Origin of the sequence: Variovorax sp. EBFNA2 (assembly GCF_033802765.1) — a bacterium.
Classification (GTDB): domain Bacteria; phylum Pseudomonadota; class Gammaproteobacteria; order Burkholderiales; family Burkholderiaceae_C; genus Variovorax; species Variovorax paradoxus_H.
The window spans coordinates 114,144-225,337 of the sequence record NZ_CP138497.1; the positions used below are offsets into that span (position 1 = coordinate 114,144).

Genomic DNA, 111,194 nt, shown 5'->3' on the forward strand with positions numbered 1-111,194 from the left:
GTTGGGCGTGCCTTGGCTCGCGCAGTACATGCAGTTCCTGCAGGACTACCGATTCATCGTGTTCGGTCCGCTGCTGATCGTTCTGGTCATCTTCCTGCCCGACGGCATCGTCGGCTGGCTACGGGGCCGCTGGCTGCGTCGACGCTCGCTGCAGCCGGTGTCTGACGTCGCAAAAGAACCAGGTCAGACATCGAACACGCCGGTACTGAAGGGAGAGCGCCATGCTTGAGATCCAGGGGCTCACCAAGCGCTTCGGCGGCCTGACTGCAGTCAATGACGTCAGCACCTGCCTGGACAAGGGCAAGGTCAACGCGATCATCGGCCCGAACGGCGCAGGCAAGACGACCTTCTTCAACCTGATCGGCGGCGTGCACCTGCCGAGCGCCGGCCGCATCCTGCTCAACGGCGAGGACGTGACACGCTGCCGCGCCGACGGCATGGCCTTGCGCGGCGTGGCCCGCACGTTCCAGACGACCACCCTGTTCGACCTGTCGACCGTGCTCGACAACTTGATCGTCGGCCATCGGCTTCGCACCCGATCGGGCCTTTGGGACGCCGTGGCGGGCTCGCGGCGCCTTCGCGATGAGGAGACGTTGTGCCGTGCGAAGGCACGCGCCGCGCTGGATTTCGTAGGGTTGTCGCATCTGGAGCAGCGACTGGCGGCGGACATCACGCAGGAGGAGCGAAAGCGCGTCGCCTTCGCCTTGGCGATTGCTACCGACGCGCAGCTGGTGCTGCTCGACGAGCCGGCTGGCGGCGTCAACCCGGAGGAAACGGTGGGATTGGCGCTGCTCATCCGCAAGATGGTGCGCAACGGCATCACCGTGTGCTTGATCGAGCACAAGATGGAAATGATCATGCAGCTGGCCGACAAGATCATGGTGCTGAACTACGGCGAGAAGATCGCTGAAGGCACGCCAGACGAGATCAGGGCGAACCCTGCAGTGATCGATGCTTACCTCGGGAGCGAGCATGCTGAAGCTTGAGCGCGTCTCGCTGAACTACGGCAGTTTCAGGGCCTTGAGCGACATCAGCCTGCAGGCCCGAGACGGTGAATTGGTCGTGCTGCTGGGCGCCAACGGCGCTGGCAAGAGTTCGATCTTTCGCGCCGCGAGCGGACTGGAAGTGGCCACGGGACACATCCGCTTCGGAACGCATGAACTGATCGGCCTGCGGCCTTCGCAGATCGTCCAAGCCGGCGTCGTTCATTGTCCGGAAGGGCGCAAGCTCTTTCCGGGCATGTCGGTACTGCGCAACCTCGTACTGGGGGCCTATGTTCACCGCGCCGACCGTGCGGGAAACCGCCGCCGGCTCGAGGAAATCTTCGGCTTGTTTCCGATCCTCGATCAGAAGAAGGACGACCCGGCCGGCTCGTTGAGCGGCGGTCAGCAGCAGATGGTGGCCATCGGCCGCGCCATGATGGGTCGACCGCGCGCCCTGTTGCTGGACGAGCCATCGCTCGGGCTGGCGCCGCTCGTGGTCCGCCAGATGTTCGAGGTGATCCAGCAGATCAACCGTGCCGGCACCACCGTGTTGCTGGCCGAGCAGAACGCCTTCGCCGCCCTGAAGGTGGCCCATCGGGCCTACGTGCTCGAGCTGGGCCGTGTCGTCCTGGAGGGCGACAGCGATGCATTGCTGCGCAACCCCGACATCCGGCGTGCCTACATAGGCGCGTGAGGCGAGGTCCAGATTTTCCGCGTTCCATTCATTCCAACGAAAGAGAGACAAGCCATGAAGAAGACTCCCTACGGCAGGCGACTGCTCGCCGGCATCGCTGCAAGCACACTCCTGTTCGCCATCCCGGCTTTCTCGCAGCAGGTCGTGAAGCTGGGCTACACCGGCCCGCTGAGCGGTGGCGGTGCGCTTTTCGGAAAGAATGTGCTCGACGGCATGCGCATGGCCGCCGACGAGATCAATGCGCAGGATTGGCAGATCGGAGGCAAGCCTAGCAAGCTGGAGATCGTGAGCCTCGATGACAAGTACAACCCCGCGGAGTCTGCGATCAATGCACAGCGCTTGGTGCAGGCGGAGAAGACTGCGGTGATTTTGGTGGGACATTCGGGCGGGACTTTTGCGTTACAGACCGCCAACGAGAAGCAGAAGTACTTGCTGCTCTCGTACAGCAGCGCGCCGCAGATCACCGCCAACGGGAATACGCTGACCTGGCGCATCCCGCCAGATTTCACGACGTATATCCAGCCCTTCACCCACTATGCGATGGGAAAGTACGGCAGGAAGCTCGGCATCGCGGTGGGTGACCATGACTATGCAAAAGCCTGGAGCGCGGCTTTCCGCCCAACCTGGGAAGCTGCGGGGGGCACAGTGGTGGCCGATAACCCCATGTCCTACAACCGCGCGGCCGATTTCTACAGCGGCGTGAGTCGTGTGCTGGCGGCTAAACCTGATGTGTTGCTGGTGGGAGGCGCATCGGAGCCGACCGCGCTCGTGATCAAGCAAGCTCGCGAACTGGGCTTCAAGGGCGGCTTCGTCATCATCGACCAAGCCAAGCTCGATGAAATCGCCAAAGTCACCGGTGGCTACGGTCTGCTCGAAGGTTCCATCGGCTTGCTGCCCGTGATCGATGATTCTTCGAGCGCAATGAAAGCCTTCGTCGAGCGCTATCGCAAGCTGTATCCCGGGCGCGATCCGAGCAGCGAGGTCACGCTGGGCTACACCGGTGTGCGCGCTACCGCTCAGGCGATGAAGGCCGCGTCGAGCACGACCGATGCCGTGGCGATTCGAGCGCAACTCGACACCGCGATGAAGGCATTGAGCGCCGCGGCCAACCCTCATGCCTTGAGTGGAGTCGATGTCCGCGGCAATTCGATCGGAGCCGTGCCGGTGGCGGTGGTCGAAGGTGGAAAGGTGCGGGAAGTGAAGCTGATGGACCTGCGCTGACAAAGACATGGAGCAAAAAATGAATACACCCGATCTGAGTTTCAAGCGCGCACGCGAGCGCGGCGAGTTGCACGGCAGCTTCGACACTGTCGTTATTGGTTCAGGTGCTGGCGGTTTGACGACCGCAGCCTTGTTGGCACTGGAGGGGCAGCGGGTGCTGGTGCTGGAGCGCCATGCGGTTCTCGGCGGCTGTCTACAGTCATTTGCGCGCAAGGGCTTCGAGTGGGATGTGGGCCTCCACTACATGGGCGAGGTGCACCGCAAGAGCAGTGGCCTCTATCGCCTGTTCGACAGGGTCTCCCGCGGGCAGCTCGAATGGGCACCCATGCCGGCGGTCTACAACCGCATCATCATCGGAGAGCGTAGCTTCGACCACGTGGCTGGCGCCGAGGCCTACAAGGACCAACTCAAGGTCTATTTTCCGGACGAGGCTGCAGCCATTGATCGCTATGTGGAGCTCGTCGCCGACGCCAATCGCGCTGCAAAGGCGTTCTTTGGCGAGCGTGCTCTTCCGCAGCGCTTGTCCGATGCTTCGGTCAGTGCGCCACAGGCCGCCTTCGCTCCATACTCCCAGCGTACGGTGCTGGAGGTGATGAACGAGTTGACCGACAACGCCGATCTCAAGGCGGTTTGGTGCGGCAACTACGGGGACTATTCGAACTCACCCGCCGAAGCGTCCTTCGCCATCCACGCGATGGTGTTTCATCACTATATCGACGGTGCCAGCTATCCGGTGGGTGGTGCACCGCGAATCGCAGAAGCCATGGCAGACACGGTTCGCGCGGCAGGTGGCGCTTGCCTGGTGGCCGCCGAAGTTGTGGGCTTGAGAATGCACAACGACCGAGTGGTGGGGGTCGTGACTGCCGATGGCAGCGACATCGAAGCGCGCCGCGTTGTCAGCTCCATTGGCATTTCGCAAACTCTGCCGTTGTTGGCCCACGCCGACCCTGAATTGATTCGGCCGCTGACGCAGGCCACCCAGTCTTTGGGGACGACACAGTGTTTTGCGGTACTCAACGTTGGCGTGGATGCGGGCAATGGCGAACTGGGCATCCACCCGGGAAACCTTTGGGTTCACCCCACAAATGATCTCCCGGCGAATCTCGCTCGCTACAAAGCTGACCCCGCAGGCGAGCCCATGCCGCTCTACTTCATGACTCACCCCTCATTGCGTGACCCGAGTTGGGCGGCTCGCTATCCTGGGCGCAGCACCATGGACGTTTGCGGCCTCACTGATTGGTCCGTCTTCCAGCGCTTTGCTGGCACTGAATGGATGCGTCGCGGTGCCGAGTACGACGACATGAAGGCTCAATTGACTGAGCATTTGCTCGCTGAGGCCCTCCGCCACTTCCCGCAGCTCCGAGGGCGGGTTGCCCATACCGAACTGGCCACGCCGTTGAGCTTCAATCACTTTTTGAATCGCACTCGAGGCAATTTCATGGGCTTCGAACAGACGCCGCGGCGTTTTGCTCAGCGCTGGATGGGCGCTCACGCGCCGGTCAAAGGCCTGTACTTCAGTGGCCAAGACGTGGCGGCGGCCGGCGTCAGTGGTGCAATGGTCGGCGGTCTGGTGGCCGCCAGCGCCGTGCTGGGGCGCGACCTCTTCCGTGAACTGAAATCCTAGTGTCCATTCAGCACGCTCAGCGTTGCCCCGCTCGCCCCGCAGTCGGAGCGAGCATTTTCTTCTGTCGCCTTCGAGAGACAGATATCGCAACTGTGCGCGCCCAGCCTGGTCGCGGAACTGACACGGGCGGTTTCGCTGGCCACCATCCATGGGCGATTGCTGTACGAGGTGGGGCCCGTGGGGGCAAGTCCCTTGCATTGATTCTGCGCAAGCAGGCGTGCGATCGCCCGCGCAATAGACGAGGCTTGCCTGGCGCTGCCGATGATCAAGTCCGTGCGCCGTTTTTCAGTTTGTGATTGAAAAATGTCGGCTAAAGGTAGCATTTCATGGCCGAGGATTCGCTCATGACCTACGAGCAGATCCGCATTCGTTTCGCCGTACCGGCCAAAAAGGGAGCAAGGGTCCAGTTCCGGGGGCGGTTAGGCACCGTGGTGAGTTTGCGCGGATTGGTGGTGAAGGTGCGATTCGATGGCACGCATTTCGCCTTTCCTTACAATCCGAGGGAACTGGAGTGGCTTGATGCGTTGACGCCCAAGTGCAGCCCGGTCCGAATCGCCCCGGGCTTTTTTTAGGGAGTTCAACGCTTGAGAGGATGGCTGCCCTGACAAAACCGGGCAAGTTCTCATGTGGAGAGTGATGCCGGGGGCAGTGGAGATGGCCCCTCGCTACCTGGCGGCGTCACAGGTCAGTCCAACGATCGCCGGACAAACTGGACATGCGCAGCGACAGCTACTAAGCGGATGTCGCACTGTCTCCGAGTTCGTCCTCGAACTCGTGCCGCCATGCGTCCTTGTCACTCAGAGTGCGGCCGGCAATCACGAGGGGGTGATGAGCTTCCACATTGAACGCATGCCGATGATTCCACCATCGAACTCAAAGCAGACATCCGCATTCTCGAGATCGAAGTTGGCCAACAGCCGGCGTTTCTGGCGTCCGTCGATGACCGCTTCGGACTGAGGCTGTGTGGAAACAGCCTGCATTGAAGGGGCGCGCAAGATCCGTTGGACCGGCGGACTCAGTTCCTACCGGAATTCTCGGCCGTCTCGACAAGACGCGAGTCGGCTCCTACGACTTCATCTCTGCAATCAGGGTACTTGGGCCGAGGATCTTGATTGCTCGCTTGAGGTTGTAGGCCAGAACCTGCAGATTCATCTCGGTTTTCACGTTCGGCAAGGTCTTCGTCAGGAAGTGCGTGGCCCCCATCCACGCTTTCAGGGTGCCGAACACGTGTTCGATCGTTCGTTGCCTGAACTTTGAGGCCTCGGGCGCAGCATCTAGACGCGCCTGGACCTTTTCCAGGACCTCCTCGTACTCCCATCGACTGATGCGTCTGGCTGGCGCCGGGGTGCACTGCGGCTTCAAGTGACAGCCGCCACAGTTTGATGTCCAGTACTTGCGCAACGCCTTGCCGTCCTCAATGGCGGTGAAGCGGTAGATTGCGATCTCGCCCGCCGGACACCGGTACACATCCCGTCGCTTGTCATAGACGAAGTCTCGCTTGTCGAATCTGCCCTCGAACTTGCTGTTGGACGTCAAGGGCTTCGGGACAAGTGTCGCAATGCCCGCACGTTCGCACTCCAGAATCCCGTAGCCTTCGAAGTAGCCTCGATCCGCCAGCACGATTGGTTTGGGGTGTTCGATGGCCTCTTGAGCCGCCTTGGAGATGGCGGCCAGTTGGCCTCGATCGGTTACTGCGTTGGTCACCTCATGGGCGACGATCATGTGGTGTTTTGCATCGACCGCGGCCTGGACGTTGTAGCCTACGACTGCTGAGCCAAGTCGGCTGGTCGCCATCGAGCGGGCATCCGGATCGGTCAGCGAGATCTGTCGCTCTTGCGTGGACTGAAGCTGCCGCTCGATGGCAGAGATTTCACGCATCTTTCCTTTGATCTTGGCTACCTTTTCCTGGAGGCGCGCAACACGCTCGGGGAGAACCATCGCTGGATCTCGGTCAGCTCGATCAAGTTCGGCAAGGTATCGGCCGATGCTCTGCTCGAGCTGCTGCATCCGCACCTGGAGCTTGTGCTCGTTGAAGTTCTTGTCGCGGTTGTTGACGCCCTTGAACTTGCTTCCGTCCACGGCGATGACGCCGTCGGCAAATAGCTTGAGCCGGCGGCACAAAAGAACGAACTCTCGGCACACCAGACGAATGGCGTCACCATGATCTTTGCGGAAGTCGGCGATGGTTTTGAAATCAGGGGCCAGGCGCCCGGTCAGCCACATCAACTCCACATTGCGCTGTGCCTCGCGCTCCAGGCGTCGACTGGATTGCACTTGGTTCAGGTAGCCGTAGATATAGATCTTCAACAGCACTGAGGGGTGGTACGACGGCCGCCCGGTGGCCGCAGGTTCCGCGCCTTCAAAGCCGAGCCGATAGAGCTTGAGTTCATCGACAAAGACATCGACTACGCGGATGGGGTTCTCTTCTGAGATGTAGTCGTCAAGGCACTCTGGCAGCAGCGTGGTCTGGCTTCGATCCCCTGGCTCGATGAATCGCTTCATGTGGCAACCCAGTTCGTGGCGTTGTCTCAATCTAGGCGACGGCATGCACGGATTCAATGCGTTTTCACACAGCCTCGACTGGTCGCTGCCGCTCGGACCTTTGCGAGCGAACAACAGCTTCGACTGAAAGCTGCCAGTCATCGGCCATTGGCGATGGTCGCTTGTACCCCGGAAGGTGCCCGATCTCGGCAACCGAGCGGGTGGCAGCGGCCCTGCGCGCGCCGTTGGGAAGATTGGGGCCTGCTATCCCCCTTCACCTATGTCAATCAAGGAATGCGCCAAAACGATCTTGCAGCTTCTCGAGCCGGCTGACACGTTCACCCACCTTTTTGCCGAGTTGCTCGATCACGCCGTTCATCAGGAGGTTGATGAAGCCCACGATCGCAACGGTCGAGTCCCAGAAAAAGCCGACATCCGTCTGCACATGAAAAACATGGGGGGTGTAGGTTCGAGCCCAGTGGCAGTAGGCATCGGTGATGACAAAGACCGGAATACCGGCTTCCGTGGCCGCCGAAGCCAACGCTTCGGCTTGCTTCGCATAGCGACGAATGTCGACCAGAACCAGGCAGCGTGTCTGGCTCTTCTGGGCGCCTAGAAGTTCAGAGTAGGTGCCGTCCGCACCGTCGAGAAATCTCACGCCCTCGCGCACATATTCGAGGCGCGCCGCGAAGTCGGAGGCAACACCGCGCACGGTTTGGTAGCCCGCGACGAAAACCCGCTGCGATGTCGCAACCTGCCGCACCATGGCGTTCCAGTGCTCTCCGGTCGCCAGATCGTGCGCGGCCACCAACGCATCGATCTGCTGCGTGAGTTGCGCACTGCGCACATCGGACACGGGACCTTGGCTGCGACTGAATTGCTCGAAGCGGCCGGCGATGCGAAGCTCCGCAGGTGCGCTCAAGCGACTGGCTTCGCGGCGAACCTCGTCGAAGCTGTCATAACCGAGCGTGCGCAGAAAGCGTCCGACGGTCATCGGGCTCACGCCGGATTTTCGCGCGACGGATGCCGCGTTCTCCAGCGTCAGCTCGCGCGCGTTGGCGGTCAGGTAGGCCGCCAGAAGCCGCTCAGAGCGTGTCATCTCGGACGATGCCGCTTCGATGCGTTCAAAAAGGGACAGGGAAGATTTCATCGGGTGTCGGCGATGCGGCCATAGCGGCGCATCAGGTCGATCAGCATACTGTGATCCAGCGCCTCCACGCGCATGTTGTTCCGGCCCACCATGGTCTGCGCCGCAACCAGTGCGTTCAGGATGCTTTCCTCCACGGCTTGCACCACGCCCAGAAACAGCGGGTCGAGTGTGTGCTGGGCCAGATACTCGGTCCGGCAGACGCCCTGGTCCCCGGGCCCCTGGTCGGCGTGGGTGGTGAATGTCAGCATGATGTCGCCGGAGCCGTCTCCTCCCGGCGTGCCGGTTCTGCCCACGCCCAGTGCGGCGCGCCTTGCAAGCCGCTTGAGCTGGCTGGACAGAAGCGGCGCATCGGTTCCCACGATCACGATGATCGAACCTTGCTCGCGCGCAGCCGGCTCGCCTTGGCGGCTGCTTGAACTGGGCATGAGTTCACCGACGGGCACGCCCAGCACGTTCAACCAGGGGCGGATGCCCATGTTCGCCTGGACCAGCACGCCGACGCGGTAGTCCTGGCCCGCGACGTTCACGACGCGCGACGCCGTGCCGGTTCCGCCCTTGAAGCCGTAGCAGACCATGCCGGTGCCGCCGCCGACGTTGCCTTCCGCCACGGCGCCGGGCGCGGCTGCGGCGATGGCTTCGAACACATGCGACTCCTCGACGTGCAGCCCGTCCATGTCGTTGAGCACGGCATCGCAGGTTTCCGCGACCACCGGCATCAGCCACGGGTAGGCACCGCGATCACCGTCGACGCGCGAGAGCCACCGCACCAGCGCGTGATGGACCACGCCGACGCTGTGCGTGTTCGTCACGCCGATCGGGCCGCGAAAGATTCCGGCCTCTTCGATCCAGTGCGTGCCGGTCATCTCGCCGTTGCCGTTGAGTGCGTGCACGCCGGCCTTGACCGGCTGCAGCACGCCCGATCGGCCTCGCGGCAGAACGATCGTCACCCCGGTGCGCACGGCGGGTGCACCAGCATGCAGCGCGCCGTCCCCATGAATGAGCGTCGTCTGCCCGATTTCGACGCCGGGCACGTCGGTGATCGCGTTGGCGGGGCCTGTCTTTCCGGAAAAGAGCAACCCGAGATCTCTCGCTCTTGTCTGTGTGGTGGGGTGGGGCAAGGGATTACTCCTATCTGTTGGTATCAATATTGCATTGACCTATGTAATGTTAGTCAAATAACATTTGTGTGTCATCAATCGGAAGGACGGATAGTTCAAATGACTGGAATCTCGTGTGCGTTCGGACGTGGCCGGGCCTGGCTGCCGGCAGTGGTTGCGGCGGCGTCTCTGCTGGTCTTGCCAGGCCTTGCCTTCGCGCAGACCCCGAAGCCCCTCATCTGGGGCAAGCCGTCGGAGGTGCTTTCCACCGACCCGCATTCGTCGGGCGATGGCTCGTCGTGGACGGTCTTCTATCTGATCTACGACCAGTTGCTGAGCACGGACGACAAGCTCAAGATCACGCCCAAGCTGGCCGAATCGTGGGAACAGGTCTCGCCCACTTCCTATGTCTTCAAGCTGCGCAAGAACGCAGCGTTCTCCAACGGGCGGCCGCTGACCTCCGCCGATGTGGTGGGTAGCCTGAAGCGGCTGACAGATCCGCAAAAGGCGCGCGGCTGGGGCAAGCAGATCGGCGGTGTGAACGATGTGGTCGCGATCGACGCGCATACCGTGCGCATCGACCTGGCCAAGCCGAACACCTCGCTGCTGTCCATCCTTTCCGTGGCGACCACCTCGATCCTGCCGATGAAGGAGATCGAGGCGGGCAGCTTCGATCCCGCCAAGGGCATGCTCGGCTCCGGTCCCTACAAGGTCGCGCAACACCGCCAGGACGAGGCGTGGTTGCTCGAGCGAAATCCGCACTATTGGCAAAGCGGCAAGCCGCTCATGGACAAGATGACGATCCGGGTCATGCCTGATGACGCGGCGCGCCTTGCCGGCTTGCGTGACGGCAGCATCGACGTGGCGACCTTCGAGAACCCGGACACGCCGCGCCTGCTGGCCGCCATCCCGAGCGTGCAGCCGGTGGTTCAGAAAACGCCCAACTACTTCCACCTGGACCTGAGTGGTCTGAGCGGCAACTCGGTCTTCAAGGACCGTCGTGTGCGCCAGGCCGCGGCGTTGGTCGTCGATCGACCCGCGATCGTCAACGCGGTTTTCGGCGGTGAGTCGGCCGTGGAGTACGCCGTTCCCAGTGCCTTCGGGAAGAAGCTTTGCGAAGGACTGCCGAGCTACACGCTGCCACGCAAGGAGCGGGTGGCCAAGGCCAAGGCTTTGCTGAAGGAGGCGGGCAACCCCAATCCGCGCATCAATCTCATCGCCTCCTCGGTGCTGGTGACTTATCCGCTGATCGCCCAGGTGCTGCAGCCCCAACTGCAGGAAGCTGGGTTCAGCGTTCAGGTGCAGCAAGTGCCCGTGGCCGATTGGTACAAGCGCGTTCTGACGACGAACCCGAAGGACTCGAACTTCGATGCGTCGCTGACCTGGTTTGCGGGTTTCTCCGATCCCGGCATCGTCCTGAACTGGTGGACATCCGGCTTTTCGCCGGTCTTCACCACATTCCTGGAGCCCGTGCCCGAGTACGGTGAACTGATGGCGCAGATCCGGCAGACGCCCAATGGGCCTGAGCGCGACAAGCTGATGACGCGCGCCTGCGGGTTGATCGAGAGCTCGGCCAACATGATCCCGTTGGTCGGCAAGCCGGACTACATCGGCTTCCGACGCGACCAGCTCGACGCGCGCTTCGGCACGCTCGAAGGCAACTTCGACGTCTTCAAGTACGTCGCAGATTTCAAGCGCCGTTGAGTCACAGGGCCGAAAGATGCGAATCGTCTACTACCTCGCCCTGCGCCTGGGGATTGCCACGTTGACCCTGGTGGGCGTGTCGATCCTCGTCTTTGCCGGCCTGCGCTTGCTGCCCGGAGGCTTCGAGCAGATGGTGCTGGGTCCGGATGCCTCCGTGGAGGCGCGCGCCGAACTGGTCGCGAAGTTCGGGCTCGATCGGTCGGGGCCGGCGCAGTACGTGAAATGGCTGGGCACCGCAGCGACCGGCGATTTCGGCGTTTCGATGGCGACCAGCAAGCCGGTGGCCGACGAAATGGTGCGCCGCGCGCCTGCGACGATCCAGGTCGCCGTGATCGCGGCGGCCACCGCACTGCTTGTCGGCTTGCCGCTGGGCTTGCTGGCAGGCTTGGGCGTGGGCAGATGGCGGTCCGTCGGCCGCATGGTCGGGGCGCTGGGTGCCAGCGTGCCGGAGGTGGTCCTGGGCAGCGTGCTGGTGTACGTCTTCTCCCGGTGGAGCCTGGGTGCGACCGTGGGTGGCTATGTGCCGTTCACCGAAGACCCGGGTGTCAGCGTGCGCGCCACGCTCTTGCCGGGCATGAGCCTGGGCATCTTCGGCATTGCGCTGCTGGTTCGCACGACGCGCGATTCGGTTCAGCGCGTGCTGACCGATGGCCATGTGCTCACTGCGATCTCGCAAGGGCGAAGCCGTTGGCAGATCGTGCGCCACCACGTTCTGCGCAATGCGTCGATTCCGGTGCTGACCGTGACGGCCACCTACATCGGCTACCTGCTCGGTGGCGCACTGATTGCCGAGATCCTTTTCTCCGTGCCCGGAATCGGTCTGTACGTCTACAGCGCGCTGGGCAATCGGGACTACGCGGTCGTACAGGCTGGCGTGTTGCTGGCGGCTGCGGTGTTCATCGCCGTGAACACCCTGGCCGACCTGGGGTATGCCGTGCTCGATCCGCGCATCGATGCCAGGCGCCACGGGTGAAAGGGCGAATGATGCAAGTCATGAAAACCGCCGTGCGCTTCGCACGCCGCGACCATCTGGCCGCTGTCGGTGGGCTGGTCCTTCTTTTGCTGCTGTTGCTGGGCGCTCTCGGTCCCTGGCTGCCGTTGGGTGATCCGGACCAGATCGGCGCCGGTCCGCGCTTCGCTGCACCGTCATGGGCGATGCCTTTCGGGACCGATGAGCTGGGCCGCGACCTGCTGCCACGCATCGTGCGAGGCATCCGTGCGACCTTCGTTCTGGCGCTGGCATCGGTCTGCGGGACCGCCATTCTCGGAACCCTCATCGGGCTGTACGCCGCTTATGTGGGGCGCTGGGTCGACACCGTGATTGCGCGGGCCATGGACATCATGTTCGCGTTTCCGGCGCTGATGCTCGGGCTGTTGGTCGCCGCCGTGATCGGCCCGGGAAGCATTTCTGCGCTCGCGGTGATCCTGTTCGCCACGCTGCCTCTGTTCGTGCGGGTGGTGCGCTCGGTCACGCTCGGCATGGTGGGGCGCGGCTTCGTGACGGCCGCCGAGGTGGCGGGGGCCTCGCGTTTGCGCGTGATGCTGGTGCACCTGCTGCCCAATGTGCTGGGCGCGGTGCTGGTGCAGTTCACCTACGCCGTGTCGATCGGCATCCTGATCGAAAGCGGATTGAGTTTTCTGGGGCTCGGCTCCCAGCCGCCAGAGTCGTCACTGGGCGCTTTGCTGCGTCTGGGTTCGGTGTACCTGACGATCGCGCCCTGGCTCGCGCTGTCGGCGGGTGTGGTGCTGGCACTGTCGATCGTGGCCGTGAATCTTCTGGGCGACGGATTGCGTGACGCTCTTGAACCTCTGCGCGGGAGGCGGCTTTGATGAACACAACGACAACATCGCCGTTGCTGGAAGTGACGGACCTCGTCATCGAGTTCAGCGACGCATCGGGGGCCGCGCATCGCGCGCTGGACGGGGCGACGCTGTCGGTGCGCGCCGGCGAAGTACTGGGGCTGGTCGGCGAGAGCGGCTCGGGAAAAAGCACACTGGGCCTGGCGGTGGGCCGGCTGCTGGCGGACAACGCCGGCCGACCCGGCGGCGATCTGAAAGTGAATGGCCGGTCGGTCTTCGAACTGGACGATGCCGCCCTGCGCGAACTGCGACGTCGCACGCTCGGCTTTGTTTTTCAGAACCCCATGGTCGCGCTGGACCCGACCATGCGCGTCGGCAAGCAAGTGGCGCTGGCGGCCGGCAGTAAGGCGCCGGTGCGCGATCTGCTGGCACGTGTCGGGCTGCGCGACATCGAGCGCGTCGAGCGCAGTTTCCCGCACCAGCTGTCGGGCGGCATGGCGCAACGCGTCGTGATTGCCATGGCCATTGCGCGCGGGCCGATGTTGCTGGTGGCCGACGAGCCGACGGCGTCCCTGGACGCAACCCTGCGCGAACAGATCTTTGCGCTGCTCGTGTCGTTGCGCGATTCAATGAAAACAGGCGTCGTACTGCTGAGCCATGAACTGCGCGCCGTGGCCCGTCATTGCGACACGGTGGCGGTGATGTATGCCGGCCGTGTGGTCGAGTACGGGCCGGCGTCCGTGGTCTTCGCGCGGCCTATGCATCCCTACACGCAGGCGCTGCTTGCCGTGGCGCCTGGAAGGGAAAAGCTGGGCGAGGTTCTGGCTTCGATTCCCGGCGCGCCGCCGGCGCTCAGCGGTCGCAGCGAACATTGCGCGTTTGCCGATCGGTGCGGGTATGCCGGCGCCGACTGTCGCGCACTGCGACCCGAACTGCGCGAGGTCGAGGAGCGCTCGGTCGCATGTCACCGCGCCGGCGAATTGGTTCAATTCAAGGAGGCCGCATGACGGAGGCTGTGGTGTCGCTCGAGAGTGTGGGCGTGACGTTCGCGACCGGGCCGGTCTGGAACCGGCGCCGCGTCGACGCCGTGCGCGGCGTGAGCTTGAGCATCCGCGCCGGCGAAACGCTCGGCGTCGTCGGAGAAAGCGGCTCCGGGAAAACAACGATGGGCCGGCTGCTGCTCGGCTTGCAGGCTCCGACGCAGGGGGCGGTGCGCTTTCTTGGCGATATCGTTCCCGCCTCGCGTCGAGCCCGGCAACTTCTGCTTGCGGGACGCATGTCGGTGGTGTTGCAGCAGCCGGAGTGGGCCCTGAACCCGCGGCTTCGCCTCGGCGTGTCGGTGGCAGAGCCGCTGGCGGTCACCGGCGCGGGAACGCCGCAGGAGCGCCGCGAGCGCGTCGCGCAGACGCTCGCGCTGGTGGGCCTCAATCCGGGGTTTGCGGAGCGTTTCCCGCACGAGCTCTCTGGCGGGCAGCGCCAACGGGTGGCGATCGCCCGGGCGTTGATCACGCAGCCCCGGTTCCTGGTCTTCGATGAAGCGGTCAGTGCGCTCGACGTTTCCGTGCAGGTGCAGATCCTCAATCTGATCCGCGACCTGCAGCAGCGTCACGGCTTTGCGGCCCTCTTCATCTCGCACGATCTGGCCGCCACACGCTACGTATGCAGCCGGATCGCGGTGATGCGTTCGGGCGAAGTGGTCGAGATCGGCGACGCCGCGCGTTTCTACGAGAAACCGCACCATGAGTACAGCCAGGCCCTTTGGCAGGCTGCAGCGTAAATACGAAAGAGTCAAACAAATGAAGAACGATGTGAACGCCGTGCAAGACCTGGTTCCGCGGCTGTGGCAGGGGCCGTCGGACGGCCGCGCGCTGTCCTTCGACTTTCCTCAGCTGAAGATCGGCATTGCGGAGTACGAGGAGGGGCCGACCGGTTGCACGGTCCTTCATGTCGAAGGCGGTGCCGACTGCGAGGTCGATGTGCGCGGTGGCGCACCGGGCCTTCTGGGCGGCTATCCGCGCGTGGATGCGATCAGCCTTGCGGGCGGTTCCTTGTACGGGCTGGAAGCAGCCACGGGGGTGGCATCGCGCATGTTGGCCGAGCGCGATGGCGCCGTGGGGTGGGGAAAGATCGCGCTGGTGTCCGGCGCCATCATCTACGACTTCGGCGGACGCACCAATTCGATTTATCCGGACAAGGCGCTCGGCGCAGCCGCCTACAGGTCCGCGCAGGTGGGAACATTTCCCTTGGGCGCACGTGGTGCCGGACGCTCGGCGGCGGTGGGCAAGTTCGCAGCCTATCCGGACTACGAGCGAGAAGCCGGCGGCCAGGGCGCCGCGTTCGCGATGGTCGGCGGAACGCGCGTGTTCGTGGCCACCGTAGTCAACGCGTTGGGCGTGATCGTCGACCGCCAAGGCCGGGTGGTGCGCGGCCTGCGTCACCGGCGTACGGGCGTGCGCCATCACCCGCGCGAGGTGCTGGTGCCCATCGCCTCGGCCACAGCCGAAGCGCCCGTCACACCGGGGAACACCGTCGCCACGACGGAGAACACCACGCTTACTGTCCTCGTGACCGACCAGCCCATGCCGCCGCTGTTCCTGCGGCAACTTGGCAGGCAAGTGCATTCGTCGATGGCCCGCGCCATCCAGCCGTTTCACACACCGCACGACGGCGACATTCTCTTCGCGCTCTCCACGGGAACAGGCACTGCGTCGGTCGATCCTTTCGTGCTGGCCGAAGCGGCGTCGGACTTGGCGTGGGATGCGGTTCTTCAAGCGGTGGACTTCTGACCGCTGCAAGCCTCCCCCGCCTTCGACCTCTCTAACCCCCATTGCGCAACCGACTCCGAGGACAACATGAATCGTGAAGCTCCCCTCCGCTTGCTTCTGGCTTGCTTCAAGCACGAAACGAACACCTTCTCTCCCGCGCCAACGCCGCTACGGCGATTCTTCCGTGACAGCAACACGCCGCTCGTTGGCGATGCCGCAGCCACAGCCCGGCGAGGTACGGGGACAGGAATGGGCGGCTTCTTGGAAGTGACCGACCGCGAGGGCTGCGAGATCACGGTGGCCGTGGTCGCGGAGGCGAGCCCGAGCGGGCTGGTCGAAACCGAAGCCTACGAGCGGATCGTGGCACTGATTCTCGACGCTGCCCGGGGCAAGGTCTTCGACGGAATATTGCTTGATCTGCATGGGGCAATGGTCACGGCCGAACATGAAGACGGTGAAGGTGAGCTCTTGCGCCGGCTTCGCGAACTGCAGCCGTCAGTTCCAATCGGTGCGGCGTTCGATATGCATGCCAACCTTTATCCGGAGATGGTCGAGCGCCTGACCGTTCTCAGCGGGTATCACACCTATCCGCACATCGACATGGCTGCCGCAGGTCAACGGGCCGCAGAACTGCTGGTGCGCACAATCCGTGGAGAAATCCATCCCATCCTCGCATGGGACAACCGGCCGATGCTGCCGCACGTCATGCGCCAGGGCACGCATGCGGAGCCCAATCGGTCGCTGCAAGCGCGTTGCATCGAACTCGAGCAGTCCGGGACCGTGCTCGCCGCCTCCGTGTTTACCGGGTTCCCCCATGCAGACATCCGCAACGCCGGCCTTTCGGCCGTGGTGTGCACGGACGCGAATGAAGAGCAAGCCAGGCGCGTACGCGATGAGTTGCTCGATCGTGCATGGGAAAGCCGTTCGGCCTTCCTGTACGAAGGGCAGCCGCTGGCGGCGTCGGTGGGGCGAGCGAAGTCTTCAACGGGGCGACCGGTCGTCCTTCTCGACCACTGCGACAACAGCGCGTCCGGTGGCACGATGGACACCACGGGCGTGCTGGCCGAGGTGTTGCGCCAGGACCTTCAGGACGCGGTGTTCTATGCGATTCGCGATCCGCAGGCGGTGGAGCAAGCCATTGCCGCCGGCGTCGGCAATGAACTCACGCTCTCTCTTGGTGGACTGAGCGAGCTGAGGGCCACCGGCGACGTCAACGCGCCGATCACTGTGTCAGCGCGCGTGCGCACCATCAGCGATGGCGCATTCCGGCTGCGCGGTCCCATGATGGCCGGCGTGGCCATCACGGCGGGCAAGACCGTCGTGCTTCAAGTGGGCGGCGTCCAGGTTGTGGTGACTTCCCTGGCGACCGAGCCGCACGATCTTGCCTACCTGATGTCGCTCGGAATCGATCTCGATCGAACCCAGTACCTCGTATTGAAGAGCCGGATGCATTGGCGGGCTGGCTTCGGTAGCTTGGCGCAAGACGTCATCGAATGCGACAGCATCGGCGTGACGACGTCGGACTATTCGAAGCTGCGCTTCGAACTCGTACGGCGTCCGATCTATCCGCTCGACGAACTCTGAAAGCCCACCGGCGCACTCCTGGCAGCCCGATGGGGCCGGCCACCCCGGCAAGCAGAAGCGGCCTCCGTCATCCCGATGCGCATCGCTCGATCTCGTCGCGGTGCGGGCTCGAAAACCGATCAAGGAATCAAACATGCACGCCTTCTTCTCGAAGCATTCGTCAGCGCGCGCGCGGCTCCAGGTTGCAGCGGCCAGCGTGGCAATGCTGGCCGCTTGCGGCGGGGGCTCCGGCAACCATGGTGTTTTGCCCGTGCTGCTTCCCGGCGCTCCGGCCGCGCAGCCGGAAAGTCCTCCCCCCACGCCGGTCGTCACGGCATCAAGCCAATGCCTTGAGCGCCGACTTCGCCTTGACCGACACCTTTGCCGCCCAGTTGTTCGGCAGCCTCTCCGTGCCCACTGTGATGTCGACGACCACCGAAGCGCTAACACTGGCCTATGGAGCGCAACCGGCGAAGTCGTACTTCGAAGGTTGCTCGAACGGCGGACGAGAAGCATTGATGGCGGTGCAACGATCACCGAACCTTTTCGATGGCGTCATCGCGCGCGCCCCCGCCTACAACTGGGTCGGGTTCATGGGCGCGTTCAATCGGAATGCCAGGGCACTGGCGGCACCTGGAGGCACATTCACCGCCGCGAAGATTGCGCTTCTGAGCAAACATGTGCGAGACACCTGCGATGGACTCGACGGGATCGTCGACGGGGTCGTGTCGAACCAGGCCGCATGCACGCCAGCGCTCGTCAACGTGGCCGCATTGCGCTGCGTTGGCGGCACCGACTCCGGGGACAGCTGCCTGTCGGACGCACAGCTTGACGTGGTGACGTCGTGGACCACCGAAGCGACATTCACGGGCAGTGCCACCTTCCGTAACGCGGGCTGGAACCTGACAGGGAACGAGGACAACCCCGGTGCATGGCGCGCGTGGATCACGGGCGACGGCAATCTCGCCGGCGCGCAGCAGTTTCTTTTTCAGGATACGACGGTCAAGAACTACCTTGTCCGCGATAGATCCACCAATTCACTGACCTACACGCCTTGGGATCAGAACCAAAATGCGCTCTATGCGATGGCGGCGCTCAATGACGCCACCAACACGGACATTCGGCCGTTCCTCAACAGCGGTGGCAAGCTGATCCTGTGGCACGGCGGGAGTGATTCCGCCCTCAGCGTGAAATCGACCGCCGAGTACTACGCAAACCTGCGGAACTCGATCGGAGCCGCAGCTACCGAGGCATCCACGCGCTTCTACGTCGCGCCCGGTGTGAACCACTGCAGCGGGGGCCCGGGGGCCGACTCGTCAGATCTTCTGGCAGCCCTCGACCAATGGGTGACACGAAGCGCAGCACCTTCGACATTGCTTGCTGAGAAACGCGACGCAGAAGGAACAGTTGTCTTTGCTCGGCCTCTGTGCCAGTACCCGGAATATCCGCGGTACACGGGGCCCATCAACGATGCAGCAGGGCCAAAGTCGGCCGCTAGCTACATCTGCACCTCCTAGGCAACCCGCAGATTTGAACAGCACACTAAATTTCCCGGCGAGCCCAGCTACGCTGGTTTATCGCGAGAACACAAACCTTCGAGCGGCCGCGATTGCACCTTGGGGCATAAAGCCGAAAGTACCTTTCCGGGTGTCGAGCATCAGCCTCATCGCGGCATCGAAAGTTTCGATCTCAAAGTCGGCAATACGCTGCAAAACTGACATCTGCCAGGCGCCAGTGAAAGTCGGAAGAGGGCCCGAAGCAGCCGGCCGCTAAATTCGAAAGAGGACATTCGAGTAAAGTCGTTTTTCCCGCCAGCATCAGCGAACCCATGCCTAAGACATTGCCCCAAACCATCTGCCTCGTGACCTGGTGCACGCGTGAGGTGACAGTGCGGCATTCCATTGGGAATCGCTTGACCTTTGCCAACGCAGTGAGCACGTGACGGGCGGTCCGGATGCCCCGAGCCGCCGACGGCCGTGGCTACAGTCGATGCAGGCCCTCGCCGTCGCGGCCTTGATCGGCTGGGGTTGCCTTGTGGGAGCGACCGAAGTGGTGGAAAGCCTGCGCACCGGGATGCTCAACAACCGCAAAGGACCTGACATCCTTGCAGCCGAGCAGCCCGTCTTTTACTGGGCCCTGATCGGCTTCTACACGGCGGCAACCCTGACCGCCGCCGGCTTGGCGCTTTTGGTGCTGGCCATTGCCGTGCGCGATCTGATTGGTGCGAGAGGCCGTGATCAATGAACACGTCGTCTACGCGTGTGGCGACCTGCGTGCCGGTGGTGACGAGCCCGTTGTCGGTTGTCCGTGCGGCGCAGTTCTCCTGGCCCACTCACAAACGCCTGCGTGGCGGCGCCGAAGGACCGCTGTTGGCCGATTCTGTTGAAAAACTCGACTGCTGCCCTCTGGAGCAAATCTGCGGGGGGGGTCAAACCATTCCGCAGGTCGCGATCGTCGATCCTGGGTCGATCTGAGAGGTCAGATTTCGCTGCGGGGCAGCGGCGAACACTGCGACCGAGTTTTTCAACAGAATCGGCCGATAGTACCCATTCGCGCAAGGCCGAGGGGTGTCGGCAATCGCTGCATAGCGGTAGTCCATTGCGACGAGCTTCTATGCGTTGCGACGCCCTCAGTTATTGAAAACTGGGTGTCCACGTGGCCTGTGGTGATAGTCGGCTATGCCTGGGCAGGTCGAGGGGCGGTATGGCTAGGAACTGCACTTCGGGCCTGCACCGTCCCCGGCGCCCGTAGCGCGCACGTAGGCGGTTTTCGCTCAGCCCAAAAATTCAGTCTGCCCCAAGTTGGCTTAGCCCTCGCTGCATTGAGCGTCATGGGGACGTGGGCCACCAAAAACCACCCGCGCGAAGGTGGGCGAAAGCAATTCTGGGAGGTGAGAGAAATTACACTCATCTGCTGCCAAAAAGGAGCGCTTGGTGCCGAAGGATTTTCTTAGAAGGATTGGGAGTGGAACGCTCCCGTGGGCCGTGACTGACCCGGCGGACCTGCGCGATCTAGCGTTGTTAGTTGCTGCGGACTTGGTCGAGGCGATCCTTCCGACCGATAGCGAGACGCTCGATCTTCCAGGTGTCGTTTTGCGCATAACGCCGTCGGGCCGCGCCGAACTCCGTCAGATGCACGCCGGGCAGGTTTAGGAAGCCGCTCAGACCTTTTGCTCTGTCCCCACTACCGAAGCACCAAGACAGGCAATGTGGAGTGCGCAAGAACGTGTTGTGTTTCGCTTCCCAGGAGGATGCGCTTGATGCCTTTTCGCCCATGCGAGGCCATCACGATCAAGTCATTCTTGTGCTTTCTCGCGGCGGCGAGGATCGACTCGCCAACGAGGTCCGAGTTGACCGTCACTGTGCGTGCGCGCACGCCGCTCTTCTTGGCCAGTTCGCCGACCTTGTCGAGCATCGCTTGTGCATTCTCGGCCCATTGTTTTTCCACGCGACCGATCTCCTCTGCGGAAAACCGCACGGAGCCCTCGAAGTAATTCTGGGGATAGCGCGGCACGACATTGAGCGCCACCAGATCGGCGTCGTGGTCCGCGGCAAGCGCAATCGCAGCGGTAACCGCTTTCTGCGAGAGTGCGGATCCATCGGTCGCAACCAGGATACGCTTGAACATTAGAAGGTACTCCCGTAGGTGTCTTATGGAGTCGGCCGGCGGTCTTTGAACGGTCGATGAGAGCCGACGACCGAGATCTCAGCCCAGAGTGATCAAGGAGATGAGCGCCCGAAAGCCGATCCACAGCGCGGCGGCGCACGCTGCGACACACAGCGCGAGGAGCCACCATGCACCGGTCGACATGCGCTTGGGTGTGTGGGGACGACGCGCGTGCATCCGGCGCTCAGCGCGTGCGCGGCGCACAGGTACGGATCCCCAGAAGGGAATACGCCGGGCAGTTGCCAAACACGCCCGTCACCAGCGGAATCACACCCAGATATCCCCAGACACCGATGGATTCCATCGCAGCCAGGGCGATCAACAGCACGCCAGTGCCGATGCGCACGGCGCGGTCGAGGGTTCCGATGTTGCGCGAAAAGAAGGACATGGGCCGCTCCAGGATCGTGGGTTGAGGTAGGAGCGCATGCTGCGCTGCCCAGAAGATCTGGGCCTTGAGAAATATCAAGATCGCGGTGGCGGCGGCTCCTGCTTCCAAATGACTGCCGATTGATACAGCGCAAGTGCCTGCGAGCGATGAGACCTAAGGTCGCGCCATCGCATCTAGCCAGTCGCAAGGAACCCTCATGCAGACCCCCAAATCCATCCTGCTTCACCTTGACAGTTCAGCCCGAACTGCCCAGCGGATTAAACTGGCTCGCGAGCTCGCGCAGACCTTCGATGCCCAGGTCACGGCCCAGCCGTGCGCATTGTCTGCGCTGATGCTTTACCCATTCGCCATCGAAGCTGCGGCGGAGGTTGTCGCGGTCATGCAAGAGGTCGACAAGACGGCGCGCGACAGGATGTATCAGGTCTTCATGACCCACAGTGCTGGGTCGACGCGCCTTCACTGGGCGGAGCGTGAACCCGACGGCCCCTGGGCATTTTCCAGGCGCGCACTCTATGCCGACCTGCTGATCCTGGGTCAGCGTGACAGGGACGACCCGATGGATGGGGAGCTGCCCGGCGATTTCCTGCCCAGTGTGCTGGTGCAAAGCGGCCGGCCGGCGCTCGTGCTGCCCTACGCGGGCCCGATTGGACCGATCGGGCGCAACGTGCTGGTGGCGTGGAAGGAGACGCGCGAGTCCGCGCGGGCCGTGACCGCCGCGCTGCCGTGGCTGCGCACGGCAGCGAGCGTGCATGTGGTGGCCTATGGCGAGGATGCGCAGGCATCGCTGCAGCGCCTGCAGGACTACCTGCGGATGCAGGGGAGTCAGAACACCACGCTGCATCCCGGCGGCGATGAGGACGGCGACGTGGGCAACAAGCTGCTGTCCTTGGCCGCAGACCTCGGCTCGGACCTGCTGGTGATGGGCTGCTATGGCCACAGTCGGGCGCGCGAATGGGTGATGGGCGGAGCCACGCAATCGATCCTCCAGGGGATGACATTGCCCGTGCTGATGTCGCATTGAGGCATGCCGTGCGCATAGATTTTCTCGGCGGCACGGGCACCGTCACCGGCTCGAAGTACCTGCTCACGCATGAGGGGCGTCGACTGCTGGTCGACTGCGGACTGTTCCAGGGGCTCAAGCAATTGCGCCTGCGCAACTGGGAGGCGCTGCCGATCGATGCGGTCGACATCGATGCCGTGCTGCTGACGCACGCGCACATGGACCACAGCGGCTTTGTGCCGCGGCTGGTGCAGCAGGGCTTCAAGGGCAAGGTGTACTGCACCTCGGCCACCCGCGAGCTTTGCGAACTGCTGCTGCCCGACTCGGGTCGTCTGCAGGAAGAGGACGCCGACTTTGCCAACCGCCATGGCCACTCGAAGCACAAGCCCGCATTGACGCTGTACACCGAGCAGGATGCACGTGCGGCCCTCAAGCGCTTCGAGGTCGTCCCGTTCGGCCAGGAGTGCGCCCCGTGGCCCGGTTGGTCGTGGCAACTGCATCGGGCGGGCCACATCCTGGGCGCTGCCAGCGTGCGTGTCGGCTGGGAAGGCTCAAGCATCCTGTTCTCGGGTGACCTGGGGCGCAGCGATGACCTTCTGATGCGCCCACCAGAGGTTGTCCAGGCGGCCGACTACGTGGTGGTGGAATCGACCTACGGCAATCGCAGGCATCCGGCGTCGGACACGCTCACCGAACTGGCGGGCGTGATCAATCGCACGGCCGCGCGCGGCGGCATTGTGGTGATCCCGGCCTTCGCTGTGGGGCGTGCCCAGACGCTGTTGCATGCCATCCAATTGCTCAAGAATGCGCGACGCATTCCCGATATGCCGGTGTATCTGAACAGCCCCATGGCGGCCGATGCCACGCGCATCTACCGCAAGCACCTGGACGAACACCGATTGAGCGCCGAGCAGTGTGCCGAGATGCAGGGCAAGACGATCATCGTCAACACGATCGAAGAATCCCGAAGGCTCAATATGCTGGCCTATCCGTCCATCATCGTGTCGGCCAGCGGCATGGCCACCGGGGGACGCGTGCTGCATCACCTGAAAGCCTACGCGCCTGACGCCAGGAACACCATCCTGTTCGCGGGTTTTCAGGCTGCGGGGACGCGCGGGGCGGCGATGATCTCCGGCGTCGATGCGATCAAAATCCACGGCGCCTACGTGCCGGTGCGCGCGGAGGTGGCGAACCTCGAGACCCTGTCGGCCCACGCCGACCACGATGAGTTGCTGACCTGGCTCGATGCCCAGCGCGCACCACGCCGGGTGTTCGTGACCCATGGGGAGCCGGTGGCGGCCGATGCGTTGCGCCTGGCCATCGAGGAGCGTCATGGCTGGCCGTGCACCGTCCCCGACTATCGCGAATCGCACGAACTCTGAAACTGAGGGCTGGTGTGTGTGCCGGATGCGCCCGGCGCGTCAGGGCACCAGCACCGCGGCCCCCTCGATGCGGCCGGCGCGCAAATCGGCCAGCGCTTCGTTGGCCTGGGCGAGCGCATAGGTCTTGACGTGTACCTGCAGCGGATGCGTCTGCGCGAAATCGAGAAACTCCTTCGCATCGGCACGTGTGAGGTTGGCCACCGAAACCACGCTGCGTTCCTGCCACAGCAGCCTGTAGGGAAAGGCCGGAATGTCGCTCATGTGGATGCCGCCGCAGACCACGCGGGCGCCCTTGCGCACGACGCGCAGCGCGGCGGGCACCAACTCGCCCACGGGCGCAAAGAGGATGGCCGCGTCCAGCAGCACGGGCGGGCGTTCGTCCGAGCCGCCGGCCCAGGTGGCGCCCAGGCGGCGTGCGAAGGCCTGCGCGGCTGAGTCGCCGGGGCTGGTGAACGCGAAGACTTCGCGTCCCTGTGCGAGGGCGACTTGCGCCATCAGATGCGCGGCCGCGCCGAAGCCGTACAGGCCCAGGCGGTGCGCGTTGTCACCAGCTGCCTTCAGGCTGCGCCAGCCGATCAGGCCCGCGCACAATAGCGGCGCCACGCGCGCGGCGTCTGCATCGGCATGGAGCAGGGCCAGCGGCAGGCAGAACGCGGCCTCGGCGATCACATGGCTGGCAAAGCCGCCATCACGGTGGTAGCCAGTGAAGCGTGGTGCATCGCACAGGTTTTCCCGACCCTCCAGGCAGAAGTTGCAGCAACCGCAGCTGTGGCCCAGCCACGGGACACCAACGCGCTCGCCGATGCGATGGCCCGTCACCCCTGCACCAGTCGCCTCCACCACGCCCACGATCTCGTGTCCCGGCACGATCGGCAACAGGGGCAGCGGAAGTTCGCCGTCGACGATGTGCAGGTCGGTGCGGCAGATTGCGCAGGCCAGCACGCGCAGGCGCAACTCGCCCGGACCGGGCTGCGGGATGTTGCGTCGCTCCAGTTCCAGCGGCAGCAAAGCGGCGTTGAGCACCATGGCGTGCATGGAGGGCGCGCTTCGGGCGGAAGGATCGACGGTGGCGTAGGGTGCGGGGATCGCAGGCATGGCAGGACTCTTAAAAGAGGAGGTCCGAGCGTCGCCGCATCAGGCCATGTACTTGCCGCCGTTGATCGACAGCGTGATGCCGTTGATGAATGCGGATTCGTCAGCGACCAGGAATAGCACACCGCGCGCGATCTCGGCTGGCGTGGCCAGTCGCCCGGCCGGAATGGCTGCCAGGATGCGCGCCATCGCTTCCGGTGGCACGGCGTCCACCATGGCGGTGTCGGTGTAGCCCGGCGCCACCGCGTTGGCCGTGATGTTGTGCGAGGCGCCTTCGAGCGCCAGCGCCTTGGTGAAGCCGATGAGCCCTGCCTTCGTCGCCGCGTAGTTCGTCTGACCAGGCTGACCGGACAAACCGTTGACCGAGCCCATGTTCACGATGCGCCCGAAACGCCGCTCGCGCATGCCGCCGATCGTGGCACGGCACATGTTGAAGCAGCCGCCCAGGTTCACGTCCAGCACTTCGCGCCATTGTTCGGCGCTCATCCGGTGCAGCATCGCGTCGCGCGTGATGCCGGCGTTGTTGACCAATACCTCCACGGGGCCGAGCGCGGCCTCCACGCTTGCGACGCCTGCCTGACACGCGCCGTAGTCCGCCACGTTCCAGCGGAAGGTCGGGATGCCGGTGCGCGCGGTGAAGGATTGCGCAACCTCGGGGTGGCCGGCGAAGTTCGCGGCCACACGGTAGCCCGCGGCGAGCAGGGCTTCGGCTGTGGCGGCCCCGATGCCGCTGCTGCCACCGGTGACCAGCGCGACGCGCATGCTCAGGCGTCCACGAGCAGGTCGTTCACCACCACCGAGACGCCCGGCGTGGCCCATGCTGCGCCTTGCACCGCATCGCGCTCGGTCCAGGAATGGACGGTGCCGCGCAGCGTGACTTGCGAGCCGTCGACCGTGATGGCGAGGCGGTTGGCTTCGCGTTCGGCTTGGCGCGCCAGCGCTTCGTGGATCTTCTTCTCGACGTCGGCGGGGGTGACCTTCGGCTTGACCTTCACCAAGTTGGACACGCCGGTCACGCCCATCAGGTCGCGCACGGCGACCTCGGCGGCGTTTCGCTGGTACTCCCACTCGACTTCACCGTTCAGCGTGAGCCAGCCTTTTTCCACCATCGGGCGGATCTTGTCGTCGGGCACGAGCACGCTCCACTGGAGTGCGCGTTCGGCCGCCAGGGCGATGTCGGCATCGGTGCGCTGGTTGTCGAACGGCAGCTTCACGGTCAGTTCGATGGCCAGTGCCTTGACACCATGCACGCGCTGCACGGCGCGCTCGACCGCGTATTTCTCGGCGTGGCTGGCCAGGTGACCCGTGAGGGTGACTACGCCGTCCTTGACGATCACGCCGATGTCGGAAGTCTTGACGTCGGGCGCCCAGTTCAGTTCAGCCTGGATGTCGTTGCGCAATTGGGTATCGGTCTTCATGGGAAATTCCTTGCAGTGAATGAATGGAAGGGCGGTCGTCGCATGAAAACCGTGGTCGACCGTGGTATCCACTGTAGGAACTGAACGGTCCGGCGCATTGCGCTGGATCAAGTACGCACCTGCCAGGCCTCCGCAGGACTCAGGCGATGGCGTCCAGCAGCAGCGCCTGAAGCACGAAGCGCCGGTTGTCGGCCGGCACGGTCTGGTCGCCAAGCAGGTCGGTCAGTCGGGTCGTGGGATGACTTTTCGTGGCGGCCCCGTCGAAGACGGGGATTCCGGCATGCTGGCCGATGCGTTGCACGAGCGCGGGGTCCAGCCCCTGGCATTCCACGGCCTCGTAGAGCCGGCCAAGCATGCGGGCCGTGTCCTGCACCTGCTGCGGGTCGCTCAGGAGCGAGAGTCCCGGGCGCATGACGGCCACGCGCGCGCCCAGTGCCTCGGCTGCGTTGCGGAACAGCGCCTGTGCCTCGTCGGACGGCGTCTCGCACAGCAGCCCCAGATTCTTGCCGCGCAGCAACATCGGCGCGCTTCCCTCCAGTGCGGCGCGCTGGAGCAGCCGCGCGCGGCCCAGCAGGCTCGTCACTTTCAGCGGCGAGAGCTGCAACGTGGCCTCGAGGGTCTTGTCGGAGAGAGGCATGGAATGGTCAATGCGTGACCCGACAAGGCTAAGCACCGTTTCGGACCCGGGCTTGACGCAAGTCAAAGCACAGGGTCGGCAGACGTGATTTGCTCCACAGTGTCTGGCGTCGATACACGCCGGACACACGCCATTCACCGAGCGCTACAGACCGATTCCCGCCGTTGTCATTGCGTTGCCGAGGACTCCCTAGCATTCATCCATCGGCCCGCGAAACACCCCAAGGAATCCAGATGCTCCCCACCGCCACCCCCTCGAAAAGCGCACCGGTTCCGACCGGGTTGGCATTCCCCGCCATCGACCGGGAGTGCGCGAGTCGACACACCGCCGATACATTGAGGCTGCTGTGTGAACAGCTCAATCCGCAGCGCCGCGTGGTGCACAGGGGCGACACGGTCTACCAGGCGGGCGAGCGCTTCGGCAACCTCTACATCCTGAATTCGGGTTTCTTCAAGATCGTCAATCTCTCGGCCGACGGCCGGGAACAGGTGGTGGGCCTGAAATTCCGTGGTGACTGGCTCGGTTTCGACGGAATTGCGGGTGCGCGTTATTCCTGTGACGCGGTGGCCATGGACACCGGCGAGATCTGGGTGGTGGCATACGAGGCATTGCTGGCGGCCAGCATCACATGCCCCGAGCTGCTGCAGCTGATGCACTGCGCCATGAGCCGCGAGATCGCGCACGACCGTGACTCGCTAATGTCCGTGTGCACATTGCCGGCCGATGCGCGCGTGGCCGACTTTTTGCACCACTGGGCTGAATCTCTGGCCGAGCGCGGCATGCGCACCGACGAGATCACGCTGCGCATGACGCGGGCCGAGATCGGCAACTACCTGGGCATGACGCTCGAGAGCGTGAGTCGGGCACTGTCGCGGCTGGCACGCGACAACGTCATCGGCTTCGCCGCCAAGGGGCGTCGCGACGTGCAGATCCCGGACGTGAATGCCTTGTCGGCCTTCGTGCAGCGCTGTCTGGCGCCGACGCCAGCAATGCTCCAGTAAGGGGACTGCTCGGCCGCTCAGACGCCGCCGGCGAGCACCTTCGCGATGGCTCGCGCCAGCTCGGCGCGCGAGTAGGGCTTGCGCAGCAGCTCCCAGCTTGGCGGTACTTCGCGGTCGGCATCGAGCAACTCCGAGGAGAAGCCCGACATCAGCAGCACTGCGGTTTGCGGAAAGCGCTGCTGCACCTGGGCGGCCAGTCGCGTGCCGCGCATGCCCGGGCCTAGAGCGATGTCGCTCAGTAACAGGTCAAAAGGCCCGGCGCCTGCATCCAGGGCCAACAGCGCCTGCTCGGCCGTGGCCGCGGTGACCACATCGCAGCCAAGCGTGGCCAGGAAGGTCTCGGCCACCTTGCACACCTCCATGTCGTCCTCGACCAGCATCACCCGCAACCCCGGCGGGATCGCTTCGTCGGCATGCACTTCCAGAGCTGCGGACGGGGCGAATTCCTCCTGCCGCGGCAGATAGAGCGTCACCGTGGTGCCCAGGCCCATCCTGCTGTCAATCGCCACTGCGCCCTGAGACTGGTTGACGAAGCCGTACACCGTGCTCAAGCCCAGGCCGGTGCCGCGACCGGCCTGCTTGGTTGTGAAGAAGGGTTCGAAAGCTCGCTCCTTCACGTCCTCAGGCATGCCCGTTCCGCTGTCGGCGATGGAGATCGCGACGAAGTGCGTCGCGCCATCGCTGTCAGGGTCGCTGCGCTGGCTGAGCAGGGCCACGGGCAAGGCGCCGCACCGCTCGGCGCGAAAGACAAGGGTGCCGCCTTCGGGCATGGCGTCGCGTGCGTTGATCGCGATGTTGAGCAACGCGGATTCCAGTTGGCCCGGGTCGGCCAGCACTGGCGGACAGTCGAGTGCGGTGTCGATCTCGATGCGGATGCGTTGGTCCATGGTGCGCCGCAGCATGTCGGCCAGCGAGTGCAGCAGCGCATGCGTGTCGACGGCGACCGGTTGCAGCATCTGCCGGCGCGAAAATGCCAGCAGCTTGCCGGTCAGTTCAGCGCCGCGGCGTGTAGCGCGTGTGGCGGCGCCGATCAGCTGCTGTGCGTAGCCTTCTTGCGCCAGCGTGGGCATTTCCTGCAGGACCTGCAGGTTGCCCTGGATGACTGTCAGCAGGTTGTTGAAGTCGTGCGCGATGCCGCCTGTCAGTTGGCCGACGCTTTCGAGCCGCTGGGCATGGCTGAGCGCCTCCTCGGTCTGCACGCGCTGCAAACTGGTCGCAAGCAGGCTGGACAGCGATTCAAGAAAGCGCACTTCCTCGTCGCCAAAGCGTTTGGATTCCTTCGATCGCACCGACAGCATGCCGATGACGCGCCCCATGTCGGACAGCGGCACGGCCAGTGCGCTCACCAGGCCCGAGTCGAGATAGGTCTGGGGCACGGAAAAGCGGTGCTCGGTGCGGTAGTCCGGCACCAGCACCGGCCGGCCCTGCGAGAGCACGAACCCCGGCGGGGTGTCGGGACGGTTGGCGATGCGTGCGCCGATCTCCTCGCCCGCAACCAGTCCAACGCCGCTGGCAACGCGGAATTCGAGGCGGCTGCTGTCGAGAAGCCACACCATCGCCACCTCGACCTGCAACGCTGTGGTGATGATTTCTGGCACGTGCTCGAGCACCACCTGCAGATCGCGCGTGTCGACCGCCAGGCGCCCCAACTGCGCCAGGTGCTCGCTGTAGCGGGCGCGCTGCAGCGCCTGCTTCACGCGCGGATAGGCGCCGATGTCGCGGATGGCGGCCACGACGAACGGCAACCCGTGGTTTTGCAGCGGGCTGAGCGCGATCTCGACCATGACCTCGCTGCCGTCCTTGCGCTTGGCCACCAGCTCCATCTGTGTGCCCATCGGACGAGAGCGGGGTGCGTGGCCATAGGCCTCGCGATAGGAGGCATGGCGTGGACGGATGCTGTCGGGCACCAGCACGTCGACATTCAGACCCACCAGCTCATCCTGTGCATAGCCCAGCAGCGTGGCTGCGCAAGGGTTGGCCAGCATGATGCTGCCGGACTGATCCACCAGCAGCAGCGAATCGGGGTAGGCGATGAAGAGCGAGCGGAACACGCTGCCTTCGTCGATGCCCGATGGCAATCCCGCAATGGGTGCCTCGGGCAGGAAGGGCAGTTTGTTCGTTGCGTTAGCCATGGGAAACCGGCGGGATCAGGATGTAGCCCGCGCCACGCACCGATTTGATGAGCTGTGGATCGTCCGCATCCGCCTCGACCTTCTTGCGTAGCCGGCCGACCTGCACGTCGATCGTGCGATCGAAGGGCGCGGCTTCGCGTCCGCGTGTCTGTTCGAGCAGGAAGTCGCGGGACAGCACGCGGCCGGGATGCCGGGCAAAAGCCTGCAGCAGATCGAACTCGCCGCCAGTCAGCGGCACGAGTTCGCCCTGCGGGCTCCTGAGGCTGCGCGTGGCGCTGTCGAGTTGCCAGCCGGCGAAGCGCAGCCTGTCGGCTGCGGCTGGTACGGGCGCCGGGCAGGTCGGTGTTTCAGGCGTGAGCCGGCGCAGCACCGCCTTCACGCGCGCCACCAGCTCGCGAAGGTCGAAAGGCTTGGTCACGTAGTCGTCGGCACCCACCTCGAGGCCCACCACCTTGTCCACCGCATCAGCCCGGCCGGTGACGATGACGAGGCCGCAGTGCCAACTCTCGCGGATGCGGCGCGCGATGGAGAAGCCGTCTTCTCCCGGCAGGCCGAGATCGAGCAGGACAAGGTCTGGCGGATCGGTGTCCATCAGCGTCATCAGGCTTGGGCCGTCATGAAGCTGGGTGACGCGCAAACCGTGGCCCTGCAGGTAGTTGGCCAGTAGCAGCGTGATGTCGCGCTCGTCGTCGAGGGCCGCAATATGAGGGGTGGATTTCATGCGCCGACAGGGAAACGAAGCGTGAAGCTCCTGAATATTCCGATCCACATGAGCGTAGCACGCGCACCTCGCCGGCGACACCCCCGAAGCCCCGTCGAGAGCTGGCGGGTGACTGCGTGAAATTTTGGAGGCAGGCGATCTTGACCAGATAACCCGAAGTAGCAGCCGCGAAAAGCGCGTCGCACATGCATCTCAACGTCCCGCGTGGAGTGCACGATTATTTCTATTGAACTGTCATCTAGCTTCGTGATGGCGATCAGACCGAACCCCTTGCCGCCGCCCAGGCGGACCTCGAGGATGAGCACGTCGAACGCGTGCTGCGCCAGCAACCGCCTCGCTTCGCGCATGCTGGCGGCCTCGCGACAACGCACACGCGCGAATCCGTGACCAGTTCATGGGTGATGGCGCGCCGTGCGCTTTCGTCCTCGTTGATTAGCCGCACCCGAATGGGTCTTTCCGTTTGGCCGACCAGGAATGTCGGCCATGGGCTTGTCAATCCTGCGCCTGGATTTTCCCGAGGGGGCTTGACGATGCGTGCGAGCTATTTGGATGCGCCGCGTGTCAGTGGCGCCGGATCGAGTGGGATCAAGGCCAAGGTCGGGGGCCTGTTGTCTCGGTGATTGTGAATCCGATTTTTAAGACACTGCCTTGGATCTACCTTGATCTGCATCAAATCGTGTGCGGACGACAAAAGTGCTCGCAGTGATGAGGACCGGTCAGCTCGAAGTAGCGGTGGGCGCTATGCGCACCTCGGCCAATGCCTGGGCCGGACGGACGTTGAGTCGGTTCAGCAGCGTCGTCAGCCCTTCCGTGCGCCGTGCGGCACGTTCTGCCGCCGCCCGCTGGGCTTCATCGGCTACCTGTCCGCGCAAGGTGACCACGCCATCTTGCACGTGCACATCGACATCACACGCGTTGACCGCCGGGTCCCAGTTGAGTTGGGCGAAGACATCGTGTCGCAGTTGAATGTCTGGATTCATGAAGATCCTTTTTGCAGCTCCGCAGTTGTCAATTTCTTTCCGGGCCCGCCGGGCGGGCAGTACGCTTCATGGCCTCGAGCGTGCGTGCCGAGGCGTTGGCGACGGCCTTGGCCGCCGCGCGCATAGCCTCGTCCGCCTTGTCCAGCGCCTCGCGCGTGGCCTGCGCCGCCTGTTCGGCCTCTTCCTTGCTGGCCTGCGCGGCGCGATTGACGGACTCCTCCGCCCTGGCAAGGGCTTCCCTGGAGGCCTGCGCTGCCTTGGCGCTTTCTTCCTGGGCCGACCGTGCAAGGTCCTTGCTTTCATCAACGGCCTGGCTGGCGGACGCAGCGGCCTTTTCTTCCAGCCGTGTCGCCGCGTCCGCCGCTTTCCTCGCGGCCTGGCGGATGCCTTCGGCCAAGGACTTGGACACCTTGCCGGTGGCCACCTTGCTTTTTTCCGCGGCGGCCTTGGCCGTGTCGGCTGCCTTGCGCGCAGCCTTCTGCGCATCCTGTGCTGCGCGGCCGGCGGCGTCGCGCGCGCCTTGTGCTGAACTTTGCGGCGGACTCAGTTGTGCAGGAGCGGTGTAGTCGGCGGCGAAGGCGCAGGCACCGATGGTGAGGGCCGCAGAGGCCATGAGGGTGCGCAGTGTGTTCGTTGTCATGTTCTTCTCGTCGATGGGAAAGGGTGGGATGAGAGGTTGAATTTGCGGTGAGGGGATCAGCTCGTAGATGTTCCGCGCACCAGCAGCACCGGCACAGGGCTGCTTCGTGCCACCCGGTCCGCGTCGCTGCCCAGGGCCAACCGGCTCAGACCCTGACGGCCATGGGTGCCCATCACGATCAGGTCGCAGGCGGCCTTGTCGGCTTCCTCGATCACGATGTCGGCGACGCGGCCCTGCGTGACTTCGCGCAGCACGGTCCGCGCTTGCACGCCGGCAGCGTCGGCCAAAGCCAGGGCCTTGGATAAGACCGATTCGCCATGCGCACGCATCCGCAGGAGGCCCGCCTCGAAGCTGGAGATCGTCGATATCTCCATCACCATTGGAAAATCGTTGATCACGTGAAGCAGCCGCAGCTCGCTCTTGAGATCACTGGCCAGACGAATGGCTTCCCGCAGGCCGCGATCGGCCGTGGGGCTGCCATCCAGCGGAACCAGAATGTGTTTGTAAACGGACATTGATTTCTCCTCGGGGTCACCTGTCACAGACACCAGCCGCGAGCCCTGCGCGACGGGTGGGCAGATTCTTCGGCCGCGCGGCCACGACGGTCTTGCGCCACATCAACATTGATTCAATCCGCAGGTGGCTTGATGCGTGCCAAGGCGCCACGCCATGGCCCGTGATGCGAACCTGATCCCGTGCAAGATGGCCAGCGAGCAGTTCTCCCCGCAGGAATGCAGCGCGCGGCCGCCGCCGGCAGCCTGGCGCAGACGCTGCTCACTGCCGTGCGGCCCGAATGCCGATTTCCTCTCGGCAGGCACGCGCTGGGCTGCCTTACTCCGGGCGGCGGGGCGAAGGAAAATCGCTACGTTGTCGAAGCATGCTCCGAATCCAGAGGGCGCGCCTGGCAGCGCCCACCGCAGCTTGGGGGGCGGTATGAGCCACGCCGGGGGTCATGTCGACGAGTGCGTTGTGCCTGCCGACGGCTTCAGCGCCATCACCATTCGACGAATTCCCGAAGAGGGAGACTCTTGGGGGTCGGCCTTGAAACCCATGTCGGCGGAGAGCTTGAGCATGCGGTCGTTCTCGCGCAGCACGAGGCCGACCAGCCGCTCCAGGCCCCGGTCTCTGGCATGTTCGATCAGACGTTCGAACAGCAGTCTGCCCAGTCCCTGGCCCTTGAGGTCGGAGCGCACGATGATCGCGAACTCGGCTTCGACGTTGTCGGGGTCGCTCACCGTGCGGGCTACGCCCAGTGTCTCGGCACGACCTTGTGCATCGATGGCCTCGGCGATGAAAGCCATTTCGCGGTCATAGTCGATCTGGGTCAGGCGGGCGAGCTCGCTGTGCAACAGCTCCTTACGAGGCGAGAAGAATCGAAAGCGCGTGTCCTCCAGATCCAGCGATGCAATGAAGCGCACGTGTTGCGGTTCGTCCTCGGGCCGGATCGGCCTGATCACGATCTCATGGCCGCGCCAGGTCTGCGCACGCACCCATCGCGTGGGGTAGGGCAGGATCGCGAAGCGCTCGGCGCCACCGGCCGGCGTGGGCGACAGGCGCACACGCGCGTCGAGCGCCAGCGCACCGTCTTCGTCCAGCCACAGTGGGTTGATGTCCAGTTCGGCCATTTGCGGCAAGTCGGCGAGCATTTGAGACACCGCGACGAGCACGTCGTACAGCGCCTCGAGACGAGCCGGCGGATGGTCGCGAAAGCCGCCGAGCAGGCGCGCGACCCGGGTGCGCGAAACGAGCTCCTGCGCCAGCGCATGGTTCAGTGGTGGCAGGGCGATGGCCGTATCGCCGATCACCTCGACGGCGGTGCCGCCCTGGCCACAGAGGATCACCGGCCCGAAAACGCTGTCGATGCTCGCGCCGACGATGAGTTCCTGCGCATGCGGGCGGTGCACGGTGCGCTGCACCGTGAACCCATCGATCCGGGCCAGCGGCCTGGCGCCTTGCACGGCCTTGAGCATTTCGAGCACTGCTTGGCCCAGGGCGACCTCGTCGCACAGCCCGAGCCGCACGCCGCCCACGTCTGTCTTGTGCGTGATGTCGCGCGAGAGGATCTTCAGCGCCACCGGATAGCCCAGCCCCCGCGCGGCCTCGATGGCTGCCTCGGGCGTTGGGGCGACTGCCAGCGTGGGCACAGTCTCGATGCCGTAGGCCTGCAGCAGGGCCTTGGCCTCCTGCTCGCCCAGCCATTCGCGCCCATCCGCCAGGGCGGCATCGAGCGTCGCGCGCAAGACGGCGCTGTCGGGTGCGGCGTTGCGTGCGGCGTTGGGCGTCTCCATCAGGATCTCCTGGTTGCGCCGGTAGGTCTGCAGCATCGCGAAGGCGTGCACCGCCTCTTCGGGCGTGGCGTAGTCAGCCACACCGGCCTCCTCGAAGAGCTTGCGCGCCTGTGCCACCGCGTCATCACCGAGCCAACTGCTCATCACGCGCGAGGCGTGGCCGCGCACCAGCGGCAGGCAGGCGCGCGCGATGTCTTCGGCGCGCACGATGGCAGTCGGCGCATGCATGAAGAGCACCGCCCCGGCCGAATCGTCAGCCAGCAGCGCGGACAGTGTCTGGGCATAGCGCTCGACCGGCGCGTCACCGATGATGTCGATGGGGTTCGCATGCGACCAGTGCGACGGCAGCACAGCGTCGAGGCGGGACTTCAGATCTGCGACGGGGTCGGCAAGCGTGACGCCTTCGCGCGCGGCCGCGTCTGCGGCCATGACCCCGGCGCCCCCGCCGTTGGTCATGACCGTGAGCGTGCTGTGTCGATTGCCGCGGAATCGCGACAGCGTCTGCGCCGCGATGAAAAGCTCCTGCAAGGTGTCGACGCGCAGCATGCCGGCGCGCCTGATGGCGGCGTCGTAGACCGTGTCCGAACCCGCCAGCGCACCGGTATGCGAGGCCGCAGCCTTGACGCCGTTGCCTGCGCGCCCGGCCTTCACCACGATCACCGGCTTGTTGCGTGCGGCCGCCCGTGCGGCGGACATGAACTTGCGTGGTGATTCGATGGATTCCACGTACAGCAGGATCGAGCGCGTGCGCGCATCGCTGGCCAAGTGGTCAAGCAGGTCGCCGAAGTCGACGTCGCAGTGCTCGCCCAAGGAGATCAGGTGCGACAGGCCGACCCCGCGGCTGCGTGTCCAGTCGAGCACCGCCGTGACCAACGCACCCGACTGCGAGACGAAGGCCATGTCGCCCGCCAGTGCATCCGTGTGGGCGAAGCTGGCGTTCAGTCCGACGTGGGGACTGAGCAGGCCCAGGCAGTTGGGACCGAGCAACCGCAGTGTGAAGGGGCGCGCAGCCTCCAGTGCCGCCTGTTTTTGCTGCACGCTCAATCCGGCCGTGATGATCACCACCGCCCGGGTGCCCACGGAGCCCAGTTGTGCGACCAGCGGCGCGACGGTGGCCGGCGGCGTACAGATCAACGCCAGATCGGGTGCGGCGGGCAGGCTGGCCGCACTGGAAAAGATAGGCACCTCATCGAGCGAGTCGTACTTCGGGTTCACGCCGTAGACTGGCCCGGCAAAGCCACCGGCCCGAAGATTGCGCCAGACCGTCGCGCCAACGCTGCCTGGCCGATTGGAGGCACCGAACACGGCGACGGAGGCCGGCGACAGCAGGCGATCGAGATAGCGAATGCTCAAGACTGGCTCCGAAGTGATCGCCCATGATGGGGGGCTTGGCAACTCGCGGCTTGATGCACGTCAACTTCACGTGGCGGCGCAGGGGCAAGGTTCGGATTCGCAGGAAGCCCTCATGCACGCCCATTCATTTCGGCTCGCGTCCCATGCCGCCGACATTTGATCCCTGGCAGGCGCACGTAATCGCGGCCGAGGTGTCGATGGCCACGCAAGTCTCGGCCGAGTCGGTTGCCGCCTGCGCGCATCACGCCTTTGTCAGCGGGCCGAGGCTGCGCACGCTTGCGGCTCCTCAGGGCATTGTGGCGCGGTCATGGTTTCGCGAACCATATGGCGGCCGCGCACGCACAGGCCAAGCTCGCCATCAGCGCGGCCGCCACGCGCAGCGCGTATTTTTGGCCGCCGGCTGCCAGTGCCACCGCGCAGCGCGTGAGCGTGTTGGTTCCGACCGCCACGAGCGCGCCGAGGATGAAACGATCTGTCGCCAGCGTGCCGGCCGCGTGTAACGAAGCCAGCGAGGCCACAGGCGCATGCGCATCGACCAGCGCCCCCAGCGCGATGCCGACCTGCAGGCCCGCGTTGCCGAAGTGGCGCTGGGCCGTGCCGACCAGCAACGCGACCATCGCCAAGGCGAGGGCAACGGCAAGCGCCGCACGCGGGCGCAGCGCGCTGCGGGTGCTTGCAGGTGCCTTGGGGGCGATGGATGGAGGAAGCGACAGCAGGGGAAGCAGGCCCACAGCCGCTGCGCCGGCCGCGCCCGCCAGCGCCACGGGCAGCAACGCGAGACCGGCTTGCGGCGACAGCGCGGCTGTCATGGTCAGGGCCAGCACCCAGGTGGCCACTGCGGACAGGGCCGCGGCGCCCGCTAGCAGGCCAGTGTGCTGGGGTTGCTCGCGCGCACGGTGTCCAAGGGACGCGACGGTGGCCGTGCTCGAGACGAACCCCGATGCGAAGCCCGTGCCCAGCAGGCCGCCGCGCATGCCGAGCCAGCGCACCGCTGCTTGTCCCGCGGCCTGGATCGCCATGATCAGCAGCACCATCGCTGCCAGCGGTCTGGGGGCGATACCCCCCAGCATTTCGATTGGCTGGGACGGAACGAAAGGCAGAACGATCAGGGCAAGCGCAGCCAGCAGGACGCCATCGTGCAGCTCCTGTTCGCTGAGCAGTTGCGTGGCGAACCGGTGTAGCCTGCGGCGCGCTGCCAGCAGCAACGCCAGACCGGTGCCGCAGGCGGCGCCCAGGGACGGCTCGAACACGCACAGCACGCCGATCAGATAGGTAGTGAAGAGGGCGAGCTCGGTGGTCAACCCGGGGTCGTGCGATCGGCTCTTCCAGTGCGACACGGCCGCCAGCGCCGCGACGAGTGCTGCGCCGATGGGAACGAGCACCGGGACCGGCACCAGCTGCGCCACCGCGCCGCTCAAGGCCGCGATGGCGAATGTGCGCAAGCCTGCGGCTTCTCGCCGATCACCGTCTCCCTTGCGGCGTTCGCGTTCGATGCCGACGATGAGGCCGACGCCCAACGCCACCGCGAGGCCGACGACAGCTTCTGACGGGTGCAGCCTGTCCATGTCCGCAGTGTCGCGCCGGGCAACGCCGCGTCAAGACGGCGCGGTCGCCGGGCCCGGTGTCCGATCACGTGGACTTGATCTTTCGCAAGCGCAGGCTGTCGCGCGGTGCGCAGGATGGTTCCATCTGTCGTTCCGGGGCGGCGTTGTCAGGCCGAACACATGTCCAGAAGAATCCTCCTGCTGCAGGGCCACCCGGACGCGTCGACCGTGCATTTCGGTCATTCGCTCGCCCAAGCCTACGCACGGGGCGCGCAGGCGGGCGGCCATGAAGTGCGGGTCATCCGGATCGCAGAATTGGAGTTTCCACTGCTGCGCAGCAAGGCTGCGTGGGACGCGCAGGCCGTGCCTGCGGTTCTGCAGCCTGCGCAGGATGCGATCCAGTGGGCCGACCACATCGTGCTGTTCTTTCCGCTGTGGCTCGGTGGCATGCCGGCTTTGACCCGAGGCTTCCTCGAACAGGTGCTTCGCCCCGGGTTTGCGCTCGCGCGCTCGTCGCCAGGGCACATGGGTGCCACGCTCCTGACAGGCCGCTCGGCGCGCATCGTCGTGACCATGGGCATGCCGGCGCTGGTCTATCGCTGGTACTTCCGAGCCCACAGCCTGAAGGCGCTGGAGCGCAACATCCTCGGCTTCGTGGGCATTGCGCCGGTTCAAGAGACACTGGTCGGTCTGGTCGAAAGCATGAACGACGTCCAGCGTGGGCAGTGGCTGCGCCGATTTGAAGTTCTCGGGCGCGAGGGCAGGTAGGGTGTCTGCGGACAGCGAGGCGCAGATTCCTTGCGTTATCTCAAGCATCCGCCGCACATGAGCGCCTAACGTAGTGTCCATGAAAGCACTCGTATACAAAGGCCCCGGCCTCAAAGCGCTCGAAGACTGCCCCAAGCCGCAGGTTCAGGCGCCGGGTGACGCCGTCGTCCGGATACTCAAGACGACCATCTGCGGCACCGACCTGCACATCCTCGAGGGCGATGTGCCGACCTGCACGCCGGGGCGCATCCTCGGACACGAGGGGGTGGGTGTGGTCGAGACAGTCGGTGCCGGCGTGACGGCCTTCCGTCCCGGCGACCATGTGCTGATCTCGTGCATCTCATCGTGTGGGAAGTGCGAGAACTGCCGCCGCGGCATGTATTCGCACTGCGCCACAGGCGGCTGGATCCTGGGCCACACCATCGACGGTACGCAGGCCGAGTACGTGCGCATTCCGCATGCCGACACCAGTCTCTATCCGATTCCCGCCGGCGCGGACGAGGAGGCGCTGGTGATGCTCAGCGACATTCTGCCGACGGGCTTCGAATGCGGCGTGCTCAACGGCAAGGTCGCTCCCGGCAGCACCGTGGCCATCGTGGGCGCAGGGCCGATCGGCTTGGCCACGTTGCTCACGGCACAGTTCTATTCGCCGTCTCAGCTCATCCTCATCGACCTGGATGACGCCCGGCTCGAGGTCGCGCGCCGGTTCGGCGCGACGCACACCGTTAACAGCACCGACGGCAAGGCGGCCGAGGCCGTGCTCGCGCTGACGGGCGGACGCGGCGTCGACGTGTCGATCGAGGCCGTGGGAATACCCGCCACCTTCGTGCTATGCCAGGACATCGTGGCGCCGGGAGGCACGATCGCAAACATCGGCGTTCACGGGCACCCGGCCGAGCTCCATCTGGAGCGACTATGGTCGCAAAACATCGCAATCACCACCCGGCTGGTGGACACGGTGTCCACGCCGATGCTGCTGAAGACGGTGCAAGCCCGCAAGGTGGACCCCGCCCGGCTGATCACGCACCGATTCAAGCTGGACCAAGTGATGGACGCCTACGACACTTTCGGGCGCGCGGCCCAGACGCATGCGCTCAAAGTGATCATCGAAGCCTAGTACGGAGAGCCCGCCGCGCACCTTCCTGTCGCCCACTCGTCATTCTTTGCATCGGACTCCCATGTCGCTTTTCCACGCCGTCGTCCAGATCGATCATCACACTGCGCACATCCTTCAGTTCGATGCGGCGCAGGCGCTCGCTCAGCAGGTGAAGGAACACGTCCATTGCACGCGTCAGCACGGCAGCAATGTGCGCAGCGAGCATGAATTTTTCGCCGAGGTGTGCGAGGCGACAAAGGGCATCGCCGAGGTGCTCGTCGTCGGCTCCCATACGGCGCTGTCCGATTTTCGCCGCTACGTCGAGCGACATCGCGCCGAAGTGGCGCTTCGCATTGTCGGATGGGAGGCGGTGGGTCACATGAGCACGAACGAACTGGTTGCGATGGCGCGCCGCTACTTTTCCATGCACGCGGGCATGGCAACTCCCATGAAGGCGGGCTGAGGGTGGCCGTGAAGACGACGCGCCGCACCATTGGCCCGGGCATGGTGCTCACCTTCATGCTGGTGCTTGGGGCGAACGGTCTCGCCGGCGCGCAGGTGGCGGGCGCCACGCGATGGGCCGGCGAGGTCACCGAGACCGATCAACTGATCGCGGGATGGAGCGCCAGGCAGAGCATCCTCGGGCGGTCCGTGTACAACGCATCGGGCGATCGGCTGGGCAAGGTGCTGGACCTGATCGTGGGCACCGACAAGCGCGTGACATTCCTGATCGTGGACACGGGCCGCGGCGTCCCTGGAGCCGCGCAGCACCTGGTCGCTGTTCCGGCGTCGCAACTGCAGGTGCGCGGCGCGCGTGTCGTGCTGCCCGACGCCGCGCGCCAGACGCTGGCCATTCAGCCTGCCTTCGTGCACGCGCCGATCACCCGCACGCAGAGCGCCATTGTCGAACAAGCACAGCAGGACGTTGACAAGTCCCGCCAAACGATCGCCGTGCTCGAGCGCAGGTTGGCGCAAGGCAGCGCACAGGAGCGGGCGCCAACCGAACGGAAGCTTCTCGCGCTAAGGCAAGGCCAGAAAGCCGTCCAGGACAAACTGGACGATATGGACGCTGCAGGTGCGGCGCAATGGCAGTCTGCGGAAGCCGAGATCGGGCAGGCCTCGGCGCGTCTGCGCAGTGCGATCCGCAACGCATCGAACTGAGCGAGAACGGTGCCTTTGCTTGATGTGCGTCAAGCGCTCCCGAGAGCGAATTTCTAAGATCGGTTCCTCTTTCCGGAGACATCTCGTATGGCCAACAGTGATTTTTCGACGACACCGATGCAGCCGGCGCCCTTCGGTGCAGGCATCTTTCAGGTGATGATGGACCTGCAGATGGCTGCTGCTAAGAGCGCATGGCTGGTGCAGCGCCAGCAATGGGAGGCGATGGGCGCCTGGCAGCATTCGATCGCCGCCGTGCAACGTGAGCTCATGGATCAGTGGATCTGCCGCTTTGGAGGCGGCGTGCCGTTGGACGGCTAGACGCAGCCGAGGCTGCAGGCGATTCCATGATGCTGTCTCTTGCCTTGCACAACCTGCTCGATGGCATCGGCGAGCGCGCCGCCACACGCTTTGCCGTCGTCATGCCCGACGGCCGCCGTTTCGACGTCGGTACGGGCGCACCGGTCTTCACGCTGAGGTTTCACACCGAGGCGGCGCTGTTTGCCACCGCCTCGCGGGGCCACATGGGGTTGATGCAGGCCTACTTCGACCAGGAGCTCGACGTCGAGGGCGATTTCGGTGCCGCCCTGGCCGCGGGGATGGCCGCAGGTGTCGACCAGCAGGCCGGTGCGCTCAACAGCATCGAGAACGGCCTGCATGAGCTGCGCCACTTCAACCGCGACCCGGTCCAGGCCAAGGCCAACGCCCGCGTGCACTACGGCTTGGGCACAGGCTTTTACCGTCCTTGGCTCGACGATCCCCTGATGATGTCCACCTGCGGCTACTGGCCTGAAGGCACCCGCAACCTGGAGGAGGCCCAGCGCCACAAGATCGACCATGTGTGCCGCAAGATCCTGCTCAAGCCCGAAGACCGCTTCATCGACATCGGCTGCGGATTTGGCGGCTTCATGTTCCGGGCGCAGGAAAAGATCGGCGCCACGGGCATGGGGCTGAACACCACCACCGAGCAGGTCGAGTGGTTGCGCGACGAGATCGAGCGACGCGGGCTGGAAGCTTCGTTGCAGGTGCGCGAAGCCGATTTCCGCGATGTCGATGAGCAGTACGACAAGGTGGTTTCCATCGGTACGCTGGAACACGCGGGCCGCGATCAGTTGCCCGAAGTGATCAGGGCGCACGCGCAGTTCCTCAAGCCCGGTGGGTTGGGCATCGTGCACTTCATCGGCCATATAGGGCGCTTCGAGACGGAGCTGTTCATTCGCAAGCACGTGTTTCCTGGTGGCTGGATTCCCAGCCTGGCGGATGTGATCGTGGAAATGGAGCGCAGTGGCCTGGAGGTGCTGGACATCGAGAACCTTCGCCGACACTACGCGCCCACGCTTGACGCCTGGGCCCTGCGATTCGAGGCGCATTGGCCCGCGATACAGGCCCTGGACCCGCAACGCTTTGACGAGCGATTTCGTCGCATCTGGCGCACGTACCTGATCGGCTGTGCCGAGATGTTTCGCTCGCCGGCAGGCTATACCCACGTGTTCCAGATCGTCTTCAGCAAGGGCAACGTCACGCCGCAAGGCTACCCGATGGGCCGGGAGCACCTGTATGGGCCCGAGCGCTGAGCGCCTGGCCCACGAGGCGCGAAGGAGCCGCCTTCTGGCGCCGTTGCAGGAGGCAGATGTAGCCAGCACGGCGCCGATTGCATCCCCGAACCTGGGCCAACGAACTGCCGATGAAGCGCGTGTCTTCCGGCAACAGGGACGGCCGCAGAAAGATGAAGTAGAACCCAAGGCAGACGAGCCACACGCCGCAAGAAGCAATCAGCCATTCCGGCCATCCGCACCGGGAGGCGGCGTGCATCGCAGCTACTCCACCTTCACTGTCCGAAGTCGGAGCGCGTTGCCGATCACGCTGACCGACGACAGTGCCATCGCCGCGGCGGCAACGACCGGCGAGAGGAGCACACCGAAGAAAGGGTAGAGTACCCCTGCCGCAAGCGGGATGCCGGCCACGTTGTAGGCGAACGAGAGGAACAGGTTCTGGCGGATGTTGCGCATGACAGCGTGCGACAGCGTCCTCGCGCGAACGATGCCCATCAGGTCGCCCTTGAGCAGCGTGATGCCAGCGCTTTCCATCGCCACGTCGGTGCCGGTGCCCATCGCGATGCCGACCGTGGCGGCGGCCAGCGCCGGCGAGTCGTTGACGCCGTCGCCGCCCATGGCCACGACCCGGCCCTCTTTCATCAAGCGTTGCACGACCGCGACTTTGTCCTCGGGGAACACCTCGGCAACGACTTCATCGATACCCAACTGCTTGCCCACAGCTTCGGCCGTTGTCTTGCCATCGCCCGTGAGCATGACGATGCGAATACCCGCAGCCTTCAGCAGCTGGAGCGCCTGGGGCGTTGTGGCCTTGATGGGATCGGCGATTGCGACAAAGCCGGCGAGCTTGCCATTGACGCCGACGAAGATGACGGTGGCTGCCTTGGCGCGCTGCTTTTCCGCAGCCTGGTTCAATGGCGCCGATTCAATGCCACTCTCGGCCAGGAACTTCGCGCTGCCCGAGACCACGCACTGACCATCGACCCTGCCGACCACACCCTTGCCGACCGGCGAGTCGAAGTCCGTGACGGTTGACAGGTTCAGCTTGCCCTCCTGCGCCGCATTCACGATGGCCAGGGCCAATGGGTGTTCGCTGGCCCGTTCGACGCTCGCGAGTTTTTGCAGCACATCGTCCTTGCCAAAGCCCTCGGCCGGTTCGATGTGGACCACTTTCGGGCGACCCTCGGTCAGCGTTCCAGTCTTGTCGAGCACCAGCGTATCGACTTTTTCCATGCGCTCGAGCGCTTCAGCGTCGCGGACAAGCACGCCGTGTTGCGCGCCCTTGCCGACCCCGACCATGATGGACATCGGCGTGGCCAGGCCCAGCGCGCACGGACAAGCAATGATGAGAACGGCGACCGCCGTGATGAGGGCGTAGCTGAACGCCGGCGAGGGGCCCCACGCCAGCCAGACGCCGAACGTGATGACCGCGATCAGGATGACGATCGGCACGAACCAGCCCGCCACCTGGTCTGCCATGCGCTGGATGGGCGCACGGCTGCGTTGGGCCGCCGCCACCATGTGAACGATTTGCGAGAGCAGCGTATCCGCGCCGACCTTCTCTGCGCGCATCACGAAGCCCCCGGTCTGGTTGAGCGTTCCAGCGGTCACCTTGGAGCCCACCGATTTTGCGACGGGAATGGGTTCGCCCGTGACCATCGACTCATCGACGTTGCCTTTGCCGTCGGTGAGCTCACCGTCGACCGGGACCTTCTCGCCAGGCCGCACGCGCAGGAGGTCGTGGACCTGGATGGCATCGACCGGAACGATTTCGTCCGAACCGTCGGCCTTCACCTTGACCGCGGTCTTCGGAGCAAGCCCGAGCAGGGCCTTGATGGCCCCGGACGTCTTCTCGCGCGCTCGAAGCTCTAGTACCTGGCCCAGCAGCACCAACACCGTGATCACTGCCGCAGCCTCGAAGTAGACTTGAACGGCGCCGCCTTGCAGCCGAAGATCGGCTGGAAACAGCCCGGGTGCGACGGTCCCGACGATGCTGTAGATCCAGGCCGCTCCTGTGCCCAACGCGATGAGCGAGAACATGTTCAGGCTTCGGTTCTTTACCGATGCCACCGCACGCATGAAGAAGGGCCAACCTGCCCACAGCACGACCGGTGTTCCCAGCAGCAGTTGCACCCAGTTCGAGGCCTGCTGCGCGATAAGGTGGTGGATATTGAAGAGGTGTCCGCCCATCTCCAGGGCAAAGACCGGCACCGTGAGCGCCATGCCGATCCAGAACCGCTTCGTCATGTCTCGCAGCTCGGGGCTCTCGCCTTGCTCTGCCGTCGCCAGCGCCGGCTCGAGCGTCATCCCGCAAATGGGGCAGTTGCCCGGTCCCATCTGCCGCACCTGAGGGTGCATCGGGCAGGTGTACTCGACCTGCCCCTGGCCGCCCCCGCCTGCCGGCCTGGCGGCAGCGGGCGGATGGGTGTGGTGGCTGTGGCCATGGTGAGCACCGTCCATCACGGTGCCGTCTGGCATGACGTGCTGACCTGCGTGAGGTCGTCCGTCCGGCACCGGTGTCGTCGAGTGCGGGCTGATGGGGTCATGGGTCGTTATGCTATGGGCTTTCATCGCGCTCTCCTGTTCTTGTGGCTAGTTTCAACCTTCCAATGGTTGGAAGGTCAAGAGGCTCCATCGAAATGCCAATACCGCGGCAATTCAGGGGGCCACCACTGGCCAGAGCTACCCAGCACAACCAGATCAGCAGCTGCTCCCGCCAGGCCGGTGGACTTTCGCGGCCTTCGAGCCGGTACTTCAGTGTCATTCCCGCGCCATGGACCGCCAGACCCACGCTGAGCAGTGGGGCAGCGTAGGGCCAGAATGGCTTTTGGGGCAATAGCGTCAGGCCGGCACCCCAAACCAATGGCGCCAGGGCCGAGCACGGTCGTCTTTCGAGAAGTTCGGGACGAACCGCGGCGTGGCAGCAGCGTAATCGCGCCATGCGTCGCCGAACGCGGTTCCCGAGTCGCGCTCCCCGGAGATGGCTAACCGTACATACATCGCCGCGAGCACTGGGAACATCGCCAGTGCCGGGAGCGTGGGTGCATGAAGATGTGCATCAGCGGACACGCCAGCAGAAGCGCGAACGGCAAGACGCCCAGTACATAGGCGCGGTGTTCGGTGAACAGAAGAAAGCCGACGACTGCTGAGACGACGAGCAGCACAACGCCCCAGCGTGAGCGCCAGAACGGGGCGCGTAGTCCATATCGTCCATGGCCTTGTTCCTTGTGGTCGACGGCTACCTGGCCGCTGGCGTCTTCATCCCGTCGCGGTCCATCATCATCTGCATCATCATTTCCATCATGTCCATGCGCTTGCCCATCATCTCGGGAGACATGCGCGCGCCGCCTTTGCCGTCAGGAGCGTTCATTTGGCCCATCATCGCCATGCCGTCCTGCATGGCCTTCATGTGTTCGTTCATCAACGCCTGGCGTTCGTCCGGCGTCTTCGCGGCCATCATCTTTTCGTGCATCGCCTGCATGGACTTCATCTGCATCTCCATCTGAGCAAGTGGCACTTTGGGCGCCTTCGATGCCCCAGGCGCGGGCGCTGCGACGTTCGCAGGGTGATGGGCCGCATGGTCCTGCTTGGATTGCGCCAGTGCGCCGCCTGATAGCGCTGCGGCGATGGTGAGGAGAAGAACTGAGCGCATAGAGGACCTCCGGCTTGTTGACTAAGTTTCGCGGCATCCAGCGCTGCGCAGCTTGCGCTAGGTCAAGGCAGGAGGCTCGCTGCGCGCCTAGATTGGCTTAGAGGCATTCCCCCCTCCAAGTAGAGGTCCATGAACTCCACATAGCCTTTGATTCGGGAGAGCAGCGCCCCGTCAGACGCGCTTCGCACAGGGGTGGCACTGGCCGCCACCGTGGCGGTTTTCTACGCCCTGCGCACCCTGGCCTGGCTCGCTGCACCTGGCCCGTTTCTGAGCTTCATGAAAAGCCTGTTCCACGGCATGGACTTCTCCGTCCTCCTTCGGCCGTCGTCTTTTGCGGTGGGCGGTTTTGTCGAAGCCTTGCTCGTGATGAGCCTGTGGGCGTTCCTGCGGGCTCCTTCCTTGGATGGCTGCGCCCGCGTCTCGGCGCGTAGGCGCTTTCAGCGCGTGTTGTTCCGTGACAGTGCCTGCCGCTGACTCCAGACGCCGAGCGAGCCTGCGAATGGTGACGGCCCTGGTGGAAATTTTCTCATCGCAGGCTTGATCACCGTCAATGCGTGCGCGGCCCCGGTGCCTGAACATGGGTCGCACGTTCACTTCGCGTCGTCCACGGCGCCTCACCGCTCGGGGAGTTCCCATGAATTTCAAGACCATCCTCGTCCATCTGGACCATTCGGTGCGCAACCCCGTGCGCGCCACGATGGCCGCACGATGGGCGCGGGCGCACGGCAGCCACCTGGTCGGACTGCTGCCCACCGGCCTGGACGACGGCGTGATTCCCGCCGGCGCCATCGCCACCGGCATGACCGACTACATCGCCGCGTCGGCCGACTATTTGCGCCGACGCGCTGAAACGGTCGCCCGGGAGTTCCGCGAGGCCATCGCCGAAGCCGGCCCCATGTCCTACGAGGTGCGGCAGGTAGAGGGCGCCACGGTGGACGCCGTGGTGCGCTGCGGCCGCGTGAGCGACCTCGTGGTGCTCGGGCAAAGCGACGACTCGAACAAGCGGGACACCATCGTTCGCGCGCTGCCCGAGCACGTCCTGATGGACGTGGGCCGGCCGGTGCTGGTCGTGCCTTCATCCGGCACATTCGATGCGCTGCCCGAGCGCATCGTCGTGGCCTGGGACGGCTCGCGCGAATCCGCCGTGGCCGTGCAGATGGCGTTGCCGGCGTTGCGCCGCGCTGCACGGGTTACGCTCGTGTCGCTGCGACACCCGCGCGATGAGGACAACGCGCAGCGGTTGCTGGCGTCGGACATGCTCCAGTACCTGCTGCGCCATGGCGTGCAAGCGCGCGCCGAGGCGCAGGTGACCGAGATCGACATCGCGCAAGCGCTGCTGTCGCGAATTGCGGACCTGAGCGCGGACCTGCTCGTGATGGGCGGCTATGGCCATTCGCGCCTGCGCGAGCGCGTTCTCGGCGGCGTGACGCGGCAAGTCCTCACGCAGATGAGCGTCCCGGTCATAATGGCGCACTGAAATGTCCGCTCGCGCCGACGCCTGGCTCGACAGCCTGGGACGTCTGGTGCGCGACACGGGCCGAGCACGTGTTCGCGTCGGCGATATCGTGGCCGCCGCCGGGGAGGGCGGCCTGGCCGCGGCGATCCTGATCTTCGCGCTGTCCAATGCGCTGCCTTCGTTGCCGGGCATGTCCAGCGTGCTGGGCGCGCCGCTGCTGGTGTTCGCGGCGCAGATGCTCCTGGGGCGTGTTGCCGGCGGGCTGGGCTGCGTGCTGGCGATGCTGCTGGCGCTTCCACTGCCGCGGGTCAACATTCCGATCGGCATGTCATTGAGTCTGCTGTCCTTCGCGTTGCGCGGCGACGGGCTGGCGGTGCTGCTGGGGTTCGTCGCCGGCATCGTTTCGCTGGTGTTGGCCGCCAGCGTGTGCTGGGGCGCGTGGCTCCTGCTTTGACCCAGGTCAAGGCTGCGGCGCCCGACGGTGGCACGCTGGCCCAAGCCAATGAGGAACCACCGTGCCCGACAACTCGCCCGCAGGCCTGACTGACGAACAAGCCGCGCAGCGCCTGCGCAGCGACGGCCCGAACGTGCTGCCTTCGGCGTCGCGCAAGGGGCTGGCGCGCATCGCCTGGAATGCGCTCACGCAGCCGATGTTCCTGCTGCTGCTGGCCACCGCATCACTGTATGCGGTGCTTGGCAATCTGGGCGATGCCGGCATGCTCATGGTCTCGGTGCTGTTGGTGGGAGGACTGTCGATCTACCAGGAGCAGCGCACCGAGCGCGTGCTCGAAGCGCTGAAGGATCTGTCCAGCCCCCGTTGCGCGGTCGTGCGCCAGGGGCGCGTACTGCACATCGCCAGCAGCGAACTGGTGCGCGGCGACCGCCTGCTCGTGAACGAAGGCGACCGGTTGTCCGCCGATGCGCGCATTCTCGAGGCCGTCGGGCTGCTGGTCGACGAGTCCCTGCGCACCGGTGAGTCAGTGCCCCAGGGCAAGCATGCGCACGGCGGTGGTGACGACAAGGGCGACAGCAACCGCCTCTTCGCGGGCAGCCTGGTCGTGCGCGGTGACGGCACTGCCGAGGTGACGGCCACCGGTGCCCACACGGCGCTGGGCAGCATCCATCACTCGATCGCGCAGCTCGCGCCCCGTGCCAGCCGGCTGCAGGATGAACTGCGTCGACTCGTGGGGCGTGTCGCATGGCTTGCGGCCTTCACCTGTCTGGTCGCGGCCACGGTGTTCGCACTGCGCGAAGGCTCCTGGACGCAGGGCCTGCTGGTCGGGCTGACGCTGGCGATGTCGCTGATCCCGGAGGAGTTCGCCGTTGTCTGGAGCGTGATGCTGGCGCTGGGTAGCTGGCGGCTCGCAAAGTCGAACGTGCTGACCCGTCAGCCGCAGGCCATCGAGGCGCTGGGCACCACCACGGTCCTGTGCGTGGACAAGACGGGAACGCTGACGCACAACCGCATGGCGCTGGCGCTGCTGCATGACGGTGAGGCGCAGTGCAACCCGGGTGTGCATGCCGCGCCCCCGCGCTTTCACGATCTGCTGACCGGCGCGCTGCACGCGAGCAGCACGGGCGGGATCGAGCCCATGGACCATGCGGTACGGGTCGCCGCACAAGCGGCCGGCCTGGGCGGCGTCGCGGGCTGGGCACCCGGGGCGCACCGGGGCATCCGCGACGGGTCGCCCTATGTCGTGCACTGGTGGCACGTGGCCGGCGAGCGCGACCAGACGGTCGCGGTCAAGGGGGCGGTGGAGGCGGTGCTCGCGCTTTGCGATGCCGATCCGGCGCGCATGCAGCGACTGCGCGAGACCGCCGATCGTTGGAGTGCGACGGGCCTTCGGGTGCTCGCGGTGGCCCAGGGACATGCCGCACAGGCCGGCGACGACGCCGGGTTGCCTGCAGGGATTTCCCTGGCGCCGCTGGGCCTGCTCGGTTTCATGGACCCCTTGCGCGAGGAGGTGCCCGGCGCCATCGACCAATGCCGGCGCGCTGGCGTGCGCGTGGTCATGATCACGGGCGACGCGGCCCTCACGGCCCGGGCGATCGCACGGCAGGCCGGAGTGGTCGAAGGCAGTGAGGCGCAAGTACTGACCGGCAACGCACTGGCCGCCATGGACGACGAGGCGTTGCGCCGCTGCGTGCGCGAGGTGCAGGTCTTCGCGCGGGTCGACCCGGCGCAGAAACTGCGCATCGTGCGGGCATTGCAGCAGCAGGGCGATGTCGTGGCGATGACCGGTGACGGCGTCAACGACGCACCCGCGCTCAAGGCGGCTGACATCGGCGTGGCGATGGGCCAGCGCGGCACCGATGTCGCGCGCGAAGCGGCCTCGCTGGTGCTGCTGGACGACAATTTCGCCTCGCTCGTGGAGGCGGTGCGCGCCGGCCGGCGCATCTTCACCAACCTGCGCAAGGCGCTTGGGTATCTCTTCGCGGTCCATGTACCGATCGTCGGCGTGGCATTGATCCCGGTGGTGATGGGCGGGCCGGTGCTGCTGCTGCCGCTGCATGTGGTGCTGCTCGAGCTGTTGATCGATCCGGCCTGCTCGCTGGTGTTCGAGGCCGAGCCCGCGCCCGACGACAGCATGACCGTGCCGCCGCGGCCGCGCGACGATGCGCTGTTCTCACTGGCCTCGGCGGTGCGCGCGTTCGCGATGGGCGCGCTGGTCTTCATCGGCGTGGTGGCGGTGCAGTGGACCTGCCGCGCGCTGGATGCCACGCCCGAGGAATTGCGCATGGCCAGCCTCGGCTCGATCGTGCTGGGCAACTTGCTGCTGCTCCTGTGGTTCCGCGGGGCGGGCGTTCGGCTTGCGCACACCAACACGGTGTTTCATGCGCTGCTGATCGGCGTGTGCGTGGTCTGGGGGCTGCTAACGGTCGTGCCGGCCGTGGGGAGGGTGTTCGGCCTGCCGGGCGCCTCCTCGCCGTGGGCCCTGTGGGTCGCGTTGCCCGCAGGCTGGGCGCTGTGGCGTCTTTTCGCAGTTTCACGACATCATTGAGCCGAGGACCCGCTACACGAACATGGACACCACCCTGGTCGCTGCTTTGCGCGACGCGCTCCGGCAGGAGACCGGGCAGCTGGTTGAGCTTGTCGAGACGCACATCTCCTGGGTTCTGCTCACGCAGGCGCTCGCCTACAAGCTCAAGAAGCCGGTGCGCCTGCCGTTCCTGGACTTCGGCAGCGTCCAGGCGCGCAAGCACTTCTGCGACGAGGAACTGCGCCTGAACCGTCGCTTCGCGCCCACGTTGTATCTCGATGTGACGCCGGTAGGCGGCACACCCCAAGCACCGCGCATCGGAGGGGACGGTCCCCCGATCGATCATCTGGTGCGGATGCGGCGGTTCGCGGCGTCTTCGCTTTTGGCCGACCTGCTCGCGGCAGACCGACTCCAACCCGCGCAGCTCGATGACTTCGCGCAGTGGCTCGCCGCCTTGCACGGGAGCGCGCAGCGCGCGATGCCGACCTCGGATTTCGGCAACCCGGAGCGGGTCGAGCGTGCCGCGACGGACGTCCTGAACGCGTTGCAGGCACAAGGCAGCGACAGCCGCCTGCCCGCCCTGAAGGCATGGGTGCTGGCGCAGAGCCAGGCGTTGCGCATGGCCTGGGTCGCCCGTCAGCACGGCGGGTCGGTGCGCGACTGCCACGGCGACCTGCACCTGGCCAACGTGGCCCTGCTCGACGGCCAGCTCGTGCCCTTCGACTGCATCGAGTTCGACCCGGCATTGCGCTGGATCGACGTGATGAGCGACATCGCTTTTCTCACCATGGACCTGAAAGCCCACGGGCGTACGGACCTGGCGTTTCGCTTCCTCGACGCATGGCTGCAGCACAGCGGCGACTACCCCGGTCTGCAGGTATGGCGCTTCTATGAGGTCTACCGGGCACTTGTGCGCGCCATGACCTGCGGGTTGGGGCCGCGCACGCCGCACGAAGCGGCGCGCCCCGACTACGGGGCGTGTGCGGCGCGGTTGGCGCAGCCACCCGAGGGCGGCACGCGCCTGATGATCACGCACGGCTTTTCGGGGTCGGGCAAATCCAGCCTCGCCTTGCAACTGGTGGGCGCGGCGGGTGCCATCCGACTGCGCTCGGACGTCGAGCGCAAGCGCCTGTACGGCCTCGACCCGCTGGCGCGCTCGGCCGATCTCGGGCTGGATCTCTACGACGCGCAAGCGACCCGCGGGACGTTCGATCGACTGCAGGCGGGTGCGCGTGATGCGCTGCTGGCGGGCTATCCGGTGATCGTGGATGCGGCCTTCTTGCGCAGTGGCCAGCGGCACCGCTTCAAGGCGCTGGCCGCAGAACTGCGCGTGCCTTACACCATCCTGGACTGCCGCGCGGACGCGCCCACGCTGTGCCGTCGCGTGGCCGCGCGGGACGCCGCAGGCACCGACGCTTCGGAAGCGGGTATGGCCGTGCTGGAGCGCCAATTGCAAAGCCACGATCCGCTCGAGGCCGACGAGCGTGGCTTGACCATCGAGGTCGCCACGCAGGGTCCTGTGGACATCGCCCCGATCGTGGCGCGCTGGCGCGCTATGGCTGCGGGCGTGTGAGACTTCACTGGCTGGCCAGCACGCCGCTGGGCAGCGTGAACCGCTCGTGCTCGGTCCTGGCCTCCTCGGGGGCGCGCACCAGCAACACCGGCACGGGGGCAATTCGCAGGATGTGTTCCGCGCTGCTGCCCATCACCCATCGCCCCATGCCGCGGCGGCCATGCGTGCCGATCACGATGAGGTCCGCCTTGCAGGCCAGAGCCTCAGCGGCGATCTGGTCATGCACGGTGCCCTTGAAGCGATCGAGCAGCACGGTGTCGACCTGCACGCCTGCCTCGGTCGCTTTTACCCGCGCGGCCTCCAGCAGCTTCAAGGCGCCGCCGCGTAGTTCTTCGAGCCAGTTGCCGGCCATGCCTACGTACGCGTCCATGGTGAGGGCGAACGACAACTCGTCGATGACATGGACCAAGCGCAAGCGCCCGCCGGTCAGCTTCGCCAGCTGGATGGCTTCATCCAGCCCGCGGCTGGATGTGGAACTGCCGTCGACAGGGACAAGAATTCGCTGGTACATGGCTCGACTCCGGTATGTGGAAAGGGGCATTCGAGTATCCGCAGGAAGAGCGCCGCGCGTTTTGATGCCGATCAAGCGCGAAGCTGTTTGCGTGAGGAAATTGATCCGGAATAAGCCTGCGGCGCGCTGAATGCGCCAACCTTGGCGCATGTCCTGAAGGCCTCTCATGACCCACGCCACCGTTCGCATCATTCGCCAGGAGCACGCCGCGCTTTCGGCCATGTTCCGCGCCATCGTCCTGTCGCTCGAGCGGCATCGAAAGAAGGGATCCCTGCCCGACTTTGCGGCGCTGCGCGCCATGCTCTTTTACGTGGACGAGTTCCCCGAGCAGCGTCATCACCGCAAGGAAACCGAGATTCTGTTTCCCAAGCTGCGCGCCAGGACACCGATCTCGCGCGACCTGCTGGACCGGCTGGACTGCGATCACGCCCGCGGCGAGCGCAGGATTCGCGACGTCGAGCACGCGCTGCTTGCGTTCGAGATGCTTGGTGAATCTCGGCGTGAAGCCTTCGAAAAAAAGGTCAGTGACTATGTCGACTTCTACCTGAACCATATGGCGCTGGAAGAGCGCGAGATTTTGCCCCTGGCCGAGCGCGTGCTGAGCGCGAACGACTGGCTGGACCTGGATGAGGCTTTCGCGCAGAACCGAGACTCGATGACCGGGCACGTGCCCGATTTCGAATACAACGCGCTCTTCGCGCTCTTCGCGCTCTTCGCGCGCATCGTGAGCATGGCGCCCGCGCCCATCGGCGCGAGGCGCGCGCCCTGAGTCCGGGCTGGCGTGCGGCCGGTTGCCGGCTCAGCGCGCCAGCACGTACGTTCCCGGCGCGTCGCCCAATGGGGGCAGACCGCGGCGCGGCGCACCCATCGCCGGTGGACGGCGCTTCGGGCTCGAGTGCGCGGCCAGCCATTGCGCCAAGCCGGGCCACCACGATCCTTCGATTTCGGGTGACCTGTCCAGGAAATCGTCGGGCGCGACATAGATGCCGTTCGCCGGGCGCCGCAGTGACCGGTAGCTGCGGTGCGCATGCCCCGGCTCGCTCAGGATTCCCGCGTTGTGGCCTCCTTCGGTCAACACAAAGGTGACCTCGGCGTTGCACATCAGGTTGAACTTGTAGACCGAACGCCAGGGTGCGACGTGATCGGTGCGCGTGCCAAGCAGGAACACCGGCACATCGATGTCGTTCAGCGACACCGGCCGCCCGTGCACCAGATAGCGGCCCCGGGCCAGCGCATTTTCCAGGAAGAGGCTGCGCAGATAGTCTGCATGCATGCGATAGGGCATGCGCGTCCCATCGGCGTTCCACGCCATGAGGTCTGTCATGGGGGGACGTTCTCCCAGGAGGTAATGGCGCACCATCGGCCCCCAGACAAGATCGCCCGGGCGAAGCGCCTGGAAGGCGGCCGCCATCTGCGCCGAGTCCAGGTATCCCTGGCGCGCCATGATGTCTTCCAAAAATGCGAGTTGGCTGTCGTCGATGAACAGTCCGATCTCGCCAGGCTCGGTGAAGTCGGTCTGCGCGGCCAGCAGCGTGAGCGAGGCGAGGCGACCATCATGGTCGCGCGCCATCGCCGCAGCGGCGATGGCCATCAGGGTGCCGCCCAGGCAGTACCCCACCGCGTGCACGCGACGCCGGGGCAAGATGGTGTCGATGGCATCGAGGCTGGCGCTCACGCCCAGGCGCAGGTAGTCGTCCATGCCAAGCTGCGCATCGGCGGCGCCAGGGTTCCTCCAGGAGATCGCAAACACTGTGTGGCCCTGCTCGACGAGGTAGCGGATCAGCGAGTTGTGCGGCGAAAGGTCGAGCACGTAGTACTTCATGATCCAGGCGCTCACGAGCAGCACCGGCTCGGCGTGTACCGTCGGCGTCGTCGGTGCGTACTGGATCAGTTCGACGAGCTCGTTGCGCAGGACCACGGTGCCCGGCGTGAGCGCGACTTCGTGCCCCGGCCTGAACGCCTCGGCGCCCACGGGTGGCAGTCCCAGGACCTGGCGCTGGAGATCCTCCATGCCATGGACGGCGCCGGCGACAAGGTTGGCACCTGCGGTGGCCGCGGTTTTCTTCAGGACCTGCGGGTTGGTTGCGAACATGTTGGCGGGCGAAGCCATCTCGAGCGCCTGCCGCATCGCGAAGTCGACCCACTGTGCATGGTGATGCTGTACGCCGGGAACGCCGCGCGCCAGTGCAAGCAGCCGGTGTCCGGTGGTCTCGAAGGCGTCTCGGTACATGCCAAAGGGCCAGGCGGCCCAGTCGTCGGCGGCGAGCCGGGGATCATGTGCCTGCGCCTGGGCGGGAGGCAACGCATGGCGCAGCGCCAGGCCAACGCCCCGCCCGGGCTGGCTGGCGCAATGCAGGGCCCAGTCGGACCACGCCAGCATCTGCGTCGCCGGTGAAATGCTACCGCCGAGCCGGCCCCAAGCCGCGTGCAAGGTTCGATCGAATTCGTTGGGTTGTTCGGTCACTGCTCTGTCCTTGCGGGAAATTCGCGGCCCCGGTTGTCGGGCAGCGCGCATGGCAGTCTGCAGGGGCGTGCGCCATTTGCCTTGCGCAGCATCAAGGTCTGGTCGGACGCAGCTCCTACGCTGCGGGAACTGTGTCTTTTTTCAACCTGCCGGAGCTGCACATGCCGACCAAGATCGTCGATTTCTCCGCCCGTTCCGAGGTGATTCGGGCTGAACCCTTCCATGCCCACTTCTGGGAATGCACGCCCGCGGAGTTCAGGACCTACCTCGGAAGGCCGCGCGACTTCCTGCGCAAGCTGGGCATCGTGCTGCCGCGCGAATGCCGCATCGAGACGACCATCGAGAACCACGACGGCATGGAAGACCAGGCGCCTGGCTTCGAGAGCGACAGCGGCAACGACACCGTGATCTGCAACATGGGCACCGGCTCTGCGACCCGCTCGTTGTACCGGGTCGTGAGCTACGCGCGCGACGAAGCCTCGACCGGCAACGTCAAGAAGAACTTGCTGCACGGCGTGAGCCGTCAGCAGGCAAGGTACGGCGAAGCATTGGCGTTGCGCGAGGAAACGGGCGTCAAGCCGACGAAGGAAAAGAAGGAAAGGAAGTGAAAGTCCGACGCGAGCCCAAGGATGGCTGAAGGCGGCCATCGACCCCCTGCCGGTTCAATGCTGGCGATGTGCCTCCGCCGCCGCCTGGCACGCCGTGCAGCGGGTGGCCGTGGGCTGGGCCAGCAGCCGCGCACGCGGAATCTCGCGGTCGCAGTCTTCGCAGATGCCATAGCGCCCGCTCGTGAGTCGCGCAATCGAGCGCTCGATCTCTTCGAGCCGGGCGCGATCGACCTCGATCTCGGCCAGGTACACGTCGGCAGCGCGCTCGGCCTCGGCTTCGTCGGCATGGGTCTTCACTTCGTGGACGCCCTCGGCCCATGCAGCACGGGCCGAAGGTGCCGTGGCACGCAGTTCGTCGAGCACCTGTCGTTTCATCGTGTCGAGTTGCTGACGCAGGGCGCGAAGATCGGCGGTATTCAGCTGTCTCATGGTGAGTGTCCTTGCAATGAAATGGTGATGTCGAGGTGAGAGGGCATGGCAAGACTGCGTTCGTTCAGGAGCGGTCGCGCCGAACGGCCGGAAGGCGAACCGCCACATAGGCGAGACGGCGATCGCGCAGCACCAGCAGGGCGACGGTTCCTCCTGGGGATATTTGCGCCAGGCCGCGCGCAAAATCGTCTACGCGATAGAGATTGACCATGTTCAGCGCCACGACGACGTCGCCCGCGCGGATGCCTTCGCTACGTGCCGGGCCCGAGGACTCTCGCACGAGCAGGCCACTGTCGATACGCAACTGCACGCGTTGCAGCGGCGACAGTTCGGCCAGGCTCAGGCCCAGGCCATCGTTCCATTCGGACACCGCCGGCGCGAAGCGGCTTTCGGGCGACGCGGGTTGGGTTCTCAACGACGCCTGGAGCAGGCGGCGGGTGCCTGCGCGCCATACTTCCAGCTGCACGCGGCTGCCCGGCGAGCGTTGGGCGATCTGCTGGGGAAGGTCGGCCAGGCGCGCAAGAGGTTTCCCGTCCAGCGACAGCACCGCATCGCCTTGCGCAAGTCCTGCGGCCTGCGCAGGGCTGTCCGCTTCGACGCGCACGACCAGCGCGCCAGTGGCCGACGGCAGCTCGAAGGATTGGGCCAGGGCCGGGGTCATCTCCTGGAACTGTGCACCCAGGTAGGCACGGTGTACGACGCCGTGTTCACGCAACTGTCCGGCGATGCCCATCGCCAGGTTGATCGGCACCGCAAAGGACAGGCCCATGTAGCCGCCGCTGCCGCTGTAGATCATCGAATTGATGCCCACCACCTCGCCCCGGCTGTTGAAAAGCGGGCTGCCCGAGCTGCCCGGGTTGATGGCGACGTCGGTCTGGATGAAGGGAATGTCGCCCGCCCCGCCCATCACGCGTCCCACGGCGCTGACGACGCCCGCCGTCAGGCTGCCTTGAAATCCGAAGGGCGAACTGATCGCCGCGACCCAGTCGCCGACGCCGAGCGTTGAAGAGTCGCCGATCACGGCCACGGGCAAGGCGGTAGCGTCGATCTTCAGGAGGCCGACATCGGTGCGTTTGTCGACGCCGACCACGCGCGCCGTGAAGCGGCGCCCGTCGTGCAGTAGGACCTGGGCCTCGTCCACGTTCGTGACCACGTGGGCGCTCGTGAGAATCAGCCCGTCGCCATCGATGATCACGCCCGAGGCGAGATCGCGGATCTGGCTGATGCGCGCGCTGGCCGCGAGCGGCCAAGCCAGCCTGTCGGCGAAATCATGCTCGGGGGCGATCTCCAGCTCGATGCTCTCCAGACTCTCGTCTCGTCCGATTCGCAACGTGCTGATGTCGACCACCGAGATGCTGCGGCTCGCGACACGCGATGGAGTGCCGGGCGTGATGTCGCAAGCGCGCTGCGGCGCGGCCGCTGGCGCGAGTGGCGTCACGAAGGAGGGCGCAGGCGAAGCGGGGGCCGACGCCGGGCCAGGAGGACCCACGGCGGCGCATGCAGCGAGCAGACATGCGCTTGCGAAAGCACAGGCCAGGCGGGTGGCGCGATGCATCGCATCCGCGCGAAGGAGTCGGGTGGTCACGCCGGTTCGCATCCCGCTTTCAGATCGATTGCGGCGACAAGGCGACAGGACGCACCGCGTCGGACGCGTTCTGGGCGCCGCCCACCGCGGTGCCGAAGGCCTGCACGCGCGCCGCGCAGCTGCCGTCATCGACCTCGCGCATCGTGACAGCGCAGCTCAAGATCGGTGCGCGCCCCAGGAGCCTGCCGATCTCGGCGGCGGCGTTCGGAGCACCTTGGCCGCCCATGACGGAGAGCACGGCGACATCAGGCAAGCGGTTGCGCTGGCGCGCGACGAAGCTGCGCATGGGTCCGGCCAGTTGCAGCATCCAGATCGGAGAGACCAGCACGACCGCGTCGAAGTCACTGGGCGGCGGTCCGTCATAGTGGATGGCGGGCTGGCGCCGAAAGAACGAGTCGAGCACGCAGCGCCAGCTGCCCAGGGCGCCGCTGCGCGAGCGCACGTCGGTGATCTCGGCCAAGGGCCAGCCTTGTTGGCTGCACAGAAGTTCGGCGGCCCGACGGGAAGTTCCGGTGTAGGAGTACACGATGACCAGGACGTTGTTCATGGCTGCCTCTGTGTGTTTCAGGCAATCAATGTAGGCAGCGAAACGGGCCGCCACCTTGCGCTGAATCAAGAAGGCCTGCTGCAGCGCAGACACCCCGCACACCTGCGATTTTCTTGACGTGACGCAAGGCGAACCCGAGGTCTCGTGGCGACCATTCGTGCACTGGAGGGTATCGCCGTCCATGGAGCCGATATGAAAATCCTGCTCGCCGTCGACGGCAGCGACTACACGCGCCGCATGCTGTCTTACCTGACCGGCCACAAGGAATGGAAGAACGCGGCCCATACCTTCACGGTCTTCTATGCGGTGCTGCCGGTCCCGCATCGGGCCGCGGCCTTCGCGGAGCCCGATATCGTGCATGGCTACTACGAAGACGATGCGCGGGTGGTGCTTGATCCGGTTCGTGCGTTGTTGGCCGAGCACGGCATCGACGCGCGTTTCGAGCACCGCATCGGCCATCCCGCGGCGGAGATCGCGTCCTTTGCTCAGAAGGGGCAATTCGATCTGCTAGTCATGGGATCGCGCGGTCATGGCGCCTTGACCAATCTGGTGCTCGGCTCGGTTGCCACCAAGGTGCTGGCCACGTGCACGGTGCCGGTGCTACTCGTGCGCTGAATGAAAGCCGTCACCCTCGCGCGAGGGACGATTGCGGCGTTCACCGGCGCAATCGCGCTGGTAACCGCCATGCACGCCTGGCCCCAGACGCGCGCATGCCCGGATCGCGCGCTGCCCGCATCGCAAAGCAACGACTTCGTCACAGTGGCCGCGCAGCAGTCGCCCGCGGTGGTGAGCATCACCGTCGTCGGGGCGGGCAGCGAAGGGGCATTCGCGGGCGCCATGCCGCCTTCGGCGCGTGGACCACAAGGCGTGGGGCGCAGTTTCGCCTCAGGATTCATCTTTGAGCGCGACGGCTTCATCCTGACCAGTGCGCATGCGGTCGGGGGGGCACAGGCGATCTCGGTCGCCACCGCCGATCAGCGTCGCTTCGACGCACAGCTGGTGGGGCTGGACCGGCGCACCGACGTTGCGCTGTTGCGTGTTTTTGCATCCGACCTGCCGGTCGTGACCGTCGGGCGCCGCAGCGCGCTGTGCCCGGGCGAAAGAGTCGCCGCGATCGGCGCGCCCTTCGGTTTGGAGCGCAGCTTGACCGCCGGTGTGGTGAGTGCCAATCCACGCTACCTGGCGGGCGGGAACGCAGTGCCGCTCATACAGACGGACGTCACACTCAACCCCGGCAGTTCGGGCAGCCCGCTGTTCGACGAGCGGGGCAATGTCGTGGGCATGAACTCGATGATCTATTCGGCCGCCGATGGTTATTCGGGGCTGTCATTCAGCCTGCCCATCGACACCGCGATGCGCACGGCACAGGAGCTTCGCGCAACGGGACGGGCGACGCGAAGCCATATCGGTGCCCGTACCCAACCCCTGACATCGGAATTGGCGCCGGCCTTTGGCCTCGACGCGGCCGTGGGGGCGTTGGTGGTGCGAGTCGATGCGGACAGCCCGGCCGAGATTGCGGGGTTGCGCAGTGGCGACGTGGTCTTGGCTGTGGGGAACGCCGCAGCAATGCCTTACGCCGAGGTGCAGGAGCGTGTGGCCAGCGCCAGTTCGGGCAGTCGCCTGACACTGCGTGTCTGGCGCCGCAGGGCGGCGTTGCAGATGCAAGTGCGGGTGACTGCCGACGCGTCGGACATCGTGCCAGAGCGCGTCGCGCGCTCCCGGACGCGAGAGGTTTGGTTCGGGCTCGAACTCACGGAGCGCAAAGGCATGCTGGGCGTCAGCCCGTTGGCCCCAGGACTGTATGTGCGGGCGGTGTCCGGCTCCGCTCAACGCGCGGGACTGCGTTTTGGCGATGCATTGATCGCGGTCAACGATGTGCAGGTGGCCGGATTGGCGGATTTCGACGCAGCGATCAGATCTGTTGCGGACAGCGACACGGTGGCGCTACTGATCGCGCGTGGCTCGACCCGAAGCTACGTGCCAATTCTCCCGCGCGTGTCCGGGCGCACGACATTGACACCATGAGGCCGTCGCCATGAAGTCGGTCAGCTGCGGCCTCCTGGTGTTCGATCCTTCTGGAAGTCTGCTGCTCGGCCCATGCGAACGAAAGCCGTTACTGGGACATCCCCAAAGGCGAGGTCGTCGCGCAGGAAGAGGGTGCGCAGACCGCCGTGCGAGAAGCATTCGAAGAATGTGGGCTTGAGCTGCGGCGCGAACAATTGAGGGAGATCGGGCGATTCCAATACCGGCGGGACAAGGAGCTGCGGCTCTTCGCCGTGCTGGTGACGCACTTCGACGCGAAACGCTGCATGTGCTCGAGCTTCTACACGGACCGTCATGGGCGAAGATGCCCTGAGATGAATGGCTTTCGTTGGGCTGCCCTCGAGCTGTTGCCGCAGCTGTGTGCGCCCAGCCTGGTCGCTGTACTGACACGGGCGGTCTCGCTGCCAGCCATCCATGGGCAATTGCTGTACGAGGTGGGTCCCGTCCGTGCGAGCCGCTTGCATTGACTCCTCGTAAGCAGGCGTGCGGCCGCCCGCGCAAGTGCGAGCGCAGGCAGATTCCGCCAGACGTCCCACGACAGCGGCGATGACTCTGCCGGAGTGCCGGACAGAATTCCCGTCGCAAGCCGAAGTGGCGGGATTGGGTCTCTATGGAGATGTACAGCCCTCGCATGTTCTTTCTGAGTGCCCGACAAGCGCGGCGCCAACCTCGCTATCTGACCCAGGGGCAGGCTTGCGGGCAACGCGATCGGCGAAGCTTGCTTGGCGTTGCCGAAGGTCGAGTCCGTGCGTCGTTTTTTATTCGCGGTTGATAAATGTCAACTAAAGGTAACATTTCATGGATCGAGGATCCGCCCATGACCTACGAACAGATCCGCATTCGTTTCGCAGTACCGGCAAAAAAAGGAGCAAGGGTCCGTTTCGGGGGACGGCTAGGCACGGTGGTCAGCTTGCGCGGATGGGTGGTGAAGGTGCGATTCGACGGCACGCATTTCTCCTATCCTTACGATCCGAGAGAACTGGAGTGGCTTGATGCGTTGACGCCCGAGTGCAATCCAGTCTGAATCGGCCCGGCTTTTTGCGGGAGCTCAACGCTTGAGAGGATGGCCGCCCTCTGATCTGGCGCCATGCGCGTATCGATGTCATCCGGCTGTCTGCCCGCGTACGCCGGGTGCAGGGACCCGGGGCCACCCTCTGCTGGTCAGGCACCCGGGCACATGATCCGATCGATCACAATGTTCGCATCCCGGACCCGGCGCCGTCTTGTTCCATGCGTTCAAATCAGGAGGTCTTCATGCATCAACCTGAGGAAATCGCCCAGAAGTTATTGGGCGCCCCCTACGAAGCGCTGGACGAAGCAACCAGGAAGGTCACACGGCATATTGCGCAGCGCACTCCCATCGCACGCAACGTCCCCGGAGACCTCGAGACCAGGAAGCAGGCCTTTGGTCAGCGCGCGGCGGATGCTGTAGCCTCGTTTGGCGGCTCCTGGACTTTTGTCGGGCTCTTCGCCGCAACGATGCTTGTCTGGGTTGTTGTCAACGCCATTCTGTTGACGGTCAACGCGAAAACCTTCGATCCCTATCCCTACATATTGCTCAATCTTTTTCTATCCATGCTGGCAGCCATTCAGGCACCGATCATCCTGATGTCACAGAACCGGCAATCGGAGAAAGACCGCATGCGCGCAGATCACGACTACGAGGTCAATCTGAAGGCAGAGCTAGAGATCATGCTGCTCCATGAAAAGCTTGATTTGTTGCGGGAGAAGCAGTGGGTTGAACTGTTGGAGATCCAAAACAGGCAGTTGGAGCTTTTGACGGCGTTGGCGAAAGGACCGCCGGCTGCCGTGTGGTCTTAGGCGTGCTTTGCTTTGCGAGGCAGGACGCAGGCGCTGCAGTGGCTGGCGGTGTATATGCGGAGTCCTGAGGACGGAAGCAAGTGTCGAGCGCGGTAGCAGCGCGCGGGCATTTGGGTACGTCGCGACAGGTCAACGTATGGATGTAGGCCAATTGCCTTGCATCAATGGCACCGCTGTGCGGCGCATTTGGCCAGTTGATCCCTGGCAATTGACCTGCAAAATCTCCCCAACCTCGACGCATTTCCCCCCGGGATTTCTGGTGAAGGGCCCGGGCAGTGAAGTCGGCGATGGAGCGAGATGAAAGTCGCTTTTCTTGGGGGGCGATCGGGCGCCGCCAGCCGATGTTGCGCGTGACTTTCAACCATTTGGCGTGTTGGTTGAACATCGAATCGATGATGTGGATGAAGGCTTCGTAGCAAGAGAAGAAGCCGTGGCGCCCGGTCAGCAAATAGCCCTCGAGCCAGCCCTGTTGCTGCAGCACCACCACGGCCAGCTTGGTATTCGAATTCGTTGCGTGCACGGTAGCCGGGCGCCGAGTCCGGCAACGCAACGCAACGCATCGATACGCTTTGGCAGTACGCGCCTCAGATCCGCCTCAAGCGGTCGCCGGAGCAGTTGATGGCACAACAAGATGGCTCAAGGGCTCTGAAATCAAACTTGAAGCGATCAGTCCCTTGCAACCTTCTGGGCGCTCCACCGCCACCCCGAGATCTCAGGCATGTCCTCGCCCTTCGTGGTGATGTAAGCCCGATGCGCCAGCAATCGGTCGCGCAGGTGCTGCTGCACATGCGCGGCGCTGTTGGTCATGCGTGGCACGCGGTCGATCGCATCGGCGGCGAGGTGGAAGCGGTCGAGGTGGTTCAGCACCGTCATGTCGAAGGGGGTGGTGGTGGTGCCTTCTTCCTGATAGCCGTGCACATGAAAGCCCCGGTGGTTGGTGCGCTTGTACGTCAGTCGGTGGATCAACGCCGGATAGCCGTGGAACGCGAAGATCACCGGCTTGTCGATCGTGAAGATCGAATCGAACACCGCGTCCGCCAGGCCATGCGGATGCGCTGACGGCGACTCCAGCGCCATCAGGTCGACCACGTTCACGACCCGCACCTTGAGATCGGGCAGGTGCTTGCGCAGCAGATGGACCGCTGCCATGGTTTCGAGCGTGGGCACGTCGCCGGCGCAGGCCATCACCACATCGGGCGCGACACCGGCATCGTTGCTGGCCCAGTCCCAGATGCCCAGACCGACACTGCAATGCCGCACGGCGGCCTCGATGTCGAGCCACTGCGGCGCAGGCGCCTTGCCGGCGACGATCACATTCACGTAGTCGCGGCTGCGCAGGCAATGGTCTGCCACCGACAGCAGCGTGTTCGCGTCCGGCGGCAGATAGACCCGCACCACCTCGGCCTTCTTGTTGACCACATGGTCGATGAAGCCCGGGTCCTGATGGCTGAAGCCGTTGTGGTCCTGCTGCCAGACATGGCTGGTCAAGAGGTAGTTGAGCGAGGCGATCGGGCGCCGCCAGCCGATCTTGCGCGTCACTTTCAACCATTTGGCGTGTTGGTTGAACATCGAATCGATGATGTGGATGAAGGCTTCGTAGCACGAGAAGAAGCCGTGGCGCCCGGTCAGCAAATAGCCCTCGAGCCAGCCCTGGCAGAGGTGTTCACTGAGCACTTCCATCACGCGACCGTCGGGTGCAACGTGGTCGTCGGTCGGCTCGGCGCGTGCCGTCGAAGTTCGGTTGGTCACCTCGAAGATCGCACCCAGACGGTTCGACACGGTCTCGTCCGGGCCCATCACCCGGAAGTTCTGTTGTTCGTCGTTGAGCCACATCACGTCGCGCACAAAACCGCCGAGCACGCGCGTGGCTTCGCCCTGCGAGGCGCCGGGAGACTCAACCGCCACGGCATGGTCGCGGAAGTCCGGCAGCTTGAGATCGCGAAGCAACGCGCCACCGTTGGCGTGCGGATTGGCGCTCATGCGGCGCAGGCCCCGCGGCGCGATGGCCGCGATGTGGGCGTGGAGGGTCCCGTGGGCATCGAACAGCTCCTCGGGCCGGTAGCTGCGCATCCAGTCTTCGAGCAGGCCGATGTGCGCCGGATGCTGCGCAAAGCCGGTCAGCGGCACCTGGTGCGCGCGCTGCGTGCCTTCGATCGGCACACCGTCCACCACCTTGGGCCCGGTCCAGCCCTTGGGCGAACGCAGCACGATCATCGGCCAGCGGTGTCGGCGGGTGAAACCGTCTGCGCGCGCTTCGGTCTGGATCGCGCGGATGACGTCGAGCACTGTGTCGAGCGCCAGCGCCATCGCTCGGTGCATCGTTTCGGGGTCGTCACCTGAAACGAAATGCGGCTCGTGGCCGTAGCCGCGCATCAGCTGCGTCAGCTCTTCGTCGCCGATGCGCGCCAGCACCGTGGGGCCGGCGATTTTGAAGCCGTTGAGGTGCAGGATCGGCAGCACGGCGCCGTCGCGCGTGGGATTGAGAAACTTGTTGGAGTGCCAACTCGCCGCGAGCGCACCGGTCTCGGCTTCGCCGTCGCCAATCACGCAGCACGCGATGAGCTCCGGGTTGTCGAACACGGCGCCGTAGGCGTGCAGCAACGAGTAGCCCAGCTCGCCGCCTTCGTGGATCGAGCCTGGCGTTTCAGGCGCGACATGGCTTGGGATGCCGCCGGGAAAAGAGAACTGGGTGAAGAGCCGCTGCATGCCGGCCGTGTTGAGGCCGACATCCGGGTAGACCTCGCTGTAAGTGCCTTCGAGCCAGGTGTTGGCGACCACGCCGGGACCGCCGTGGCCGGGGCCGGCGATGAAGAGCGTATCGAGGTCGCGTGCGACGATCGCACGGTTCATGTGGGCGTAGATGAAGTTCAGGCCCGGTGTCGTTCCCCAGTGGCCGAGCAGCCGCGGTTTGATGTGCGCAAGTTCCAGCTTCCGATGCAGCAGCGGGTTGTCCATCAGGTAGATCTGGCCGACCGACAGGTAGTTGGCGGCGCGCCACCAGGCGTCGAGCAGGTCGAAGTCTTCGGGCGGGGCGCGTTCAAGTGGTCGGGTCATGGGGCGGCTCCGGTGGTTTGATAAAGGGAAAGAATTTGGCATGCCTCGTCGGCGATCACTTGCTCTTCGTCGGTGTGAATGACGAGTACGGCGACCTGACTGGCTGCGGGATTGGACGCCACGCCGAGCCAGGCGAGGTGGCGACACACGGCGTCGCGCACAGCCGGCTGGTTCTCTCCGATGCCGGCGGTGAAAACGAGCGCATCGAGCCCACCGAGCGTGGTGGCGATGGCGGCCACTTCGCGCGCGATCCGCAGTGCGTACAACGCCAGCGCTTCGCGAGCCTCGGGCGCATCGCTCGCGAGCAGTTTGCGCACGTCGCCCGAAACGCCGGAGAGGCCGAGCAAACCCGAGCGGTGATAGAGCATGTCTTCGACCGTGTCGATTGACTGACCCGGTTGCTTGAGCAGATAGAGCAGCGCGCCGGGGTCCAGCGCGCCGCTGCGTGTGGCCATCGGAATGCCGTCGAGCGTGGAGAAGCCCATGCTGGTCTCGCGGCTGGTGCCATGCAGCAAGCCGCACAGGCTGGCGCCACTGCCCAGGTGCGCGACCACCACGCGGCCCGCGGCAATCCCGGGGTGCTGCTGGCGCAGCTGCGACGCGATGAACTTGTACGACAGGCCATGAAAGCCGTAGCGCTTGATGCCTTGGTCGAACAGCGCGCGCGGGAGCGCGTAGCGGCGCGATGCAGCGCTCTGGCTGCGGTGAAAGGCCGTGTCGAAAGAGGCCGACTGCGGCAGCGCCGGTGCGGCGTGCCGCACCGCATGGATCAGTCGCAGGCTTTGCAGCTGGTGCAGCGGCGCGAGCGGTGCCAGTGCCTCGATGGCGATGAGCGTGTCCTCCGTAATCACCACCGGGCCGCTGAACTCGTCCCCGCCGTGCACGACGCGGTGGCCCGCGGCGACGAGCCGTGCGCCCGGCGCTGCGTCGTCCACCCAATCCAGGGCCTTCGCGATCACGCCGGACAAGGCATCGGGCGTTGCATCGATCGTGCGGCGGGCGAGGGCGCGTGTTGCGCCAGCGTCGATCACGAACAACCCGAGCTTGATCGACGAAGAGCCGGGGTTGAAGGTGAGCATCACATCGCCTGTCATGCGACCATCATGCGCCGATTGCCCCGTCCAAGGTGTCATGAATGGTCTCGCTCGCGCGAGTGCCTGCGCGTCGAATACTTGCGCGTACCGCGACTCGCGCGCACAGTGCCGAAATGAACTAAGCCGATGTACTGCTTTAGATCGTAACAATGGCCAAGTTGGGTGGCGCCTTGCCACCCGAAGAGGCCAGAACAGCATCAACAACCTCAGCTACACCCGCAGCGGCACGCCCCTCCAGCACAACCCCATCTCCATCGAGTGCTCAAGAGAAGCCGCTGGTACAACGAGAACCGGATCAAGATCTCTCTTGGCTCTCTCAGCCCTATCGAATACCGGGTGAGCCTTGGACTTGCGGCATAAACCAGTCCAAGCTTGATCAAGCGTTGGTCAGAAGGCGCTCTTGACGACGCCGCCGTCGACGCGAAGGGCCGCCCCCGTGGTCGCCGAGGCGAGCGGACTTGCCACATAGGCCACGAGCGAGGCCACCTCCTGCGGCGAGGCGAAGCGCTTGATCAGCGAGGTCGGGCGGACATGGTCGAAGAACTCCGCCTCGACCTGCTCGAAACTCTTGTCGCTCGAGCGCGCCATGCCTTCCACGAAGTCGCCGACACCGCGCGATTTCGTCGGGCCTGGAAGCACGCTGTTCACCGTGATGTTCGTGCCGACGAGCGATTCCGCAAGGCCGCGCGACACCGCGAGTTGCGCGGTCTTCGTCATGCCGTAGTGAATCATCTCGGTGGGTATCTGGACCGCGCTTTCGCTCGAGATGAAGATGATCCGGCCCCAGTTCGCCCGCTTCATCTCCGGCAGCACGAGGCGCGAAAGGCGAACACCACTCAGCACGTTGACGTCGAAGAAGCGCTGCCAGTCTTCATCGGGAATATCTTCGAAAGCCTTGGCTTCGAAGATGCCCAGGTTGTTCACGAGGATGCCGATGCCGGGGTGACGCCGCACGGCGTCCTCGGCGGCGTCTGCCCGGCTGAGGTCCCCGGCATGGCCGAGCACCGTGCCTTGCGTTTCCGAGCGGAGGCGGCCCACCGCCTCGTTGACCGTCGCCTGCGTTCTGCCGTTCACGATCACGCTTGCGCCCTCCTGGGCCAGCGTGCGCGCAATTGCATAGCCGATGCCGGCGGTGCTTCCGCTCACCAGGGCGAGCTTTCCATCGAGTTGCAGATCCATCTTGGTTCTCCTGGGTTGGTTCGACGTTCATGCTCGTCGAGTTCTGCTGCTCGTGCCCCGCAGGGCGCGCAAGGTCCCTCTCGCGACCTTGCTGTTCCCATGTCGCGTCGGCTTCGCGCTAGCCCAGGAAGTTGACCAATGCCGGAATCACCTGCTCGGGCGCCTCTTCCATCAACCAGTGTCCGGAGCCTTTGACGATGACGCCCTGCACGTGGGTTGCGACCATCTTCCCCTGCTCGATCAGGAAGGCTCCGCCGGCCTTTTCACCGGAGAGCACCAGCATCGGCATGGGCAGTGGCGTCTTGCCCAGTTCGGCGAACTCGGCTGCATCCTGCTCGAAGGCCTTGAAATATTCGAATCCTGCACGCATGCCACCGGGCTGCGCATAGGCCCTGGCGTAGAACTGGCGGTCGGCTTCGGACACCGAGTGCTTCGGGTCGGCCGCGAAGTCGTTCCAGAAGTGCTCGAAATAGATGCGCTCGCGGCCTTTCACGAGCGCCAGCGGCGTCGCGCCGTGGAAATGGAAGTGCCACAGGTCGCGCAGGAGCCAGACGTTCTGCCATGCGCCGATGCCGGGCAGGAAGGCGTCCATGAGCACCACCTTGTCGGTCTCCGAAGGAAACTGCGCGGCATACGCGTAGGCCACCATCAGGCCGATGTCGTGGCCGACGATGCTGACACTGCGAATGCCGAGCGAGCGCACAACCTCGTGGATGTCGACGGCCATGTTCTTCTTGCCATAGCCCGTCTCGGGCTTCGAGGAATCGCCGGCGCCTCGAAGATCGGGCACGACCACGGTGTGCGTCTTGGCCAGAAGTGGCATCAGCGGGTTCCACATGTGCCCGGTCTCGGCGTAGCCGTGCAGCAGCACGACCGTCGGCCCGCTGCCGCCGATGCGGTAGTGAATCCGGGTGCCGTTGACCTGCGCGCTGGCGGAGCGGAAGCCCGGCACTGCGTCGGCGACGGGAGCCGCATGCGCGACGCGGCCCACGGTCAGGGCGGCGCCCACGGCGACGGCACCGCCAAGCAGGGCACGGCGGGTCGGTGCAGAGGGGGCGGCGGGGGTGAAATCGGTGTCGGTCATGTTGAACTTCCTTTCTGTCGGTTGCTGGGGTGACGTGAATTTATGATTCAGCTTCACTTCCAGAAAGAGCCCAAAAGTGGTTTACTCATTCAGCTTTCATGAATGATTGGACGTGGCGCCATGGACCGATTGCGTGCCTACGAGGTATTCGTCACCGTGGTGGCGCGGGGCAGTTTCACCAAGGCTGCTGACGCGCTGGACACCTCGCCGGCCAACGTGACGCGCTACGTCAACGAGTTGGAGGCGCACCTGCGTACGCGGCTCATCAACCGCACGTCGCGCCGCTTGTCGCTCACCGAAGGTGGCGAAGCATTGTTCGACCGCGCGAAATCGATCCTTGAAGAAGTCGCGGAGACCGAGGCGCTGGCGACCACCGCCTCCCTCCAGCCGCGGGGGCGTCTGCGCATCAACGCGCCACTGAGTTTTGGCAGCCTCGTGCTGGCGCCGCTGTGGCCGAAGTTCATGGCGAAGTACCCTGATGTCGAGCTCGACATCGCGCTCATCGACCGCGTGGTCGACATCGTCGAAGAGGGCTACGACTTGGCCATTCGCATTTCTCGGACCTCGTCGGGCAACCATATCGCGCGCCGGCTGGGTCGCTCGCAGAACGTGGTCTGTGCCTCGCCGGACTACCTTTCAATCCATGGCATGCCCCAGGTGCCGGCAGACCTGTCGCGCCACTTGTGCCTCGGCTACACATACGGTGCGACCTCCGACGAGTGGCAGTTCGCCGGCCCCGGGGGGGCGCTGGACTCCGTGCGCGTGCGCTGGGCCCTGCGCGCCAACAATGGCGAAACCGCCCGCGCCGCGGCGCTCGCTGGTGCCGGCGTCATCTGGCAGCCGAGCTTCGTGGTCGGAGAGGACTTGCGCACCGGACGGTTGGTCGAGGTCATGCCCGGTTATCACATGCCGCCCGTGGACATCCTGGCGATCTACGCGAGCCGTCGGCATCTCAGCGCGAAGGTGCGGGTGATGGTCGACTTTCTAGTCGATGCTCTTCAAGCGTCGCCGCTGGTGAAAGGCGGGGCGGAAGCGGTGCACACAGAGCCGATCTAAAAGCCCTCGGCGCGTCCGATTTTGAGCTGCGGCTATTTCCGCTTTGGGCGGTAGTACCCATTCGCGCGAGGCCGAGGTGTCGGCAATGGTTAAGGGTTGTCCGATACCTGCCCGTGCAACACCACGAGCCCGCGCACCACAACGGCCTGGGGCAGGTGTTGGACAAGCCTCTAAGGAGGAAACCGCGGAATGCTCTGCTGCGGACGGGGAAGGCTACGGGCCTATGGGGATTCGGAACGCGTGGCCCGAGCTGGCTCCGACGCGCAGCCCGGGAGACGCCTCCAATGGCGTTGCCGAAGCGCAGTAAATCAAGGCCGTCGCTTGCGTCGCCTGACGCCAGGACGGTCGACGAAGGGCATCACCGGACTCGAAGACCAGACTTCCTCTCATCGGCCCGATAGCAAGAAGGGTCGAAGGTTGGCTGAGCAGCTGCGTCGTCATGGTGCCCGGACCTGTGGTGGCGGCGCACGGATCGGCTGCCCGCGAGCCAACGTCAGCAAGACGATCATCGCAGCGCCGCAGTGCATGCAGACGAAGGTCGGTTGAGGATGGCAAGGCTCGGCATCCAGGCTCGCGATCTGCGCGACCGCGTCAGCCTCTTGCCCCAGTAGTTCGCGGATGCGCGCCAGGTTGGCCGTGCGATGGCCGTTGGCCAGAAGCCCGTAGTGTCGGATGCGATGGAAGCCGCCCGGCAGAACATGCAGCAGGAAGCGGCGCATGAACTCATCGGCATCGAGCGTCATTGTCTTGTGCCGAGTGCGCCCCTTGGCCCGATAGTCGGGTCAGAGATCGATGGAATCCAACACCGAGCGCACATTCTGCACGTGAGCCATCCCCGCTTCATCCGCCGCCTGCGCGTCACCGCGAAGCACGGCATCGCACATGACTTGGCAGTCGCGCATGCGAACCTTCTGCAAGGTCGAGGGGCGATGCTGCGCGTAGACGATGGGCATCTGGATGGACGGAAACAGCCGCTTCAACTCGTTGCTTCCACTGGTGTTCAGCAGCGCGCGGTACAGCCCGCGTCGCGCTCGCGCAAAGACGTCGCCATCCGTGGCGGTATTGGCGCGATCGAGTTCGGCGAGCGCCTGCTTGATCGGATCGCGCGCCCGGCCATTTGCGATGCCCAATGCCGCGCTTCTGGCGAGCAGGCCCGTCATGCGCTCTGCGACATCCAGGACTTCCAAGGTCTGCAGATCGAGGGACCGGATCGCGGCGCCTTTGTTGCGCGGTATCTCGACGACGCCTTGCGCTGCATAGCCGCCTTTAGAGGACCGCGGGGCCGCCGACTGGTTGAAGTGAGTTCTAGCTTCCGCGTGCGGAGCCACCGACTTGCTGGGCTCTTCTGTCGCTTCCACGCGGTGATCAACCGCCGACAATTGGAGGCTTGCACCGATATGGCTATCGTCGACCAGGCCTGATGGCGGCTATTTGCGCCACACCCTATCCAGTAAGTCGCGAAGAGGGGACCCCTGCAACTTCAAGAAGTGCTCGCGCGTCTTCACTCCGCTAGCGCCGATGGATCGAGCCTGAAGCGCCGCGTAGCCTCCGCCGAGCGCGATCAGACCCATGCCCGTCCAACTGGTCGCATCGGGCCAATGGCCGAAGACCATCCATCCGAGCAGTGCGGCCCACAGCATCTGCGAGAAAGAAAACGGCGCGATCGCCGAGGGTGGGGCGATCCGGTAGGCCAGGAGCACCAGCCACTGTGCAGCGCACCAGCTGAGCGACATGAGCGCGAGGCGCCACCAAGCGGTGCCGACGGGCGACCATTCCATGGCTGGGAGCAAGAGACTCAGGCCCAGCACACCGATCGCGGATGAATAGAGTACCGTGGTCGCGGTGTGCTCTGCGGCGGACAGGCGGCGCGTGAGGATGACCGCGCATGCCCAGGACATCGACGACAACATCGGAAAGATCTCGGCTCCGCCGAACGCCAGCGCGCCGGGCCGCACGACGATCAGCACCCCCACGAAACCGCACAACACCGGCAACCATCGCTGCAAACCTGCGCGCTCACCCAGCACCACCCGCGCCAGCAGCATGACGAACAGAGGCGACGCGAAAACCATAGCCGTCGCTTCGGCCTGCGGTATCGAACGCAGCGCGTAGAGAAAGAAGAGGGCGGAGCCCACCAGAGCCACTGCGCGCAGCACCTGCAGGCGTGGCTGTGCGGTGCGCAGCAGCGCGGGCCTTGCGAGTATCAGCGGCAGAACCATCACGAAGAGCCCCAGATAGCGGAACCAGGCCAGCAGGAACGGTGAAAAAGTGGTCGCCAGTCCCTTGGCCCACATGTCCGAGAGCGCGAAGCCGGCCATGGCTGCGACCAGCAGCGCGCCGCCCGCTGCGGGGCGATGGCAAGACGTCACGGCGGGCTCAGGCCAGGGGCGCCTTGACGCGCATGCCCGCGGCGGCATCGTCCGCGCCGGCCCATTCGATGATCCAGCGCTTGGCCGCGATGGAGGTGCCCGCCATCGTGGCATGGGGTTCGGCACGCAGGTGCCAACCTTGATTCGAGCACGCCAGGACTTCGCCCTGCATGACGCCCTGGTCCGAGAACTCGACGGTGACCGTGTCGCCCGCACGCATGGCGTCGCGCAGCGCCGGGTCGAGGCCTTGCAGCCTCGCGCCGGGGTACAGGTGCGTGTTTTGGGCAGCGATGCGCCAGGCGTGCATGGGAAATCGCCTCGGCTTCAGTCGTCGCGCAGCGCGTCCGCGACGATGCTCATCGTCGTCTGGATGTGCTCGCGGGTGGCGCGCTCTGCACGCTCGCCATCGCGGTTCTTCAAAGCCGACAGGATCGCATGATGCTGCTCGGACGATCGGCCCAGCTGGTCCTTCATGAAGATCACCGGCAGCCGCAGGTTCCAGTACTGGAACTGGGTGCGCTCGTGGAGCTCGGCGAAGAAGGGGTTCTCCGAGAGCGCGACGATCTGCCGGTGAAACGTTTGGTTGAGCCGGTTGATTTCGCTGCGCGGCAGTTCTTCGCCGCGGTCCATCTCGGTGACCAGCTGTTCGAGCGCATCGAGCGCAGCAGGCGTAGCGCGTTCAGCAGCCAGTCGCGTGGCATAGCCCTCGATGGCCATGCGGCTCTCGAAGATGGTCCGAAACGACGCAGGATCGCTGGCCTCGACGACCCAGCCGCGGTCACGGCTGACCAGTCCTTCGCCCTGCAGTCGAAGTAGTGCCTCGCGCACGGGGGTGCGGCCGGCCTCCAGCAGAGCCGATACCTCGTCCTCCACCAGCCGTGAGCCCGGCTTGATGTCCAAGGTCAGGATCCTCGTTCGCAGTTTCTGGAATACGTCTCCGGCGATCAGGTCGTTGCCGGTCTTCTTGAGTGCCATTCGGCCTCCTGCAATATTGTTCAAGCGGTCTTGCGCACTTCGAGGACCACACCGGCCTGCGCACGCGTGTCGAAGTAGGCAAAGCCCGATCCGTCCGCGCGCGCACCCCGGGCGGTCACGCCAATTCCCAGTTCGCGCACAGCGGCCTCGGCCGCATCGCGATCAGGAACCTCGAAGCCGAGGTGATACACGCCCTCGCCATGCTGGTCCAGGAAGCGCCGCTGCGGCGAATCGAGTTCCGAAGGCTGGCAGATCTGGATCTGCACATTGTCGAGGTCGACGCATTTGTAGCGCATGGCGTCGGAGGCGGCGCGGTTCGGGACATCGAATTCGACGTAGGCGCTCCCCTTGGGGTAGTCGAACCAGGGACCCACGCCGAGCTGTTCGTAGTAGCCCACCGTCTTGTCCAGGTCGTGCACGACGATGCACACGTGGTGGAGGGTCTTGAAGAATTGTTTCATGAAGCCGTTGTTTCCTCAGAGGTGGGTTCGTCCGCGTGGTGCGCGAGGAACTGCTTGCTGCGCTCGTGCCGCGGGGCATGAAAGAAGTCGCGCGCGGGCCGGTCTTCGACCAGTTCACCGTTGACCATGAACAGCACCCGGTGTGCGAAGTCGCGCGCCAGCGCCATCTCGTGCGTGGCGATCATGAGCGTGATGCCGTCCAGGGCGAGCTGCCGGATGGCGGCAATCACTTCATGCGAAAGCTCCGGGTCGAGCGCACTGGTGGGCTCGTCCAGCAGCATCAGCCGCGGCTTGAGCGCCAGCGCCCGCGCGATGGCCACGCGCTGCTGCTGACCACCGGAGAGCTGGTTCGGATAGGCGCCGGCCTTTTCGGCCAAGCCCACGCGCGACAGCAACTCCATCGCCAGTGCCTTGGCCTGTGCCTGGGTCTGTCCCAGCACATGGACCGGGCCCGCCATCACGTTATCGATGACGGTGATGTGGCGAAAAAGGTTGAAGCTTTGAAACACCATGCCGATGCGTCGGCGTTGCCGGCTGATCTCGCTGTCTGGCAGTTCGATCAGCGCGTCGCCTCGTTCGCGATAGCCGATGAGGTCGCCGTTCACGAAGATCTTGCCGCCGTCGATGGGTTCGAGGTGGTTGATGCATCGCAGAAGCGTCGACTTGCCTGCGCCCGACGGGCCGAGCACCGCCACGACCTGGCCCTCGGGCACATCGAAGCTCACATCGCGCAGGACGGCTTGCGTCCCGCGGTACTTGGTCACGCCGACCATGCGGACGGCATGCGTGGCGGGGCGGGAGGTGGGTGTGGTCATCGGTGCGGGAATCGCTTCTCGAGCGATGTTTGCAAGGCAGTGGCGAAGGCGGTCATGACCAAGTACCAGAAGCCGGCCACGGCCAGCAGCTCGACCACCCGGAAGTTGGCGGCGTAGATGTCGGTGGAGATGCGCAGCAGTTCGAGATAGCCGATGGCCGAGGCGAGCGAGGTCGATTTCAGCAGCATGATGTACTGATTGCCCGTGGCTGGAACGATGATGCGCGCAGCCTGAGGAATCACGACCTTGCGCATGATCATGCCGTGCGTCATGCCGATCGAGCGCGCCGCATCGCGCTGGCCGTTGTCCACTGCGATGAAGCCGCCGCGGATGATCTCGGCCATGTAGGCGCCTTCGGCCAGGCTCAGCCCGGCCAGCGCCGCTGCATAGGGCGTGATGACCTGCGTCATCGGCATGTCCAGTAGCACGAGGCCGGTGAACGGGATCACCAGATGCAGTTGCGGGAACATGATCGGAAAGGCGTTGAACCAGAAGATCAACTGGATCAGCATCGGCGTGCCGCGAAACAGGTACACGTAGCTGGCGGCAAAGCCCACGAGGATCGGGTTGCCGCTCACGCGCATCATGGCCACGACCAGTCCGACCGCTACCGCCAGCAGCAAGGCGATGGTGCCGAGCATCACGGAGTGGCCCGCACCGATGAGCACGTTGCGGCTGAACACGTAGCTGGCGAAGACGCCGACGTCGATCACCTTGGAGCCGACCGCGGCCGTGACCAACCAGGCCAGCGCCAGCATCACGGCCGCGCCGAAGCACCAGGCGCCCCATTGGCGTCGGTGCACCACGCGGCGCACCGGCAGCGCAGCCGACGCGGAAGAAGTAGGGATGGAGCTCACTTGCGCTTGCTGGAGGGCAGGTTGCTGCTGATCGCCGGCAGCGCGGCGCCGCCGACGTTCCACTTGTCCAAGATCTTCTTGTAGGTGCCGTCGTCGAGCATGCTCTGCGTGGCCTTCTGAACGGCATCGCGCAGGCCGGTCTTGCTCTTGGCGAAGCCCCACGAGGTGATGTACGGCGTGAGCATGTAGTTGCCGCCCACGACCTTGTACTTGCCCGGGAACTGAGAGCCCATGTAGACGAGCGCCGGGTAGTCCCCGATGTAGCCATCGACGCGCTTGAGGTCCAGCTGCATGCGTGAATCGGGTGCGGTGGGCAACTGCTCGGCGCGGATTGGTGCCTTGCCGTTCTTCGTGCAGCGCTCCGAGGCCGCCTCCACGGCGGTCATGATGGTGCGGCCGCCGAGCATCGTGGCGATGCCCTTGCCGCAGAAGTCGTCGATGGTCGAGAGCTTGTCTGTGTTGGCGGACAGCACGAGGATGCTGCCGCCCGATTGCATGTAGTTGACGAAATCGAGCTTCTGTTCGCGCTCTTCCGTGTCGCTGATGCCACCGGAGGCGACGTCGAAACGGTCGGCTTCCACGCCGGAGATCAGGGAGGCGTACTCGGACTGGATGTACTCGAGCTTGAGCCCCAGGCGTCGCGCGACATCTTCGAGCAGGTCGCGGCTCACGCCCGAGACACCACTGCCGCCGGGCTCGCGAAACTCGACGGGAGGAAAGGTCTGCTGCGAGCCGACGCGCAGGACGCCGCGCGCCTTGACGTCGGCGGGCACGGCACGCGCAGCCTCGGAGAGGGGCGATGCCGCGGGCTGGGCAAGGCCGCACAACGGCGACAACGCCGTCAGCAGCAAAGTTGCCCGGAGAGATGACATGAACGAACGCATGATTTTCTTTCTCGGTGATTTTCTTGAGTTGCTGACGGCGCGGGCGCTGTCGTGATTAACGCGAGTCGGCGGACTTGCCCGGGATGGCGGAAGGATTCGGGCGGTCGGCGCGGGGGCAGGGGGCCGCCGCATCGTAGGTGGCTTGAACCTTGGCGATGTACTCGGCAGAGAAGCCTTCGGACTTCAGGCCGTCGGGGATGTGCTGCCAGTAGAAGTTCGGCGGGCGCATCGCCACGCCGGGCGAGGTCATGCGATAGGTCCAGCAGTCATAGGTCTTGCCGTCCTCGCCGATGACGGTGATGGCAAAGCGCTCGAAATCGTCGTAGTCGTCGGTCAGGCCGTCGTCTTCGAACACGAGGCCCTCGCATCGCTCGCCCCAGGCGTCGGGCAGGCCGTTCAGGTGGCACCAGCCGCGGTCGGAGCGACCGGCAGCGGCATGGAACTCCAGGCGGTAGTTCGGCAGCACGGCTTTGGCCACCTTCTTGCATTCGGGCATGTAGCGTTTGATTTCCGGATCGTTGATCCAGGTGCAGTAAGCGAAGTAGTACATCCAATTTCTCTGGCAAATGAGGAACAACGGCCCTGGGAAGAGGGCCCCTTGGCAGAAGGAAACCGCGTCCGGCTTCTTCATATACGTAAAGATATACGAAGAAATATACGAAAGCAAGGAAGGGTTTACGCGCGGAACGCGGGACTCTCATCAAGAAGCGCCAGCAGGCCTGCGCATGCGTCGACGACATGCGGTCGAACCGTGCTTTATCTGGTGGAGACGCACATCTTCGAAACAATGCTCAGCGCCGGATGCGTAGATTGGGCGATGCCGGCCAGAGATCACTGACGCAGGGATTTCCTGTCATGTCTTGCCGGCGCTTTCTCCATCTCCAGAGACCTCGCTGCCGGGATCTGTCTCGCGCCAGCAGCGTCAATCCAGACCCTTCATGAACTCAGAATTCTCCAAAGCACAACCCGGCTCGTTCGCCTTCATCGGCGGCGGGCAGATGGCCACAGCCCTGATCAGCGGTCTCATCAGGGCCGGGCTTCCGCCCCAGGCCATCGTGGTGTTCGACCCCGACACGGCGCAGCAGGAGCGGCTGCGCACCTCGCTCGGCGTCGATGTGGGCGGAAGCGTCGACGCCCGCCTTGCCACTGCCCACGTGGTGGTCTGGGCCGTCAAGCCTCAGGTTTTGCGCCAGGCGGTGCAGCAGGCGAGCGCGCACCTGCGTGCGCCCTTGCACATCAGCATTGCGGCAGGAATCCGTTGCGTCGATTTGTCGGGCTGGCTGGGGAGCACGCGCGTGGTCCGCGCCATGCCGAACACGTCCGCCTTGATCGGCGCCAGCGTCACAGGCCTGAGCGCCGCACCGGAGGCCGCCACGGCCGATCGACGCATGGCAGAGGAAGTGCTCGCCACGACGGGCCATTGCTTCTGGGTCGAGGGCGACGAACGACTGAATGCAGTCACGGCCGTCAGCGGTAGCGGCCCCGCCTACGTGTTCCACTTTCTGGAGGCGTTCCAGGCTGCCGCACAGGCCGTGGGCTTCGACGAGGTGACGGCGCGCGAGCTGGTCCTGAAAACCGTTGCGGGCGCCGTGCAGCAGGCGCAGTCGGGCGATGCGTTCGGCACGCTGCGCGAACGCGTGACCTCCAGGCATGGAACCACAGAGGCTGCGCTGGCGCAGCTGGACCTGGCCGGGACGGCCGACGCACTGAAGGAGGCGGTCGCCGCGGCCTGCACGCGGGCCGAGTCTCTCTCCAGAGAGATCGCGCAGGCCTGAACTCGCGCACGCCTCGAGGCGGTATGGCGGGCGCACCGCAGCGGCAGACAATGCATCCCATGAAGCGTGCGCGACTCCCTTCCATCACCGCTCTGACGGCATTCGAATCGGCTGCGCGACATCTGAACTTCCGGCGCGCGGCCGACGAATTGCACTTGACGCAAGGGGCGGTGAGTCAGCAGGTGCGACAGCTCGAGGAGAGCCTGGGCGTGGCCTTGTTTGCACGCGTGCGCCAGCGCGTGCTGCTGACGGGGCCGGGCGCACGCTACCTGGAAGAGGTCCGGCGCATCCTCAAGGACCTGGGGGAGGTCACCAACCAGGCCATGGCCACAGGTGACAAGGAGATCCTGAACCTCGCCTCGGTGCCGACCTTTGCTGTCAAGTGGCTGATCCCGCGGTTGCCCACGTTCCTGGCGAAGCACCCCGAGGTCAACGTGAACCTGGTGTCGCGCAGCGCGCCCTTCGATTTCGCGAAAGAGCCGTTCGACGCCGCCATTCACTACGGTGAGCCCGCCTGGCCCGGCGCCGTCGCCACGCTGCTCATGGACGAAGACATGATCCCGGTCAGCAGCCGGACCTACCGGCTGGCCCTGAAGCTGCGCACGCCGGCCGATCTGGGCCGGGCCACGCTGCTGCAGCAGTTCACGCGGCCTTCCGCCTGGCAGGACTGGTTCCGGCATGTGGATGTGGAGCCGCCGAACGCCTTTCGCGGACCGCGCTTCGACAGCTTCAACATGATCCTGGAAGCGGTGCTGGCCGACATGGGCGCTGCGTTGCTGCCGCGCTTTCTGGTCGCGAGCGACATCGCACAGGGCCGGATCGTGCAGCTGTCCCGTTTCGGACTGCCGAGCTCGCGTGGCTATCACTTCGTGTGCCCCGAGGCGCGCCGCGATGTGCCGGCAGTGGTCGCCTACCGCGAATGGCTGCTGACCGCGATCGCAAGTTGATGAGATGGCCTCATCAATTCATCAGTAATCGTCGCTTCCGGGATAGAGGAGAGCTTCGGACAATGGCAAAGATCCGCAGCCCATCTGCACTTTGATCCTGAAGCCACCATGTCCGCCACGCCCCCCGATCGCCGCTGGAAGCGGCCCGTTCCGCCGTTCCTGATTCAGCAGCACGCCGCACCGCCCGATGCCGCCCGCGTGGCACAGCTGCGCGCGGCCGATGTCACCCGCCTCAGCGACCTGGCGGGGCGCATGTACACCTGTGCGCCCGAGGTGCGGCCCTTGGTGCTGCCCGCGATCCCGATGGTGGGCCCGGCGTTCACCGTCAAGTGCCCCCCGGGCGACAACCTCGGCGTCATGGCCGCGATCCGGCGCATCCAGCCAGGCGACGTGCTCGTGGTGGATGGCCAGGCCTTCACGCGCTGGTGCATGGGAGGCTTCGAACTGCTCAAGGTGGCGCGCGACGACTACGGCATGGCCGGCCTTCTGGTCAACGGCGCCTGGCGCGACGTGGCCGAAGCCCAGGACGCCGGCATCCCGATTTATGGGCTCGGTGTGTCTCCCCATTCGGGACCGAAGCTCGGGCCCGCCGAGCTCAATGTGCCGGTCGCCTGCGGCGGCGTGATCATCAGCCGGGGCGACGTCGTCTGCGCGAGTGTCGAAGGTGTCGTGGTCGTCCCGCGCCACAGCATCGACGCAGTGTGCGCTGCGCTGAGCGCGCCCTCCGGTGGCCACGGCATCCACGGCTTCCTGGACGAGATGGACGCTCACGTGGCCGACTGGCAACCGCAGGGCGATGCAGCGTGAGCGCCGAATCTTCCGCTTGTGAGGTGGGGGAAGCGCAAGGCCTCACGCGCGCCTTCGCGGCCTTCGTGCGGGCTGCAACGTTCGAGCGCATGCCAACCGCGGTGCACACCGAAGCGCAACGTGCGATCACCGATTGCCTCGGAGGTGCACTCGCCGGTGCCCGCGAGCCTGTCGCCATTCAGGCCGCAACGCTGGCCGATGCAGGCGCTGGACGCTGCACCCTCTGGGCGCAGCCGCGGCGTGCCTCGGCGCGCGACGCCGCTCTCATCAACGGCTGCGCGGCGCATGCACATGCCATCGATGACACCAACGAATCCATGCGCGGACATCCCTCGGCGCCGATCGTGCCGGCCGTGCTGGCGTTGGGTGAAGAAATCGATGCCTCAGGCGATGTGCTCATCGAGGCCTACGTGGTGGGTGTGGAAGTCGCAGCCAAACTCGGTCTCGCCGTCAACGACCGCCATTCGCAATTGGGGTGGCACACCACCTGCACGCTGGGCGCCGTGGGAGCCGCCGCATCCTGCGCGAAGTTGCTGGGGCTCGACGAGTTGCGCACGGTGCACGCACTGGGCATTGCGGCGTCGATGGCGGGCGGTCTGCGGGTGAACTTCGGCTCGATGACCAAACCGCTGCATGCGGGGCTGGCTGCCCACAACGGCGTGCTGGCCACGCGCCTGGCCGAAGCAGGTGTCACCGCGAGCGACCAGGCGCTGGAGGGCCATGAAGGATTTCTGGCCCTGTTCTGCGGCGACGACGCGCGACCGGATCGCGCCCTGGCAGCGCTGGGCCAGCCGTTCGAGCTGGCGTCCCCCGGCATCGTCTACAAGCAGTACCCGACCTGCTCCTTGATGCACGCGCTGGTCGACATGGCGATCGAGGCGCGAGCTTATCGCCTGCCCGAGCTGCTCGGTGTCGGCCGCATCCGTTGCGGTATCAGCACGCGACTGAGCGCTACGCGCAAGACAGCCTGGCCGACGTCGGGGATGGAAGCCAAGTTTCACGTCGAATACTGCGTGGCTGTGGCGTTGCTCTGCGGTACGCAGGCGCTGTCGGATTTCGCGGACGCAGCGCTGGAGCGCTCTGACGTGCGCGCCTTGGCGCAGCGCATCGAAGTCGCACCGGGCATCGACTTTCCTGCGGGCAACGGCGACTTCGCCGAGCTTCATATCGACGTGGATGGCCAGACGGTGTTCCATAAGCGCCGCGCCAAGCCGCGAGGCCATCCATCGCTGCCTATGAGAGATGCCGAGCACCGCGACAAATTCATGGCCTGCGCGAGCTTGGCGATGGACGGCGCGGCAGCTTCCGAACTGCACAGCGCATTGCGCGGCACACCGTTTCCCGATGCGCGAACACTGGGCCGTCTGCTGGCTGCCGCGCACTGACCGCCGCGTTTGTTCATTCACTCATTCATCACATCGATTTTTCCGGAGTTACCCGCCATGCCCACCATTTCACGCCGCCGCCTGCTCGCCTGTGCGGCGTTGCCCTTGCTGGCCTCGAGCCAGCTCGCCCACAGCCAGGGGTCCAAGGACATGACGATCGTGGTGGGCTATCCCGCGGGGGGCTCGCTCGATGCCATGGCACGCGCGCTGGCCCAGAAGCTCTCCGCGCTGCGTGGCCATGGCGTCATCATCGACAACCGGCCCGGATTTTCCGGGAACATCGGTGCCCAGTACGTGGCGCGCTCGCCGGCCGATGGCCGCACGGTGCTGATGTCCGCGCTGACCACCTACGCCATCAATGCCAACCTCATGGGCAGCAGCGCCGGCTACGACCTGATGAAGGATTTCGAGCACGTGGCCATCGTGGGCAACCTGCCGAACGTGATCGTGGTGCCGTCCTCGCTGCCCGTGAAGACGCTGCAGGAGTTCATTCAAGCCGCCAAGAAGAACCCCGGCGGCTATTCGTATGCGACCACGGGCAACGGTTCGCTGGAGCACGTCGCGGGCGAGATGCTCAAGCGCGCCGCGGGCATCGATCTGCTCGCGGTGCCTTACAAGGGGTCGACGCCGGCCCTGACCGACTTGATCGGCGGCCAGATTCAAGTCATGTTCGTCAACACGTCGACGGCCATCAACAACCTCAAGGGCGGCCGCATCAAGGTGCTGGCCATTGCGGGCCCGGCGCGAAGCCCTGCAATGCCCGATGTGCCGACCCTGCGCGAGAGCGGCGTCAAGTTGACCAACGATGTCGTGTCCATCTTCGGCATCTCCGCGCCGCGTGGCACCTCGAAGGCCGTGGTGGATCAGCTCAACGCAGACCTCAACACGGCACTGAAAGATGCGCAGGTGCATCAGCGGTTCGAGGCCCTGGGCATCGAGGTCGTCACGCAAAGCCCTGCCGAGGCACGCAAGAAGATTGACAGCGAGGTGGCGACGTGGGCGAAAGTGCTCGGCGAGACCGGCATCACGCTCCAGTGAGATGGGTCGGCGCAGGCAGCGATGAGGTGCGTTCGCGCGTCGCGCACGCGGTAAACTGGGCAGGCTCGCCGTTGCAACAACGGCGCAGGGCCCCACGGGGCGCTTCCTCCACTTCAGCTCTTCCGCGCAGATGCCCAGTCCGTCGGATCCATCTCCCGAAACTCCCTCGGAAACCCAGCAAACCCGGCGTCATGGCCATTCGTCGCTGTTCATCGGCTCGACGGAAAAGGCCTTTCATGTCCTGGATGCATTCAACGGAACGCGTGGCCATCTGACCATCGCAGACATTGCGCGCGCGTCGAACCTCGACCGCAGCGCGACGCAGCGCCTGGTCTACACGCTGGAGAAGATCGGCTACCTGCGCCGCATTCCCGACACGCGCCAATATGGACTGACGTCCAAGGTGCTGCAGCTGTCCTACAACTACCTGCGTGCCAACGCCCTGGTCGACAAGGCCTCGCCGTATCTGCTGGACATCAGCCGCACGCTCGGCGAGACCACCAACCTGCAGGAACTCGACGACACCGAGATCGTGTTCGTGGCGCGCTTTCCCGGCAAGCACCTGGTCAATGTCGACATCGCGGTGGGCAGCCGGCTGCCTGCCTTCTGCACTGCCTCGGGCACCGCCATCCTGGCGCGCATGGAGCCGTCGCAGCGCGTCGAGGTCTTGCAGCGCTCGCGGCTGACGGCGATCACGCCCTATACCGAGACGCGCATGGACGAGCTCCTTGCGCGCATCGAACGTGCGGCCGAGCGCGGCTATGCCGTGATCACCAACGAGACGGTGATGGGAGACATCTCCATCGCCGCTGCCATCACCGACCATCGCGGCGTGGCCGTGGCCGCGGTCAACATCGCCGTGCCGACGACACGCTGGACCACCGAGCAGGTGGAAGCGCAGCTTGCACAGCATGTGCAAGTGGCCGCCACCTCCATCTCCAAGGCTAAGTTCGCGGGCTACGGCGAGTAGCCGTCAGCGACGCGCTGCGGGCGATGCCGGTGATTCCGGCACGCAGGCCTCAGAGCGCTCGCAGGCGTTCTTCCCATCCAGGCTGAAACACCGAAGGCGTCAGTTCCGCCGCACGGGGATACCCGAGCAGGCGAAGGGTCGTCTCGCATTCGTTGCGCAGGATCTGCAGCACTTCGGTCACGCCGCGCGGACCTCGCGCGGCCAGGCCGTACAGCGGCGCGCGTCCGAGCAGGACGGCCTGCGCGCCCAGCGCGCGCGCCTTGACGATGTCGCTGCCGCGCCGGATGCCGCCGTCCATCATGACGGTCAATGCAGAGCCCACGGCTTCCGTCACGGCCGGCAGCAGCTCGAGAGGACTGGGCGCGCTTTCCAGCTGGCGACCGCCGTGGTTGGAGAGCACGATGCCGTCCACGCCCACGGCGCGTGCCTGCAGTGCGTCGTCCACTGAGAGGATGCCCTTCACCAGCAGGCGACCCGGCCAGTGCGCGCGCAACCAGTCGATGTCCTGCCAGCTCAGCGACATGTCCATCTGGCGGCTCATGGCGGCGGCCTGCGCGGCCAGGTTGACCGTCATGCCCGTGCTTCGCGCCAGGTTCACCAGTTGCGGTGAGCCGCCCTGGCGCAGCATGCGCATGCACCAGCGCGGATGGGTCATGACATCGGCCATCAGCCGCGGCGTGATGCGCAGGGGCATCTTGAAGCCATTGCGGATGTCGTGATCGCGCACACCGTGCACGGGCGTGTCGACGGTGAGCATCAGCGTGGTGTAGCCGGCGTCACGTGCGCGCTGCATCATGCGTTGGGCGATGCTGCGGTCACGCTGCACATACAGCTGCAGCCAGAGCTCGCCGTCGCTGGCGCGGCGCACGTCTTCTAGCAGCGAGGTGGAGGCCGTGGAGAGCACGAACGGCAAGCCGGCGCGATGTGCCGCGACGGCCAGTGCCTCCTCGGCGCGCGGGTAGTACAAGCCGTTCAGGCCCGTCGGGCCCACCACCGCGGGCATCGCCAGATGCTGTTCGAGCACGTCGACGCCCGCGTCCACGGTGCTGACCTCGGTGAGCACACGCGGCTTGAACAGCAGCGCGTCGTACGCGACGCGGTTACGTGTCAGGGTGCGCAGATCTTCCGCGCCACCTTCCAGATAGTCACTGGCGATGCGCGTGAGGCGCTTGCGCGCCAGCACGCGGTAGTCCTGTACCGCAGCGAGTGCCGCCATGGCCGCAGCGGATCAGCGCGCCATCGCCAGTTGCCGCGACAACTCTGCGCGCATGGCTTGTTGCAGCTCGGGTGCGGGCGGCACCAGGGGGGCAAGCATCTCGGGGGCGTTCACGCCGATCAGGTCCATGACGGACTTCATCGGCCCCGGGTTGGTCTCGGCGAAGGCCAGGTTCATCAGCGGCATCAGGTCGCGATGCAGCGACAGTGCCTCATCGGTCCGGCCCTCGCGCGCGGCGTCGTAGATGGCGCGCCACGCACGCGGCAGCAGGCTGGCAGTCACCACGATGCCGCCGCGGGCGCCTGCGGCCACGTGCAGGGGGAACAGCGTGTCTTCGCCGCTGAGCACCGCAAAGGAGTCGTCGACGCCCGCGATGGTGCGCAGGAAGTGGTACATGTCGGTGTTGCACGCCTTCATGCCGATGATGCGTTCGTGGCGCGACAGCTCGTGCAGGATTTCCGGCGCAATCGCAATGCGGGTGCGATAGGGGATCTCGTAGATCATGATCGGCACGGGCGAGCTGTCGGCATAGCGCAGAAAGTAATCGCGGATGCCGGCCTGCGTGGGGTTGGTGTAGTAGGGCGTCAGCACCAGCAGCGCATCCGCACCGACATCGGCAAAGGCCTTGCCGGCGTCCATCGCGTCGTGAAACCCGGGGTCGAGCACGCCGGGGATCACCGGCACCTTGCCGGCCACGGCCTCGACCGTCAAGCGTGCCATCTTGACGCGCTCGGCACGCGCCAATGCGCCGTACTCCCCAGTGCCGCCCAGCGGCAGCACGCCGTCGATGCCCTCCTCGAGCAGATAGGCCAGCAGCGCCTCGGTGGCGTACTCGTTGATCGTGTCGTCCGCGTTGACGGGGGTGGGGATGGCGGGAATGATGCCCCGCAGCTTGGATGCGTCGATGAAGCTCATGAGAAATGTCTTTGAAGTGGAATGGATGAAGGAGGGGCCGGTTCAGCGCGCCAGGCTGGCGCGGCGCAGCCGGTCAGCGACCCAGATCAGCGCTGCGATGAAGACAAACAGGCAGGTCGAGACCGCCGCGATGACGGGTGACAACTGCAGCGTGACTTCGTCCCAGAATTGCTTGGGCAATGTCGAGTTCAGGCCTCCAGAGGCGAACAGCGAGATCGTCAGTTCGTCGAAGGACGTGGCGAACGCGAACAGGAACGACGACAGCAATCCGGCCGCCAGGATCGGAAAGGTCACGTGCCGCAGCGTGGCCAGCGGGCCGGCGCCCAGGCTTTGCGCTGCCAGGTCGAGCCGCGTGTCGTAGTTGCGCAGCACGGCCATCATGGTCATCACGACATAGGGGACCGCCACCACCGTGTGACCCAGCACGAGACCGATCCAGGTGCCGACCAGGCCGACGCGCGCAAAGAAATAGAACATGCCGACGGCGATGATCATGCGCGGCACGATGATCGGCGACAGCACGAACGCCAGCATGGCCGACTTGCCGCGCATCTGCCCGCGCACCAGCAGCAGGGCGGCCGGCGTGCCGATCAGCATCGAAAGGAAACCCGCGCCCAGCGCCACGGTGAGCGAGCGCACCACGGACTGCATCCACAGCGGCGAATCGAACATCTGCTGATACCACTGCAGCGAGAAGCCCTTGGGTGGCCATGCCAGGCCGGAGCCCCCGCTGAAGGACAGCGGAATCATCAGGAAGGCCGGCACGCTGAGGAACACCAGAAGGGCCCAGACCAGCAGGTTCCAGCCGCGCGAAGGCCCTTCTGCGTGGGCTTGGCGGCGCGGCAGCCAGCTGATGAGAAGGTCGCAGGCGCGGCCCAGCGCGATGAGCAGCTCGCTGCCCTGGCGCTTGATCCAGCGGGTGCTGGCCGAGTCGGCCGCGGGGCGCGTGCGGCTGGGGGCGCTGCCCGTCATGCTGGACAGGCCGAGCAGCTTGTCGTAGAGCGCGAACACTGCCAGCACCACCACCAGCAGGAGCACCGAGATGGCACCGGCAAAGCCCCAGTTCATCGTCTGCTGCACCTGGTCGATGATGATCTGCGTGATCATGGTCTCCTGGCGTCCCCCGAGCAGCGCGGGCACGATGAAGAACCCGATCGCGGTCACGAACACCATGATCGCCGCGGCCGCCACGCCGGGCAGCGACTGCGGAAAGTACACGGTCCAGAACGCCGTGCCCGGGGGCGCGCCCAGCGTTGCCGCGGCGCGCGGCAGGTTGCGGTCGATGTTCTCCATGACCGACAGCATGGTGAGCACCGCCAGCGGCATCAGGGCATGGACCATGCCGACCAGCACGCTGCCCACGCTGTAGAGCAGGCTGGCCGGCGCATCGATCACGCCGATGGAAACCAGCAACTGGTTGATCACGCCGTTGCGGCCCAGAAGCACCACCCACGCGAAGGCGCGCACCAGGAAGCTGGTCCAGAACGACAGCAGCACCCAGAACAGCAGCGTTCCCTTGCGCTTCGGTGACGATGCCGAGATGAGGTAGGCCACCGGATAGGCGACCACCACGGACAGCAGCGTCGTCCACAGCGAGATCTTGAGTGTGATCAACAGCACGTTGATGTAGACCGACGAGGCGAACAGCTGCCGGTACGACGCAAGGCTGAAGCCTTCGTCGTTCTGGATGCTCAGCAGCAGCAATTGCCCGACTGGATAGACCAGCAGGGCCAGCAACAGCAGCACCAACGGCGCGGCCATGAGCGCCTGCCGCCACGATGCACTCAGGCGGAACACGGGTGCCTTCACACGGTTGTTCATGGCGTCACTCCGCGATCACGACGGCGTCGTTCACATGCCAGTCCAGCGACAGCGTCTGGCCGGCCTCGTAGCGCTCGGCGGACTGGCAGGTCGGGAAGGCCGCCACGATCGGCTCCGCCTGCTGCGGGGCCTGCAGATAGAGCTTGGTCAGGCTGCCGGTGATCATGATGTCCAGCAGCTGGCCCGACAACTGGCCGGGCGCAGGCGCGGCCGAGGAGACGTTCAGGTTTTGCGGACGCACCATCACGCGCACCGCGTTGCCCTGCGCCAGCGCGGCGCCGTTGGAGACACCGTGCGCCGTCATTTCGCTGCCGTTCAGGGCCACCTGCACGTGGTCGGCGCCGACCTGCGCGATGGTGCCGGGCAGCAGGTTCGATTCGCCGAGGAAGTCCGCCACGAACAGCGTGCGCGGGCGAAAGTACAGGTCGGCGGGCGTGCCCAGCTGCTCGATGCGTCCGCCGTTCATCAGGCAGATGCGGTCCGACATCGTCATCGCTTCTTCCTGGTCGTGCGTGACGTAGACGATGGTCGTGCCCAGCTCGCGGTGGATGCGCTTGATCTCCAGCTGCATCTGGTCGCGCAGCTTCTTGTCGAGCGCACCCAGCGGCTCGTCCATCAGGATGATCGAGGGCCGGTAGACCATGCAGCGTGCCAGCGCGATGCGCTGCTGCTGGCCGCCGGAAAGCTCGCGCGGATAGCGCTTGGCGACATGCGGCAGGCGGATCATCTCCAGCGCCTCGGCCACGCGCCGGCCGATCGAGGCCTGCTCCTGCTTGCGCATGCGCAACGGGAAGGCGATGTTGTCCTCCACCGTCATGTGCGGGAACAGCGCGTAGTTCTGGAACACCATGCCGATGTCGCGCTCGTACGGCGCGCTGCGCGTGGCATCGACGCCGTCGATGAACATCCGGCCCTCGTCGGGCTGGGCCAGGCCGGCGATGAGGCTCAGAAGGGTGGTCTTGCCGGAGCCCGACGGGCCCAGCAGGGTCAGGAACTCGCCTTGGGCGACATCGATGTTCGTCGGCGCGAGCGCAACGAAATCGCCGTAGCGCTTGGAAAGCCCGGAAATTTTCAGACTGGTCTTGGACATGTGCAGGAGCAGGCGGGTAAAGAGAGGCAGGCGCGGCGGCGCTTATTTGAGGATCCAGGCGTTGAACTTCTCCAGCACCTGCGCCTGGTTTTCCTGCCAGTAGCGGGCATCGATCTGCAGGCCGTTCTTGATGTTGTCCGGATGCGTGGGGCAGCCCTTGGCCAGTTCCGGCTTGACGAAACCGAAGGCGGCGGGCTGCGTCATGCCGGCCGGAAAGTACTCGGTGAGCGCAGCCATGCGCTTGGGGTCGGAAGCGAACTTGATGAACTCGCGGCAGGCGTCGGCGTTGGGCGAGCCCGCCAGGATCGACCAGCTGTCGCAGCCCCACAGGTTCTGGTTCCAGACGATCGAGACCGGTGCGCCGCTGGCAATAGCCGACTGCGCGCGCGAGACCCAGGTGGCCACCATGTCGACCTCGCCGTTGCCCAGCATCTGCTCGACCTGCGCGCCGGAGGTCCACCACACGTCGACGGCCGACTTGACCTTGTCCAGGCTGGCAAGGGCACGGTCCAGGTTGCACGGGTACACCTGGCCGTTGGGCACGCCATCGGCCATCAGCGCTTCTTCGACGGTGTCGAACGGGTGCTTGCGCAGGCCGCGGCGGCCCGGGAAGTCCTTCACGTTCCAGAAGTCGGCCCACGAGGAGGGCGCCTTGCGGCCCTTGAACTTGTCGGTGCGGTAGGCCAGCACGGTGGAGTAGACGTTGTTGCCCACGCCGTAGGGCGACATGTACTGCGCCGGAATGGTGGCGACCATCGGGTCGGCTTCCAGGCCGTGCTTCTCCAGATAGATCTTGCTGCCGCTGGTCAGCGTGCGGATGGCGGGCTGGCTGATCTTTGCCATGTCCCAGGTGTAGTTCTTGGTCTCCACCATGCTGCGGATCTGGGCGGTGGGTTCGGCGTTGGCCTGCACGGCCACCACCTCGATGCCGGTCTTCTCGGTGAAGGGGCGATAGAACACCGCCCCATAGGCCTTGGTGTAAATGCCGCCGTCATCGCGAACGACGATGCGCTTGCTGGCCGCACGCGCGGGCGTCCAGATGGCGGGGGCTGCCAGGGCCACGAGGCCGGCGGCAGCAGATTTCAGGACCACGCGGCGCGAGGAGGGGTGATTGGTTTTCATGACAACTCCAGGATGAGAGTGATGGACAAGAGGAAGAAGAGCAGGGGAGACGGAAACAGGCGTGGACAGAGATTCACTCGGGCGGCAGCAGCCGGCCGGGGTTGAACAGGTGCGCGGGGTCGATGGCGCGTTTGATCGCATGCATCAGCCGCAACTCGACGGCCGGCTTGTAGCTGCGCATCTCCGCCAACTGGGTGCGGCCGACACCGTGCTCGGCGCTGAAGGTGCCGCCCAGGGCATGGGCGATGTCGTTGACGGCGTGGCGCATCGCCTGCGCCGCGGCCTCCTGGTCGGGCAGTGCGTTCCACTGCGCGAACGAATAGAACGGAATGAAATGCGCGTTGCCGTCACCCAGGTGAGCGACCACCGCGACCGGCATGTCCGGCACGATGCCGCGCACCGCCTCCGTGGCTTGCGCAATGAAGGCCGGCACCGCCGACACCGGCACGGCGCAGTCGGTGGTCAGGCCCATGCCGGCTTTCTTGTTGGCTTCCGACACGCTGTGCCGCACTTCCCACAGGGCCGCGCGCTGTGCTTCGGTCGTGGCCAGCACGGCATCGCCCAGCAGGCCCTTCTCGCTGGCCTGCTCGAGGACGCCCTGCAGCATCTGGTCGAGCGCCGCCGAATCGCCGGTGTCGGCCAGCTCGACCAGCACATGCCAGGGGTGCGGTGACGTGAGCGGATTGCGACGCCCCGGCACATGGGTGAGCACCAGGTCCAGCTGGTGCGCATCGATCATCTCGAACGCCGACAACTGCGAGCCGCAGCGCGCCTGGAACAGGCCCAGCACGTCGACCGCGGCCTGCGGATCGGTCGGCGCGAACCATGCCATCGCATGGCTGGTCGGCAGCGGGTGCAGCTTCAGTGCGGCGGCGGTGATGATGCCCATCGTGCCCTCCGCGCCGATGAACAGATGCTTGAGGTCGATCCCCGTGTTGTTCTTGCGCAGCGCGTACAGCCCGTCCCAGACGGTGCCGTCGGGAAGCACGACTTCCAGCCCGAGCACGTTGTCGCGCGTGCCGCCCCAGCGCAGCACACCCGTGCCCCCGGCGTTGGTGGCGATGGTGCCGCCGATCTGGCAGGAGCCCTCGGCGCCCAGGCTGACCGGGTAGAGGCGCTGGACCTCCACGGCCGCTTGCTGGACCGCGGCGAGCACGCAGCCGGCTTCCACGACCATGGAGTTGTTGGCCGCGTCGATCGAGCGCACCTTGCGCATCCGGTTGAGCGACACGATCACCGGAAGGGCCTGCGCCTCGTCCGGCACGGCGCCGCCGCACAGGCTGGTGTTGCCGCCCTGCGGCAGCACGGCGGTGCGGTGCTGCGCGCACAAGCGCACCACGTCGGCGACCTGCGCGGTCGAGGACGGCAGCACGACACAGGAGGCAGCCCCGCGATAGCGTCCGCGCCAATCTTGCGTAAAGCCAGCCGTGTCTGCTTCATCCTGGAGCACGGCGTCCCGGCCGAGCAGTTCTATCAGCGCGTCAACGAGCTTCATTTCGCGTCCTTTGCACTGTTTGAGGGATTGAAGGACGTCCAAAGACGCCTCGGCCTTGCCTAAGCAACTAGCAGGCCAGTAATCGCAATGCGCTCTTATTAATCGATATACGATTATTATTTCGGCATTCGGAAAAATGGAATCGGGGTTAGCACTCATGTTGCGGGGGCTGGGGGGCTGGGGGGCTGGGGGGCTGGGGGGGGGCGACCCGTTCGTGTCCGGGCGTTCGGTGGGCGGCGCGCCGACGCGGCGGTTCAACGCCAGGCAAGGTGCTTTTTCGCGCGGCCGACATGGCGGTAGAGGGCATGGCTGCCCTGGCGCTTTTTGGCAGCTGTGTGGGACGGCAACTGCTTTGAATGGTGGAGCTCAGCTTGGAGGTCGTGCGCCGGGCCGCTGAGTACTGACTGGTCTCCTCCAGTGCTGAAGATGGGCAATTTACGCCGCCATGCCAGATCGGCCCCGGGAGAGCCGGTCGCGTGAAACACGAGACACTGCACCCCGAACAGCCAGCGGCAATAGGGGGGCAGCGTTTGAGTTCTCGCTGGCTCAGTGCGTGCAAACGATGTCGTACGCCATCGTTGTCGATGCCTGCTTCAGACTGTCAGCGGCAGTTCAAGGTTGCCGTGCGACCGACTGCTCGGTGCGCACAGCAGTCGTTCATCGTGCCGATCCGACTGCCCGAAACCTGACATTCTGGGCTGGCTGCATAGGCCTCCTCCAAGATCGCATCAGCGCAGCACCAGACAGAGCCTGCCCAGCACTACTGACTGAGTGTCCTCGACGCGCCGAGACGTCGGCCAGCCAGTTCCTGAGTGGAGGGACTTCCGCAACGTCAAGTCGATCTCCGCTGCCGACTATTGCAAGAATGCCACATGCGACATAAAATGTAACAGAAAGCATCTAACAATGGAGGAGGTCATGGCAGAAAGCATCCGTACCCAGGGTGATACCGTGTGGATTAATGACGAGACCGAGCGGCTCATTCGCATCATCGAATCAAGCTCGCCGTCACATGACAACGCCAAAGTCCTAGATGACCTCCAGGCGTCGCTGCTGAACACACTGATCGGCCCGTTCGGGCTTTCGGCGGACCTGCTCGCAGATGTCGATGGCGGCAACGTGACCACGCTCAGCAATTTCGAGAAGGGAGTCACCGCCAACGCAGACGACGCTGCGCGTCGCCAGGCCTACCAGAACGCACAGACCGAAAAGTTTGACCGCAAGGACTACGACGCAGCGCGCAAGAAGGCCGAGAAACGGAAAGAGTTCTTTCAGGAAGAAGCGCCGCCAGTTGATGCGTACACCGGCAAAGAACTTCCTCGCAACGGCCAGGCGCACCGCGACCACGTCGTCTCAGCATCCGAAATCGAGCGCTCCTCGAAAGGAAATTTCGCTCAGACGCGCGATGAGCGGGTCAACACGGCCACCCATGAAAACAATCTCGTGTGGGCGGACGGGCGGATGAACCAGTCAAAAAGTGACCACAAGCTGGAGGACTGGGCAGACAAGCCGAGCTCCAAGGATCGTTCGGTTAAGAACGCCGAAGCCTTTGAGGTGGACCGCGAAAAGATGGACGAGGTGGACGCCAAGGCTCGCGAGGCCGTCGATCGAATTCAAGACCGCGCCGTTCTCAAGAAGAACGCTCAGGACCTTGCATTGCAGGGCGGGATCGAGGCCGGCAAGGTCGCACTTCGCCAGATTGTCGGATTGGCGCTTCGCAGCTTGCTCAAGGGCGTAGTCTCAGACATTCGTCAGCTTGCGCGAGACGGGCTTCGCGACATTCAAAAGATCAAGTCCGTCCTCACAGCCCGCGCAAAGGCCGTGATCGAAGAGATGAAGACCAAGTGGGCGGAATTCCTCAAAGAGGGCTTGGCCTCGGCCGTCTCCGGACTGCTCTCCAGCTTGGCAACCTTTCTCATCAACTCGTTTATCACGACCGTCAGCAATGTAGTCACGATCATTCGTGAAACGGTCGTTGCGCTTGTTCGTGCACTCAAGGTCGTCGTAGCGCCTGAGCCCGGTATGACGAAGTCTGAAATCGCGCGTGACGTACTAGCCATCATCGGTGGCGCCGCAGCCACCGTGATTGGCATCGGTGCTCAAGAAGCCATTGCCAAGATGCTTCAGACGCTCCCCCTACTCGCTCCCTTTGCTAACGAACTGGCCACGGTGATCTCCGGCGCGCTGGTAAGCGTGGGCGGCATCATTCTGCTCCTTGCCTTCGACCATCTGAAATCGAGTCTGGCATTTCGGAACAAGAAATTTGCCGACGTGCAACGCAGCAATCAAGTCACGCTCTTGAGCATGCGGCGCACGTGCTTCATGCTGGACGCATCCGAAGAGCTGATGACAAGAGCGAACGCCGAGCTTCGTCTCAGCGTCCAAACTCACACGGCGGAGCGGCAAGTCCGCGGGGCAGCCCTCGATACGTCCATCGCGGCCTACGGCAACGAAGTCGATGGTCTCGAGCAACTGCTGAAGTCGATCAAGAAATGACAGCCCTGATCCAATTAAAGCCGCCGAAAACGATAGCGCCCGCAGGCCAAGCTTCACGTCTCTTGGGCCTCGTCAAAGAGATAGAGAAAGCCGCCAAGGAAGCCAATTTCAAGGTCGCTGAAATTGAAAGCCGCGGCTTCTTCAAGAACTTGGTCACCAGCAGCCGCGATGACCTAGTCTCCACCGCCAAGTCGCAGAGCCGTATCAACGACTTGCTAGTTCGCCTAAACCAAGAGGTCCTTGCGCTCAACACGTTGGGATACGTGTACCTCGCCAGCGTTTTTGCCGAGTTCGAACGTCAGATCAACGAAGGCGTGAGAGACAGCGATGGCAAGATTCACGTGCTCTCGGAAAGTGGAAAGCGAGTTGCGAGCGCGGCCAAGGAGATGTTCAGCGCAATTCTCGATTCATCGCGTTCGACACAAGAAAAAATCGACGCGACTGCGGAAGCGGCGGATGCTCTTCGAGCGGACGTTGACCGCCTGACTGAGGGCGCACTTGCTCACTCGGAACTCATCGACGGTCTTCAAGTCGACAGCTCAACACTGCTGGAGCGCTCAGAGCGCCTGGGTGCGCTTGCCGTGCAGCAACACGGGTCGATTGAGCAACTTGCCTCCCGCGTAGAAGAAGACAGGCTGCGGGCCTCGGAAAGTGACAGCCGCATCGCGCAGACGCTCCGAAGGCTGGAGAGCGAATTTGAGCATGTCGCCGCGAGCACTGTTGCACTCCAAGATCGGACGCACTCACTTCTGGAGGCTACGTCCCGGGCGCAGGCAAGCTCAGAGGAGCATCGAGCGCTTGCCGCAGAACATTCAGAGGCGATCGTGAGGGCCGCGGAGTCTGTTCGCAAGCTCATCGCATTCGAGGGTGAGACCACGACCCAACTAGAGTTCCTGTTGAAGAGCTACAGGGGCGTCGAGCACGACGTTCCGACGCTGGCTGCACAGATGGTGAAGATGACGGCAAGCCAAGCTAACGAGAAGTCGCAGCTTCTACGGGCGATCTGGGCGCTAGGAGCTATCGTTGCTGCGCTGACAGCTTTCTGTAGCGTTCTCGCCCTCAAAACCTGGCAAATTTTGTAGAAATCAAGCGCAGGTCTGCGGTCTAGGGGAAGGCGTCCGAGAGCTGCCGTTCACCGGGGGCCGCTCCCGGCCGATAGACGCCGATCGCGCGCATCGTGCAAACGTCGGCAACCGCTGCATATCGGACACTCGTCGTCATTGCAGACTTGCATGCCACTGCGAGTGTGTAGACAACTTGTTGAGACGAGGCATGAATGGCGATGAACCTAAGCCACGATACGCCAGCAATCTTTGCACTCGACTGGTCTTGAGGTCTGGCTGGAGCCCCCGGGGGCTCCAGCCAACTCTTGCGCCACGCCGCTGCTTTGCACAGCAGTTGTCGGCTTTGAAAGTCATCATTCGAGTCCAACGGCCGGCCGAGGATGCTTGGTACTGTCAGGCATCAGCTGCAATGCGTGGCAATGGTGGTCAGGCGTGCTCAGGGCGTTGGAAATTTGTAGAGCGCTGCTGGATTTTGGACAAGCAACTGCTCCAGGAGATCGGAACCCGGCGCAATCTCCGCGAGCGCGTCGACCAGAATGCCGTCGTCAGGCATGTGGGTGTGGTTGGGGTGGGGCCAGTCCGACCCCCAGACGCAGCGTTCCGCAAAGCGCTCGACCAGAGCGCGTGCGAGCACCACGCCATGTCGGTAACGTGCCTCCGGCGGCGCCTTGGCGTCGATGCGGTCGATGCCGCTCACCTTCACGTAGAAGCGCGGGTTGTCCAGCAGGCGCAGCAGCGCCTGGAAGTCGGCATGGTCCGGCCCGCGCGTTGCGTCCACGCGGCCCATGTGGTCGATCACCACAGGCACCTGGCTGCGCTGGAGGGCAGCGCTCAGTTCGTGCACCAACTCGCTTTCGAAGTGCACTTGCAGGTGCATGCCCACCGCGGCCAACCGGGGCGTGAGCGCCATCACGGCGTCGATGTTCGCGCCGTGGGTGATGTGCCGCATGAAGTTGAAGCGCACACCGCGAAAACCTACCTGGGCCAGGCGTTGCAGCTCCGCGTCGGGCACATCGGGTTCGACCAGCGCGATCCCCAGGTAGCGTCCTTCACCGGCTGCGATCGCGTCCTCGACCACGCGGTTGTCCGTGCCATGCACGATGGACTGCACGATCACGCAACGCTCAATGCCCATGCGACGGTGCAGCGCAAAGAGTTTTTCCTTGGGCGCTTCCAACGGTGTGGCGCGTCGATCCGCCGCGTAAGGAAAGCGGGCCACCGGACCGAACACATGCACGTGGCTGTCGCAAGAAAGCGCGGGCAGTTGAAGGCGCGGTGCCGAGGGGTGTTCCAGATAGGTTCTGACGGGATCGGTGGCGTCGGCAATGGCGGTAGACATATGGCGCGATCAAAGAAGGGACGGAGGAGGCTGGCGGCAGTCGGTCGGTCGACTTGGGGTTCGTGGGGTGCGCGTGCGGGTTCGGACGCGCACGCGCTCAGTGCGAGATGTTCAGCGCCACCAGAAAGCGCGACACCATGTTGTAGGCCGCCACGGTGGCCACCAGCTCGACGACGCCTTGCGGATCGTGGCGCGTGTTGATGCGCGCCATCAATTCCGCCGGCACCTTGACGTCGCGGGTCATGCGGTCGGTCAACTCCAGCAGCAGCCGCTCTTCTTCCGAGAACAGCGCGGCAGGCACCACGGCCTGGCGCAGCGCATCGATCTTGTGCTGGGCGAAGCCGGCCTTCAGTGCATGAGGCACATGGGCGTCGAACTCGAAGGCCGCGTCGTTCAGCACGGCCACGCGCAGGATGACCATCTCGCGCAGGTCGGCCGGCACGCCGGTGCGGTTGCGCACGGCCGTCAACATGGCCTCCCAGCCGGCGGCGATGGGTTCGCTGTTCAACAGCACCTGGTACAGCAGCGAGATGCGTCCGCGCTCGGCCATGATGCGCGATTCGACCGTGTTCAGTTCGGGCCGGGTGCCGGGTTCCACCAGCGGTACGCGGATGTGGTTCGTGTTCATTCGTCGGCCTTCACGTTGCGTGACTTGATGAGTGCCGCCCACTTGGCCGTGTCGGCTTTCAGCAGTGCGGCCAGTTCCTGCGGCGACGACGACTTCGGTTCCGCGCCGCCGCGCAGAAGCTTGGCACTGAGTTCGGGGTTCGCCAGCGCGGCGCGCACGGCGGTGTTCAACTGCTCGCGCACCGGGGGCGGTGCCTTGGCCGACGCGAACAGCGCGTACCAGTTGTTCGTGTCGACGGCCTTGATGCCTTGCTCTTCGAAGGTCTTGACGTCCGGCAGGGCAGGGTGCCGCTTGCTGGACGCGATGCCGACGGCCTTGAGGCGTCCGCCGTTCATTTGCGGCAGCACGGCCGCAACGTCGGCGAACACGCCCTTGACCTGGCCTCCCATCAGGTCGGTGAAGGCCGGTGCCATGCCCTTGTAGGGCACATGCAGAAAGCGCGCACCCGTCGATTCTTCGAGCTGGATCAACGCTAGGTGCGGGATGCTGCCCGAGCCGGAAGACGCCATCGGCGTCGACACCTTGTCGGCCTTCGCGGACTTCACGAAGGCGGCCGCATCGGTCGCCGGGTCCTTGGCCTGGATGACCAGCACTTCGACGTTGTTCGCGACCAGCGACACAGGCGCGAAGTCGCGCTGCGTGTTGTAGGGCAGCTTCTCGTGCAGCGATGGATTGATGGCCGCCGCGCCCACGCTGGTGATCCACAACGTGCTGCCATCGGCGCCGGCGCGCAGCGTTTCCATGGCGCCCAGCGCGCCGTTGGCGCCGGGTTTGTTTTCCACGATCACGGTCCGCTTGAGTTCATGGCCCAGCTGTTCGGCCAGGGCGCGCGCGACGAAGTCCACCGGCCCGCCGGGACTGAACGAGCTGATGATGCGCAGTGGCTTGGCGGTGGTTTGCGCAAAGGTCGCAGGGACAAAGGCGAGCGCGGCCGCAGCCCACAGGATGTGTCGTTTCTTCACGGATTCGATCTCCTCGATGCGGGGCTCAGTCGCAGCGCGCCGTCATGCCGCCGTCGACGATCAGCTCGGTGCCGGTCACGAAGCGGGCTTCGTCGCTGGCCAGGTACAGCGCGGCGCTGGCCGTGTCGCGCCCGTCGCCCATGAAGCCCAGTGGAATGCGCTTGACGCGCGAGGCGAGCAGCGATTCGACGTCACCGCCGGTGCGTTGCTTTGCCAGCCGCACTTCGACCATCGGCGTGTGCAGTTGGCCCGGCACCACGGTGTTCACGCGCACGCCGTCGGGCGCATGCTGAACGGCCACCACGCGCGACAGGTGGATCACACCGGCCTTGCTGGCCGCATAGGCGACCTGCGCGCTGCCCGTCCAGCGCAGGCCCGAGGTGGACGCCACGTTGACGATCGCGCCGCGCTTGCGTTCCACCATCAGCGGCAGCACGTACTTGCAAGTCAGGAATACGCTCTTCAGGTTGATGTCGATCTGGCTGTCCCACGCCTCTTCGCTGAGTTGCACCGGCCCGCCCGCGGCCGAGCCGCCGACGTTGTTGATCAGGATGTCGGGCGCGCCGTATGCCTGCAAGCAGGCCTGCACCATGGCTTGCACGCTGGAGGCGCTTGTCACGTCGCAGAGGCAGGTCGTGATGGAGGCTGCGGCATCGCCGGCCAGCGCCAGGGTCTCGTCAAGCCGGGCTTGGTCGCGGTCGACCGCCAGCACCTTGGCGCCTTCCTCCGCCAGGCGAACGGCCATGGCGCGGCCGTTGCCCCAGCCGGCGCCGACGCAGCCGGCGCCCGTGACGATGGCGACCTTGGATTCGAATCTGTTCATGCTTGCTCCTTGTTGTACGCAGCGACGAACGACCTCGTCGCCCATCGGATGCAGCAAGTGTCTGCAGCGTGTGCTCCTGGTTAAACTGGATAGCGCCTATATCGACTATGTTCGAAAGCTATGGACCTGAGACAACTCGAGTACTTCGTGGCAGTCATCGAGCACGGCAGTTTCAGCCGGGCCGCGGCGGCGCTGAACCTGGCCCAGCCCAGCGTCAGCCGCCAGATCGCGGTGCTCGAGGAAGAGCTCGGCCAGCGATTGCTGGAGCGCACGGGACGCGGCGTGACGCCGACCCCGGCGGGCCAGACGTTGCTGGCCCATGCACGGACCCTGCTGAACACCGCGAGCCAGGCCGTGGCCGATCTGAAGGAGTTGCACGCGGAGCCCGTCGGCCGCGTGGTGGTCGGCCTGCCGCATCGTGTGGCGATGGGGCTGTGTGTGCCGTTGATCCGGGCGTTCCGCCAGCGTCTGCCCAACGCGCTGCTGTCGGTCGTCGAAGGGCTGAGCCTGTCGTTGCGCGACAGCATGATCGACGGCCGGATCGACGTGGCGCTGCTGTTCGATCCGGCGCCCACGCCCCTGCTGTCCTATGAGCCACTCATGCGCGAGCGCATGGTGCTGGTGGCACCGAAGACGTACCGCCTGCCCGCGCAGGTCAGCCTGGCGGGGCTCGCCGCGTTTCCGCTGGTGCTGCCCGGCACGCACAACCCCATCCGCGCGCTGGTCGACGCTGTGCTGCTGCCGCGCCGCATCTCGCTCAACGTGGTGGCCGAGGTGGGTGCGGTGCACACGGCCATGACGGTGGTCGAGGAGGGGTTGGCCTGTTCGATCCTGCCGGACAGCGCGTTGCCAATGAGCCTGCATCCTGAATTGATCCAGGCGGTGCCCATCGGCCCGCCCGCCATGCGCAATTCGCTGGTGCTGGCGTTGCCGCGCGCTCGGCCGGCGAGCCGATTGGTGACCGAGACGGTCAAGCTGCTGCGTGAACTCGATTTCCGGAAGCAACGACCGGCTTGACGTCAGCCGCGTGCGTCAGGGAGGGCCCGCGTTGTGCGTGGCTTCGAACATCGTCCGGCGCGTCTGCGTGAAGTGCGGCCGCATGCGCGCGCTCCATGGCGTGTTCCGCACGGCCAGCCAGGCCGGCGAGCCGAGCGTCTGTGCAGTGACGAGGTCGTAGCAGGCCAGCGACCTTGGCCCCGCGTCGTGGTTCCACCAACGCTGCGCCTGCACGCACCCCGACACGCGCGCCAGGCCCGGCAGATGCTCGGTGTCGTACCACTGCTGCAACTCATCTTCGAAGCCAGGTTCGGGCGTCATCTCGACGGCGTAGTGGAACGGCGCTGCCTGCCCGTGGCTGGTGCCTTCGAGCTGCTGCAAGAGTTCCAGCCGCGACACGCGGGCGTGCGGGCCAGCGCAGGACTGCAGCGCGTTCAGTGTCTCGGCCGACACCGTCATGCGTCGCGCGAGCGGCAGGTACAGCCAGGCGCATTGCGATTCGTCCGACCAGGCGCCGCGACCGATGCGGCAAGCGAGCGCGGTCCAGGCGGGCAGCTGCGACAGGCGCCGAGCGGTCTCCAGCAGAACGGGCTGCGCCGGATGCAGCCGCAGCAGCAGTGCGTCGCAGGGCAGTCCGTCGTCGGTCATGCGCGTGCCCCCGGTTCAGAAGTCGATGCGAATGCCTGCGTCCTTCACGGCCTTGCCGATCTTGACCAGGTCTTCGGCAATCAGCTGCTTGAACTGGGCGGGCGTGGACTGCGTGGGCACGAACGACATCTCGGCGAATTTGGCTTTGAGCGATGGCGCCTGCACGGCCTTGCCGATCTCGGCGTTGAGCTTGTCGGTGATCGCGGCGGGCAGGTCGGCCGGGCCCCAGATGCCGTACCACGAGAGCAGCTCGAAGCCGGGTACACCGCTCTCGGCCAGCGTGGGCACATCAGGCAGCGATGCGAGACGGGTCTTGCTCGTCACGGCCAGGGGGCGCAGCCGGCCCGCCTGCACGAACGACGTCACACCGGGCATGGGCGAGATGGCGGCCGAGACATGGCCGCCGACCACGTCGGTCAGCTGCGGCACGGCGCCCTTGTACGGCACGATCTCCATCGGCAAGCCCAGTGCGCGGTTGACCATCTCTTCGCTCAGGTGGCTGGTCGTGCCCAGGCCGGACGTGGCCCAGGTGTACTTGCCGGGGTTGGCTTTGGCCAGGCGCACGAACTCCGCCATGGTCTTGGCCGGCACGGCGTTGTTGACCGCGACGATCAGCGGCACGAAGCCGATCTGACCGATGGGCGTGAAGTCGCGTTCCGCGTCGTAGGTCTTCTTGGCCACCACCAGCGGCAGGTAGGCCTGGCTGGACGCGTTGAACAGCAGCGTGTAGCCGTCGGCCTTGGCCTTCTTCACATTCATCGCACCGAGCAGGCCTGAAGCGCCCGGCGTGTTCTCGATCACGATGGGTTGGCCGAGCTGGCGCTGCAACTGGTCGGCCACGAGGCGACCCACGTGGTCGATCGAGCCGCCCGGCGTGTACGGGATGACCATGCGGATCGGCTTGTGGGGGTAGTCCTGCGCGTGGGCGGCGGGGCCCGCGAACAGCAGTGCGGCGCTCGCGATGGCGACCGTCAGGGCGGTGCGGTGGATGTGCTTGAACATGGTTGTCTCCGTTGGAAAGTCGGGTGCGCCGCCCGCCGTTCTCGTGAGGGCGGTGCGGCATGCCGTGGCAATCGGGTGCTCCTGACCGAGGAGCCCCGTGCTTCTAGGCGGCGGTCTGGGTGAGATACATGCGGTGGGCGAATGCGCCGACGGCCAAAGCCATGGCACGCGGCTGCTCGGGTGCCATCGCGTGGCCCGCGTCGCGGATCACCTGCTCGGTCACGCGCGCGCCCAGGTAGAGCTGCATGACGTTTGGAATCACCACGGCATCGTGTTCGGCCTGAAGGTCCAGGATGGGCACCTGCGTGCCGGCCGAAAAGTAGTCGTCCACCGGCGTGTGGATGCGCGCATGGCTTTGCGCCTTGTGCGTGGCCACACTCCAGCCGTCGAGCCACACGCGTGCGTCGTGGCCCGGCGCAAAGAAGGCGCGCTGCAGGCAATCGAGGCGCTGGTGCTCCGGCAGCGTCATGTCGCCCGCGCCATCGATCGCATCACGCAGCCGGCTGTACGGCTGCTCGGCCGATCCGGGCGGCAGCTTGCCGGCGGAGGCCGCTGCCATCACGACACCGCACACGAGGTCGGGACGGTCCGCCGCGAGCATGCGCGCGGGCTGGCTGCCCCAGGCGTGGCCTACGACGACGACAGGCCCGGTCTTCTCGTGGTCGAGCACGGCGGCCACGTCAGCCGCGAAGTCGTGCATGGTCAGCCCCTGCATCGGGCCCTCGCTGCGCTTCATGCCGCGCGGCTCGGGACGGATCACGCGGAAGCCGTCGAGTTGCAGGAGTCTGGCGACCTCGTCGTAGTCGCTGCCCGAGCGTGCCAGCGACGGGAGGATGCAGATCACCGGGCCCGCGCCCTGGTCGGCGTACTCGATCTGCACGTCTGCGTTCGAGGCCGGCGGGCGGTAGCGCACCAGGTGGCGCGAGGCTGCGTTTGTCTCTGTGGTTGCTTGGGTCATGCCCGAAGTCTCGTGGTGCAGGCAGAGGGCGATAAGGATGATGCACCTATAGCAGCTATGTCGTTAGCCTATTCGGCCAAGCCGTTCCAAAGGGTGGAATGCATGCCTGACCGTGGCGTGCCTGCGTCGATACAAGCGGCCGGTGCGAGCGGCTTCCAGAGCCCCGGACGACGGGATCAGTCCTTTGCCAGCGACTTCGCCACGCGGCGGACGATGGCCGCAAATGAGGCGATCGTGGGGGTGCGCGGCTGGCCTTCGAGCCAGATCAGGCCTGGCGTCCGCTGGAGCGTCGGCCCTTCCAACGGAATAGCCAGCAGGCCCAGGTGGTCTGCCAAGGCGCTGCGCGACACGATGGTCGCCATCGGCGCTTGCTGCACCAGCGACAGCATGCCTGCGATGGACGACGTCTCGACCACGATCTGCGGCTTGGCGCCGGCCGCACGAAGTGCTTCATCGATCTGCAGGCGCGTCGTGTATTTCCGGGCCGGCAGGGCCAGGTCGCGTCCATGCAGTTCGACCATGCGCAACCGCTTGCGTGCCGCAAACGGATGCTGCGCATTGACTGCGACGACCAGTTCTTCCGAGTAGAGCGGCTCGAACAACAGCCCTTCAAGATCAAACGGCTTGTAGGCGAGGATCAGGTCCAGCCGCCCGGCGCGCATGTCGGCAATCAACCCGTCGGCCGTGTTCTCCTCGACCGTCAACCGCATCGACGGATGCGCTTGGGAGAAAAGCGCCAGGCACCTGGGTACTAGGCCCATGTTCAGCGTCATCGTGGTGCCCAGCGACAGCGTGCCGGTGAAGGCCTTGTCGGACGCGCCGATCATCGCGATTCCGATGTCGATTTCTGCCAGCGCCTTGGCGGCCTGAGGAAGAAAGAGTTCGCCCGCGGCCGTGAGGGCGACATGGCGCGCCCCGCGGTCGAACAGCCGCTGTCCGAGTTCTTCTTCGAGCCTGTTGATCTGGTGCGACAACGTCGACTGGGTGACGTGGACCTGCGCCGCGGCCTGCGTGAAGTTAAGGCGCTCCGCCAAGGCCAGGAAATACCGCAAATGTCGAAGTTCCATCTGTCACGACCCTTCGGCGTTTCCCATCGATGGCATCAATCATAGCCACAGAATTTTGTCATTTGCCTGCACGCGGGCGGGTGCTTATGGTTGGGACTCCAGACAACGAGACAAGCACGAGACAAGCACATGAGACGCTTCTGCACCGCACTCTTCGCCACCCTGACGCTCTGCGCGACAGCTGCCCATGCCCAGACAGACAGCTGGCCCCAGCGCACGGTCCGGCTGATCGTTCCCTATTCGCCGGGCGGGACCACGGACTATGCGGCGCGCCAGATCGCACAGGCGCTGTCGGTGCAGACCGGCAAGACCTTCTATGTCGAGAACAAGGCCGGTGCCAGCGGAACGATCGGCTCCGACATGGCGGCCAAGGCGGCGCCGGACGGAAGCACCTTCCTTGTCAACGACACCACCTACGCCATGCTTCCCCATCTTTTCAAGAAGCTCCCGTGGGACCACGCGAACGGCCTGGTGCCGGTCACGAACATCGTCGATACACCGTTGGTTGTTCTTGTGGGGGCGGGGTCGCCCTACCGCACGATCAAGGACCTCGTCGATGCCGCACGCCGCACGCCCGACAAGCTGACATTCGGCTCGGGCGGCGTGGGCAGTTCCACGCATCTGGGCGGCGAGCTTCTCAAGCAGCACGGCAAGCTCGCCTTGACGCATGTTCCTTACAAGGGTGCGGGCGAAGCCTTGCTAGGGGTGGTGTCCGGCCAGGTCGATGTGCTGGTGACCGCATCGCCCACTGCGATCGCCCAGGTCAAGGGCGGCAAGGTGCGGGCGCTGCTCGTGACCGCCGCGCAGCGACTTCCCGTGTTGGCGGACACGCCGACCAGCGCCGAGGCCGGTATGAAGCAATTCACCGCGACTAACTGGTTCGGTGTTGCCGCCCCTAAGGGCACGCCGCCGGCCATCATCGACAAGATGCAGGCAGAGGTGAAGCGGGCACTGCGTTCCCCCGAATTGATGGCCCGTTTTGAAGAGCAGGGCGCCACTGTGGGCGGCATGTCGCCTTCCGAGTTCCAGGCTTTCGTTCGCAGCCAGACCCAGGAATGGGGTCGGGTCGTCAAGGCTGCCGGCGTGCAGCCCGATTGATACGGCACCAGGACATCCTCATGTGGAACCTGCGCTTCGCGCCACCGGACGTCATCGAGGCTCGGGTGCTGACCGTGCTTCCGGCAAGCCTTCGCCATGTGGGACGCAGCGCCTGGAGCGACGCGAACAAGCCGGGTCAGCGCGTCGACAGCTTTCTTGAAGGGCCGGTGTTCGACTCCGCGGGCAATCTGTACGTGACGGACATTCCCGCCGGCCGCATCTTGCGCATCACGGCGCAGCTCGAATGGCAGGTGGTCGCCGCGTACGACGGATGGCCCAATGGCATGGCCATGCATGCCGACGGCAGCCTGTGGATCGCCGACTACAGGCGCGGCATCCTGAAGCTCGACCCCGCCAGGGGCAGCGTCGAGCCGGTGCTCGGCCATCGCAACAGCGAGTCGTTCAAGGGCGTCAACGACCTGGTCTTCGATGCGAAGGGCAACCTCTACTTCACCGACCAGGGCCAGACGGGCCTGCACGACCCCACCGGCCGCGTCTACCGCCTGGGACACGAGGGCCGGCTTGATCTATTGCTTGCGAACGCGCCCAGCCCGAACGGCATCGCACTCGACCGCACGGGCACCGTCCTGTTCGTCGCGGTCACACGTGCCAACCAGATCTGGCGCGCACCGCTCATGGCCGATGGCAGCATCGCCAAGGCGGGGGCCTTTCAGACCTTCTTCGGCACCAGTGGGCCCGACGGCCTGGCGGCAACCGCGCAAGGCGGCCTGGTGGTGGCGCACGCCAGCCTCGGCGTCGCCTTCGTCCTGAATGCCGCAGGCGAGGTGACCCACCTGGTGCGCAGTCCGACAGGGCAGACGGTCACCAACCTGGCCTTCAGGCCGGGAACGTCGACGCTGGTGATGACCGAGGCGGCCACGGGCTCGATCCTCGAAGCGGACATCCCGGACGCCGGCGTGTCGTGACGGGACTCGCGCTGTGCAACCGGCGCATTCTTCGCAAGATTTCTTCAAAACTATCAGGAACACCCCATGGCACCCGAAAAGCTTCACGAAGAAGGTATGAAACAACGCCGCCGCGTTCTGGGCGATGCCCATGTCGATCGCGCCTGCGCCAACACGACCGACCTCAACCGCGACTTTCAAGACCTCATCGTGCGCTATGGCTGGGCTGAGGTCTGGACCCGGCCCGACCTGGGATTGCGCGAGCGGCGCATTCTTGTCATGGGAACCATGATCGCGCTGGGACGCTGGGATGAACTGCGCCTGCACTTGCGCGCTGCATTAGAGAACCAGATGTCGCTGTGCGACATCAAGGAGATACTGCTTCAGCAAGCGATCTACTGCGGCATTCCGGCCGCCAACACGGCGTACCACCATCTGTCGGACATCGTGGGGGAACTCACTGCCGCCGGAACGGCCATCAACCGCGCTCCTGCTGCCAGGGCTGAGGTTCCGGCCTAGCCGCGAACCGCGCCGTCGACATCATTTCAGAGGTATCCCATGATCTTTCATCGCATCCTGTCTCGCCGTGCCATCGGGTGGTTCGGCATCGCCGTGGCCGGTGCCGCGCTGCTGCCCATCCCGGCCGCGGCCCAGCAGTGGCCCGCCAAGCCGGTCCGCATGATCGTTCCTTACTCCGCAGGCGGTGGCGCCGACAACGCGGCGCGCATCCTTGCGCAACGCCTTGGCACCACGCTGCGAGTCCCGGTGGTGATCGAGAACCGGCCCGGTGCCAGTGGCGTCATCGGCGCCCAGGCAGTCGCCAAGGCCGACCCGGACGGCTACACGATGCTGTACGACGCGTCGACGTTCGCGGTGAACCCGCTGCTGCGCAAGATGCCGTTCGACTCCGCCACCGACCTCATGCCGGTGTCGCTGGTGCTCACCGTGCCGAACATCCTCGTGGTGCCGTCCAAAGGGCCGACCGCCGACTTCAAGGCCTTCGTGGCACGTGCCCGTGCGCAACCCGACAAGGTTTCTTTCGCCTCCTACGGCGCCGGGAGCCCCGCGCACCTGGCGGGCGAGTTGCTCAATCGTGAAGCGCGCATCGGCATGCTGCACGTGCCCTACAAGGGCGGGGCGCCGGCGCTGGCCGATGTCATCGGCGGGCAGGTGGATACCTATTTTGCCAATGCCGGTTCGGCGCTGGGCTATGTGCAGTCCGGACAGCTCAAGGCACTGGCGGTCACTTCGCGCCGACGCATGGCTGCGTTGCCCGAGGTGCCCACGGTCGAGGAAAGCGGCTTCCCCAATTTCGAAGTGCTCGAATGGAACGGCCTCTTCGTGCCCAAGGGGACGCCGCAGCCGATCGTCGATCGCCTCGCATCCGAAATCCAGGCTGCTGTGCGGGATCCCGAGACGCGAGCGCGGCTCGTCAAGTCGGGTGCCGATCCGGTGGGCGGAACGCCCGCGGAGTTCGTCACCTTCATCGGCGACCAGACACGGCGCTGGGCCCAGCTGATCAAGACGAACAAGATCACGGTCGACTGACGGCGAAGGCCTGGCGAACCGAGCGCGGCGAGCGCTTGTTGGCCTTGCTGTCAGCTCAGCCCTTGCAGGTCATTGGCACGGTCCAGGTTCCAGATGTGTTCGAGCAGCGCCTGCGCACGCGAGGCACCGATCACTGGCGCCGACAGCTCGAGGAATTTGCTCTCGAGTTCCGCATCGGACAGCGGCAGTTCCGGGTCGCCTTTGCGGTTGGGTTGCAGGTGCACCAGCCTGGCGCCCGCGCGCGTGGTGATCTCCACGCGCGCGGCGCGCTGACCCGGAAAGGCCGCGTCGATCGCGGGATCGACGCGCACGTCGACGCGGGTCATGAGCTCGCGCGTGCGCACGTCGTCCAGCTGCGCCGGCTCGTAGGCTGCGAGCCGCACGCTGCCGTGCGTGAGCGCGGTGGCGACCACGTAATGCAGGCTGAAGCGCGCTTCGTTGGCCGTGGTGGGCCGGTCGTAGCAGGCGATGTCGAGCGCGGGCTGGTAGGTGTCGACCTGCACATGCGCGATGTCCTCGGGTTGCAGCGCGTGCTGTTCTCGCAATGCGAGTGCGGCGTCGATGGCGGCGAAGGTATGGCCGCAGCCGATGTGGTTCTTGAAGGTCAGCCGCGTGATGTGGAACTCGCGCCCCAGCGTCGCGCCCGCCTGCGACCAGTCGGGTCCGTTGCTCATGGCCTGGCCCAGGCCGGCCTCGCCGTCGAGCACGTCGAGGGAACCCGTCACGCCGCGTGCGGCCATCTGCGCCGCCAGCAGGCCCGCTTCGGCGGCCCGGCCGGCATGCAGTGGCTTGGACATGGAGTCCATGCGGAACGCCTGCTGCAGCCCCGCCGCGAACGTGGCCGCCGTGGCCAGCGCGTGTGCGAAGGGCAGGGCGCCCAGCTGCAACACGCCGGCCGCAGCAGCCGCTGCGCCGAAGGTGCCGACCGTGCCGGTGTTGTGCCAGAAGCGGTAGTGGGGCCGGCCCATGACCACGCCGATGCGCGTGGACACCTCGTAGCCGAGCACCAGCGCGCGAAGGAAGGCCAGGCCATTGGCGCCGGCGTCCTGGCTGGCGGCCAGCGCGGCGGCGATGGTGGCGGCGCCGGGGTGGTACATGGCGTCGCGAAAGCTGTCGTCCACCTCGGCCGCGTGGGCGGCGGTGCCGTTGAACAGCGCGGCCGCGCGCGCCGTGGCGCTGCGCCCGTTGCCCAACCGTGCGCGGCCGCGGTCCAGGTCATCGGCCAGCACGTCCTCCAACGGGGCCAGCGGGGCCGCGGCGAGGCCGGGAAACAGCGAGGCGTACCAATCGATGACGGCGCGCTTCGCGTGGTGGATGACCTCGTCGGGCAGGGCGCTCTGGTGGTAGTCCTGGGCGTAGCGGCCGAAGGCTTCGGTGGCGTGCATGGGGGTGTCTCTTGCGATGAAGGGTTCAGTATGTGGGCTCAGGCCAGCACCACCACGCCGTCGGCCGCGCGCACGCCCTGGCCCTGAGGCAGCACGAAGACCGGGTTGATCTCGGCTTCGACCAGCCGTTCGCCCAACTGCGCGGCCATCTGCGAGAACGCGACGATGGCTGTCACGAGCGCTTCGACATCGGCCTTGGGCCGGCCACGGAAGCCGTCGAGCAGCGGCCAGGTCTTCAGCTGCTGCGCCATGGACAGCGCGTCGGCGCGCGACAGGCCACCGCCGGGCGGCAGCAGCCGCATCGTGGTGTCCTTGAACAGCTCGGCGGTGACGCCGCCCATGCCCAGCAGGATGGCCGTGCCCAGTGCATCGCGGTGCATGCCCAGGATGAGCTCGGTGCCTGCACCGACCATTGCCTGCACGAGGAAACGTTGGGGCAGAACGCCCGTGTGGGCTTCGACGTCGGCCGCCATGGCCGTCAGGCGTGCACCGACCGTGCCGGCCGTCAGGTTGACCGCCACGCCGCCGACGTCGCTCTTGTGCGTGATCTCGGCCGACAGGATCTTCAACACCACGCGGCCACCTAGTTCACGCGCTGCAGCCTCGGCCTCGGCGGAGGAAGCGACGACGCGCTCGCCCGCACAGGGCACGCCGAAGCGTGTGAACAGTTGCTTGGCCTGGTGCTCGTCGAGCGAGCCGGTCGGCAAGTCGTCGATGTCGACCTCTTCGCTGCGCACACTGGACTCGAGCTGGGGCCGCAGCTGCGTCGCCTCGAACATGGCGCGCAGCGCGGCCGTGCAGCTCTCGGCCGCCGCGAACGCGGGCACGCCGCGTTGCGTGAGCAAGGCGCCGACGTCGGGCGCATGCGGGCTCACGTAGGCGATGACGGGCTTGTCGGAGTTCGGCAGGCAGTCCTGGATGGCGCCGGCCAGCAGTTCGGGCATGGCCAGGCTGGAGGAGCCGACGATGATCGTCAGCGCGTCGTAGCTCGGGCTCTTGAGCAACACATTGATGGCGCTGCGCAGCAGGTCCGGCTTCAGGCCGGCGAGCGTCACGTCGATGGGGTTGCGGTCGAGCACGGCGTGGTCGCCGGTCTGCAGTGCGCGTAGCGCTTCGGCGGTGGCGGCGTCGGGCGGCGGCGTGTCGAAGCCGGCCATGCCGAGGTCGTCGGACACCAGCGTGCCGGCGCCGCCGGTCGAGGTGAGGATCGCGACGCGCTTGCCGTGCAGCTTGCGTCCGGTGGCCAGCGCCACGGGAATGTCCAGCAGGTCGGAGAAGGTCTGTGCGCGGATCACGCCCACTTGCTGGAACAGCGCGTCGTACATGCGGTCGGCGCCGGCCAGTGCACCGGTGTGCGACACGGCGGCCTGGGCGCCGGCTTCGGAGCGGCCGATCTTGAAGGCGACGACCGGCTTGCCGGCGCGTGCGGCCTTCAGGCACGCATTGCGGAATTTGGCGGGGTCGCGCACGGTCTCGACATACAGCGCGATGACCTTCGTGGCCTGGTCGTCCGCCAGGTGGTCGATGAAGTCCGCCAGTTCCAGGTCGACCTCGTTGCTCGTGGAGATCAGCTTCGACAAGCCGATGCCGCGTGCCGCAGCGCGCGACAGCAGCGCGCCAAGGATGCCGCCGCTTTGCGACACCACGCCGATGCCGCCGACCGGAAAGTGCGCCATCTCCAGCGCGCCGGTGGCCGACAGCACGATGTTGTCGCTGAGGTTCACGAGGCCGATGGTGTTGGGGCCGAGGATGCGCATGTCGCCCGCCGCCTCGATCAACTGCTGCTGGCGCCGCGCGCCTTCTTCGCCGGTCTCGGTGTAGCCGCTGGCCAGCACGATGGCCGCCGCGCAGCCGCGCGCCGCCAGGTCCCGCACCGCCAGGTGCGCGCGCTCCGCGCCGAGCAGCACGATGCCGACATCGGGCACGCCGGGCAGCGAGGCCACGTCGGGATAGCAGGTCAGCTCGCCGATGCGCTCGACCTTGGGATTCACGGGGTAGATGGCGCCCGAGAAGCCGTGCTTGACGAGGTAGGACACCGGCCGGCCGGCCGTCTTGGTGACATCGGCCGAGGCGCCAATGACGGCCACGCTGCGCGGATGCAGCAAGCGGGAAATGGGGGACATGGCGTTCATGGCACTCACTCTTTGGCCGCGACGGCGGACTTGTCCAGGAACGCCATCACCGACTCGCGGTGCGCCGTGCTGGTGTAGCAGATGCCCTGGGCCTGGCTGCCCTGCGCAAACACCTGGTGGGCCGACAGCTCGAAGCTCTGGTTGAGGATGGTCTTGGTCAGCGCCAGCGCGGTGGCCGAGCCCTTGCCCAGTTCGGCGGCCCAAGCCTGCGCCTCGGCCAGCAAGGTGTCGGCCGATGCCTGGCGGTCCACGATGCCTAGTTGCAGCGCTTCCTCGACCTTGACGGGGCGGCCCGTGAAGATCAGCTCCTTGGCCTTGGGCAGGCCGACGCGGCGCGGCAGGAAGTACATGCCACCGCCGTCCGGCACGATGCCGCGGTGGATGTACGACCAGCTGAAGCTCGCCCATTCGCTCGCGATGATGAAGTCGCAGGCCAGCGCGGTGTCGGCGCCCAGGCCCGAGGCCGCGCCGTTGACGGCCGCGATCACCGGCTTGGGCATCGTGTGCAGCAGGGCCTGCGTGCGATGCACGCGTTGCTGGCGGTGCCAGCCGTTGAAGCCGACCTCGCCGGCGGGCGCATCCATGCGCTTCTGCATGCCCGCGATGTCGCCGCCCGCGCAGAAGCCCTTGCCGGCGCCGGTCAGCACCAGCGCCTTGATGGACGTGTCTGCCGCGACGCGTTCGAGTGCATCGATGAACTCGGTGCGCATGTCGTCGCTCATCGCGTTGCGCTTGTCGGGGCGGTTGAAGGTGAGGGTCGCGATGGCGTCGCGCACCTGCAGCGCGATCAGTGAGTAGCTCATGAAAATTCTCCTGGAGACGATGTGCAGCGGATCAATCGGCCTTGATGCCGTTTTCCTTGACGATGCGGGCCCAGCGCGCTTCTTCGGCGCGCACGTAGGTGTCGAGTTCCGCCGGCTCTCCGGCGTTGATGCTCAGGCCTTCCTGCTCGACCTTGCGCGCGAACTCCGGCGAGCGCGCGGCCTTGCGGCCGGCGGCGTTCAGGCGCGCGATCACGTCCTTGGGCGTGCCGGCCGGCGCGTACAAGCCGTACCAGCTTTCCACCGCGTAGCCCGGCACGGTGGCCGCGATCGTCGGGATGTCCTTGAACGCGGGCGAGGCCTGGGCGCTGGTCACGCCGATGGCGCGCAACTGGCCACGTTCGACAAACGGCGCCACGGCGGCAGCGGTCCCGAAGAACAGGTCGACCTGGCCGCCCAGCAGATCGGTCATGGCCGGGCCGGCGCCGCGGTAGGGGATGTGCGTCGTCTTCACCTTCGCGAGGTTGTCGAACATCTCGCCGGCTAAGTGCGCGGAGGTGCCCGCGCCCTGCGAGGCATAGGTGAGCTTGCCGGGGTTGGCCTTGGCTGCGGCGAGCACGTCCTGCACGGTCTTGAAGGGGCTGGCGGGGCGCACCACCAGCACGTTGGGGCCGCGGCCGACCAGCAGCACCGGCGCGAACGACTTCTCGTTGCTGAACGGCAGCTTGGGTTGCAGGCTCGGGTTGACCGCGTGCGCGAAGCTGGACATGACCAGCAGGTAGCCATCGGGCGCGGCCTTGGCCACCGCATCGGTGCCGATGATGGTGCCGGCGCCCGGCTTGTTGTCGATGATCACGGGCTGGCCGAGGTCCTTCGACATCTCCTGGCCCAGCGTGCGCGCAATCAGGTCGGTGCCGCCGCCGGGCGAGAACGGCACGACGATGCGCACGGGCTTTTGCGGGAAGGTGCTGGCACACGCGGCACTGCCGGCGGCGAGCACGCCGGCGGCAAGCAGCAGCGAATGCATGCAGGCGCGCAGGGGGCGGGTGGAAAAGGGGTGCATGTCTTGTCTCCATGGCAGGGGCTCTTGGGCCCGGGTGGTGGTCGGCGTCGCCGTGCGATCACCGTGTCCGAAGCTTAGGAAGAACGACCCGGAAAGTAACCCCACCAATTCCAACCAGTGGAATCGTCTGCGGGTTGCAGCCGATGGCGCCGGCGTCGTGCACGGACACACTGCGGGTCAGGCAGAACCGTCGCCACCGACACCCGACATGGACCCCACCTTGCTCACGATCCCCAATGAAAAGCCCGGCCAGTCACCGGCGAACCGCTCGCTCGAACGCGGCATCGATCTGCTGCGCGCATTCCGGCCCGGCTCGGAACTGCTGGGCAACAGCGAGCTGG

General features: G+C 65.5%; 109 protein-coding genes and 3 pseudogenes (2 of these 112 cut by a window edge). 54 read left to right on the top strand and 58 right to left on the bottom strand.

What is annotated here, in order from left to right:
* The 6 genes from RZE79_RS30920 to RZE79_RS30945 form a co-directional block, all read left to right on the top strand.
* Positions 1-229, top strand: the 3' end of a protein-coding gene (locus tag RZE79_RS30920) for a branched-chain amino acid ABC transporter permease (RefSeq protein WP_319362064.1). It extends 806 nt beyond the left edge of the window; only the last 229 of its 1,035 coding nucleotides appear in the window; its start codon lies beyond the left edge, outside the window; the stop codon is at positions 227-229.
* Positions 222-986, top strand: a complete 765-nt coding sequence (locus tag RZE79_RS30925) for an ABC transporter ATP-binding protein (protein ID WP_319362065.1) — start codon at positions 222-224, stop codon at positions 984-986. The genes RZE79_RS30920 and RZE79_RS30925 overlap by 8 nt, the downstream gene beginning before the upstream one ends.
* A complete protein-coding gene (locus RZE79_RS30930; RefSeq protein ID WP_319362066.1) occupies positions 973-1,677 on the top strand; it encodes an ABC transporter ATP-binding protein in 705 nt (234 codons plus the stop codon). Before RZE79_RS30925 ends, RZE79_RS30930 begins: the two co-directional genes overlap by 14 nt.
* A 54-nt stretch (positions 1,678-1,731) precedes the next feature.
* A complete protein-coding gene (locus RZE79_RS30935) occupies positions 1,732-2,898 on the top strand; it encodes an ABC transporter substrate-binding protein (protein ID WP_319362067.1) in 1,167 nt (388 codons plus the stop codon).
* 19 nt (positions 2,899-2,917) lie between these two features.
* Positions 2,918-4,522 carry an NAD(P)/FAD-dependent oxidoreductase gene (locus RZE79_RS30940; protein WP_319362068.1) on the top strand — a complete coding sequence of 535 codons (1,605 nt, stop codon included), beginning with the start codon at positions 2,918-2,920 and terminating at the stop codon, positions 4,520-4,522.
* Positions 4,523-4,848: 326 nt separating this feature from the next.
* Positions 4,849-5,094, top strand: a complete 246-nt coding sequence (locus RZE79_RS30945; RefSeq protein WP_319362069.1) for a polysaccharide deacetylase — start codon at positions 4,849-4,851, stop codon at positions 5,092-5,094.
* A gap of 243 nt (positions 5,095-5,337) precedes the next feature.
* On the opposite strand, the gene RZE79_RS30950 is transcribed toward RZE79_RS30945, so the two are convergent.
* The 4 genes from RZE79_RS30950 to RZE79_RS30965 form a co-directional block, all read right to left on the bottom strand.
* Positions 5,338-5,502 carry a hypothetical protein gene (locus RZE79_RS30950; protein WP_319362070.1) on the bottom strand — a complete coding sequence of 55 codons (165 nt, stop codon included), beginning with the start codon at positions 5,500-5,502 and terminating at the stop codon, positions 5,338-5,340.
* An 85-nt stretch (positions 5,503-5,587) separates the two neighbouring features.
* Positions 5,588-7,024 (bottom strand): IS1182 family transposase, encoded by a 1,437-nt coding sequence (locus RZE79_RS30955; RefSeq protein WP_319359682.1) that lies wholly within the window; start codon positions 7,022-7,024, stop codon positions 5,588-5,590.
* Between the two features lie 262 nt (positions 7,025-7,286).
* Positions 7,287-8,153 (bottom strand): MurR/RpiR family transcriptional regulator, encoded by an 867-nt coding sequence (locus tag RZE79_RS30960; protein ID WP_319362071.1) that lies wholly within the window; start codon positions 8,151-8,153, stop codon positions 7,287-7,289.
* Entirely contained in the window at positions 8,150-9,271 is a 1,122-nt protein-coding gene (locus RZE79_RS30965; protein WP_319362072.1) for a P1 family peptidase, read from the bottom strand. Before RZE79_RS30965 ends, RZE79_RS30960 begins: the two co-directional genes overlap by 4 nt.
* A gap of 66 nt (positions 9,272-9,337) precedes the next feature.
* Here RZE79_RS30965 and RZE79_RS30970 point away from each other — a divergent pair, with 66 nt between their 5' ends.
* From RZE79_RS30970 to RZE79_RS31015, 10 genes are all read left to right on the top strand, one after another.
* On the top strand, positions 9,338-10,954 hold the full coding sequence (locus RZE79_RS30970) for an ABC transporter substrate-binding protein (RefSeq protein ID WP_319362073.1): 1,617 nt from the start codon (positions 9,338-9,340) through the stop codon (positions 10,952-10,954).
* A gap of 16 nt (positions 10,955-10,970) precedes the next feature.
* Positions 10,971-11,927 (top strand): ABC transporter permease, encoded by a 957-nt coding sequence (locus RZE79_RS30975; protein WP_319362074.1) that lies wholly within the window; start codon positions 10,971-10,973, stop codon positions 11,925-11,927.
* Positions 11,928-11,947: 20 nt separating this feature from the next.
* Positions 11,948-12,784 carry an ABC transporter permease gene (locus RZE79_RS30980; protein ID WP_319362075.1) on the top strand — a complete coding sequence of 279 codons (837 nt, stop codon included), beginning with the start codon at positions 11,948-11,950 and terminating at the stop codon, positions 12,782-12,784.
* Positions 12,784-13,761 (top strand): ABC transporter ATP-binding protein, encoded by a 978-nt coding sequence (locus RZE79_RS30985; protein ID WP_319362076.1) that lies wholly within the window; start codon positions 12,784-12,786, stop codon positions 13,759-13,761. The genes RZE79_RS30980 and RZE79_RS30985 overlap by 1 nt, the downstream gene beginning before the upstream one ends.
* A complete protein-coding gene (locus RZE79_RS30990) occupies positions 13,758-14,531 on the top strand; it encodes an ATP-binding cassette domain-containing protein (protein ID WP_319362077.1) in 774 nt (257 codons plus the stop codon). The genes RZE79_RS30985 and RZE79_RS30990 overlap by 4 nt, the downstream gene beginning before the upstream one ends.
* Before the next feature lie 19 nt (positions 14,532-14,550).
* Complete coding sequence (locus RZE79_RS30995) at positions 14,551-15,540, top strand: P1 family peptidase (protein WP_319362078.1); 990 nt, start codon at positions 14,551-14,553, stop codon at positions 15,538-15,540.
* 66 nt (positions 15,541-15,606) lie between these two features.
* Positions 15,607-17,103 carry a M81 family metallopeptidase gene (locus RZE79_RS31000; protein WP_319362079.1) on the top strand — a complete coding sequence of 499 codons (1,497 nt, stop codon included), beginning with the start codon at positions 15,607-15,609 and terminating at the stop codon, positions 17,101-17,103.
* A gap of 329 nt (positions 17,104-17,432) precedes the next feature.
* Complete coding sequence (locus RZE79_RS31005) at positions 17,433-18,599, top strand: tannase/feruloyl esterase family alpha/beta hydrolase (RefSeq protein WP_319362080.1); 1,167 nt, start codon at positions 17,433-17,435, stop codon at positions 18,597-18,599.
* Positions 18,600-19,071: 472 nt separating this feature from the next.
* Positions 19,072-19,326: a hypothetical protein gene (locus tag RZE79_RS31010; protein WP_319362081.1), complete on the top strand. Its 255-nt coding sequence runs from the start codon at positions 19,072-19,074 to the stop codon at positions 19,324-19,326.
* The gene (locus RZE79_RS31015) at positions 19,323-19,556 is read left to right on the top strand and encodes a hypothetical protein (RefSeq protein ID WP_319362082.1); all 234 of its coding nucleotides are present in this window, start codon (positions 19,323-19,325) and stop codon (positions 19,554-19,556) included. The genes RZE79_RS31010 and RZE79_RS31015 overlap by 4 nt, the downstream gene beginning before the upstream one ends.
* A 709-nt stretch (positions 19,557-20,265) precedes the next feature.
* Here the strand turns inward: RZE79_RS31015 and RZE79_RS31020 are convergent.
* Positions 20,266-20,709, bottom strand: coding sequence for a universal stress protein (locus RZE79_RS31020; RefSeq protein WP_319362083.1), 444 nt, complete (start codon positions 20,707-20,709; stop codon positions 20,266-20,268).
* Positions 20,710-20,932: 223 nt separating this feature from the next.
* On the bottom strand, positions 20,933-21,136 hold the full coding sequence (locus RZE79_RS31025) for a DUF2892 domain-containing protein (protein WP_319362084.1): 204 nt from the start codon (positions 21,134-21,136) through the stop codon (positions 20,933-20,935).
* A 196-nt stretch (positions 21,137-21,332) separates the two neighbouring features.
* On the opposite strand from RZE79_RS31025, the gene RZE79_RS31030 reads away from it, so the two are divergent.
* Together RZE79_RS31030 and RZE79_RS31035 are read left to right on the top strand one after the other, a co-directional pair.
* Entirely contained in the window at positions 21,333-22,157 is an 825-nt protein-coding gene (locus RZE79_RS31030; RefSeq protein ID WP_319362085.1) for a universal stress protein, read from the top strand.
* Positions 22,158-22,165: 8 nt separating this feature from the next.
* A complete protein-coding gene (locus tag RZE79_RS31035) occupies positions 22,166-23,518 on the top strand; it encodes an MBL fold metallo-hydrolase (protein WP_319362368.1) in 1,353 nt (450 codons plus the stop codon).
* A gap of 39 nt (positions 23,519-23,557) precedes the next feature.
* On the opposite strand, the gene RZE79_RS31040 is transcribed toward RZE79_RS31035, so the two are convergent.
* The 4 genes from RZE79_RS31040 to RZE79_RS31055 form a co-directional block, all read right to left on the bottom strand.
* Positions 23,558-24,553: a zinc-dependent alcohol dehydrogenase family protein gene (locus tag RZE79_RS31040; protein WP_319362369.1), complete on the bottom strand. Its 996-nt coding sequence runs from the start codon at positions 24,551-24,553 to the stop codon at positions 23,558-23,560.
* Between the two features lie 99 nt (positions 24,554-24,652).
* Positions 24,653-25,372 (bottom strand): acetoacetyl-CoA reductase, encoded by a 720-nt coding sequence (gene phbB / locus RZE79_RS31045; protein WP_319362086.1) that lies wholly within the window; start codon positions 25,370-25,372, stop codon positions 24,653-24,655.
* 2 nt (positions 25,373-25,374) lie between these two features.
* Positions 25,375-26,028: a BON domain-containing protein gene (locus RZE79_RS31050; protein WP_319362087.1), complete on the bottom strand. Its 654-nt coding sequence runs from the start codon at positions 26,026-26,028 to the stop codon at positions 25,375-25,377.
* Between the two features lie 139 nt (positions 26,029-26,167).
* Positions 26,168-26,665, bottom strand: coding sequence for an ornithine carbamoyltransferase (locus tag RZE79_RS31055; protein ID WP_319362088.1), 498 nt, complete (start codon positions 26,663-26,665; stop codon positions 26,168-26,170).
* 233 nt (positions 26,666-26,898) lie between these two features.
* Here RZE79_RS31055 and RZE79_RS31060 point away from each other — a divergent pair, with 233 nt between their 5' ends.
* Positions 26,899-27,666: a Crp/Fnr family transcriptional regulator gene (locus RZE79_RS31060; protein WP_319362089.1), complete on the top strand. Its 768-nt coding sequence runs from the start codon at positions 26,899-26,901 to the stop codon at positions 27,664-27,666.
* A 17-nt stretch (positions 27,667-27,683) separates the two neighbouring features.
* Here the strand turns inward: RZE79_RS31060 and RZE79_RS31065 are convergent, their stop codons facing one another.
* The 6 genes from RZE79_RS31065 to RZE79_RS31090 all read right to left on the bottom strand — a co-directional run bounded on the left by RZE79_RS31065 (position 27,684) and on the right by RZE79_RS31090 (position 35,780).
* Positions 27,684-29,798 carry a PAS domain S-box protein gene (locus RZE79_RS31065; RefSeq protein ID WP_319362090.1) on the bottom strand — a complete coding sequence of 705 codons (2,115 nt, stop codon included), beginning with the start codon at positions 29,796-29,798 and terminating at the stop codon, positions 27,684-27,686.
* Entirely contained in the window at positions 29,791-30,519 is a 729-nt protein-coding gene (locus RZE79_RS31070; protein ID WP_319362091.1) for a response regulator transcription factor, read from the bottom strand. The genes RZE79_RS31065 and RZE79_RS31070 overlap by 8 nt, the downstream gene beginning before the upstream one ends.
* Positions 30,520-31,235: 716 nt before the next feature.
* Positions 31,236-31,499 (bottom strand): BON domain-containing protein, encoded by a 264-nt coding sequence (locus tag RZE79_RS31075; RefSeq protein WP_319362092.1) that lies wholly within the window; start codon positions 31,497-31,499, stop codon positions 31,236-31,238.
* Positions 31,500-31,527: 28 nt separating this feature from the next.
* On the bottom strand, positions 31,528-32,112 hold the full coding sequence (locus RZE79_RS31080) for a hypothetical protein (RefSeq protein ID WP_319362093.1): 585 nt from the start codon (positions 32,110-32,112) through the stop codon (positions 31,528-31,530).
* Positions 32,113-32,195: 83 nt separating this feature from the next.
* Positions 32,196-32,654 carry a universal stress protein gene (locus RZE79_RS31085; protein ID WP_319362094.1) on the bottom strand — a complete coding sequence of 153 codons (459 nt, stop codon included), beginning with the start codon at positions 32,652-32,654 and terminating at the stop codon, positions 32,196-32,198.
* Between the two features lie 435 nt (positions 32,655-33,089).
* Positions 33,090-35,780 (bottom strand): GNAT family N-acetyltransferase, encoded by a 2,691-nt coding sequence (locus tag RZE79_RS31090; RefSeq protein ID WP_319362095.1) that lies wholly within the window; start codon positions 35,778-35,780, stop codon positions 33,090-33,092.
* On the opposite strand from RZE79_RS31090, the gene RZE79_RS31095 reads away from it, so the two are divergent.
* Positions 35,773-35,940, top strand: a complete 168-nt coding sequence (locus RZE79_RS31095) for a hypothetical protein (protein ID WP_319362096.1) — start codon at positions 35,773-35,775, stop codon at positions 35,938-35,940. The two genes, RZE79_RS31090 and RZE79_RS31095, sit on opposite strands and share 8 nt — an antisense overlap.
* A 145-nt stretch (positions 35,941-36,085) precedes the next feature.
* Here RZE79_RS31095 and RZE79_RS31100 read toward each other — a convergent pair whose 3' ends face one another.
* Complete coding sequence (locus RZE79_RS31100; RefSeq protein ID WP_319362097.1) at positions 36,086-37,345, bottom strand: DUF4010 domain-containing protein; 1,260 nt, start codon at positions 37,343-37,345, stop codon at positions 36,086-36,088.
* A 114-nt stretch (positions 37,346-37,459) separates the two neighbouring features.
* Here RZE79_RS31100 and RZE79_RS31105 point away from each other — a divergent pair, with 114 nt between their 5' ends.
* The 6 genes from RZE79_RS31105 to RZE79_RS31130 all read left to right on the top strand — a co-directional run bounded on the left by RZE79_RS31105 (position 37,460) and on the right by RZE79_RS31130 (position 41,920).
* Complete coding sequence (locus RZE79_RS31105) at positions 37,460-38,092, top strand: NAD(P)H-dependent oxidoreductase (RefSeq protein WP_319362098.1); 633 nt, start codon at positions 37,460-37,462, stop codon at positions 38,090-38,092.
* Positions 38,093-38,171: 79 nt separating this feature from the next.
* Positions 38,172-39,209, top strand: coding sequence for a zinc-dependent alcohol dehydrogenase family protein (locus RZE79_RS31110; RefSeq protein WP_319362099.1), 1,038 nt, complete (start codon positions 38,172-38,174; stop codon positions 39,207-39,209).
* Between the two features lie 61 nt (positions 39,210-39,270).
* Complete coding sequence (locus RZE79_RS31115) at positions 39,271-39,651, top strand: hypothetical protein (protein ID WP_319362100.1); 381 nt, start codon at positions 39,271-39,273, stop codon at positions 39,649-39,651.
* A gap of 8 nt (positions 39,652-39,659) precedes the next feature.
* Complete coding sequence (locus RZE79_RS31120; RefSeq protein WP_319362101.1) at positions 39,660-40,349, top strand: PRC-barrel domain-containing protein; 690 nt, start codon at positions 39,660-39,662, stop codon at positions 40,347-40,349.
* 87 nt (positions 40,350-40,436) lie between these two features.
* Positions 40,437-40,667 carry a hypothetical protein gene (locus RZE79_RS31125; RefSeq protein WP_319362102.1) on the top strand — a complete coding sequence of 77 codons (231 nt, stop codon included), beginning with the start codon at positions 40,437-40,439 and terminating at the stop codon, positions 40,665-40,667.
* Positions 40,625-41,920, top strand: a complete 1,296-nt coding sequence (locus tag RZE79_RS31130; RefSeq protein WP_319362103.1) for a cyclopropane-fatty-acyl-phospholipid synthase family protein — start codon at positions 40,625-40,627, stop codon at positions 41,918-41,920. Before RZE79_RS31125 ends, RZE79_RS31130 begins: the two co-directional genes overlap by 43 nt.
* Before the next feature lie 243 nt (positions 41,921-42,163).
* Here the strand turns inward: RZE79_RS31130 and RZE79_RS31135 are convergent, their stop codons facing one another.
* The 3 genes from RZE79_RS31135 to RZE79_RS31145 form a co-directional block, all read right to left on the bottom strand.
* Positions 42,164-44,470, bottom strand: coding sequence for a copper-translocating P-type ATPase (locus tag RZE79_RS31135; protein WP_319362104.1), 2,307 nt, complete (start codon positions 44,468-44,470; stop codon positions 42,164-42,166).
* A 413-nt stretch (positions 44,471-44,883) separates the two neighbouring features.
* Positions 44,884-45,063, bottom strand: coding sequence for a DUF2933 domain-containing protein (locus RZE79_RS31140; protein WP_319362105.1), 180 nt, complete (start codon positions 45,061-45,063; stop codon positions 44,884-44,886).
* Positions 45,064-45,137: 74 nt separating this feature from the next.
* Positions 45,138-45,551, bottom strand: a complete 414-nt coding sequence (locus tag RZE79_RS31145; RefSeq protein WP_319362106.1) for a hypothetical protein — start codon at positions 45,549-45,551, stop codon at positions 45,138-45,140.
* 192 nt (positions 45,552-45,743) lie between these two features.
* Between RZE79_RS31145 and RZE79_RS31150 the strand changes: the two genes are divergently transcribed.
* The 5 genes from RZE79_RS31150 to RZE79_RS31170 all read left to right on the top strand — a co-directional run bounded on the left by RZE79_RS31150 (position 45,744) and on the right by RZE79_RS31170 (position 51,561).
* Positions 45,744-46,025 carry a DUF5676 family membrane protein gene (locus tag RZE79_RS31150; protein ID WP_319362107.1) on the top strand — a complete coding sequence of 94 codons (282 nt, stop codon included), beginning with the start codon at positions 45,744-45,746 and terminating at the stop codon, positions 46,023-46,025.
* A 160-nt stretch (positions 46,026-46,185) separates the two neighbouring features.
* Entirely contained in the window at positions 46,186-47,028 is an 843-nt protein-coding gene (locus RZE79_RS31155) for a universal stress protein (RefSeq protein ID WP_319362108.1), read from the top strand.
* Position 47,029: 1 nt separating this feature from the next.
* Positions 47,030-47,461, top strand: coding sequence for an exopolysaccharide biosynthesis protein (locus tag RZE79_RS31160; RefSeq protein WP_319362109.1), 432 nt, complete (start codon positions 47,030-47,032; stop codon positions 47,459-47,461).
* Between the two features lie 61 nt (positions 47,462-47,522).
* A complete protein-coding gene (locus tag RZE79_RS31165) occupies positions 47,523-50,009 on the top strand; it encodes a cation-translocating P-type ATPase (RefSeq protein ID WP_319362110.1) in 2,487 nt (828 codons plus the stop codon).
* Positions 50,010-50,031: 22 nt separating this feature from the next.
* Positions 50,032-51,561 (top strand): AAA family ATPase, encoded by a 1,530-nt coding sequence (locus tag RZE79_RS31170; protein ID WP_319362111.1) that lies wholly within the window; start codon positions 50,032-50,034, stop codon positions 51,559-51,561.
* Between the two features lie 4 nt (positions 51,562-51,565).
* Here the strand turns inward: RZE79_RS31170 and RZE79_RS31175 are convergent, their stop codons facing one another.
* Complete coding sequence (locus RZE79_RS31175; protein WP_319362112.1) at positions 51,566-52,072, bottom strand: universal stress protein; 507 nt, start codon at positions 52,070-52,072, stop codon at positions 51,566-51,568.
* A 166-nt stretch (positions 52,073-52,238) separates the two neighbouring features.
* Between RZE79_RS31175 and RZE79_RS31180 the strand changes: the two genes are divergently transcribed.
* Positions 52,239-52,841, top strand: a complete 603-nt coding sequence (locus RZE79_RS31180) for a hemerythrin domain-containing protein (RefSeq protein WP_319362113.1) — start codon at positions 52,239-52,241, stop codon at positions 52,839-52,841.
* A gap of 30 nt (positions 52,842-52,871) precedes the next feature.
* Here the strand turns inward: RZE79_RS31180 and RZE79_RS31185 are convergent, their stop codons facing one another.
* Entirely contained in the window at positions 52,872-54,587 is a 1,716-nt protein-coding gene (locus RZE79_RS31185; RefSeq protein WP_373696597.1) for a PHA/PHB synthase family protein, read from the bottom strand.
* Between the two features lie 110 nt (positions 54,588-54,697).
* On the opposite strand from RZE79_RS31185, the gene RZE79_RS31190 reads away from it, so the two are divergent.
* Positions 54,698-55,144 (top strand): hypothetical protein, encoded by a 447-nt coding sequence (locus tag RZE79_RS31190; RefSeq protein ID WP_319362115.1) that lies wholly within the window; start codon positions 54,698-54,700, stop codon positions 55,142-55,144.
* A gap of 54 nt (positions 55,145-55,198) precedes the next feature.
* Here the strand turns inward: RZE79_RS31190 and RZE79_RS31195 are convergent, their stop codons facing one another.
* The 3 genes from RZE79_RS31195 to RZE79_RS31205 form a co-directional block, all read right to left on the bottom strand.
* A complete protein-coding gene (locus RZE79_RS31195; RefSeq protein WP_319362116.1) occupies positions 55,199-55,573 on the bottom strand; it encodes a TraR/DksA family transcriptional regulator in 375 nt (124 codons plus the stop codon).
* Between the two features lie 64 nt (positions 55,574-55,637).
* Positions 55,638-57,011 carry a trypsin-like peptidase domain-containing protein gene (locus RZE79_RS31200; RefSeq protein ID WP_319362117.1) on the bottom strand — a complete coding sequence of 458 codons (1,374 nt, stop codon included), beginning with the start codon at positions 57,009-57,011 and terminating at the stop codon, positions 55,638-55,640.
* Positions 57,012-57,177: 166 nt separating this feature from the next.
* The gene (locus RZE79_RS31205; RefSeq protein WP_319362118.1) at positions 57,178-57,705 is read right to left on the bottom strand and encodes a flavodoxin; all 528 of its coding nucleotides are present in this window, start codon (positions 57,703-57,705) and stop codon (positions 57,178-57,180) included.
* A 192-nt stretch (positions 57,706-57,897) separates the two neighbouring features.
* Between RZE79_RS31205 and RZE79_RS31210 the strand changes: the two genes are divergently transcribed.
* The 5 genes from RZE79_RS31210 (at position 57,898) to RZE79_RS31230 (ending at position 61,569) form a co-directional block, all read left to right on the top strand.
* Positions 57,898-58,320, top strand: a complete 423-nt coding sequence (locus RZE79_RS31210; protein ID WP_319362119.1) for a universal stress protein — start codon at positions 57,898-57,900, stop codon at positions 58,318-58,320.
* Positions 58,321-59,730, top strand: coding sequence for a trypsin-like peptidase domain-containing protein (locus RZE79_RS31215; protein WP_319362120.1), 1,410 nt, complete (start codon positions 58,321-58,323; stop codon positions 59,728-59,730). It abuts the gene before it with no gap.
* A 98-nt stretch (positions 59,731-59,828) separates the two neighbouring features.
* Entirely contained in the window at positions 59,829-60,215 is a 387-nt protein-coding gene (locus RZE79_RS31220) for an NUDIX domain-containing protein (protein ID WP_319362370.1), read from the top strand.
* Positions 60,216-60,565: 350 nt separating this feature from the next.
* Positions 60,566-60,772: a polysaccharide deacetylase gene (locus RZE79_RS31225; protein ID WP_319362121.1), complete on the top strand. Its 207-nt coding sequence runs from the start codon at positions 60,566-60,568 to the stop codon at positions 60,770-60,772.
* Positions 60,773-61,002: 230 nt separating this feature from the next.
* Positions 61,003-61,569 carry a DUF1003 domain-containing protein gene (locus tag RZE79_RS31230; RefSeq protein WP_319362122.1) on the top strand — a complete coding sequence of 189 codons (567 nt, stop codon included), beginning with the start codon at positions 61,003-61,005 and terminating at the stop codon, positions 61,567-61,569.
* Positions 61,570-61,864: 295 nt separating this feature from the next.
* Here RZE79_RS31230 and RZE79_RS31235 read toward each other — a convergent pair.
* The 3 genes and pseudogenes from RZE79_RS31235 to RZE79_RS31245 all read right to left on the bottom strand — a co-directional run.
* Positions 61,865-62,038 (bottom strand): annotated as a pseudogene (locus RZE79_RS31235) (hypothetical protein); the annotation flags it as partial.
* 197 nt (positions 62,039-62,235) lie between these two features.
* The gene (locus RZE79_RS31240; protein ID WP_319362123.1) at positions 62,236-64,623 is read right to left on the bottom strand and encodes a phosphoketolase family protein; all 2,388 of its coding nucleotides are present in this window, start codon (positions 64,621-64,623) and stop codon (positions 62,236-62,238) included.
* Positions 64,620-65,717, bottom strand: coding sequence for an acetate/propionate family kinase (locus RZE79_RS31245; protein WP_319362124.1), 1,098 nt, complete (start codon positions 65,715-65,717; stop codon positions 64,620-64,622). Before RZE79_RS31245 ends, RZE79_RS31240 begins: the two co-directional genes overlap by 4 nt.
* Positions 65,718-65,990: 273 nt before the next feature.
* Here RZE79_RS31245 and RZE79_RS34800 point away from each other — a divergent pair.
* Positions 65,991-66,077, top strand: a pseudogene (locus RZE79_RS34800) (IS3 family transposase); the annotation flags it as partial.
* A gap of 27 nt (positions 66,078-66,104) precedes the next feature.
* Here RZE79_RS34800 and RZE79_RS31250 read toward each other — a convergent pair.
* Positions 66,105-66,896 (bottom strand): SDR family oxidoreductase, encoded by a 792-nt coding sequence (locus RZE79_RS31250; RefSeq protein ID WP_319362125.1) that lies wholly within the window; start codon positions 66,894-66,896, stop codon positions 66,105-66,107.
* A gap of 118 nt (positions 66,897-67,014) precedes the next feature.
* Positions 67,015-67,980, bottom strand: coding sequence for an alpha/beta hydrolase (locus RZE79_RS31255; protein ID WP_319362126.1), 966 nt, complete (start codon positions 67,978-67,980; stop codon positions 67,015-67,017).
* A gap of 120 nt (positions 67,981-68,100) precedes the next feature.
* Here RZE79_RS31255 and RZE79_RS31260 point away from each other — a divergent pair, with 120 nt between their 5' ends.
* Positions 68,101-69,036, top strand: a complete 936-nt coding sequence (locus tag RZE79_RS31260; RefSeq protein WP_319362127.1) for a LysR family transcriptional regulator — start codon at positions 68,101-68,103, stop codon at positions 69,034-69,036.
* 437 nt (positions 69,037-69,473) lie between these two features.
* Here RZE79_RS31260 and RZE79_RS31265 read toward each other — a convergent pair.
* The 10 genes and pseudogenes from RZE79_RS31265 to RZE79_RS31310 all read right to left on the bottom strand — a co-directional run.
* Positions 69,474-69,815, bottom strand: a pseudogene (locus tag RZE79_RS31265) (transposase); the annotation flags it as partial.
* A gap of 3 nt (positions 69,816-69,818) precedes the next feature.
* Positions 69,819-70,394, bottom strand: a complete 576-nt coding sequence (locus tag RZE79_RS31270; RefSeq protein WP_319362128.1) for an FCD domain-containing protein — start codon at positions 70,392-70,394, stop codon at positions 69,819-69,821.
* A 69-nt stretch (positions 70,395-70,463) separates the two neighbouring features.
* A complete protein-coding gene (locus tag RZE79_RS31275; RefSeq protein ID WP_319362129.1) occupies positions 70,464-71,405 on the bottom strand; it encodes a DMT family transporter in 942 nt (313 codons plus the stop codon).
* A gap of 7 nt (positions 71,406-71,412) precedes the next feature.
* Positions 71,413-71,712, bottom strand: a complete 300-nt coding sequence (locus RZE79_RS31280) for a hypothetical protein (protein WP_319362130.1) — start codon at positions 71,710-71,712, stop codon at positions 71,413-71,415.
* Between the two features lie 17 nt (positions 71,713-71,729).
* Positions 71,730-72,380, bottom strand: coding sequence for a GntR family transcriptional regulator (locus RZE79_RS31285; protein ID WP_319362131.1), 651 nt, complete (start codon positions 72,378-72,380; stop codon positions 71,730-71,732).
* Between the two features lie 20 nt (positions 72,381-72,400).
* Positions 72,401-72,841: a VOC family protein gene (locus RZE79_RS31290; RefSeq protein ID WP_319362132.1), complete on the bottom strand. Its 441-nt coding sequence runs from the start codon at positions 72,839-72,841 to the stop codon at positions 72,401-72,403.
* Positions 72,838-73,656, bottom strand: coding sequence for an amino acid ABC transporter ATP-binding protein (locus RZE79_RS31295; RefSeq protein ID WP_319362133.1), 819 nt, complete (start codon positions 73,654-73,656; stop codon positions 72,838-72,840). The genes RZE79_RS31290 and RZE79_RS31295 overlap by 4 nt, the downstream gene beginning before the upstream one ends.
* Positions 73,653-74,513, bottom strand: coding sequence for an amino acid ABC transporter permease (locus RZE79_RS31300; protein WP_319362134.1), 861 nt, complete (start codon positions 74,511-74,513; stop codon positions 73,653-73,655). Before RZE79_RS31300 ends, RZE79_RS31295 begins: the two co-directional genes overlap by 4 nt.
* A complete protein-coding gene (locus RZE79_RS31305; RefSeq protein WP_319362135.1) occupies positions 74,510-75,385 on the bottom strand; it encodes an ABC transporter substrate-binding protein in 876 nt (291 codons plus the stop codon). The genes RZE79_RS31300 and RZE79_RS31305 overlap by 4 nt, the downstream gene beginning before the upstream one ends.
* Before the next feature lie 67 nt (positions 75,386-75,452).
* Entirely contained in the window at positions 75,453-75,947 is a 495-nt protein-coding gene (locus tag RZE79_RS31310; RefSeq protein ID WP_319362136.1) for a gamma-glutamylcyclotransferase family protein, read from the bottom strand.
* Positions 75,948-76,335: 388 nt separating this feature from the next.
* On the opposite strand from RZE79_RS31310, the gene proC reads away from it, so the two are divergent.
* The 6 genes from proC to RZE79_RS31340 all read left to right on the top strand — a co-directional run bounded on the left by proC (position 76,336) and on the right by RZE79_RS31340 (position 82,319).
* Positions 76,336-77,172, top strand: coding sequence for a pyrroline-5-carboxylate reductase (proC, locus tag RZE79_RS31315; RefSeq protein WP_319362137.1), 837 nt, complete (start codon positions 76,336-76,338; stop codon positions 77,170-77,172).
* A 23-nt stretch (positions 77,173-77,195) separates the two neighbouring features.
* Positions 77,196-78,119: a transcriptional regulator GcvA gene (gene gcvA / locus RZE79_RS31320; protein ID WP_319362138.1), complete on the top strand. Its 924-nt coding sequence runs from the start codon at positions 77,196-77,198 to the stop codon at positions 78,117-78,119.
* A gap of 108 nt (positions 78,120-78,227) precedes the next feature.
* Complete coding sequence (locus RZE79_RS31325; protein WP_319362139.1) at positions 78,228-78,926, top strand: RraA family protein; 699 nt, start codon at positions 78,228-78,230, stop codon at positions 78,924-78,926.
* Positions 78,923-80,311 carry an MmgE/PrpD family protein gene (locus tag RZE79_RS31330; protein ID WP_319362140.1) on the top strand — a complete coding sequence of 463 codons (1,389 nt, stop codon included), beginning with the start codon at positions 78,923-78,925 and terminating at the stop codon, positions 80,309-80,311. Before RZE79_RS31325 ends, RZE79_RS31330 begins: the two co-directional genes overlap by 4 nt.
* 57 nt (positions 80,312-80,368) lie before the next feature.
* The gene (locus RZE79_RS31335; protein ID WP_319362141.1) at positions 80,369-81,349 is read left to right on the top strand and encodes a tripartite tricarboxylate transporter substrate binding protein; all 981 of its coding nucleotides are present in this window, start codon (positions 80,369-80,371) and stop codon (positions 81,347-81,349) included.
* Positions 81,350-81,479: 130 nt separating this feature from the next.
* Positions 81,480-82,319: an IclR family transcriptional regulator C-terminal domain-containing protein gene (locus RZE79_RS31340; RefSeq protein WP_319362142.1), complete on the top strand. Its 840-nt coding sequence runs from the start codon at positions 81,480-81,482 to the stop codon at positions 82,317-82,319.
* Between the two features lie 49 nt (positions 82,320-82,368).
* Here RZE79_RS31340 and RZE79_RS31345 read toward each other — a convergent pair whose 3' ends face one another.
* The 6 genes from RZE79_RS31345 to RZE79_RS31370 form a co-directional block, all read right to left on the bottom strand.
* A complete protein-coding gene (locus tag RZE79_RS31345) occupies positions 82,369-83,535 on the bottom strand; it encodes an alpha-hydroxy acid oxidase (RefSeq protein WP_319362143.1) in 1,167 nt (388 codons plus the stop codon).
* Positions 83,536-83,547: 12 nt separating this feature from the next.
* Positions 83,548-84,450, bottom strand: coding sequence for a 4-hydroxy-tetrahydrodipicolinate synthase (gene dapA / locus RZE79_RS31350; protein WP_319362144.1), 903 nt, complete (start codon positions 84,448-84,450; stop codon positions 83,548-83,550).
* 42 nt (positions 84,451-84,492) lie between these two features.
* Positions 84,493-86,271: an ABC transporter permease subunit gene (locus tag RZE79_RS31355; RefSeq protein ID WP_319362145.1), complete on the bottom strand. Its 1,779-nt coding sequence runs from the start codon at positions 86,269-86,271 to the stop codon at positions 84,493-84,495.
* A 4-nt stretch (positions 86,272-86,275) separates the two neighbouring features.
* Complete coding sequence (locus RZE79_RS31360; protein ID WP_319362146.1) at positions 86,276-87,361, bottom strand: ABC transporter ATP-binding protein; 1,086 nt, start codon at positions 87,359-87,361, stop codon at positions 86,276-86,278.
* A gap of 42 nt (positions 87,362-87,403) precedes the next feature.
* Positions 87,404-88,483 carry an ABC transporter substrate-binding protein gene (locus RZE79_RS31365; protein WP_319362147.1) on the bottom strand — a complete coding sequence of 360 codons (1,080 nt, stop codon included), beginning with the start codon at positions 88,481-88,483 and terminating at the stop codon, positions 87,404-87,406.
* A 73-nt stretch (positions 88,484-88,556) separates the two neighbouring features.
* Positions 88,557-89,978 (bottom strand): FAD-binding oxidoreductase, encoded by a 1,422-nt coding sequence (locus RZE79_RS31370; RefSeq protein ID WP_319362148.1) that lies wholly within the window; start codon positions 89,976-89,978, stop codon positions 88,557-88,559.
* 918 nt (positions 89,979-90,896) lie between these two features.
* Here RZE79_RS31370 and RZE79_RS31375 point away from each other — a divergent pair.
* Both RZE79_RS31375 and RZE79_RS31380 read left to right on the top strand, forming a co-directional pair.
* Positions 90,897-92,474 (top strand): hypothetical protein, encoded by a 1,578-nt coding sequence (locus RZE79_RS31375; RefSeq protein WP_153282614.1) that lies wholly within the window; start codon positions 90,897-90,899, stop codon positions 92,472-92,474.
* The gene (locus RZE79_RS31380) at positions 92,471-93,556 is read left to right on the top strand and encodes a hypothetical protein (protein WP_153282615.1); all 1,086 of its coding nucleotides are present in this window, start codon (positions 92,471-92,473) and stop codon (positions 93,554-93,556) included. The genes RZE79_RS31375 and RZE79_RS31380 overlap by 4 nt, the downstream gene beginning before the upstream one ends.
* Positions 93,557-93,974: 418 nt before the next feature.
* Here the strand turns inward: RZE79_RS31380 and RZE79_RS31385 are convergent, their stop codons facing one another.
* The 4 genes from RZE79_RS31385 to RZE79_RS31400 all read right to left on the bottom strand — a co-directional run bounded on the left by RZE79_RS31385 (position 93,975) and on the right by RZE79_RS31400 (position 97,290).
* Positions 93,975-94,877, bottom strand: coding sequence for an amidohydrolase family protein (locus RZE79_RS31385; protein ID WP_319362149.1), 903 nt, complete (start codon positions 94,875-94,877; stop codon positions 93,975-93,977).
* A gap of 97 nt (positions 94,878-94,974) precedes the next feature.
* Complete coding sequence (locus tag RZE79_RS31390) at positions 94,975-95,505, bottom strand: carboxymuconolactone decarboxylase family protein (protein WP_319362150.1); 531 nt, start codon at positions 95,503-95,505, stop codon at positions 94,975-94,977.
* On the bottom strand, positions 95,502-96,467 hold the full coding sequence (locus tag RZE79_RS31395; RefSeq protein ID WP_319362151.1) for a tripartite tricarboxylate transporter substrate binding protein: 966 nt from the start codon (positions 96,465-96,467) through the stop codon (positions 95,502-95,504). The genes RZE79_RS31390 and RZE79_RS31395 overlap by 4 nt, the downstream gene beginning before the upstream one ends.
* A 25-nt stretch (positions 96,468-96,492) precedes the next feature.
* Positions 96,493-97,290 (bottom strand): SDR family NAD(P)-dependent oxidoreductase, encoded by a 798-nt coding sequence (locus RZE79_RS31400; RefSeq protein WP_319362152.1) that lies wholly within the window; start codon positions 97,288-97,290, stop codon positions 96,493-96,495.
* A 120-nt stretch (positions 97,291-97,410) separates the two neighbouring features.
* On the opposite strand from RZE79_RS31400, the gene RZE79_RS31405 reads away from it, so the two are divergent.
* A complete protein-coding gene (locus RZE79_RS31405) occupies positions 97,411-98,307 on the top strand; it encodes a LysR substrate-binding domain-containing protein (RefSeq protein WP_319362153.1) in 897 nt (298 codons plus the stop codon).
* A gap of 15 nt (positions 98,308-98,322) precedes the next feature.
* Here RZE79_RS31405 and RZE79_RS31410 read toward each other — a convergent pair whose 3' ends face one another.
* The 4 genes from RZE79_RS31410 to RZE79_RS31425 form a co-directional block, all read right to left on the bottom strand.
* Positions 98,323-98,934, bottom strand: a complete 612-nt coding sequence (locus RZE79_RS31410; protein WP_319362154.1) for a hypothetical protein — start codon at positions 98,932-98,934, stop codon at positions 98,323-98,325.
* A gap of 15 nt (positions 98,935-98,949) precedes the next feature.
* Positions 98,950-99,936 (bottom strand): tripartite tricarboxylate transporter substrate binding protein, encoded by a 987-nt coding sequence (locus RZE79_RS31415; protein WP_319362155.1) that lies wholly within the window; start codon positions 99,934-99,936, stop codon positions 98,950-98,952.
* Positions 99,937-100,039: 103 nt separating this feature from the next.
* The gene (locus tag RZE79_RS31420) at positions 100,040-100,894 is read right to left on the bottom strand and encodes an alpha/beta fold hydrolase (protein ID WP_319362156.1); all 855 of its coding nucleotides are present in this window, start codon (positions 100,892-100,894) and stop codon (positions 100,040-100,042) included.
* 176 nt (positions 100,895-101,070) lie between these two features.
* Positions 101,071-101,961 (bottom strand): LysR substrate-binding domain-containing protein, encoded by an 891-nt coding sequence (locus RZE79_RS31425; RefSeq protein WP_319362157.1) that lies wholly within the window; start codon positions 101,959-101,961, stop codon positions 101,071-101,073.
* Positions 101,962-102,090: 129 nt separating this feature from the next.
* Between RZE79_RS31425 and RZE79_RS31430 the strand changes: the two genes are divergently transcribed.
* The 4 genes from RZE79_RS31430 to RZE79_RS31445 all read left to right on the top strand — a co-directional run bounded on the left by RZE79_RS31430 (position 102,091) and on the right by RZE79_RS31445 (position 105,512).
* Complete coding sequence (locus tag RZE79_RS31430) at positions 102,091-103,059, top strand: tripartite tricarboxylate transporter substrate binding protein (protein ID WP_319362158.1); 969 nt, start codon at positions 102,091-102,093, stop codon at positions 103,057-103,059.
* 20 nt (positions 103,060-103,079) lie between these two features.
* Positions 103,080-103,985, top strand: a complete 906-nt coding sequence (locus RZE79_RS31435) for an SMP-30/gluconolactonase/LRE family protein (protein ID WP_319362159.1) — start codon at positions 103,080-103,082, stop codon at positions 103,983-103,985.
* A gap of 66 nt (positions 103,986-104,051) precedes the next feature.
* Positions 104,052-104,483, top strand: a complete 432-nt coding sequence (locus RZE79_RS31440; protein WP_319362160.1) for a carboxymuconolactone decarboxylase family protein — start codon at positions 104,052-104,054, stop codon at positions 104,481-104,483.
* A gap of 39 nt (positions 104,484-104,522) precedes the next feature.
* Positions 104,523-105,512, top strand: a complete 990-nt coding sequence (locus RZE79_RS31445; RefSeq protein ID WP_319362161.1) for a tripartite tricarboxylate transporter substrate binding protein — start codon at positions 104,523-104,525, stop codon at positions 105,510-105,512.
* A 50-nt stretch (positions 105,513-105,562) separates the two neighbouring features.
* Here RZE79_RS31445 and RZE79_RS31450 read toward each other — a convergent pair whose 3' ends face one another.
* Genes RZE79_RS31450 through RZE79_RS31465 form a run of 4 tightly spaced genes read right to left on the bottom strand, consistent with a single transcriptional unit; the run spans position 105,563 to position 110,817 of the window.
* Positions 105,563-106,897, bottom strand: a complete 1,335-nt coding sequence (locus RZE79_RS31450; RefSeq protein WP_319362162.1) for an MmgE/PrpD family protein — start codon at positions 106,895-106,897, stop codon at positions 105,563-105,565.
* 38 nt (positions 106,898-106,935) lie between these two features.
* On the bottom strand, positions 106,936-109,020 hold the full coding sequence (locus tag RZE79_RS31455; RefSeq protein WP_373696602.1) for an acetate--CoA ligase family protein: 2,085 nt from the start codon (positions 109,018-109,020) through the stop codon (positions 106,936-106,938).
* Between the two features lie 14 nt (positions 109,021-109,034).
* A complete protein-coding gene (locus RZE79_RS31460; RefSeq protein WP_319362164.1) occupies positions 109,035-109,832 on the bottom strand; it encodes an enoyl-CoA hydratase-related protein in 798 nt (265 codons plus the stop codon).
* A gap of 31 nt (positions 109,833-109,863) precedes the next feature.
* Positions 109,864-110,817 (bottom strand): tripartite tricarboxylate transporter substrate binding protein, encoded by a 954-nt coding sequence (locus RZE79_RS31465; RefSeq protein WP_319362371.1) that lies wholly within the window; start codon positions 110,815-110,817, stop codon positions 109,864-109,866.
* 244 nt (positions 110,818-111,061) lie between these two features.
* On the opposite strand from RZE79_RS31465, the gene RZE79_RS31470 reads away from it, so the two are divergent.
* A protein-coding gene (locus RZE79_RS31470; protein WP_319362165.1) for a helix-turn-helix domain-containing protein crosses the window boundary here: on the top strand, positions 111,062-111,194 show its 5' end (the start). It continues 671 nt past the right edge of the window; the window shows 133 of its 804 coding nt (coding positions 1-133); its start codon is at positions 111,062-111,064; its stop codon lies off the right edge, out of view.

What these genes read in the sequence shown, in the direction of transcription:
- RZE79_RS31425 (WP_319362157.1), bottom strand. Translation starts at nt 101,961, where the DNA reads ATGGAACTTCGACATTTGCGGTATTTCCTGGCCTTGGCGGAGCGCCTT.
- RZE79_RS31280 (WP_319362130.1), bottom strand. Translation starts at nt 71,712, where the DNA reads ATGCACGCCTGGCGCATCGCTGCCCAAAACACGCACCTGTACCCCGGC.
- RZE79_RS31070 (WP_319362091.1), bottom strand. Translation starts at nt 30,519, where the DNA reads ATGAAATCCACCCCTCATATTGCGGCCCTCGACGACGAGCGCGACATC.
- RZE79_RS30925 (WP_319362065.1), top strand. Translation starts at nt 222, where the DNA reads ATGCTTGAGATCCAGGGGCTCACCAAGCGCTTCGGCGGCCTGACTGCA.
- proC (WP_319362137.1), top strand. Translation starts at nt 76,336, where the DNA reads ATGAACTCAGAATTCTCCAAAGCACAACCCGGCTCGTTCGCCTTCATC.
- RZE79_RS31065 (WP_319362090.1), bottom strand. Translation starts at nt 29,798, where the DNA reads ATGGCTAACGCAACGAACAAACTGCCCTTCCTGCCCGAGGCACCCATT.
- RZE79_RS31010 (WP_319362081.1), top strand. Translation starts at nt 19,072, where the DNA reads ATGCAGGCCCTCGCCGTCGCGGCCTTGATCGGCTGGGGTTGCCTTGTG.
- RZE79_RS31310 (WP_319362136.1), bottom strand. Translation starts at nt 75,947, where the DNA reads ATGTACTACTTCGCTTACTGCACCTGGATCAACGATCCGGAAATCAAA.
- RZE79_RS31000 (WP_319362079.1), top strand. Translation starts at nt 15,607, where the DNA reads ATGAATCGTGAAGCTCCCCTCCGCTTGCTTCTGGCTTGCTTCAAGCAC.
- RZE79_RS31405 (WP_319362153.1), top strand. Translation starts at nt 97,411, where the DNA reads ATGGACCTGAGACAACTCGAGTACTTCGTGGCAGTCATCGAGCACGGC.
- RZE79_RS30985 (WP_319362076.1), top strand. Translation starts at nt 12,784, where the DNA reads ATGAACACAACGACAACATCGCCGTTGCTGGAAGTGACGGACCTCGTC.
- RZE79_RS30980 (WP_319362075.1), top strand. Translation starts at nt 11,948, where the DNA reads ATGAAAACCGCCGTGCGCTTCGCACGCCGCGACCATCTGGCCGCTGTC.
- RZE79_RS30960 (WP_319362071.1), bottom strand. Translation starts at nt 8,153, where the DNA reads ATGAAATCTTCCCTGTCCCTTTTTGAACGCATCGAAGCGGCATCGTCC.
- RZE79_RS31185 (WP_373696597.1), bottom strand. Translation starts at nt 54,587, where the DNA reads ATGCGCGCTGCCCGACAACCGGGGCCGCGAATTTCCCGCAAGGACAGA.
- RZE79_RS31440 (WP_319362160.1), top strand. Translation starts at nt 104,052, where the DNA reads ATGGCACCCGAAAAGCTTCACGAAGAAGGTATGAAACAACGCCGCCGC.
- RZE79_RS31195 (WP_319362116.1), bottom strand. Translation starts at nt 55,573, where the DNA reads ATGAGACAGCTGAATACCGCCGATCTTCGCGCCCTGCGTCAGCAACTC.
- RZE79_RS31180 (WP_319362113.1), top strand. Translation starts at nt 52,239, where the DNA reads ATGACCCACGCCACCGTTCGCATCATTCGCCAGGAGCACGCCGCGCTT.
- RZE79_RS31385 (WP_319362149.1), bottom strand. Translation starts at nt 94,877, where the DNA reads ATGTCTACCGCCATTGCCGACGCCACCGATCCCGTCAGAACCTATCTG.
- RZE79_RS31205 (WP_319362118.1), bottom strand. Translation starts at nt 57,705, where the DNA reads ATGAACAACGTCCTGGTCATCGTGTACTCCTACACCGGAACTTCCCGT.
- RZE79_RS30945 (WP_319362069.1), top strand. Translation starts at nt 4,849, where the DNA reads ATGGCCGAGGATTCGCTCATGACCTACGAGCAGATCCGCATTCGTTTC.
- RZE79_RS30930 (WP_319362066.1), top strand. Translation starts at nt 973, where the DNA reads ATGCTGAAGCTTGAGCGCGTCTCGCTGAACTACGGCAGTTTCAGGGCC.
- RZE79_RS31030 (WP_319362085.1), top strand. Translation starts at nt 21,333, where the DNA reads ATGCAGACCCCCAAATCCATCCTGCTTCACCTTGACAGTTCAGCCCGA.
- RZE79_RS31020 (WP_319362083.1), bottom strand. Translation starts at nt 20,709, where the DNA reads ATGTTCAAGCGTATCCTGGTTGCGACCGATGGATCCGCACTCTCGCAG.
- RZE79_RS31145 (WP_319362106.1), bottom strand. Translation starts at nt 45,551, where the DNA reads ATGCGCTCAGTTCTTCTCCTCACCATCGCCGCAGCGCTATCAGGCGGC.
- RZE79_RS31285 (WP_319362131.1), bottom strand. Translation starts at nt 72,380, where the DNA reads ATGGCACTCAAGAAGACCGGCAACGACCTGATCGCCGGAGACGTATTC.
- RZE79_RS31230 (WP_319362122.1), top strand. Translation starts at nt 61,003, where the DNA reads ATGCATCAACCTGAGGAAATCGCCCAGAAGTTATTGGGCGCCCCCTAC.
- RZE79_RS31410 (WP_319362154.1), bottom strand. Translation starts at nt 98,934, where the DNA reads ATGACCGACGACGGACTGCCCTGCGACGCACTGCTGCTGCGGCTGCAT.
- RZE79_RS31225 (WP_319362121.1), top strand. Translation starts at nt 60,566, where the DNA reads ATGACCTACGAACAGATCCGCATTCGTTTCGCAGTACCGGCAAAAAAA.
- RZE79_RS31325 (WP_319362139.1), top strand. Translation starts at nt 78,228, where the DNA reads ATGTCCGCCACGCCCCCCGATCGCCGCTGGAAGCGGCCCGTTCCGCCG.
- RZE79_RS31025 (WP_319362084.1), bottom strand. Translation starts at nt 21,136, where the DNA reads ATGTCCTTCTTTTCGCGCAACATCGGAACCCTCGACCGCGCCGTGCGC.
- RZE79_RS31250 (WP_319362125.1), bottom strand. Translation starts at nt 66,896, where the DNA reads ATGGATCTGCAACTCGATGGAAAGCTCGCCCTGGTGAGCGGAAGCACC.
- RZE79_RS31400 (WP_319362152.1), bottom strand. Translation starts at nt 97,290, where the DNA reads ATGAACAGATTCGAATCCAAGGTCGCCATCGTCACGGGCGCCGGCTGC.
- RZE79_RS31305 (WP_319362135.1), bottom strand. Translation starts at nt 75,385, where the DNA reads ATGTCATCTCTCCGGGCAACTTTGCTGCTGACGGCGTTGTCGCCGTTG.
- RZE79_RS31370 (WP_319362148.1), bottom strand. Translation starts at nt 89,978, where the DNA reads ATGAAGCTCGTTGACGCGCTGATAGAACTGCTCGGCCGGGACGCCGTG.
- RZE79_RS31240 (WP_319362123.1), bottom strand. Translation starts at nt 64,623, where the DNA reads ATGACCCGACCACTTGAACGCGCCCCGCCCGAAGACTTCGACCTGCTC.
- RZE79_RS31335 (WP_319362141.1), top strand. Translation starts at nt 80,369, where the DNA reads ATGCCCACCATTTCACGCCGCCGCCTGCTCGCCTGTGCGGCGTTGCCC.
- RZE79_RS31365 (WP_319362147.1), bottom strand. Translation starts at nt 88,483, where the DNA reads ATGAAAACCAATCACCCCTCCTCGCGCCGCGTGGTCCTGAAATCTGCT.
- RZE79_RS31095 (WP_319362096.1), top strand. Translation starts at nt 35,773, where the DNA reads ATGCTCAAGACTGGCTCCGAAGTGATCGCCCATGATGGGGGGCTTGGC.
- RZE79_RS31190 (WP_319362115.1), top strand. Translation starts at nt 54,698, where the DNA reads ATGCCGACCAAGATCGTCGATTTCTCCGCCCGTTCCGAGGTGATTCGG.
- RZE79_RS30940 (WP_319362068.1), top strand. Translation starts at nt 2,918, where the DNA reads ATGAATACACCCGATCTGAGTTTCAAGCGCGCACGCGAGCGCGGCGAG.
- dapA (WP_319362144.1), bottom strand. Translation starts at nt 84,450, where the DNA reads ATGAGCTTCATCGACGCATCCAAGCTGCGGGGCATCATTCCCGCCATC.
- RZE79_RS31160 (WP_319362109.1), top strand. Translation starts at nt 47,030, where the DNA reads ATGTCCGCTCGCGCCGACGCCTGGCTCGACAGCCTGGGACGTCTGGTG.
- RZE79_RS31360 (WP_319362146.1), bottom strand. Translation starts at nt 87,361, where the DNA reads ATGTCCAAGACCAGTCTGAAAATTTCCGGGCTTTCCAAGCGCTACGGC.
- RZE79_RS31060 (WP_319362089.1), top strand. Translation starts at nt 26,899, where the DNA reads ATGCTCCCCACCGCCACCCCCTCGAAAAGCGCACCGGTTCCGACCGGG.
- RZE79_RS31110 (WP_319362099.1), top strand. Translation starts at nt 38,172, where the DNA reads ATGAAAGCACTCGTATACAAAGGCCCCGGCCTCAAAGCGCTCGAAGAC.
- RZE79_RS31415 (WP_319362155.1), bottom strand. Translation starts at nt 99,936, where the DNA reads ATGTTCAAGCACATCCACCGCACCGCCCTGACGGTCGCCATCGCGAGC.
- RZE79_RS31420 (WP_319362156.1), bottom strand. Translation starts at nt 100,894, where the DNA reads ATGACCCAAGCAACCACAGAGACAAACGCAGCCTCGCGCCACCTGGTG.
- RZE79_RS31255 (WP_319362126.1), bottom strand. Translation starts at nt 67,980, where the DNA reads ATGACCGACACCGATTTCACCCCCGCCGCCCCCTCTGCACCGACCCGC.
- RZE79_RS31295 (WP_319362133.1), bottom strand. Translation starts at nt 73,656, where the DNA reads ATGACCACACCCACCTCCCGCCCCGCCACGCATGCCGTCCGCATGGTC.
- RZE79_RS31050 (WP_319362087.1), bottom strand. Translation starts at nt 26,028, where the DNA reads ATGAAGACCGATACCCAATTGCGCAACGACATCCAGGCTGAACTGAAC.
- gcvA (WP_319362138.1), top strand. Translation starts at nt 77,196, where the DNA reads ATGGCGGGCGCACCGCAGCGGCAGACAATGCATCCCATGAAGCGTGCG.
- RZE79_RS31135 (WP_319362104.1), bottom strand. Translation starts at nt 44,470, where the DNA reads ATGAAAGCCCATAGCATAACGACCCATGACCCCATCAGCCCGCACTCG.
- RZE79_RS31080 (WP_319362093.1), bottom strand. Translation starts at nt 32,112, where the DNA reads ATGGCCTCTGCGGCCCTCACCATCGGTGCCTGCGCCTTCGCCGCCGAC.
- RZE79_RS31055 (WP_319362088.1), bottom strand. Translation starts at nt 26,665, where the DNA reads ATGCCTCTCTCCGACAAGACCCTCGAGGCCACGTTGCAGCTCTCGCCG.
- RZE79_RS31085 (WP_319362094.1), bottom strand. Translation starts at nt 32,654, where the DNA reads ATGTCCGTTTACAAACACATTCTGGTTCCGCTGGATGGCAGCCCCACG.
- RZE79_RS30935 (WP_319362067.1), top strand. Translation starts at nt 1,732, where the DNA reads ATGAAGAAGACTCCCTACGGCAGGCGACTGCTCGCCGGCATCGCTGCA.
- RZE79_RS30950 (WP_319362070.1), bottom strand. Translation starts at nt 5,502, where the DNA reads ATGCAGGCTGTTTCCACACAGCCTCAGTCCGAAGCGGTCATCGACGGA.
- RZE79_RS31115 (WP_319362100.1), top strand. Translation starts at nt 39,271, where the DNA reads ATGTCGCTTTTCCACGCCGTCGTCCAGATCGATCATCACACTGCGCAC.
- RZE79_RS31375 (WP_153282614.1), top strand. Translation starts at nt 90,897, where the DNA reads ATGGCAGAAAGCATCCGTACCCAGGGTGATACCGTGTGGATTAATGAC.
- RZE79_RS30990 (WP_319362077.1), top strand. Translation starts at nt 13,758, where the DNA reads ATGACGGAGGCTGTGGTGTCGCTCGAGAGTGTGGGCGTGACGTTCGCG.
- RZE79_RS31460 (WP_319362164.1), bottom strand. Translation starts at nt 109,832, where the DNA reads ATGAGCTACTCACTGATCGCGCTGCAGGTGCGCGACGCCATCGCGACC.
- RZE79_RS31260 (WP_319362127.1), top strand. Translation starts at nt 68,101, where the DNA reads ATGGACCGATTGCGTGCCTACGAGGTATTCGTCACCGTGGTGGCGCGG.
- RZE79_RS31125 (WP_319362102.1), top strand. Translation starts at nt 40,437, where the DNA reads ATGGCCAACAGTGATTTTTCGACGACACCGATGCAGCCGGCGCCCTTC.
- RZE79_RS31075 (WP_319362092.1), bottom strand. Translation starts at nt 31,499, where the DNA reads ATGAATCCAGACATTCAACTGCGACACGATGTCTTCGCCCAACTCAAC.
- RZE79_RS31175 (WP_319362112.1), bottom strand. Translation starts at nt 52,072, where the DNA reads ATGTACCAGCGAATTCTTGTCCCTGTCGACGGCAGTTCCACATCCAGC.
- RZE79_RS31290 (WP_319362132.1), bottom strand. Translation starts at nt 72,841, where the DNA reads ATGAAACAATTCTTCAAGACCCTCCACCACGTGTGCATCGTCGTGCAC.
- RZE79_RS31355 (WP_319362145.1), bottom strand. Translation starts at nt 86,271, where the DNA reads ATGAACAACCGTGTGAAGGCACCCGTGTTCCGCCTGAGTGCATCGTGG.
- RZE79_RS30975 (WP_319362074.1), top strand. Translation starts at nt 10,971, where the DNA reads ATGCGAATCGTCTACTACCTCGCCCTGCGCCTGGGGATTGCCACGTTG.
- RZE79_RS31210 (WP_319362119.1), top strand. Translation starts at nt 57,898, where the DNA reads ATGAAAATCCTGCTCGCCGTCGACGGCAGCGACTACACGCGCCGCATG.
- RZE79_RS31435 (WP_319362159.1), top strand. Translation starts at nt 103,080, where the DNA reads ATGTGGAACCTGCGCTTCGCGCCACCGGACGTCATCGAGGCTCGGGTG.
- RZE79_RS31100 (WP_319362097.1), bottom strand. Translation starts at nt 37,345, where the DNA reads ATGGACAGGCTGCACCCGTCAGAAGCTGTCGTCGGCCTCGCGGTGGCG.
- RZE79_RS31105 (WP_319362098.1), top strand. Translation starts at nt 37,460, where the DNA reads ATGGTTCCATCTGTCGTTCCGGGGCGGCGTTGTCAGGCCGAACACATG.
- RZE79_RS30955 (WP_319359682.1), bottom strand. Translation starts at nt 7,024, where the DNA reads ATGAAGCGATTCATCGAGCCAGGGGATCGAAGCCAGACCACGCTGCTG.
- RZE79_RS31345 (WP_319362143.1), bottom strand. Translation starts at nt 83,535, where the DNA reads ATGGCGGCACTCGCTGCGGTACAGGACTACCGCGTGCTGGCGCGCAAG.
- RZE79_RS31465 (WP_319362371.1), bottom strand. Translation starts at nt 110,817, where the DNA reads ATGCATTCGCTGCTGCTTGCCGCCGGCGTGCTCGCCGCCGGCAGTGCC.
- phbB (WP_319362086.1), bottom strand. Translation starts at nt 25,372, where the DNA reads ATGCGCGTCGCGCTGGTCACCGGTGGCAGCAGCGGCATCGGGGCCGCC.
- RZE79_RS31040 (WP_319362369.1), bottom strand. Translation starts at nt 24,553, where the DNA reads ATGCACGCCATGGTGCTCAACGCCGCTTTGCTGCCGCTGGAACTGGAG.
- RZE79_RS31155 (WP_319362108.1), top strand. Translation starts at nt 46,186, where the DNA reads ATGAATTTCAAGACCATCCTCGTCCATCTGGACCATTCGGTGCGCAAC.
- RZE79_RS31340 (WP_319362142.1), top strand. Translation starts at nt 81,480, where the DNA reads ATGCCCAGTCCGTCGGATCCATCTCCCGAAACTCCCTCGGAAACCCAG.
- RZE79_RS30995 (WP_319362078.1), top strand. Translation starts at nt 14,551, where the DNA reads ATGAAGAACGATGTGAACGCCGTGCAAGACCTGGTTCCGCGGCTGTGG.
- RZE79_RS31170 (WP_319362111.1), top strand. Translation starts at nt 50,032, where the DNA reads ATGGACACCACCCTGGTCGCTGCTTTGCGCGACGCGCTCCGGCAGGAG.
- RZE79_RS31445 (WP_319362161.1), top strand. Translation starts at nt 104,523, where the DNA reads ATGATCTTTCATCGCATCCTGTCTCGCCGTGCCATCGGGTGGTTCGGC.
- RZE79_RS31215 (WP_319362120.1), top strand. Translation starts at nt 58,321, where the DNA reads ATGAAAGCCGTCACCCTCGCGCGAGGGACGATTGCGGCGTTCACCGGC.
- RZE79_RS31390 (WP_319362150.1), bottom strand. Translation starts at nt 95,505, where the DNA reads ATGAACACGAACCACATCCGCGTACCGCTGGTGGAACCCGGCACCCGG.
- RZE79_RS31015 (WP_319362082.1), top strand. Translation starts at nt 19,323, where the DNA reads ATGAACACGTCGTCTACGCGTGTGGCGACCTGCGTGCCGGTGGTGACG.
- RZE79_RS31245 (WP_319362124.1), bottom strand. Translation starts at nt 65,717, where the DNA reads ATGACAGGCGATGTGATGCTCACCTTCAACCCCGGCTCTTCGTCGATC.
- RZE79_RS31380 (WP_153282615.1), top strand. Translation starts at nt 92,471, where the DNA reads ATGACAGCCCTGATCCAATTAAAGCCGCCGAAAACGATAGCGCCCGCA.
- RZE79_RS31455 (WP_373696602.1), bottom strand. Translation starts at nt 109,020, where the DNA reads ATGTCCCCCATTTCCCGCTTGCTGCATCCGCGCAGCGTGGCCGTCATT.
- RZE79_RS31450 (WP_319362162.1), bottom strand. Translation starts at nt 106,897, where the DNA reads ATGCACGCCACCGAAGCCTTCGGCCGCTACGCCCAGGACTACCACCAG.
- RZE79_RS31430 (WP_319362158.1), top strand. Translation starts at nt 102,091, where the DNA reads ATGAGACGCTTCTGCACCGCACTCTTCGCCACCCTGACGCTCTGCGCG.